Annotated in this window: 99 protein-coding genes and 1 pseudogene (1 of these 100 only partly in view); 46 read left to right on the top strand and 54 right to left on the bottom strand. The window is 43.9% G+C overall.

From position 1 onward, the window contains the following. Nucleotides 1-193 (bottom strand): tetratricopeptide repeat protein (locus LEP1GSC058_RS20445; RefSeq protein WP_016548485.1); only part of this gene is annotated, 193 nt, incomplete at its 3' end. A 270-nt stretch (nt 194-463) separates the two neighbouring features. Here LEP1GSC058_RS20445 and LEP1GSC058_RS06240 point away from each other — a divergent pair. After that, entirely contained in the window at nt 464-940 is a 477-nt protein-coding gene (locus LEP1GSC058_RS06240; RefSeq protein ID WP_016548390.1) for a hypothetical protein, read from the top strand. A 248-nt stretch (nt 941-1,188) separates the two neighbouring features. Next, complete coding sequence (locus tag LEP1GSC058_RS06235) at nt 1,189-1,686, top strand: tetratricopeptide repeat protein (RefSeq protein WP_232224628.1); 498 nt, start codon at nt 1,189-1,191, stop codon at nt 1,684-1,686. A 339-nt stretch (nt 1,687-2,025) separates the two neighbouring features. Here the strand turns inward: LEP1GSC058_RS06235 and arsB are convergent, their stop codons facing one another. The 7 genes and pseudogenes from arsB to LEP1GSC058_RS06185 all read right to left on the bottom strand — a co-directional run bounded on the left by arsB (nt 2,026) and on the right by LEP1GSC058_RS06185 (nt 8,498). Then, a complete protein-coding gene (gene arsB, locus LEP1GSC058_RS06225) occupies nt 2,026-3,114 on the bottom strand; it encodes an ACR3 family arsenite efflux transporter (RefSeq protein ID WP_016548722.1) in 1,089 nt (362 codons plus the stop codon). Nucleotides 3,115-3,158: 44 nt separating this feature from the next. Continuing rightward, nucleotides 3,159-3,443, bottom strand: a complete 285-nt coding sequence (locus LEP1GSC058_RS06220; protein WP_016548385.1) for an ArsR/SmtB family transcription factor — start codon at nt 3,441-3,443, stop codon at nt 3,159-3,161. Nucleotides 3,444-3,936: 493 nt separating this feature from the next. Next, the gene (locus tag LEP1GSC058_RS06210; protein WP_016548371.1) at nt 3,937-4,476 is read right to left on the bottom strand and encodes a hypothetical protein; all 540 of its coding nucleotides are present in this window, start codon (nt 4,474-4,476) and stop codon (nt 3,937-3,939) included. 295 nt (nt 4,477-4,771) lie between these two features. Then, nucleotides 4,772-5,918 (bottom strand): annotated as a pseudogene (locus tag LEP1GSC058_RS06205) (IS3 family transposase). A 42-nt stretch (nt 5,919-5,960) separates the two neighbouring features. Then, complete coding sequence (locus LEP1GSC058_RS06195; RefSeq protein WP_016548472.1) at nt 5,961-6,545, bottom strand: hypothetical protein; 585 nt, start codon at nt 6,543-6,545, stop codon at nt 5,961-5,963. Further along, nucleotides 6,546-7,151, bottom strand: a complete 606-nt coding sequence (locus LEP1GSC058_RS06190; RefSeq protein ID WP_016548667.1) for a hypothetical protein — start codon at nt 7,149-7,151, stop codon at nt 6,546-6,548. Between the two features lie 762 nt (nt 7,152-7,913). Continuing rightward, nucleotides 7,914-8,498: a TetR/AcrR family transcriptional regulator gene (locus tag LEP1GSC058_RS06185; RefSeq protein ID WP_016548715.1), complete on the bottom strand. Its 585-nt coding sequence runs from the start codon at nt 8,496-8,498 to the stop codon at nt 7,914-7,916. 129 nt (nt 8,499-8,627) lie between these two features. Here LEP1GSC058_RS06185 and LEP1GSC058_RS06180 point away from each other — a divergent pair, with 129 nt between their 5' ends. The 4 genes from LEP1GSC058_RS06180 to LEP1GSC058_RS06160 all read left to right on the top strand — a co-directional run bounded on the left by LEP1GSC058_RS06180 (nt 8,628) and on the right by LEP1GSC058_RS06160 (nt 11,489). Beyond that, entirely contained in the window at nt 8,628-9,125 is a 498-nt protein-coding gene (locus LEP1GSC058_RS06180) for a hypothetical protein (RefSeq protein ID WP_016548468.1), read from the top strand. Then, nucleotides 9,118-9,591 carry a PaaI family thioesterase gene (locus LEP1GSC058_RS06175; protein ID WP_039948060.1) on the top strand — a complete coding sequence of 158 codons (474 nt, stop codon included), beginning with the start codon at nt 9,118-9,120 and terminating at the stop codon, nt 9,589-9,591. Before LEP1GSC058_RS06180 ends, LEP1GSC058_RS06175 begins: the two co-directional genes overlap by 8 nt. Nucleotides 9,592-10,278: 687 nt before the next feature. Further along, nucleotides 10,279-10,608 (top strand): PadR family transcriptional regulator, encoded by a 330-nt coding sequence (locus LEP1GSC058_RS06165; protein WP_016548446.1) that lies wholly within the window; start codon nt 10,279-10,281, stop codon nt 10,606-10,608. A 14-nt stretch (nt 10,609-10,622) separates the two neighbouring features. Then, the gene (locus tag LEP1GSC058_RS06160; RefSeq protein ID WP_016548538.1) at nt 10,623-11,489 is read left to right on the top strand and encodes a pentapeptide repeat-containing protein; all 867 of its coding nucleotides are present in this window, start codon (nt 10,623-10,625) and stop codon (nt 11,487-11,489) included. A gap of 293 nt (nt 11,490-11,782) precedes the next feature. Here LEP1GSC058_RS06160 and LEP1GSC058_RS06155 read toward each other — a convergent pair whose 3' ends face one another. Next, nucleotides 11,783-12,421, bottom strand: coding sequence for an LA_2219 family laminin/E-cadherin/plasminogen-binding protein (locus LEP1GSC058_RS06155; RefSeq protein ID WP_016548625.1), 639 nt, complete (start codon nt 12,419-12,421; stop codon nt 11,783-11,785). A gap of 51 nt (nt 12,422-12,472) precedes the next feature. After that, nucleotides 12,473-13,864 carry a magnesium transporter gene (mgtE, locus tag LEP1GSC058_RS06150; RefSeq protein ID WP_016548732.1) on the bottom strand — a complete coding sequence of 464 codons (1,392 nt, stop codon included), beginning with the start codon at nt 13,862-13,864 and terminating at the stop codon, nt 12,473-12,475. Nucleotides 13,865-14,001: 137 nt separating this feature from the next. On the opposite strand from mgtE, the gene LEP1GSC058_RS06145 reads away from it, so the two are divergent. After that, entirely contained in the window at nt 14,002-15,024 is a 1,023-nt protein-coding gene (locus LEP1GSC058_RS06145; RefSeq protein ID WP_016548369.1) for an OmpA family protein, read from the top strand. Between the two features lie 15 nt (nt 15,025-15,039). After that, a complete protein-coding gene (locus tag LEP1GSC058_RS06140) occupies nt 15,040-16,080 on the top strand; it encodes a cation diffusion facilitator family transporter (protein ID WP_039948059.1) in 1,041 nt (346 codons plus the stop codon). Here LEP1GSC058_RS06140 and LEP1GSC058_RS06135 read toward each other — a convergent pair. Next, the gene (locus tag LEP1GSC058_RS06135) at nt 16,077-17,129 is read right to left on the bottom strand and encodes an acyl-CoA dehydrogenase family protein (protein ID WP_016548502.1); all 1,053 of its coding nucleotides are present in this window, start codon (nt 17,127-17,129) and stop codon (nt 16,077-16,079) included. The genes LEP1GSC058_RS06140 and LEP1GSC058_RS06135 overlap by 4 nt on opposite strands. Before the next feature lie 52 nt (nt 17,130-17,181). Beyond that, nucleotides 17,182-20,016 (bottom strand): excinuclease ABC subunit UvrA, encoded by a 2,835-nt coding sequence (uvrA, locus tag LEP1GSC058_RS06130; protein WP_016548713.1) that lies wholly within the window; start codon nt 20,014-20,016, stop codon nt 17,182-17,184. 125 nt (nt 20,017-20,141) lie between these two features. Here uvrA and LEP1GSC058_RS06125 point away from each other — a divergent pair, with 125 nt between their 5' ends. After that, nucleotides 20,142-21,866 (top strand): S49 family peptidase, encoded by a 1,725-nt coding sequence (locus LEP1GSC058_RS06125; RefSeq protein ID WP_016548487.1) that lies wholly within the window; start codon nt 20,142-20,144, stop codon nt 21,864-21,866. Here LEP1GSC058_RS06125 and LEP1GSC058_RS06120 read toward each other — a convergent pair. Both LEP1GSC058_RS06120 and LEP1GSC058_RS06115 read right to left on the bottom strand, forming a co-directional pair. Continuing rightward, a complete protein-coding gene (locus tag LEP1GSC058_RS06120; protein WP_016548394.1) occupies nt 21,863-22,813 on the bottom strand; it encodes an L-threonylcarbamoyladenylate synthase in 951 nt (316 codons plus the stop codon). The two genes, LEP1GSC058_RS06125 and LEP1GSC058_RS06120, sit on opposite strands and share 4 nt — an antisense overlap. Further along, complete coding sequence (locus LEP1GSC058_RS06115) at nt 22,800-24,413, bottom strand: glycosyl hydrolase family 18 protein (RefSeq protein ID WP_039948114.1); 1,614 nt, start codon at nt 24,411-24,413, stop codon at nt 22,800-22,802. Before LEP1GSC058_RS06115 ends, LEP1GSC058_RS06120 begins: the two co-directional genes overlap by 14 nt. A gap of 152 nt (nt 24,414-24,565) precedes the next feature. Between LEP1GSC058_RS06115 and LEP1GSC058_RS06110 the strand changes: the two genes are divergently transcribed. Continuing rightward, complete coding sequence (locus LEP1GSC058_RS06110; RefSeq protein WP_016548728.1) at nt 24,566-25,267, top strand: queuosine precursor transporter; 702 nt, start codon at nt 24,566-24,568, stop codon at nt 25,265-25,267. A gap of 146 nt (nt 25,268-25,413) precedes the next feature. Here LEP1GSC058_RS06110 and LEP1GSC058_RS06105 read toward each other — a convergent pair whose 3' ends face one another. Further along, nucleotides 25,414-25,752 (bottom strand): hypothetical protein, encoded by a 339-nt coding sequence (locus tag LEP1GSC058_RS06105; RefSeq protein ID WP_016548717.1) that lies wholly within the window; start codon nt 25,750-25,752, stop codon nt 25,414-25,416. A gap of 107 nt (nt 25,753-25,859) precedes the next feature. Between LEP1GSC058_RS06105 and LEP1GSC058_RS06100 the strand changes: the two genes are divergently transcribed. From LEP1GSC058_RS06100 to LEP1GSC058_RS06065, 8 genes are all read left to right on the top strand, one after another. Beyond that, on the top strand, nt 25,860-27,377 hold the full coding sequence (locus tag LEP1GSC058_RS06100) for a 2-isopropylmalate synthase (protein WP_016548534.1): 1,518 nt from the start codon (nt 25,860-25,862) through the stop codon (nt 27,375-27,377). Between the two features lie 140 nt (nt 27,378-27,517). Beyond that, on the top strand, nt 27,518-29,542 hold the full coding sequence (locus tag LEP1GSC058_RS06095) for an oxidoreductase (RefSeq protein WP_016548333.1): 2,025 nt from the start codon (nt 27,518-27,520) through the stop codon (nt 29,540-29,542). A gap of 541 nt (nt 29,543-30,083) precedes the next feature. After that, nucleotides 30,084-30,419 (top strand): LIC14007 family protein, encoded by a 336-nt coding sequence (locus tag LEP1GSC058_RS06090; RefSeq protein WP_039948058.1) that lies wholly within the window; start codon nt 30,084-30,086, stop codon nt 30,417-30,419. Between the two features lie 118 nt (nt 30,420-30,537). Further along, nucleotides 30,538-31,008, top strand: coding sequence for an FKBP-type peptidyl-prolyl cis-trans isomerase (locus LEP1GSC058_RS06085; RefSeq protein WP_010419665.1), 471 nt, complete (start codon nt 30,538-30,540; stop codon nt 31,006-31,008). Nucleotides 31,009-31,015: 7 nt separating this feature from the next. Continuing rightward, nucleotides 31,016-33,010: an ATP-dependent helicase gene (locus tag LEP1GSC058_RS06080; RefSeq protein ID WP_016548672.1), complete on the top strand. Its 1,995-nt coding sequence runs from the start codon at nt 31,016-31,018 to the stop codon at nt 33,008-33,010. Nucleotide 33,011: 1 nt separating this feature from the next. After that, nucleotides 33,012-33,782, top strand: a complete 771-nt coding sequence (locus LEP1GSC058_RS06075; RefSeq protein WP_016548439.1) for a SprT-like domain-containing protein — start codon at nt 33,012-33,014, stop codon at nt 33,780-33,782. Nucleotides 33,783-33,996: 214 nt separating this feature from the next. Beyond that, complete coding sequence (locus LEP1GSC058_RS06070; protein WP_016548699.1) at nt 33,997-34,758, top strand: hypothetical protein; 762 nt, start codon at nt 33,997-33,999, stop codon at nt 34,756-34,758. Between the two features lie 10 nt (nt 34,759-34,768). Continuing rightward, entirely contained in the window at nt 34,769-35,320 is a 552-nt protein-coding gene (locus tag LEP1GSC058_RS06065; protein WP_016548473.1) for a YceI family protein, read from the top strand. Between the two features lie 8 nt (nt 35,321-35,328). Here LEP1GSC058_RS06065 and LEP1GSC058_RS06060 read toward each other — a convergent pair whose 3' ends face one another. The 8 genes from LEP1GSC058_RS06060 to LEP1GSC058_RS06025 all read right to left on the bottom strand — a co-directional run bounded on the left by LEP1GSC058_RS06060 (nt 35,329) and on the right by LEP1GSC058_RS06025 (nt 49,061). Continuing rightward, on the bottom strand, nt 35,329-36,519 hold the full coding sequence (locus LEP1GSC058_RS06060; RefSeq protein WP_016548386.1) for a hypothetical protein: 1,191 nt from the start codon (nt 36,517-36,519) through the stop codon (nt 35,329-35,331). Between the two features lie 9 nt (nt 36,520-36,528). Next, entirely contained in the window at nt 36,529-37,332 is an 804-nt protein-coding gene (locus LEP1GSC058_RS06055; RefSeq protein ID WP_016548525.1) for an AAA family ATPase, read from the bottom strand. 75 nt (nt 37,333-37,407) lie between these two features. After that, nucleotides 37,408-39,528 carry a penicillin-binding protein 1C gene (gene pbpC, locus LEP1GSC058_RS06050; RefSeq protein WP_016548497.1) on the bottom strand — a complete coding sequence of 707 codons (2,121 nt, stop codon included), beginning with the start codon at nt 39,526-39,528 and terminating at the stop codon, nt 37,408-37,410. 11 nt (nt 39,529-39,539) lie between these two features. Beyond that, nucleotides 39,540-45,236 (bottom strand): Ig-like domain-containing alpha-2-macroglobulin family protein, encoded by a 5,697-nt coding sequence (locus LEP1GSC058_RS06045; protein WP_016548413.1) that lies wholly within the window; start codon nt 45,234-45,236, stop codon nt 39,540-39,542. 160 nt (nt 45,237-45,396) lie between these two features. Beyond that, nucleotides 45,397-46,731, bottom strand: a complete 1,335-nt coding sequence (locus tag LEP1GSC058_RS06040; protein WP_016548720.1) for a TldD/PmbA family protein — start codon at nt 46,729-46,731, stop codon at nt 45,397-45,399. After that, complete coding sequence (locus tag LEP1GSC058_RS06035; RefSeq protein ID WP_016548519.1) at nt 46,731-48,113, bottom strand: TldD/PmbA family protein; 1,383 nt, start codon at nt 48,111-48,113, stop codon at nt 46,731-46,733. The genes LEP1GSC058_RS06040 and LEP1GSC058_RS06035 overlap by 1 nt, the downstream gene beginning before the upstream one ends. A gap of 58 nt (nt 48,114-48,171) precedes the next feature. Then, entirely contained in the window at nt 48,172-48,564 is a 393-nt protein-coding gene (locus LEP1GSC058_RS06030; protein ID WP_039948057.1) for an HIT family protein, read from the bottom strand. Between the two features lie 26 nt (nt 48,565-48,590). Then, nucleotides 48,591-49,061, bottom strand: a complete 471-nt coding sequence (locus LEP1GSC058_RS06025) for a hypothetical protein (protein ID WP_016548620.1) — start codon at nt 49,059-49,061, stop codon at nt 48,591-48,593. A gap of 66 nt (nt 49,062-49,127) precedes the next feature. On the opposite strand from LEP1GSC058_RS06025, the gene LEP1GSC058_RS06020 reads away from it, so the two are divergent. The 5 genes from LEP1GSC058_RS06020 to LEP1GSC058_RS06000 all read left to right on the top strand — a co-directional run bounded on the left by LEP1GSC058_RS06020 (nt 49,128) and on the right by LEP1GSC058_RS06000 (nt 55,060). Further along, nucleotides 49,128-49,985, top strand: coding sequence for a hypothetical protein (locus tag LEP1GSC058_RS06020; protein WP_016548543.1), 858 nt, complete (start codon nt 49,128-49,130; stop codon nt 49,983-49,985). 256 nt (nt 49,986-50,241) lie between these two features. Continuing rightward, entirely contained in the window at nt 50,242-51,333 is a 1,092-nt protein-coding gene (recA, locus tag LEP1GSC058_RS06015; protein ID WP_039948110.1) for a recombinase RecA, read from the top strand. Between the two features lie 137 nt (nt 51,334-51,470). Continuing rightward, nucleotides 51,471-52,487, top strand: coding sequence for an N-acetyl-gamma-glutamyl-phosphate reductase (argC, locus tag LEP1GSC058_RS06010; protein WP_016548351.1), 1,017 nt, complete (start codon nt 51,471-51,473; stop codon nt 52,485-52,487). Nucleotides 52,488-52,492: 5 nt separating this feature from the next. Further along, entirely contained in the window at nt 52,493-54,421 is a 1,929-nt protein-coding gene (locus tag LEP1GSC058_RS06005; protein WP_016548708.1) for an AMP-dependent synthetase/ligase, read from the top strand. Nucleotides 54,422-54,436: 15 nt separating this feature from the next. Further along, nucleotides 54,437-55,060: a nucleoside phosphorylase-I family protein gene (locus tag LEP1GSC058_RS06000; protein ID WP_232224627.1), complete on the top strand. Its 624-nt coding sequence runs from the start codon at nt 54,437-54,439 to the stop codon at nt 55,058-55,060. Nucleotides 55,061-55,065: 5 nt separating this feature from the next. On the opposite strand, the gene LEP1GSC058_RS05995 is transcribed toward LEP1GSC058_RS06000, so the two are convergent. Further along, nucleotides 55,066-56,826: a patatin-like phospholipase family protein gene (locus LEP1GSC058_RS05995; protein ID WP_016548513.1), complete on the bottom strand. Its 1,761-nt coding sequence runs from the start codon at nt 56,824-56,826 to the stop codon at nt 55,066-55,068. A gap of 135 nt (nt 56,827-56,961) precedes the next feature. Here LEP1GSC058_RS05995 and LEP1GSC058_RS05990 point away from each other — a divergent pair, with 135 nt between their 5' ends. Further along, nucleotides 56,962-57,564 (top strand): DUF4254 domain-containing protein, encoded by a 603-nt coding sequence (locus LEP1GSC058_RS05990; RefSeq protein WP_016548392.1) that lies wholly within the window; start codon nt 56,962-56,964, stop codon nt 57,562-57,564. Then, the gene (locus LEP1GSC058_RS05985) at nt 57,561-58,619 is read left to right on the top strand and encodes a glycosyltransferase family 9 protein (RefSeq protein WP_016548639.1); all 1,059 of its coding nucleotides are present in this window, start codon (nt 57,561-57,563) and stop codon (nt 58,617-58,619) included. Before LEP1GSC058_RS05990 ends, LEP1GSC058_RS05985 begins: the two co-directional genes overlap by 4 nt. Before the next feature lie 9 nt (nt 58,620-58,628). Here LEP1GSC058_RS05985 and LEP1GSC058_RS05980 read toward each other — a convergent pair whose 3' ends face one another. Beyond that, on the bottom strand, nt 58,629-59,924 hold the full coding sequence (locus LEP1GSC058_RS05980) for a glycosyltransferase (protein ID WP_016548662.1): 1,296 nt from the start codon (nt 59,922-59,924) through the stop codon (nt 58,629-58,631). Nucleotides 59,925-60,054: 130 nt separating this feature from the next. Here LEP1GSC058_RS05980 and LEP1GSC058_RS05975 point away from each other — a divergent pair, with 130 nt between their 5' ends. Further along, nucleotides 60,055-61,407 carry an O-antigen ligase family protein gene (locus LEP1GSC058_RS05975; protein WP_039948108.1) on the top strand — a complete coding sequence of 451 codons (1,353 nt, stop codon included), beginning with the start codon at nt 60,055-60,057 and terminating at the stop codon, nt 61,405-61,407. Here LEP1GSC058_RS05975 and LEP1GSC058_RS05970 read toward each other — a convergent pair. The 9 genes from LEP1GSC058_RS05970 to LEP1GSC058_RS05935 all read right to left on the bottom strand — a co-directional run bounded on the left by LEP1GSC058_RS05970 (nt 61,363) and on the right by LEP1GSC058_RS05935 (nt 71,489). After that, on the bottom strand, nt 61,363-63,147 hold the full coding sequence (locus LEP1GSC058_RS05970; RefSeq protein ID WP_016548649.1) for a phospholipase D-like domain-containing protein: 1,785 nt from the start codon (nt 63,145-63,147) through the stop codon (nt 61,363-61,365). The two genes, LEP1GSC058_RS05975 and LEP1GSC058_RS05970, sit on opposite strands and share 45 nt — an antisense overlap. Then, complete coding sequence (locus LEP1GSC058_RS05965) at nt 63,132-64,556, bottom strand: LA_2168 family protein (RefSeq protein WP_016548520.1); 1,425 nt, start codon at nt 64,554-64,556, stop codon at nt 63,132-63,134. The genes LEP1GSC058_RS05970 and LEP1GSC058_RS05965 overlap by 16 nt, the downstream gene beginning before the upstream one ends. Next, nucleotides 64,553-66,736 carry an LIC11755 family lipoprotein gene (locus tag LEP1GSC058_RS05960; RefSeq protein WP_016548522.1) on the bottom strand — a complete coding sequence of 728 codons (2,184 nt, stop codon included), beginning with the start codon at nt 66,734-66,736 and terminating at the stop codon, nt 64,553-64,555. The genes LEP1GSC058_RS05965 and LEP1GSC058_RS05960 overlap by 4 nt, the downstream gene beginning before the upstream one ends. A 50-nt stretch (nt 66,737-66,786) precedes the next feature. Then, nucleotides 66,787-68,643, bottom strand: coding sequence for an excinuclease ABC subunit UvrC (gene uvrC / locus LEP1GSC058_RS05955; RefSeq protein ID WP_016548653.1), 1,857 nt, complete (start codon nt 68,641-68,643; stop codon nt 66,787-66,789). Between the two features lie 2 nt (nt 68,644-68,645). Then, a complete protein-coding gene (locus tag LEP1GSC058_RS05950; protein WP_016548305.1) occupies nt 68,646-69,101 on the bottom strand; it encodes a peptide chain release factor family protein in 456 nt (151 codons plus the stop codon). Nucleotides 69,102-69,103: 2 nt separating this feature from the next. Beyond that, the gene (locus LEP1GSC058_RS05945; protein WP_016548452.1) at nt 69,104-69,535 is read right to left on the bottom strand and encodes an acyl-CoA thioesterase; all 432 of its coding nucleotides are present in this window, start codon (nt 69,533-69,535) and stop codon (nt 69,104-69,106) included. Nucleotide 69,536: 1 nt separating this feature from the next. After that, nucleotides 69,537-70,274, bottom strand: coding sequence for an endonuclease III domain-containing protein (locus LEP1GSC058_RS05940; RefSeq protein WP_039948056.1), 738 nt, complete (start codon nt 70,272-70,274; stop codon nt 69,537-69,539). Next, complete coding sequence (rpmB, locus tag LEP1GSC058_RS19895) at nt 70,204-70,485, bottom strand: 50S ribosomal protein L28 (protein ID WP_016548626.1); 282 nt, start codon at nt 70,483-70,485, stop codon at nt 70,204-70,206. The genes LEP1GSC058_RS05940 and rpmB overlap by 71 nt, the downstream gene beginning before the upstream one ends. A gap of 227 nt (nt 70,486-70,712) precedes the next feature. Beyond that, complete coding sequence (locus tag LEP1GSC058_RS05935) at nt 70,713-71,489, bottom strand: LOG family protein (protein WP_016548696.1); 777 nt, start codon at nt 71,487-71,489, stop codon at nt 70,713-70,715. 105 nt (nt 71,490-71,594) lie between these two features. Here LEP1GSC058_RS05935 and LEP1GSC058_RS05930 point away from each other — a divergent pair, with 105 nt between their 5' ends. Beyond that, nucleotides 71,595-72,698: a hypothetical protein gene (locus tag LEP1GSC058_RS05930; RefSeq protein WP_039948055.1), complete on the top strand. Its 1,104-nt coding sequence runs from the start codon at nt 71,595-71,597 to the stop codon at nt 72,696-72,698. On the opposite strand, the gene LEP1GSC058_RS05925 is transcribed toward LEP1GSC058_RS05930, so the two are convergent. Both LEP1GSC058_RS05925 and LEP1GSC058_RS05920 read right to left on the bottom strand, forming a co-directional pair. After that, entirely contained in the window at nt 72,596-73,738 is a 1,143-nt protein-coding gene (locus tag LEP1GSC058_RS05925) for a pyridoxal phosphate-dependent aminotransferase (protein WP_016548477.1), read from the bottom strand. The genes LEP1GSC058_RS05930 and LEP1GSC058_RS05925 overlap by 103 nt on opposite strands. Before the next feature lie 21 nt (nt 73,739-73,759). Further along, on the bottom strand, nt 73,760-74,125 hold the full coding sequence (locus LEP1GSC058_RS05920; protein WP_016548592.1) for a hypothetical protein: 366 nt from the start codon (nt 74,123-74,125) through the stop codon (nt 73,760-73,762). A gap of 81 nt (nt 74,126-74,206) precedes the next feature. Here LEP1GSC058_RS05920 and LEP1GSC058_RS05915 point away from each other — a divergent pair, with 81 nt between their 5' ends. Genes LEP1GSC058_RS05915 through LEP1GSC058_RS05900 form a run of 4 tightly spaced genes read left to right on the top strand, consistent with a single transcriptional unit; the run spans nt 74,207 to nt 78,728 of the window. Then, complete coding sequence (locus LEP1GSC058_RS05915; protein WP_039948106.1) at nt 74,207-75,973, top strand: phospho-sugar mutase; 1,767 nt, start codon at nt 74,207-74,209, stop codon at nt 75,971-75,973. Continuing rightward, the gene (locus LEP1GSC058_RS05910) at nt 75,970-77,196 is read left to right on the top strand and encodes an acetylornithine transaminase (protein ID WP_016548476.1); all 1,227 of its coding nucleotides are present in this window, start codon (nt 75,970-75,972) and stop codon (nt 77,194-77,196) included. The genes LEP1GSC058_RS05915 and LEP1GSC058_RS05910 overlap by 4 nt, the downstream gene beginning before the upstream one ends. 17 nt (nt 77,197-77,213) lie before the next feature. After that, on the top strand, nt 77,214-78,290 hold the full coding sequence (gene leuB / locus LEP1GSC058_RS05905; protein WP_016548602.1) for a 3-isopropylmalate dehydrogenase: 1,077 nt from the start codon (nt 77,214-77,216) through the stop codon (nt 78,288-78,290). 30 nt (nt 78,291-78,320) lie between these two features. Next, entirely contained in the window at nt 78,321-78,728 is a 408-nt protein-coding gene (locus tag LEP1GSC058_RS05900; protein ID WP_016548693.1) for a response regulator, read from the top strand. A gap of 21 nt (nt 78,729-78,749) precedes the next feature. On the opposite strand, the gene LEP1GSC058_RS05895 is transcribed toward LEP1GSC058_RS05900, so the two are convergent. Next, complete coding sequence (locus LEP1GSC058_RS05895) at nt 78,750-79,448, bottom strand: polyphenol oxidase family protein (protein WP_016548332.1); 699 nt, start codon at nt 79,446-79,448, stop codon at nt 78,750-78,752. 95 nt (nt 79,449-79,543) lie between these two features. Here LEP1GSC058_RS05895 and LEP1GSC058_RS05890 point away from each other — a divergent pair, with 95 nt between their 5' ends. Beyond that, nucleotides 79,544-80,203 carry a phosphoribosylanthranilate isomerase gene (locus LEP1GSC058_RS05890; protein WP_016548429.1) on the top strand — a complete coding sequence of 220 codons (660 nt, stop codon included), beginning with the start codon at nt 79,544-79,546 and terminating at the stop codon, nt 80,201-80,203. Further along, on the top strand, nt 80,175-82,739 hold the full coding sequence (gene mutS, locus LEP1GSC058_RS05885) for a DNA mismatch repair protein MutS (protein ID WP_016548683.1): 2,565 nt from the start codon (nt 80,175-80,177) through the stop codon (nt 82,737-82,739). The genes LEP1GSC058_RS05890 and mutS overlap by 29 nt, the downstream gene beginning before the upstream one ends. A 25-nt stretch (nt 82,740-82,764) precedes the next feature. Here the strand turns inward: mutS and serB are convergent, their stop codons facing one another. The 9 genes from serB to LEP1GSC058_RS05845 all read right to left on the bottom strand — a co-directional run bounded on the left by serB (nt 82,765) and on the right by LEP1GSC058_RS05845 (nt 91,098). After that, nucleotides 82,765-83,631, bottom strand: a complete 867-nt coding sequence (gene serB / locus LEP1GSC058_RS05880; RefSeq protein ID WP_016548378.1) for a phosphoserine phosphatase SerB — start codon at nt 83,629-83,631, stop codon at nt 82,765-82,767. A 6-nt stretch (nt 83,632-83,637) separates the two neighbouring features. Next, nucleotides 83,638-84,384 (bottom strand): GDSL-type esterase/lipase family protein, encoded by a 747-nt coding sequence (locus LEP1GSC058_RS05875; protein WP_016548681.1) that lies wholly within the window; start codon nt 84,382-84,384, stop codon nt 83,638-83,640. A 27-nt stretch (nt 84,385-84,411) separates the two neighbouring features. Continuing rightward, complete coding sequence (locus tag LEP1GSC058_RS20275; RefSeq protein ID WP_010419775.1) at nt 84,412-84,585, bottom strand: hypothetical protein; 174 nt, start codon at nt 84,583-84,585, stop codon at nt 84,412-84,414. A 159-nt stretch (nt 84,586-84,744) separates the two neighbouring features. Then, the gene (gene bioB / locus LEP1GSC058_RS05870; protein ID WP_016548621.1) at nt 84,745-85,836 is read right to left on the bottom strand and encodes a biotin synthase BioB; all 1,092 of its coding nucleotides are present in this window, start codon (nt 85,834-85,836) and stop codon (nt 84,745-84,747) included. 63 nt (nt 85,837-85,899) lie between these two features. Beyond that, complete coding sequence (gene bioA / locus LEP1GSC058_RS05865; protein ID WP_016548498.1) at nt 85,900-87,204, bottom strand: adenosylmethionine--8-amino-7-oxononanoate transaminase; 1,305 nt, start codon at nt 87,202-87,204, stop codon at nt 85,900-85,902. Next, nucleotides 87,201-87,866 (bottom strand): dethiobiotin synthase, encoded by a 666-nt coding sequence (gene bioD / locus LEP1GSC058_RS05860; RefSeq protein WP_016548388.1) that lies wholly within the window; start codon nt 87,864-87,866, stop codon nt 87,201-87,203. The genes bioA and bioD overlap by 4 nt, the downstream gene beginning before the upstream one ends. A gap of 2 nt (nt 87,867-87,868) precedes the next feature. After that, a complete protein-coding gene (locus tag LEP1GSC058_RS05855; RefSeq protein ID WP_016548710.1) occupies nt 87,869-89,011 on the bottom strand; it encodes an aminotransferase class I/II-fold pyridoxal phosphate-dependent enzyme in 1,143 nt (380 codons plus the stop codon). 18 nt (nt 89,012-89,029) lie between these two features. Next, nucleotides 89,030-90,010 (bottom strand): malate dehydrogenase, encoded by a 981-nt coding sequence (locus LEP1GSC058_RS05850; RefSeq protein ID WP_016548306.1) that lies wholly within the window; start codon nt 90,008-90,010, stop codon nt 89,030-89,032. Between the two features lie 26 nt (nt 90,011-90,036). Then, nucleotides 90,037-91,098: a DsbA family protein gene (locus LEP1GSC058_RS05845; protein WP_016548453.1), complete on the bottom strand. Its 1,062-nt coding sequence runs from the start codon at nt 91,096-91,098 to the stop codon at nt 90,037-90,039. Nucleotides 91,099-91,202: 104 nt separating this feature from the next. Between LEP1GSC058_RS05845 and LEP1GSC058_RS05840 the strand changes: the two genes are divergently transcribed. The 3 genes from LEP1GSC058_RS05840 to LEP1GSC058_RS05830 are packed head-to-tail and all read left to right on the top strand — an operon-like array spanning nt 91,203 to nt 92,404. Beyond that, entirely contained in the window at nt 91,203-91,445 is a 243-nt protein-coding gene (locus LEP1GSC058_RS05840; RefSeq protein WP_016548700.1) for a hypothetical protein, read from the top strand. Beyond that, complete coding sequence (locus tag LEP1GSC058_RS05835) at nt 91,442-91,759, top strand: hypothetical protein (RefSeq protein ID WP_016548580.1); 318 nt, start codon at nt 91,442-91,444, stop codon at nt 91,757-91,759. Before LEP1GSC058_RS05840 ends, LEP1GSC058_RS05835 begins: the two co-directional genes overlap by 4 nt. Before the next feature lie 3 nt (nt 91,760-91,762). Next, on the top strand, nt 91,763-92,404 hold the full coding sequence (locus LEP1GSC058_RS05830) for a hypothetical protein (RefSeq protein WP_016548586.1): 642 nt from the start codon (nt 91,763-91,765) through the stop codon (nt 92,402-92,404). An 8-nt stretch (nt 92,405-92,412) separates the two neighbouring features. On the opposite strand, the gene thrB is transcribed toward LEP1GSC058_RS05830, so the two are convergent. Continuing rightward, nucleotides 92,413-93,369, bottom strand: coding sequence for a homoserine kinase (thrB, locus tag LEP1GSC058_RS05825; protein WP_016548337.1), 957 nt, complete (start codon nt 93,367-93,369; stop codon nt 92,413-92,415). Nucleotides 93,370-93,463: 94 nt separating this feature from the next. On the opposite strand from thrB, the gene LEP1GSC058_RS05820 reads away from it, so the two are divergent. Further along, complete coding sequence (locus LEP1GSC058_RS05820; protein WP_016548679.1) at nt 93,464-94,921, top strand: sodium:solute symporter family transporter; 1,458 nt, start codon at nt 93,464-93,466, stop codon at nt 94,919-94,921. On the opposite strand, the gene LEP1GSC058_RS05815 is transcribed toward LEP1GSC058_RS05820, so the two are convergent. From LEP1GSC058_RS05815 to LEP1GSC058_RS05795, 5 genes are all read right to left on the bottom strand, one after another. After that, nucleotides 94,896-95,705 (bottom strand): alpha/beta fold hydrolase, encoded by an 810-nt coding sequence (locus tag LEP1GSC058_RS05815; protein ID WP_016548320.1) that lies wholly within the window; start codon nt 95,703-95,705, stop codon nt 94,896-94,898. The genes LEP1GSC058_RS05820 and LEP1GSC058_RS05815 overlap by 26 nt on opposite strands. Continuing rightward, nucleotides 95,702-96,691 (bottom strand): hypothetical protein, encoded by a 990-nt coding sequence (locus tag LEP1GSC058_RS05810; RefSeq protein ID WP_016548656.1) that lies wholly within the window; start codon nt 96,689-96,691, stop codon nt 95,702-95,704. The genes LEP1GSC058_RS05815 and LEP1GSC058_RS05810 overlap by 4 nt, the downstream gene beginning before the upstream one ends. Before the next feature lie 5 nt (nt 96,692-96,696). After that, on the bottom strand, nt 96,697-97,914 hold the full coding sequence (locus LEP1GSC058_RS05805) for a pyridoxal phosphate-dependent aminotransferase (protein ID WP_039948105.1): 1,218 nt from the start codon (nt 97,912-97,914) through the stop codon (nt 96,697-96,699). 57 nt (nt 97,915-97,971) lie between these two features. Beyond that, nucleotides 97,972-99,669, bottom strand: coding sequence for a DNA repair helicase XPB (locus LEP1GSC058_RS05800; RefSeq protein ID WP_039948053.1), 1,698 nt, complete (start codon nt 99,667-99,669; stop codon nt 97,972-97,974). 78 nt (nt 99,670-99,747) lie between these two features. Further along, complete coding sequence (locus tag LEP1GSC058_RS05795) at nt 99,748-100,650, bottom strand: aldose 1-epimerase (protein WP_039948104.1); 903 nt, start codon at nt 100,648-100,650, stop codon at nt 99,748-99,750. 138 nt (nt 100,651-100,788) lie between these two features. Between LEP1GSC058_RS05795 and sppA the strand changes: the two genes are divergently transcribed. The 6 genes from sppA to LEP1GSC058_RS05765 all read left to right on the top strand — a co-directional run bounded on the left by sppA (nt 100,789) and on the right by LEP1GSC058_RS05765 (nt 106,665). After that, complete coding sequence (gene sppA, locus LEP1GSC058_RS05790) at nt 100,789-101,766, top strand: signal peptide peptidase SppA (protein WP_408605691.1); 978 nt, start codon at nt 100,789-100,791, stop codon at nt 101,764-101,766. Between the two features lie 33 nt (nt 101,767-101,799). After that, nucleotides 101,800-103,218 (top strand): MBOAT family O-acyltransferase, encoded by a 1,419-nt coding sequence (locus tag LEP1GSC058_RS05785; RefSeq protein ID WP_016548590.1) that lies wholly within the window; start codon nt 101,800-101,802, stop codon nt 103,216-103,218. 115 nt (nt 103,219-103,333) lie between these two features. Next, nucleotides 103,334-103,948, top strand: a complete 615-nt coding sequence (locus tag LEP1GSC058_RS05780; RefSeq protein ID WP_016548486.1) for a hypothetical protein — start codon at nt 103,334-103,336, stop codon at nt 103,946-103,948. Continuing rightward, nucleotides 103,945-104,925: a PP2C family protein-serine/threonine phosphatase gene (locus LEP1GSC058_RS05775; RefSeq protein ID WP_016548341.1), complete on the top strand. Its 981-nt coding sequence runs from the start codon at nt 103,945-103,947 to the stop codon at nt 104,923-104,925. Before LEP1GSC058_RS05780 ends, LEP1GSC058_RS05775 begins: the two co-directional genes overlap by 4 nt. A gap of 61 nt (nt 104,926-104,986) precedes the next feature. Then, complete coding sequence (locus LEP1GSC058_RS05770) at nt 104,987-105,277, top strand: hypothetical protein (RefSeq protein ID WP_016548664.1); 291 nt, start codon at nt 104,987-104,989, stop codon at nt 105,275-105,277. A 98-nt stretch (nt 105,278-105,375) separates the two neighbouring features. Further along, nucleotides 105,376-106,665 (top strand): hypothetical protein, encoded by a 1,290-nt coding sequence (locus LEP1GSC058_RS05765; RefSeq protein ID WP_016548535.1) that lies wholly within the window; start codon nt 105,376-105,378, stop codon nt 106,663-106,665. Between the two features lie 125 nt (nt 106,666-106,790). On the opposite strand, the gene glpK is transcribed toward LEP1GSC058_RS05765, so the two are convergent. Continuing rightward, the gene (gene glpK, locus LEP1GSC058_RS05760) at nt 106,791-108,281 is read right to left on the bottom strand and encodes a glycerol kinase GlpK (RefSeq protein ID WP_016548307.1); all 1,491 of its coding nucleotides are present in this window, start codon (nt 108,279-108,281) and stop codon (nt 106,791-106,793) included. A gap of 38 nt (nt 108,282-108,319) precedes the next feature. Then, nucleotides 108,320-109,276, bottom strand: coding sequence for an MBL fold metallo-hydrolase (locus LEP1GSC058_RS05755; RefSeq protein ID WP_016548665.1), 957 nt, complete (start codon nt 109,274-109,276; stop codon nt 108,320-108,322). 285 nt (nt 109,277-109,561) lie between these two features. Here LEP1GSC058_RS05755 and LEP1GSC058_RS05750 point away from each other — a divergent pair, with 285 nt between their 5' ends. The 3 genes from LEP1GSC058_RS05750 to LEP1GSC058_RS05740 form a co-directional block, all read left to right on the top strand. After that, the gene (locus LEP1GSC058_RS05750) at nt 109,562-109,876 is read left to right on the top strand and encodes an STAS domain-containing protein (protein ID WP_010419834.1); all 315 of its coding nucleotides are present in this window, start codon (nt 109,562-109,564) and stop codon (nt 109,874-109,876) included. Between the two features lie 8 nt (nt 109,877-109,884). Then, nucleotides 109,885-110,697: a hydroxyacylglutathione hydrolase family protein gene (locus tag LEP1GSC058_RS05745; protein ID WP_016548562.1), complete on the top strand. Its 813-nt coding sequence runs from the start codon at nt 109,885-109,887 to the stop codon at nt 110,695-110,697. A 109-nt stretch (nt 110,698-110,806) separates the two neighbouring features. After that, nucleotides 110,807-111,230: the 5' portion of a dihydrolipoyl dehydrogenase gene (locus LEP1GSC058_RS05740; RefSeq protein WP_039948052.1), read on the top strand. Its footprint extends 956 nt past the window's final position; 424 of the gene's 1,380 nt are visible here — the first part of the coding sequence; it begins with the start codon at nt 110,807-110,809; its stop codon lies beyond the right edge, outside the window.

Raw genomic sequence — 111,230 nt, 5'->3', positions numbered from 1 at the left:
TTTTAGAATAGTCTTCTTCAAATAATTTCGCAGCTACTTTGAGGTTATTCGAAAAGAAATACGTTTTCGCGAGCATCAACCTGACGAGTAAATAATCTGGATTATCTTTATAAAGTCTTTCGAAGGATGATTTGGATTCATTCAAATGTTTTGATTGAAATTGAGCCAAAGCTTGTTTATAGTTATCACGCAACTTATCCGAATTATCAGAACAACTCAAGAACAATGAAAATAGAAAAAAATAAGATAATCGCTTCACTATATAGTTCACAAAAAGAAGAAATTACCGTAGGTTGTTTTTTCCGTCAAATATATTGATTATTGCTAATTGGAAATTCCTTCCGTTTCTTCAATTAAAGCAATTTAGATCGAAAGGAAAGTGAACCGACCTTTATTATTTCTCTCGACAGGGAGCGAATCCAGCTAAGTATCGTTTTGATATTCTCTACAAAGGATTCATTCGATGTTAACCGGAATCAGCTTTAAGATAAAGGAAACGATTTGGAATCAGTTATCCGAAATAAGAGATTTCATTCAAGAAAAAAAGGATATCGAAAGTTGGACAGACTTCCAATTACTTGAGGGCTTAAAAAGGTATGCTTTCGGATTCGGCTTAGCAAGTTTTATAAACATTGTCTTAATTCTAATTGGAATTTATGCAAATGGTTCAGACAAAAACGCGCTCATCGAAAACCTCTACGCTCAAAAGGAAATCGGCGGGCTGCTTTATTTCTTCTCCCATTTCCCCCAAAACATATTCGGATTCATTTTCCTTTGGGGATTCCTTCCGATACTCGTCGCTTCTCTTTGGTATCTCGCATTTATAATATTAAATGGAAAGGAAAAAGAAGCTTCTAAACCCACTCTTACGTTACTATCCTTGAACAGTCTTTTCATTCCATTAACGGGAATTGTCGTCCAAGAAATCTTTAGCTTTTAAAAATACCTTTCGGAGCGGCTGGACTCGTTCCTAAATTGCTCACTCTCTTTTGGGCTCTACTCACGTTCTTGATCTATGCTGGAAGTTTCTCATATTCCATTTTAGGATTTAGAAAGCAATTCGACCAACCGATGGGACGAGCGGTCATCTTATCCCTTTCACCCGCAATTTTTGTCTTTCTAATTTATACATTCTTCTATTAGGACGTAATCTTGAAGTTTGTAAAAAGAATCTGCCCTATCTTTATTGTGATTTTAATTTTAAGCGGATGCAAATCCAAAGAATCCGCTTCCAAACAAGGATTGGAATTAAACGTGCAAGGTAAGGAGTTACTCTCATCAAATCCGGAGAAAGCTTTGTCGAAATTCTTGAAAGCCGAGGAATTAAATCCAGAGACACCGGAATACAAAGCGAACGCTGGAATCGCATACATGGCTTTAAATCGAAATGAAGAGGCTTTGCAGAAGTTCAAAGAAACGATTCAGCTCGATCCTAAATACCTCCAAGCTTATTATAACCAAGGAGTCATTCTAGAAAGCCTTGGAAATCATGAGGATGCAATCAACAGCTATAAGGCAGCTCTCCAAATTGCACCCGACTCTCCTGAAATCGTTTACAATCTTGCACTCGCCCACGAAAAATCGGGTCAGGATAAAGAGGCAGCCGAAAACTATTCTCGTTTCATTGTGATCGCTCCGCAAAACTTACAACCTGCAATCGAAGAAGCCAAATCAAGACTCAACTGATTGCAAGGCGGCAAAGACGAAAAAACTAATGAGAAACGAAAGACCGGGAAGAGAAAGAGGAAGAGATAAAAACTCTCGCGGAAAACAACTTCGATCGTGTTTGGATGGAAAGCGGTAACTTCCGTACCTCCCGAATAGGATCCTATACCCGAAATCCCAAGATATTCAGCACAGGCTAAAGCGAACATTTGGGCAATTTAGCTACGGCGCGAATTGTGAGAACAAACAAAGATCGTCTCCGAATAATCTTGCTCGTTCTTTATTTCTCTTATCGATTTTGAAAATTGAAGTAATATTTCCTTTCTTTCTTTTGGAATTAGGGACTGCTCTGCCTCTCGTTTAGCTAAAAAACTCTCTATAGATTCGAATAGACCGCTCATATTTTTTTTTCCTAAGATAAAACTTATCTCGAAGCTTCTTCGCGATCTCAACGAGGAAAACAAGTACCGGAATCTCGACTAAAGGACCGACGATTCCTACGAAAGCTTGTCCGGAAGCAAGTCCAAAGGTTCCAATTGCAACCGCTATCGCTAGTTCAAAATTATTTCCCGCAGCTGTAAAAGAAACTGCGACGTTTCTTGGATAATCTGCTTTGATTAGGACGCCTAAACCGAAACTGAGGAAAAACATGAAAATAAAATAGATTAGAAGAGGAACGGAAATTTTAACAACATCGAACGGTATATTGAGAAGAGAACCCCCTTTAAGGCTAAAAATGAATATTATTGTTAGTAGCAAAAAGACAAGGGTTATAGGAGAAATTGCAGGAAGCAATTCTTTAGTCGTCCAATCTTCACCTTTAAAACGAATACTAACTGTCCGAATTCCCCATCCTAATAAAAATGGAATGCCTAAGTAGATCAGAACGCTAGATGCAATATCCCAATAGTCGACTTTTATGAATGAATTCGTAAGCCCTAATGTTCCCGGCAGTATGCCTATGAAGAAATAAGCCAGGCTGCCATAAAGAAGAAGCTGAAAGATGCTATTTAAGGCAACAAGCCCCGCAGCAACCTCTCTATCACCGTCTGCAAGATCATTCCAAACCAAAACCATCGCAATGCAACGGGCAATGCCAATAAGAATTAACCCGACTCTATATTCAGGATTCTCCGGAAAGAAAAGAAATGCCAGACCGAACATCAATAGCGGTCCGACAATCCAATTCAAAAGGAGTGAATACAAAATTAAATCCACTCGTCCGAATGCTTTTGGAATTCTCAGAAAATTCACCTTTGCTAAAGGAGGAACCATCATGAAGATAAGCCCGATAGCGATTGGCAAGTTTGTTCCACCGAATTCAGATTTTCGAATCCATTCTACGGAGTTAGGAAACCATGTAGCCAAGGACATTCCTATCGCCATAGCAATGAAAATCCAAAGGGTCAAGAATCGATCAATAAATGATAATCGTTTTTCAGAAGCCATCAATCGCTTTATCGCAATATTACGATAAAAGTCAAATCAATTTATTAGCAAGAATTTTCATTTTCCGGAATTTGAGAAAGTAGCGTATTGAAATGACTGCCGATTTCTTCCCAGGCTTTTTTATCGATACAATAACAAATAGAGGGTCCTTCAATGGTTCCCTGGAGAATTCCGACTTCTTTTAAAGCCTTTAAATGCTGGGAAATCGTAGCCTGAGCGAGTCCAAGTTCATCCACTAAATCACCGCAGACGCAGGCCTTTTTTTTTAAAATGGACTCTAGAATAGCTATGCGAGCCGGGTGCCCCAGTGCCTTTGCATAAGACGCCATTTTATTCTGCCTTTTATTGAACAACTCGGTCTTCGTGATTCCCATTTCGTTTAATTTAAGATGAATGCCGTGATTTATTTCAAGTTTAAATTCACCATCTTCGATATCTTTTCAATCTTGCTTGAGTTTGTTTACGCGTATCGGGATCATCCAATTTAAAAGCATCATTCTTGATTAAATTGAGACACCACTGTTTTTAGAATGAGGATAATTTCGCCTAGTCGCATAAAACCGAACGCCTTTTGGATTCAAAAACAGGTAAATGTAAGCGATGAACAAAAGAAGGAATGCTCTCTGGAGTTTAAAGAACAAACGATAAAATGCATATTAACGGATTCTTTTACGATAAAAGAAGAAATAGAATCTTCAGAGTTATATAGGCTAATTAGGGAACTTCAAAAGAAGCCACCCGCCTTTTATATGCAAAAAGATGATTGTGAAACATTTTCTATCGTCATTTTAATCTGTCTTATTCGGGAAAGCTGGCTAAATATTATAATTTTATTTTACCTAATTCAAGATTCTTAACGTCTTTCTTTTTACTTTTATCCGCTTCTTCGGGATTTTTTATTAAAACGATGTTGGAAGGAAATACGGATCGATTCAGCACAAAGCCATATTCCTTCGCGATTACTTTACCCGGATCTACGGGAGCTAACTGAGCTTCATCAATCCCCCATGACATACGAACAGTACTTTTAAGGCTTTCCCAAAAAGAAGTCGCCTCTTCCAAAACTTGTGGTAACGCGATAACCTTATCTTTTGCATCCGTAAGATAAACTAAGGTCCATGCGACAGTGATCGGTTTGTCCGTAGCATTTTCGAACGCGAGTTTTATTACGAAAAAACTATCTTCCGCTCTCTTCGGTCGGTAAATTGAAAACTTTTCAGCCCTTCTTGTATCCAATAAATAAACCTTATATCCGGGAGTTGTCAAAGCAACTTTTCGATCTTTTATCTGTGGGCCGGAGCACGAGGATAAAGCAAAAAACCCGAATAGTAATAAAAACGAGAATCTAACTAATCTATGCATTTAATTTCCTTTATGCGCAATTTATTAAATATCCATTAATTCATAACCGATTCCGCGACTGACCGGTAGAAGAGGGATCTTTCTCTTTACCGACTTTCTCATTCTAGTCTCGGTACTTTTCCTTTCAAAGACTCGATAGCTGGACTAGCTATATTTTACCGGCTCAAAATTGTGAACCGATAAAATTCGGGAACTCCTCCGAGCAATTAGGAGGAAATTCCTGTATACGTAAGAAACATTACTTCAAGATACCATCTCGGTCCGCTTAGCCTAGTCACGTTTTAGTGGACACTTTCTAAGCTACATTTTCTTCAAACTCAACAGGACTCACATAACCTAAGAAGGAATGTGACCTCTGTCTATTATAATAAACTTCTATATAATCGAAAAGTGTTGTTTCAGCATCTTCTAATTTATAAAAGTAATTATATCTTATCTCTCTTTTTAAGGAACTAAAAAAGGATTCGGATACTGCGTTATCCCAACAATTCCCCTTTCTACTGTTACTCCTTCTGATTTTATTTTCTATTAGAAGTTGTCGCGTTTCCTTCGAACAGTAATTAGATCCTCGATCTGAATGAAAGATTAATCCTTTGGGAGGATTTCGAATTGCATATCCTCTGGAAAGAGCCTTGCATATTAATTGAGAATCATTTTTTGTCCCTATTGACCAACCTACAACCTTCCGAGAGTATAAATCCAAAATCACGCAAAGATAGATCCAACCGAAAGAGGACCGAAGATAAGTAACGTCAGAAACCCATACTTCATTCTTTCTTAAACGTTTAAATTTTCGACCTACTAAATCAGGGGCTATTCGACCAGAGTGCTTGGAATCCGTAGTAAATGCCCTAAAGCTTTTCTCTTGTTTTCCCCTTATTTCGCAAAGTTTCATTACTTTACGAACCGACCGAGCCCCATATGAAGAATAAACCTTCTTTACCTCTTTAAAAAGCCTTAGGAAACCATAATTCTTATCATGCCTTAGCCAGGTCTCATAGATGAATTTTACAAACTCTGGATCATACTTTTCTAACGCATTCTTGCTTCGTTTCATGAATTCATAGAAACCCGATCTCGAGACTCCTAATACTCTTGCCATGCCCTTAATAGAAAACTCGACCGATACGCTTCCATAAACTCTAATCGAGATTTTGTTCCTTCGAAAGCATGGCTGAATACTTTTTTAAAATCGCATTCTCTTCCTTAAGTCGGTAATTCTCTTTGCGAAGTTTCCTTAACTCCTCACTCTCTTTGATTTGTTTATCTGTCGGAGGGTTTTGTTCGTCAGACTTCTTCATATATTCAGCCTTCCATTGTCGCAAAACAAAATAGCTGATTCCTAACGATTCTGCTACTTCTTTTATTGTGAAAGAACCGGTTAATATGCGTTTTATCGCTTGCTCTTTAAACTCCGGAGAGTATTTCCCTTTTTTACTCATCGCTTCTTTATACCTCGATTCGAGCGAAAAAGGTGTCCAGTTTTATGTAACTAGGCTAGCTTCTTCCAATACCGAGTAAGTCATTTGTTTGATCCCTTCGTATATTTCCTTCTTAGGAGATTTAAACGGCATCGCAAATATCAAAAATAACTGAATCCAAGTATTAAAAGTTGCCTTGCGAATATACTGCTTTTTTATCTTATCATTTTTGTCTTTAAACGTATATGTTAACGTAAAATGATCCGGTGCCAAAGCGGGAAGAATCGTAAAAGTCAATCCGCTTATAAAAGCCATTACCTGATATATTTCTCCACCGCCTTCATTCAACGCCTCCACCCGTAACTTCAAATCTGTATTATCTAAACTGGAGCCGACACTCTTAAAATACCCGGAGTCATTCAAACCGTTCCTTAAATTCTCTTGCATACGTTCTATTGCATTCGCATTTACCTGCACCTCTTTTGTGCCGAGAATCGCCTTCTGCGTATACACTACCGATACCGTCTTGTTTCCGGTCTGTGCCGGCCTTCCGTATTCGGAATGATTAAATCCCTCCGGATAACTCGTAAACGTCGCGCAGTTAAACAAAAAAAGAAAACCGCCTACCAAAATCCCGAAAACCTTCATTCAATGTTTCTCCTTCAAGTAATTATATACATTTAACAATAAACTACCGATCACTTCGGTTCGATCTTCGATTGAAGACGGAAAGTAACGACGATTGTCGAACATATTCGAATTTTTCTCATTTGATATCGCCTTCTTGTCGCTAAATATTACTTTCTGTTTTGAATCCTTCGCCTTTAACTCGCACGAATATTTCGAATAATCCGTATGGATCGGACCTCCGAGCCAGATATATAAAGTAACCGTTATAATCGCTAATGGGAAATACGCCGGATGCGGTTCTCGCCGTTCCAAATATTCATCGCAGGTAATTTGTAATACGTGATAATTGCGATCACCCGGGTCCTTTTGACCGATATAATTCACTTTTGTAAAGTATTCGCTTTTTGCTGCGAAGTCCAATACTGATAAGGTAAACTTTTCTTCCTTCTGTAATCTATTTTCCAGATAGACAGGGAGAATTACTTTTTCAATATATACTGTCGATGGAAGAGGAAATGCCTTTGTTTTCGGTTCGCTTAAATTCACTCCGACTGGAATGGAAACGCATCCCGTTACGATTACAATGCCGATTGCTAAAAACAATCTTTCAACTATATGCTTCATACATTCCTTGAGTAGCGGTAAAATACTTAATGTTTTCAGATTATTGAGTAAATCGAATGCTGCTTCGAACCTTTATTGATTCCGAAAATGAATCTGCGAAACGAATTTCTTTTTCACCCACTTTCTTCTATAGCGATCTTCATGCCGACTTTCCTCATCACTTTTACCGGATCGCGTGAGATGCTTCTTTTACGGACCTCTTAAAATCACAGTACCAAAAAAGAATAAATTATGACCCATTAAAGTAACGGTGAACTCGTTCAGGGTAAGTCGATCTCCAGACCCGATAATTACATCCCAACTCGATCCATTGCCGGTTTTGCGCATGAGAATTTAAGCGTCTTACTTTTTGCAAACCTCCCGCTAAAAACTGGAGGTCCTAAGATCGCCAATTCTGAATTTATTACAATACCATGCATTTATAACAGGACCATGTCAGAATTCAATGCAATTAACAAAAAAGCAATTAATATTTATTTTATTATCAAAATGTAGATCGCAAAAAAAATGGATGTAAAAGGCCCCGAAGCTGCAGGAAAAAAACTAACGAAGTCCGTAATAAAAAGAATGAAGTAAGACCGAAAGACTAAATAAACGGAAAGCACAGCCCGCCTCTTTGCGCAAAAAGAAAGAATAACCTGGAAAGAATACGCGGATTAAGAGGCAGCTCAAAGGACTCTCGGAACCGAAACACCCCCAAACGAAAATGACGCAAACACCAAATCGACGCTCGGCAGAACTCCGGTAAAGTCCCGAAAAACCTTATTTACGCTCCAAATCCTTTAGTTCATCCAGTTTTTGAAAAATCAAAGACCGGACATGATTTGCCGCAGCAGGCTGGTTGATTGCATGAACCGCCCAATTATAGCTGATAACCAAGGCCAAAAGTTGATCGGATAACTCGGAAGACTTAGCGGGAGAAAGTTTCGATTTCCGTAATTCGTGTTTGAGAAATAGCTGAAACGACTGAAACAAACGCTTGATTTCGGCGTCGATCGTTTCGGGTAGAGAAGCTCCCTCGATGGAAACCCGACCGAAAAAGCATCCTCCCGGAAAAACCTTGCGATCGACGTAACTCAGCCAATTTTCACAAAAGGCGATTACTCTCTTATAACCCGAATCGATCTTTGCGATAGGCTCTAGGACCTCCCGAGTGAAAATCTCGGCGGCAAAATGAATCGTACTCATTTGCAAGTCTACCTTCGAACCGAAAGAACCGTGAAGGCCTGCTTTACTCATTCCGGCAGCAGCAGCCAACTTACCGATCGTGAGATCATTCAGCCCATGCTGAGAGGCATAGTCGGCGGCTAGTTGAAGGATTTCGAGTTGGGTCTCATTTTTTTCCATAATTCGCTGAAATTTCGAAAGGAATGCTAAATAACATCACTGGATTCATTGCCCGAAGGCGAAATAAAAAATTCCGGGACGGTTATTATTTTACTTTACGAACGTTCGTACGGAAATTAGACTTCGCGTATGGAACCAAAATTTCTACTTATTTTCGCAACCATTGTCGGCGCAATCATGGCCACCCTAGTAATTCGGGACAGAATCATGGCTCAATCCGGAGCAAACCGGACCAAACTTCTCCAGTCGCTATTGATGATTCATGGATATAGATTTGTGGGTTTAAGCATGTTTATCCCGGGAATTACCTCCCCGAATATGCCTACCGACTTTTCGATACCCGCGGCTTTGGGAGATTATATTGCCGCAATTCTGGCAATTTCGTCTTATCTACTTTTAGGAAGAAAATCGAAAGCTGCGATGCCGCTAGTATGGATTTTTAATATTTGGGGATTTGTGGACCTCTTGTACGCAAGCTACCAAGCATTAATACTTCATATTTCACCTCTAATGGGTTTTATGTTTTATATTTTTACCGGATATGCGCCTTTATTAGTCGTATCTCATATCGTTATCTTTAAGATCCTTTTCACTTCTCGAAAAAAATCTACGACGGAGAATGCTTAACTTGATCGACTGGCAAACTCATTACCGGAGCTTAGAGCAAATGTACAGCCAGGCCCCGATAAATCGTTTTTTTCAACCGCGACTTTCCATTTCAAAGGGATTCGCGGAGTTAACGATGGAAGTCCGTGAAGATTTTCATCATGCAGCCGGGGCGGCACATGGCTCGGTTTATTTTAAGGCCGTGGATGATTCCGCTTTTTTTGCGGCGAATTCTTTAGTGCCGGATTGTTTCGTTCTAACTTCGAGCATTACCCTTTTCTTTTTAAGACCGATTCAATCCGGAACGCTTATTGCGAAAGGGACCGTGGTTCAGAATTCTAAAAATCTAATCATCGCCGAAAGCAATCTCTTCGACGAACGAGGTAGGGAAATAGGCAGAGGAATCGGAAGTTTTGCCAAAAGTCAGATTTTGCTTACACCGGAAATCGGTTATCGGATGCCGATCGACGAACGGAAAGAACAGTAAGTAAAAATGGAATAAATTGGTTCGTTAAAATTTTCCGATATTCGCCGGATGCCTTCCGACTTTCTTTTTGGTAATGGAAGGCTTTCTTATTCTAAATAAGAATCTGAAGAAAGTTTCTTCTTTTAGTTTAGATCGAAACAAGACGAATAATATGACCGAGAATTCTGCAAAAAAAAGATCGTTCGCAGGAAAAAGAAAAATCGATTACTTTAGAATCGTAAATCACTGAACTCTGAATTTTCTCTTTCTGGTTTCTTTCATTCGACCCGAATATTCCCTTCGCCAGATTGAGGTTTGCTTCTTCAAAGATCAGATCAATTCCTTTAACGAACCTTCTATCAAACAATCAATATTCCTGTTCCGCATTTAGCGAACCGAAATCTCCTCAATCTCTACGGGGACATCTCTCTTACCTACCTTTCTTCGATTCGGAATCTCTTAAATCGAAGCATAAGTGCACCGTTGTTGAGCAGGGAAAACCTTAAAGAAATGCAGACTCTTTCCTCGATCATCCACTAACTGCGTATAGCCCACCACTTGACGTGTGAAAACGACTTCGCGTAACGAAAACTGACTTTCTGCAGATCTTTATTGGCAACGATTCGGTTACCATTTCCATGTATAATTGAAATATTACCTTGACAGACATAGTAATATGTGCGACAGTGGAGATAGGAAGGTGGCCATTTGAGCGAGAATAAAATCACATCCGACTTGCTGCGAGGCCATACCGATACGATGATTTTACGGCTCTTATCCGAAGCTGACCGCTACGGTTATGAGCTTGTTAAGCTGATTGCCGAGCGTTCTCGCGGCGAGTATGAATTAAAGGAAGCAACTATGTATTCTAGCGTACGGCGACTTGAGGCGGAAGGCGATATCGAATGGTATTGGGGCGATGAATCACAGGGTGGACGGCGTAAGTATTTTAGGATCACCAAAAAAGGTAAGGCTACTTACGCCCATAACAAAAGCAATTGGGAGTATGCAAAGCGCGTACTGGATAATTTATTATAGAGGAGTTTGATCTTATGAATGAGAGATTAACGAATTATTTAAATGGAGTTTTTGCGCCTTACGATGAAGTAAAAAGCGTCGTTGAACTAAAGGCCGATCTGCTTTCAGATTTGCAGGAACGGTTCCGTGAACTCAAAGCCGAGGGCAAGGACGATGAAACGGCCTTTGAGATGACCATTGATAGCATAGGCGACATTGAGCAGACTGTGCAAGAGGTAGCGAACCTTTCCCGCTCTCTGGAACGACAGGTGGTGATGAATTTCAGTGCGAGCAACCTGTCTAAGAGCGATTTCGCAGGCGTTAAAGCGCATAAAGGAAAATTTGAAGCTAGCATGTTGCGTGGATCCGACTTTGCAGACGCAGACTTGAGTAGCAGCTCTTTCAAGGCGAGCGATTTGCGTGAAGCCAGCTTTGACCGAACGAATTTGACGGATTGCAATTTCACCGTCGATGACCTAACGGACGCAAACTTCAACAAAAGCATTCTGGTGCGTACCGAATTCAACACGTCGGCGCTGACCCGGGCAAAATTCACCGATGTAAGGCTTATCGACGTCAAGCTGATCTTGACCGATCTCAGAAAAACGATCTTTGAAAACTGTACCTTTAGTGGTGTGGACTTTAAATACGCCGATTTGCGCGGACTATGCCTGGACGGAATGACCTTTGTAGGCGTGAAGTTCGATAAGGCATCTTTAAACGACGTCTCGTTCAAGGGAGCAACACTTAAAAATGTTTCCTTCCAGCCGGCGTTTGCTCTTACAAATAAAAACTACCGTGCCATCAAAACCATCCGTTTTGACGGCGCAACAATGGATAAGCTGACCTATGCTGCACTCAAAGGGTTGGGGGCAGACTTGTCAAAGGTTACAGTTATATAAACGGGATATGAACATGCCGGACAATTCAAATAAAAAGGTGTATAAGTTCCTACAAGAAGCTTCATTATCCTAAAAGGCATAGATTTTCGAGGCGGGAAACGGCGGTATTTTTGCTCTGTTCGGCTCTAACGTGGCGGACAAAGACAATAATTGCAAAAATTCTCACTGCACTCCCGAAATACCACAAAGCAAAGGGCGGCAACTAGCTCCACCTGCTACGCAGGCGCCCTCAGCTTTGACTAAGCTGAAAGCGATTGTACCGACTCAGGTGTGCGGAAGCCATTACTGAATAATTATTTGCGCACTTCTTTACGAAGTTCTTCCTTAACTTTATCTCTTGTAGAGCCCGATCGATTTTCCAAACGGATCATATAATGGATTTGGTATTTAGTAACGACCGGTTTTTCCTCGGAATGTTCCATCGCCCAGCGAGTCACGTCGTTCTGAATCACTTTTGCCAAATCGTTGATGCGCGGAACGCGCGTATTGAAACGAATCGTTTCCACGGCTCCGGTATTACCGTTCAGAATTACTAATATAATGCCGTCGTCCGTAAAATTGATTTTATTATACTTTAAGAGTTCCTCGCTGATTAAGGCGTCACCGCCCCGATCTATTTTGCGATGAATAAATTTAGTCCCGCGGATTTGTCGGACTTTATACGCATCGCTGGTAATATAGACTCGAAAATACTCGGTTGAATCTTTGGAAATGCTTTGAAAGAAAGGCGGATCGATAGTCGTTATTTTAACTTCGTTTCCCTCCTCGTCCAATATGGATTCGTTTTCTCCCGCCGGATTCGGGACAACCTCGCCCTTCGGCTCCGTAGCGATCTGTTTTTGTGAACTGGCGCAATTTAAAACCGCCGATATGACCGTTAGCGCAATCGCGGCAAACAACGTCGATACGCTTCGTCTATAAAATTCTCTCATTGAATGTCCTACACTTTCTTTCTGTAATAAAATAATGAAGATAAATCCCGATCATAAGTAACCGAGGAACAACGTCGCTAATCCGAGGAAGCAGAAAAACCCGAAGATGTCGGTCGTAGTGGTGACGAAGATGGAAGACGCGATCGCCGGATCGATACCCAATACTCGGAGAAGCATCGGGATGGAAGCGCCTAACACTGCAGCGACGATCAAATTGGCAAGCATAGCAAAGAAGATAACAAGAGCGAGCGCCGTTTTTCCTAAATAAAAATAGACTGCGAGTCCGGAAATAGCTCCGATGGTGAGACCGTTAATCACACCGATGATGCATTCCTTACGAAATCCTATTCCCCAATTGCTCGGGCTCAGATCGCCCGTCGCGATATTTCGAACCACTACGGTTATCGCCTGAGTTCCTGCGTTTCCGCCCATTCCCGCAACGATCGGCATTAGGGCGGCGAGTAGAACGAATGATTGAATCGTCTCTTCGAAAAGTGAAACCGTAGACGCTGCCAATACCGCGTTCCCTAAATTGATAACGAGCCAAATTAATCTGCGTCGAATCGAGTCCCAAATGGAGGTATTCAGGCGTTCTTCCTCCGAAACTCCTCCCATTCGCAGAATATCCTCGGAAGCTTCGTCCTGGACGATATCCAGAATATCGTCGACCGTGATTCTTCCGATAATCCGATCCAAATCATCTACGACTGCCGCGGAAACTAAGTCGTATTTACGGAAGATTTTTGCCACTTCTTCCTGGTCGGTATCATAGTGAATGGAGAATACTTCTTCCTGAACAAGTCGGCCGACTTTTTGATTCAGCGGAGCGAGAAACAAATCTTTGAGTTTGATGAATCCCTTTAAATGATTCTCTTCATCGGTAACGTACAATAAATAGATATCGTCGGTTTCTTTGGCGATTCGTCTCAATTTTATGATGGCTTTACGAACGGTATCCGTTTCGAACGCCGAGGCGAATTCCGTCGTCATTAAACGACCTGCGGTGTATTCCCTAAAATTAAGCTGTTTCCTGATTTGAGAAGAATCCTCTCGATCGATCGAGTTCAGGATCTCCTCCGCTTTGTCTTTTGAAATTTCGGAGATTAAATTAGTGAATTCGTCGGTCTCCAGATTTTCAACGATCGGAGAGATCTCATGGACATTTAATCTTGAAATCAGGTCCGCCTGAAGGTCCTCGTCGAATTCGACTAAAATCAGGGACTGCTTTTCGGAATCACAAAGGCGGAATACGTAAAATGCTTCTTCTTCGTCTAATTTTTCTAGAACCTCCGCAATATCTGCGGGGTGATTCGCTTCGATAAAAGCACGAAGATAATCCGTGTCCTTTACTTCGATTCTTTTGGAGAAGGATTCAAGCCAATCGGCGGATTTCGCATTTGCCTTGGCCGAGACAGTTTCCTTTGCAGTACGCTTAACTTCCATTTTGGCTGAACCTCCCCTTTTCCGACAGAATCCGACAAGTTTTTCTCTGTTCAATGACTTTCCGTTTTTCAGCCGAGAGTTTTTCATTTGACTGGGTGCTTGACCGCTTAGAATGGAACATAGGTCCATTAATCACTATGAAATCATTCTGCTCAAAGCTATTAATTACCGGAATCTTAGGTCTATCCCTGCTTCCTATCCAAGCGGATGTGGTTTATTTTCCTTGGGAGTACAACAAACTCTATAACGAGAAAGTGACTTTAGAGCTCGAATTGGATTCTCTCAAGACCCGTTACCGAAACGAATCCGAAAACTCCAAAAAAGAGAAAATCTCCCTCGAGGGCCGCATACAAAGTCTTGAGAACCAATTGTCTAGCGAAAAGTCGTTTCGCGAAAAGGACCAGAGTCAATACGCGGATCAGATCAAAAATCTTGAAAATCAGATCGCGCTATTAAAAAACAAGAGCAGCAATAAAGAAAAAGAGCTCCTGGACGAGAATGCGAAGCAATCCAAAAAATACCAGGATTTGATCGGTGAATTGAAAGCCGCTCTCGAACAGGAAAAGCTGGGTTGTATTAAAAAAACCGAAGATTTAAAGAAAGATTACGAAACCAAGATCGCTACCCTCGAAGGAAGAATCGCCACTCTCACGGATGAAATCGGTCGCCTCAAAGATTTTTCCGAAAATCAGAAGAAGGAAAACGAACGACTGGCAAAACAGGCCGACGAATTGGAAGAAAAACTTAAAGGGGAAATTTCGAAAGGCCAAATTCGGGTAAAACGTTTCCAGGGCCGATTAATCATCAACGTAGACGACCAAATCTCGTTCGACTCAGGATCGGCTGATCTAAAAAAACAGATTCTGCCTGCCCTGGACAAAGTGAAGGATATTCTAGTGAATTACCCCGGAAATATTATTACGGTGGAAGGTCATACCGACAACGTTCCGATACGGACCAAAAAATTTCAGGATAATTGGCAGCTTTCCACGGAGAGAGCGCTTTCGGTTCTTCGCTTTCTTCTGGAAGCTAAAAATCTGGATCCCCGAAATTTTTCCGCCGCAGGCTACGGGGAATATGCGCCGTTGGTTTCAAATGACACGCCCGAGAATAAGGCCATAAATCGTCGCGTTGATATCGTCGTTATTCCCCGCAAATAAAGTTTGTCGGCTAGAATGATCAAATCCGCAAACTCGAAACGAATTCGGGATCGTACTGCAACTCCGGTCGATCCTTTTTTAAACCAAACGATTCTTCGGCCTAGAAGAAAAGGTACCGTCGGCTCCCTACTGATAGCCCTGCTGCTTTCTCTGGGAATTTTCGCTTGGGAAATTTGGGGTTCGGCACAAAGTCATAGTCTGGCTCTACTCGCGGATGCAGGGCATGTCATTTCCGATTCGTTCGCATTTTTACTAAGTCTTACTGCAGTCCTGATTGCCGATCGAAAACCGAATCATAGAATGAACTTCGGATACTTTCGGGTGGAAGTACTGACCGCGTTCTTAAATTCGCTCCTGATATTCGGAATTTCCGCCTACATATTAATCGAGGCTTGGGAGAGAATCAAATCCGGGCATAAAGTGGTGCCGGACTTAATGCTCGCATTCAGTTTGGGCACGGTCGTCTTGAACTTAATCTCCGTCTGGATCTTAAGACGCATAGTGGGCGACAATATCAATCTTCGCTCCGCATATCTACACGTCCTTAGCGATCTATTGGCCACAGTGGCTGTGGTAATCGGAGCGATTCTAATTCGGTACACCCATTGGAATTGGATCGATCCGTTAATCAGCGTACTGTTATCTTTCTTGATTCTTAAATCCGCAGGATCTATTCTAAAGGAAAGTCTATCGATTTTGTTGGAAGCTTCTCCCAATCCGGACGAATGGGATCATCTGCAAAAAGATATTCTAGATCTGAAAGGAGTCGAAACCATCCTTTCCTCCCATAGTTGGAGCCTCACCAAAGGAATTCATGCATGCGCATTCCGCTTACGAATCAAAGCAGGATCGGATACCAAAAAGATTTTGACGGATGCCTACTCTTTGCTCCGGGAAGAATGGAAATTCGAACAGATATATCTGCAATTGGAAGATTTAAAAACGACGAAACAGCTAGATGGAATTTTGGCCAAAACTCTTCACGAAATGGAACCGGAAGATTGGGGACACGTTCATCATAATCACGATCATCCTGACGAGCACCATTCGCACTAGCGAACCCCGAACTTCCTCCATTCTCTCGATTGCCTAATTCTATTCTTTAAATAGACCGGACTTCTTGCAGGATGAAAGGAGAAAAATAATTCGAAATCCGGATACTCCTTTTTTCGATCAAAGAAAGGCAGAGAATCCAGAAGTTTTCCCGATACGTCCAAAACCGTTTCATAACCGTAAGGGTGGTCTTCTTCGATCTTATAAGCGGGGTTCCTATCTTTTTTCTCGGACAGCTCCAAGCATTTTGAAAATAGCAATCCGCTCAGATCCCAAAGCTGACCAAGTGTAGAGGACCATTCCCGGCATTCCGGACGCCCTCCTAAATCGCTTACGATTTTACGAATCGCTCCGCAAAACAGCACTGCCGCGGAAAGCATTTCCGAAAGATGCACGTCCGGACCGAATTTAGAATAGTCCGGAAGAAATAAATGATGCTTAGGAACGCGAAGGTTCGCGGCTTTAATTTTACAATGAGTCGCTTCCGGAGCGAATTCCAAATGGAATTCCTCCAGTTCTAGACCTTCGCTATTTCTAGGAACGTAAAAGACTCCGTACGGAATCTCTTCGCCTTTAGCAACTACTAGAAAACCCTCGGCATCGGCTCCGTTTGTCACGAATCCCTTCGAGAAGGTCAGCTCGAACGAACCGTCCGGTAAACGCTTCGCTATCGATTTCAAATTGGAAATCTTCCCCATCCAGCCCGGCTCGCTGACTCCTAAACCCAAAATTCCTAAACCCTGGGACAATCGGTTTAGGATCGTTCTCGCTAATTCCCTAGTACCTTCCTCCGCTTCCAAACCCGGTTCCACACCGGATAATAAACGAAGAATTCTTCCGGCCACATTTGTCTGAGCCATAATTCCCACGCCGACACCGATTCCGTGCGGAAGAGAAGGAAGAAGAATTAACTTTTCATGAAACTCCTTAAACCCTCCTTTCGAGAGTGCGGTAAATAAACCCGCCTTGAAAATTTCAGGCAGCGATAGTTTGTATACGGAACGAAATTCTGTTTTAGGAAACGAAAATAGCTTCTCGGAGAGTTCTTGCATAGAGGGTTCTTGGAGACTCTATGCCGTACAACTCGAGACGGGTCTACCATATTTATCCCGCTTTTTTACCGGTTGTTCCCATTACCTTCTTGAGATATTGACCCGTAAAGGATTCCTTGATCTTTACTATTTCCATCGGAGTTCCTTCGGCAATGACTTGCCCGCCTCCGTCTCCTCCTTCGGGACCCATATCGATAACCCAATCCGCTTGCTTAATCACATCCAAATTGTGTTCGATAACGATCATGGAATTCCCGCGATCAACTAAGGTATGCAAGACAGTCATTAGATGACGAACGTCTTCAAAATGCAGGCCGGTAGTAGGTTCGTCCAAAATGTACAAAGTTTTTCCGGTCGGACGTTTGGAAAGCTCCGTCGCGAGTTTGATTCGCTGAGCTTCCCCTCCTGAAAACGTTGTTGCAGGTTGACCCAATTTGATATAACCCAGTCCGACCTCTTCCAAGGTTTCCAACTTTCGTTTAAGAGCAGGAATATTCTCGAAGAATTTCACCGAATCTTCTACCGTCATTTCCAGAATCTCGTAAATGTTTTTTCCTTTGAATTTTACTTCCAAAGTTTCCTGATTGTATCGTTTCCCTTTGCAAACATCGCAAGTAACGTAAACGTCCGGAAGAAAATGCATTTCGATTTTAAGAATTCCGTCGCCCTCGCAGGTTTCGCACCTGCCTCCGCTCACGTTGAAACTGAATCTTCCGGGTGAATAACCTCTGACTTTCGAATCTTCCAAACCTGCAAACATATCTCGCACGACGGTAAATAAACCTGTATACGTAGCGGGGTTGGAACGCGGGGTCCGACCGATCGGCGATTGATCGATATTAATGATCTTATCGATTTCTTCTAAGCCCGTGATTTTTTCATGTTTACCCGAGATGGTCCGCATTTTCATCACTTTATGAGCGGCGGCATTGTACAAGATATCATTGATAAGAGTGGATTTGCCCGAGCCTGAAACACCCGTGATCAGGACCAATTTCCCGAGAGGAATATCCACATTCACATTCTTTAAATTGTTTTCTTTGGCGCCGATTATCTTGATTTTTTTTCCGTTTCCGGAACGGAGCGAGTCCGGAATCGGAATAAACGCTTTTCCAGAAAGATATTTTCCCGTTAGCGAATTTTTATTCTTAGCTACCTCTGCAGGAGTTCCCGCGCAGACAACCGTTCCACCATGAACTCCTGCGCCGGGACCCATATCGATCAACCAATCCGCTTCTTCCATGGTCTCTTGGTCGTGTTCTACGACCAAGACCGTATTTCCCAGGTCCCTAAGATCTTTCAACGTATTGACTAATTTCGTATTATCTCTCTGGTGAAGTCCGATGGAAGGTTCATCCAGAATATATAAAACTCCCTGCAGTCTAGATCCGATTTGGGTCGCCAATCGAATCCTCTGCGCCTCTCCGCCGGAAAGAGAACCCGCCGATCGTTCCAAGCTGAGATACCCAACTCCGACATCGTTTAAGAATGTCAATCGCTGCTGGATCTCCTTCAGGATCGGCTTAGCGATAATCTCTTCGCTGCCTTTAGGCTTCATCGATTTTACGAAAGCTAACGCTTTTTCGACGCTGAATGCGGAGAATTTATCGATCGTAAGTTGGTTTACTTCGACGGCCAAAGTGACCGGTTTCAGTCGCTTCCCGTTACAGGCAGGACATGCATGATTTGTCATGAACCCTTCCAGAATTTGGCGCCTGGACTCGGAAGCTTCCTTATAACGTCTTTTCAAATTCGGAATTACGCCTTCGAATTCGCGACTGAATTCATAACGGGAATTCTCTTTTCGAAAATCATAATCGATCTTTAAGTTTCGATCCCCGTACAATACGGTTTTTTTGACTTTCTCCGGTAAATTCTTCCAAGGAGTATTATAATCGAATTTTAATGTTTTAGCCATCGAATGGACGGTCGTCAAAAACCAATAGCTATTGCTTTTCGAACCGGCCCAAGCCTCGATACAACCTTCCACCAGAGATAGTTCCGGATCCGTAACGAGAAGTTCTTCGTCGAATTCCAGCAGACTCCCCAAACCGTCACAGGTTTCACAAGCGCCGTAAGGAGAATTGAATGAAAATAACCTAGGCGAAAGTTCAGGAAGAGATTCTTCCGGATGGTTAGGACAGGAAAGCTTTTGGGAAAAGACATGGTCTTTCTTGCCGTCATCTACGATCAAAATTCCTTCCGATTGTTTTAATGCCGTTTCGACGGAATCCGCAAGTCTAGATCGAATTCCTTCCTTCATCACAATTCGATCCACTACGATCTCGATCGTCGCTTTAAAACTTTTTTTGAACGTAATCTCCTCGTCTAGAGTCCGAATCTCTCCGTTGATCCGAACCCGATTAAAGCCGTCCTTTCTGATCTTGTCTATTATATCCTTGTGCTCGCCCTTCTTTCCGGAGACGACCGGAGACATCAATTGAAGTTTGGTTCCATCGGGATAGGCACGTATTCGTTCCGTGATTTGATCGATGGAAAGAGATTGTATAGGAGTTCCGCAAATCGGGCAATGGGGCTTGCCGATCCTCGCGTACAAAAGGCGAAGATAATCGTATATTTCGGTTACGGTTCCGACCGTTGATCTGGGATTACGATGAGTGGTCTTTTGCTCGATAGAGATCGCCGGCGATAAACCTTCGATCAAGTCGAGATCCGGTTTTTCCATCTGACCTAGAAATTGTCTAGCATAGGAAGATAAACTTTCTACGTATCGTCTTTGACCTTCCGCGTAAATCGTATCGAAGGCGAGAGACGATTTGCCTGATCCGGATAATCCTGTTACGACGACGAGCTTATCCCTTGGAATGTCCAAATTGACGTTTTTTAGGTTATGCTCTCTCGCACCGCGTATCCGAATATGATCCAAATTCGTACCCTCTTACTTTTCAGAGAAAATAGTATTCCTTAGACTGAAAAGCGGTTTTCCTTCGTTAAAAATCCGTTTTCTCTTCTCCGCGGGAAAAATACATTGGTCGGCAAAAGGATTTGAGCATGCTTCGCACGATCGTTTCACTGATTTTTCTACCCTTCCGCATTTTGTTACAATTCTGGAGAATGCTGATTTATCGGTTTCGTAAAGGAGATCATTTCTTTCTCGAAGTTCCTTCAACCTTTTCCTACGAGAGAAAATCTCTTTTTGTAAGAATGTTGGTGTCTAAGGATGAAAGCCCGTTCTTTATCGATTTCCTCTTAGGATTGCGCACCCTCTCATTGGTTCCGGGACTAAAGAAAGTTTCCTTTCTCTTCGAAGCTCCCGAATACGGTTTCGGAGAGGCCTGGAATCTATGTAAATCGATTCAAGCTTTGAATGAGAAAGGAATCGTGACCGCCGGATTTTCTTTAGGAGGCGGGACAAAGTCGTTATTGCTCCTCTCCTACTGTAAAGAGAGATACGCAAGTTCGGCCTCCGAGTTTTTTCCGACCCTTCCTTCCGCAGAACCCTATTTCTTCGGGGAGACTGCAAAGAAAGCTGGCGTAGGAGTGGAAACATACGCAAGCGGCGCCTTCAAATCTTTTGGTGAAACCTTCCAACGATCCTCCTTTTCAGCGCCTGCTAAAAAGAACTTGGAAAACTTATTAAAAGATCAAAATGAATTTCTGAAGAAAGCGTTTTTAGAAACATCCGGACTTCCTTTATCCGTTCTCGAAGAACCCATCATTAGTTCGGAAGCCTTGCATAAGGTAAAATTTCTGACCGATTTGCTGGAAGAGGACGAATTCCAGGACAATTACTTATACGAAGGATACATAAGGGAGGAAGAAGCGGAGAAATCGGGAACTCCCAATTATAGACGATTTACCGCTAAAGGGCTTCGTCTATATTCGAGATTGCAGCAATTCAATATAGTCTCTAAATCGCTTCCGATCCTCGCGATTTTACCGATCCAGGGAAACATACTGCCCGATCTAGGTCGAGAGGAGGAGTTCCGTTCCAGACAGGTATCGTATCGTTATTATCAAAGTTTATTAAAAGAACTCAAAGACGATCCTAAAGTAGGTGCGGTCGTTTTGGAAATGAACTCTCCCGGTGGTTCGGCGCTGGTGTCCGAACTACTCTATCGTGAAATTCGAAAGCTCGCCGAAAAAAAACCGGTGTTTACGTACGTGCTAAATGTCGCGGCTTCCGGCGGTTACTATCTAGCCTGTGGAACCGAGGAAATTCATGCGACCCCTTATTCCGTGGTAGGCTCGATAGGTGCAGTGATGCTTCGATTCGATCTGAAAGGATTGTATAATAAACTCGGAATTAAAAAGGAACGAATCTCATTCTATCCGTACCGAGATATACTTTCGGAATATGGAAAATTGGGAGCGAAATCCTCCGCATTCTTGAAAAAAGAAGTTTCCCGATCCAGGGATTTATTCTATTCACGAGTCACGGAAGCTCGAAAAACTACGAATGCCGAATTGGAATCAAAATGGGGAGAAGGAAGAATCTTTTTAGGTCAGACCTTCTTGAAAGCGGGATTCTTAGATTCCTGTTCATCCTTTTTAGAGCTGCTGGAACGGATCAAAGAAAAATTAAATCTTTCTAAAGTGGATGTGAGATATTTGCCGGGCACTTACACATGGAAGGATCTAATCCAGGAAATGAAACCGAGTCTTTCTTTTACGGCTCTCGATCATTTCGGCTTGCCGACCGAATCTAAAAAACTTTTGAAGAAGCAGGAAATACTATTTTTTTCGGAGACCGCATCGGAAATTTCCCGGAACTAATTTCGGGAACCTTCGGACGCTTTTTTAATTCGATTCAAAAGAGCTTCTTGCCCTGCTCCGTTTGCGGGAGGAAAGCAATAGGCCTTGCGAATTCCTTTCTTATCGCAATCCCGGAAAAAGGAATAAAGCTCTCTCATATACCCAAGGTTATCGTTCACCCGAACCGCAAAAGCCCACCCTTCGGTGTTTATTCCTATACCGATCGCCGCCGAATTACGTTCAGGCTTAGGAATCGATTGAACAAAATAAACTTCGCATTCGGGCGCATAATGTTTATATTTTAGCCCGGGACTAACCGGTCGAGTCTCCGTTAAAGAGACGTCTACCGAAACAAGATCCGGTAAAATTCGACGAAGTTCTTCGACACCGTACAAGCCTGGACGAAGCAATCTAGGCGAATCTCCCGAAAGATCAACGACTGTCGATTCCAAACCGATCGTCGGTTCCTCCCCCTGCAGAATCAAATCCACTAGTCCGTCAAACTCCGCCACGGCATCCTCATATCGTGTGATGGAAGGACTTCCGGAAAGATTTGCGGAAGGAGCAGAAACCGGTCCACCGAAAGCAGCTAGCATTTCCGCACACAATTTATGGGAAGGAACTCGCACTGCGATCGTACTTAAACCTGTCGAATAAACGGACGCATCTTTTTTTCGCAAAATAATCGTAATCGGTCCCGGCATAAATTCCTGGATGATTCGATATGCATCTTGAGTGACTTCGGCAATCTCTGAAATCTGTTCCGGGTTCGCAAGATGAACGATGAGAGGATTGTCGACGGGACGATTTTTAATTTTGTAGATCGCTAGGCAGGCGGAAAGATTGCGTGAATCTGCTCCTAATCCATAGACTGTTTCGGTGGGAAACAGAACGATCCCTCCCTGGCGAAGAACGTCTGCCGCCAAGGAAGGATCGTTTGTAAAAGCCGTGTATTTACTTTTTGACAAGTTCCTGGGTATTTTTCGCTTCTTCCTGATCCTGTGCTTCGTCCGGTGGAGACTGCTTAACTTCCGGATTCTTAGGTTTGGTTTGGACTTTAGGTACCGGAGGAAGTTTATTGGTTACTAATAATTCCAAATAGGTGCTTATGCCGGGATCGTTATCCGATAAAAGTTGCCAGAAAGAAAATCCGCCGATATCATAAGAACGTAATAGAGTCATTTTTTCTTCAAAAGCTTTACGGTTCATAAAGAACGCGACTCTATCGCAACCTTCCGATTTATACCAGATACTCGGATCTTCGTATGTTTTTCCTTCGTGCACCCAGCTGAATTTTGAGAGATTCGTCCAAGTTCCCGAATTTTTATTAGCCGCCATCACCCGATCTATATTCGTAGGTTGATGAGTGACTCCTAGTTGCTGACGCTTTAAAGCATCGGACCAGTAAACCGATTTTATTTTGGCGTTACAATTCAAAGCCCAATCATATCCGTATGTCGGAATCGCCATATAAAGTTTCTTGGACGGCACTCTTTCTTTTGCGTACTCGATGATATTACGAATCCAAACGTTGGGAGCTTGCGGGCCTGGGCCCGGATTTCTATATTTACGGGGATGAAGCTCGTATGCCATTACTTTAATTCGGTCGGCATGTTGCGCGAGGAACGCATAATCGTGCGTCATCGGTCCTCGCCAATTCTCGGCGAAATCCATCTTAATTTTCTCTTTCAGACCTTTACAGGCTTTCAGACCGCTCTTTTTAGCTGCAGTCTTCGGGTGTACGGCAACGGAAAGAATTTTTCCTCTTTTATGAATTTCATTCGATAACAGAACGATAAATTCTTCGAATTTTTCCTTCTTCTCGCAGGACATTCCTTCGTAATCGATATCGATCCCGTCAAAACCGTACGTATCCACTTCGTACAATATATTCTGAATATGTTTATCGCGAATATCGCTCCGACCGTTGAGGCCGATATTCTCGGAAATTTTCTCGTTCTTATTTTCCCAGCGAAAAATCGTCGGAATGATTTTCACTCTAGGATTTAGAGTACGAAGTTCCGCCACTCGGGCATGCTTTTGGGAAGTCCCCCAAAGCGAGTACAAATCTCCGTTATTGGTTTCTCTCCCCTTAAACCCGTAGATAAAAGGATGAATTTCGTTATATAAATGAACGGTCTTTTTCATCGCTTCATAATCTGAAAACCAAGTGGAAGCGCGAAAAGAAACATCATCGTCGTTTAGAGGTAATGCCGGTTTCCCATCCGAATTCTGAGCTTCCGCGTTAGAAGCCTCTGTCGGGAAAAAATCGGTGGAATTCCACCATTTACCCAAGGATTCCCATGCGCTCGGTCCAACGGGAGATTTCAAACTCGGATTGGCCAATTGTATTGGAGAATTCTCCGAAGTTAGCGCGGATTTAGGAATGTCCTGCCCGGATCCCTTGGCTTTTAGAGCCTGCAGCCCTAAATAGAAAGAAACCCCCGAAAGACAGAGCCAGGCAACACTGACAAACGCAGTTTGCCAAACGGGAGTTCTTTTAGGAGGATAATAAGGAACAGGACGACTCAGTTCCTCGGGTGTGGTTTCTTCTTCGTAAGATTTCATTTGAGCTCTATGTATATATCGAATCGCGGAGGCAAAAAGTAAAGCACCGACTGCCTTCCAATGATTCTTTGTACGTTCAGATGTCAAATCTTTGTGCGGCAAAGCGCCTTTCTTTGATTGACAACTAGCAAAATCGGAAAAAATTTCCTTCGATGCAATTCCATAGGCCTTTTAAACTTTTCTTTGTTCTCAGCGCCTTGTTCCTTACCTTTCTTCTGATGGCGGAGGTGACTGGATCAAAGTGGATCCAAGCGTTAGGATTTACGATGACTATTGGAGTGATCCCGTTTCCGGTCACATTTATCGTAACGGACCTCTTGAACGAATATTATGGGAGACGAGGAGTTCGCTATTTGACGATTGTTGGGATGTTGATGATCGTCCTTGCCTATTTTCTTCTCCAGATCGATATGAATATTCCGGCGGTCGGGAATTCACCGGTGGACGATCATTCCTTTCATGTAGTTTTCACGAATACTGGACAGGTGATCGCCGGATCAGTGATCGCCTATCTTATCGGACAGCTAATCGACATACAAATCTTTCACCTAATTCGTAAAAAAACTAAAAACAGGTTTATTTGGCTTCGAGCTACCGGTTCTACGATCGTTTCTCAATTACTGGATTCTTATGTCGTAATTTTCGTCGCGTATTGGGGACAATACGAGCTTGGAGTCTTGAATTCCATTTCTTCCACAAACTTCGTTTATAAAATGGCGATCGCAATCGGTATCACTCCGATTATCTACCTTTCTCACGCAATCATAGAGAGATATCTCGGAGAAGAGGCTCATAAAATGGCGGAGCACGCTTTAAAAGAAGGCAGAGAAGACGCGCAGCCCTTCCCTGGATGAAATGTCGAATGGAGATTCCGCAGCGGCTCCGATTGAGGCCCGCTCGGAAGCATCTTTGCGTTAGCTTTTCTTCGGAATCGGAATCAATAGACTAATTCGGCCGTTTTTTTCGACTTTGTAGGAACTTCTACACCTCTTTGAATCGACTATCCGGTAAAATACAGCCAAATTCTATTCCCCCACGGATCTAAAAAAGAAGTATAAGCTTCCGCATTCATTTCGAGCGAAAAACCCCGTTCGAGCAAACGACTTGAGAATTCCGCCTGCAGAGTTCTAGAAATCTTCCAGATCAAAGTTCCAGTGGAAACCGGACATTCGACAGTTTCTCGACTAAATATGACCAAGTTATTCTTCGAAAATAGAACTTCCGCATGGCCCATTTTTGCCTGAAGAACTTCGCCCTGAAAAAGATCGGCATATAAGGTAGAAGCCACTATGCAATCGGAGGCCCGAAAACTGGAAGCGTAGAATTGCGGTGAATTCATATTAGCCTTTGTCTAATGTAAGAGGATTTAAGACAATCAGCAGCCGATTAAATGGGTTTACGGCTGGATTTGGAAGAGAAATTTGGAACCAAGGAAACGAGAACGGCATGAACCCTAGTCTGGATTACGTACGCATCTTTGATACAACTTTAAGAGACGGGGAACAATGCCCCGGAGCCGCTATGAGCGAAAACGAAAAGATCGAAATCGCACTTCACTTAGCGCATATGAATATCGATGTGATCGAAGCCGGATTTCCTGTCTCCTCTCCCGTTCAATTCCAAGCCGTAGAACGAATTTCTAAGGAAGTGGAAGGTCCGATCATCGCTGCTTTGGCACGCGCTATGCGCGGAGACATAGAAGCAGCTGCAAAAGCCGTCCGACCTGCTAAAAAACAAAGAATTCATACGTTCATAGCTTCCTCTCCCATTCACATGAAATATAAACTCGGCAAAGAGCCGTCCGAGGTTTTAAAGATGGCAGTTGAAGCCGTGCGAATTTGCAAAGACTTCGTGGATGACATCGAGTTTTCACCCGAGGATGCCACACGCTCCGAACGTGAATTCTTACGGGAACTCTGCGAAGCGGTTATCGAGGCCGGAGCTACTACGATTAATATTCCGGATACTGTCGGTTATACAACTCCGTACGAATATGGGGATCTCTTTCAATTTTTGATCCAGAAAGTAAGTGGATCGGAAAAAGCCATTTTTTCCGCTCATTGCCACAATGACTTGGGATTGGCGACTGCCAATAGTCTCTCGGCGATTCGAAACGGCGCCCGCCAAGTTGAATGTACTGTAAACGGAATCGGAGAGCGAGCCGGAAACACTGCAATGGAAGAAGTTATCATGTCACTCCGTACTCGTAAGGATACGTTCGGAGTTCAGACTCGGATCAATACCGAAGAAATAGCCAAAGCTTCTTACTTAGTAAAAACCATAACCGGTATGGTTGTCCAACCGAATAAGGCCATTGTCGGCGCCAACGCTTTTGCCCATGAATCTGGAATTCACCAAGACGGCGTTTTAAAAAATCGCGAGACTTACGAAATCATGACTCCCGAATCGGTCGGAATCCATTCGAATAGAATGGTTTTAGGCCGACATAGCGGACGGGCCGGTTTTAAAGACAGAATTATCCGTTTGGGTTTTGATCCTCAAGCCGACGAATTGGAAGCGGCTTATCTTCGGTTTTTGGAAATCGCAGATCGGAAAAAGGAAGTCTTTGATGAAGATATTCGTGCGCTCTTTGCGGATGAATCCAGAAAATCTTCCGAAGACAAATATGTATTAGAAAGTTTTCATGTAACGACCGGAACAAAAAGTACACCGACCGCCAGCATCCGACTTTCCATTCAAGGAAATACAAAGGAAGAATCGGCCACTGGCGACGGTCCCGTAGATTGCATATTCAAGGCAATACAGAAGGCCACGGTATCGGACGCACAGTTATCTCGTTTAGTGATATCTCCGGTAACCGAAGGGCAAGATGCATTGGCGGAAGCTTCAGTTACTTTGGAAAGACATGGAGAACGCGTGGTCGGCAAAGGAAGCTCTACGGATATTATCGAAGCTTGCTCTCAAGCGTATATTTCCGCTCTCAATCGATTTTCGATAAGCTAAATTCCTTCACGAAATCCCAAGCGAATGACGTTCGGTAACGTTTTTCGCGATAGAAAAACCGTTGCGGGATTTTTGCACAATTAAATATTCTATAAGTAGAACACTCGTTCTGTTTTGAATGAGTAAGGAGAATGCTCCCTATGTCTTCTTTAGACACCTCCTCTATTTTTCGTCCGATACAATTAGGATCGGAAACAATCCCGAATCGAATCATAATGGGCTCCATGCACTTAGGATTAGAGGGCTTGCCTCAAACGGCGGATCGAATGGCCGCTTTTTACGGCAAACGCTTCGAGGGCGGAGTCGGATTAATCACTACCGGCGGAATCGCAGTCAATGCGGCGGCAAAAGGCTCGAATATCTTTTTCGATTTTCAAAAAGAGGAAGATTGCAAAGAGCTGGAACGAGTCGCCTTAGCGTTAAAACCGCAGGGAATTTTTTGCGCACAACTCTTTCATGCGGGCAGATATTCTTATCATCGGGAACTCGTGGCGCCTTCGGCCATAAGAGCGCCGATCAATCGGTTTATTCCCAAAGAATTGTCGACAGAGGATGCTTGGAGAACGATTCGAGATTTTGGATCTTCGGCTCTCCGGGCCAAGCAAGTAGGCTTTCGAGCCGTGGAAATCATGGCCTCGGAAGGATATCTGGTAAACCAATTCTTCTCGGAGGTAACGAATAAGAGAACCGACGAATTCGGAGGATCTCCCGAAAACCGAAGACGATTTGCCATCGAAGTAATGAAAGAAGTACGAAAGCAGGTCGGGGCCGGATATCCCGTCATCGTACGTATGTCCGGTATCGATCTCATACCGGGAAATCCGACATTTGAGGAAGTCGTCGCTCTAGGAAACGAACTCAAAGCCGCAGGTGCGGACGCATTGAATATCGGTATCGGCTGGCATGAATCCAGAATTCCTACGATTTCTCAATTAGTTCCGAGAGGAGCTTGGGCAAAGATTGCGGGAAAAGTGAAGGCATCCGTCCCTGGAATTCCGATCATCGCCTCCAACAGGATCAATATGCCGGAGACCATCGTTCAGGTTCTCGCGGCAAATGAAGCGGATATCGTGAGCATGGCGCGTCCCTTTCTTGCAGATGCGGATATCGTAAATAAAATCAAAGCGAATGAAACCGAGAGAGTAAATACATGCGTCGCATGCAACCAAGCTTGCTTGGATCATACGTTTAAGGAAGAAATGGTATCCTGTTTAGTAAATCCATCCGCCAATCGAGAGATGGAATGGAAAAAATTACCGCAGGCTAAAAAGCAGAAAGTAGTCGTTGTCGGTTCCGGCCCGGGTGGAATGGAATCCGCCAGAGTTGCGGCTCTAAGGGGGCACGAAGTTATTTTGCTGGAAGCTTCCGATAAACTAGGAGGACAACTAAACCTTGCCGCTTCGATTCCCGGAAAGTTCGAATTCTTTGAGACCGTCCGCTATTTTAAAAACGAATTACCGAAGGTCGGAGTGGAAATTCGACTCAATACTCGAGCGGATCTGCCCCTTCTAGATTCTCTTAAGCCGGATGCCGTCATCTTCGCGACCGGTGTTTTACCCCGTGATCTGAAACTCCCCGGTTTAGAAAAAAAACCGCACGCTAGCTATGTGGAATTCTTAAACGGAACCTTTAAACCCGGAAAGTCGGTTGCGATCATCGGAGGCGGGGGAATCGGAGTCGACGTCGCTCATAGACTGACCGAGGAAAAAGATCCCGATATTCCTTCCTATTTTCACCGTTATAATGTAGGATCTTATACGCAAGCCCATATTCTGCCGGAAAAATCGGATCGTAAAGTCTCCATCCTACGGCGGAATGGAAAGGTCGGAGCAGGACTAGGACAAACTACTTCTTGGGCTTTACTCCAAGAACTTCAATCCAAAGGGGTGGAATTCCTCTCTTCCCTCACCTATAAAGAGGTGAATGAAAAAGGATTGGTGTTCGAAAGCAAGAAAGAAGGCGAGAAAACGTTGGAATGCGATGCGATTATTCTCTGTGCCGGCCAAGTAAGCGATGCTTCACTTTACGAATCATTCCGCAAAGACAAACCTTCCATTCCTAGCTACCTGATCGGGGGAGCAAAAGACGCCTCAGGAATCGACGCAAAGCGCGCAATGCTCGAGGGTTATCTCGCCGCAACTCGGATCGGCGTGGAACAAAACTAAGCGATAGACCAAAGCCATTTCTAATGAACGGATGCAATCCAAATCGCGTTAACTCATTTAGAAATGGTTTTGTTTTTCGCAAATCGAATGTTAATGGTCTTTTTTGCCCGTCTCAATCCATTCGATTTTATTAAAACGAGTGTAGCATCGCTCGCTACTGCTTCTTTACAAAAAACTGAAATCCTTTCGGGCAACCTGCAAATTTTGAGAAGAACAAGTTATAAATTCCTTTTTAAAATAATCCAAACAGGTTTTGAATCTCTCTCTCCCTATGAAGATTCGATATGCCCACGGACTCTATTTTGAAAATTTAGACGATCGCGCTTTAGACGGCAAAAGAGGAAAGGAACTAACAATGAATTTCCGAGTCGTTTCCATCGGGATTCACTTTCTTTTAACATTTTATGGCCTACAGATGGCAATCTTCAGTCTTTACCGTTGACTTTTTCGGTGGTTATAGCTAAATGGAGAACGGTTTTGTTCCGTAGCAGATACTCAATTTAGGCTTCCGTCTAGAATAGAAATTAATAGGTCCGGTAAAATGAAGGTTTATTCAGCGGAAAGAGTTCCCAACTCGATAGATTATAACCTCTATGTGACGGAGGGTAATTCTAAGGTTCGACTAATATTGCAAGAACCGAATATTTCCGGCTTACAAGAGCTTCCGGCGCAAGATAGAGTGCTGCGCTATCTCTCATATACGATTCTCTTAAACTATACCGGAGATCCGGTTTTCTCCTCTAACTGTACGAATCGATTCCTCAACTTTTTGAACGATATCATCCATCGCGATTCTTGGTTCTTTTTGGCAAATCGAATCGAGCAATTCATCAAGGATTTTGAAAACTTCGGAGTGGAAATTTCGTACGACTTTTGATAATGGACGAAAAATCTGATTGTCCATCAGCCGTCTAGGAATAAACTACCCCATTAGACGGTACCGGAACCTTCCCATCCCGATCCTGGGGAATCCCCGAAAAATGGAGCCTGATCTCATGAATCCTAGAGTCGTTACTTTTCACTATACTTTAAAGGACAATCAGGGAAACCTAATTGATTCTTCGGAAGGAAGTCACCCGCTCTCTTATTTGGAAGGTGTCGGACAAATTATAGCGGGCTTAGAGGAAGAGATCAAACAACTCAAAACGGGAGATAAAAAAGTCATATCCGTCGATGCAGATCGAGGATACGGCAAAAAGAACCCTGAATTAGTCTTCGACGTTCCGAAAAGTCAATTCCCCCAAGATGAGGAACTCACGGTCGGAATGATGTTTCAAACCGACGAGCCGGATACTGTGTACACCATTACTGAAATTAAAGGGGAAAGCATTATCGTCGACGGCAATCACCCTTTAGCGGGAGTCGATCTAGTTTTCGATGTTCAGATCGTGAATACTAGAGAAGCAACTGACGAAGAGATCACTCACGGTCACGTTCATGGAGAGGGGGGACACCACCACCATTGATTCGTCGATGACCGTTCTCGAGGATCTAAACGAAAAACAAAAGGAAGCGGTAGAGACCACGGAAGGCCCCGTACTTTTGATAGCCGGGGCGGGAACTGGAAAAACCAATACTTTGGTTCACCGCTTAGCCAAATTAGTATCCAACGGCGTTTCTGCCGAAAATATTCTGCTTCTTACCTTCACCAAAAAAGCGGCCCGCGAAATGTTAACGCGAGCCGTTTCAGTTTTAGACAAACGTTGTTCCAAAGTACACGGTGGAACATTCCATTCATTCGCGAGTCATATTCTCAGAAAATACTCCCCCGTTTTAGGAATCTCTCCTCAATTTTCCATCCTAGACGAATCCGATTCTATCGACGTCTTTCAATTGATTCGATCGGAAGGAAATTACGCGGCCCAAAAACTTCGATTTCCTTCCAACGAAACCTTATTATCCCTTTATTCGAGTTCCATCAATACTGGAAAAGATCTTCCGGAACTTTTAAAGACTGAAAGTCCCAAATTTTTAGATCAGGAGAATTCCATTCGGAATATTTTCTCCGATTACAAATCATATAAGCGGGAACGATCTCTACTAGACTATGACGATTTGCTGTTATTCGCCCGCGAATTGCTGACCGAGCACGACGCAATCAGGAAGAAGCTGTCAGAACAATATAAATACATAATGGTGGACGAATTTCAAGATACGAATAAATTGCAGGCCCATATAGCTTGCCTGCTGGCTTCTGAACACGAGAATATTTTCGTGGTGGGTGACGACGCCCAGAGTATTTACTCTTTTAGAGGCGCGAACGTAAAAGGAATCTTCGATTTTCCCAAGATTTTTCCGAATACAAAAACGATTTTCCTGGAGAGAAATTACAGAAGTACTCCATCGATTCTAAATCTCGCAAATGGAATCCTACTTAATTTCTCCGAAAAATACGAGAAATATCTGTACACCAAGAACGAAGATTTCCGCAAACCGTTATTATCGGGATTTCCGGACGAGTTGGACGAGGCTGAAGGCATTGCCGATAGGATTTTGGAAAGGAGAGAGGAAGGAATCGCACTCAATAATATGGCGGTATTGTTTCGATCCGGTTGGAATTCCAATCAGCTGGAGTTGGTTTTGAATTCCAGAAATATACCGTATCAGAAATTCGGCGGAAAGAAATTTATAGAAAGCGCCCATGCAAAGGATTTTCTTTCCCTTCTTAGAATTCGGGAAAATCGATTGGATTCCGTTTCCTGGCTTAGGATACTATTACTGCTTCCCGGAATCGGTGCGGCTAAAGCTAAACTTATCCTGAACGAACTGAGTAAGTCCGGCGGTGATTTACAAACGGTCCGCATCTTGCACAAAGGGACGATCTCTTCCGATTTGCAGAAGTTAAGCGATCTTCTCAACCGTGCCGATTCCAATCCGACAGTAATTTTGGAGAATTTTCTAGGGTTCTATAAGCCGCTTCTGGAAAAAAAATATGACGACCCGAAACGTAGAATGGAGGATCTAAATTCCTTTCTCACTCTTTCTCAAAGATACGAAACTCTTCATGAGTTTTTGGTGGAAATGAGCTTGGAAGGACCGAATCGAAGCCTCGATAAACTGGTTCCGGAGGAAGAAGACGAAGATGCCTTGGTTTTATCTACCATCCATTCTTCCAAAGGTTTAGAATTTGATACGGTATTTCTTTTGAATGTGACCGAAGGTTCGTTCCCGTCGGGACGAGGAGAAAAAAATATCGAGGAGGAGCGTAGATTGTTTTATGTAGGAGTAACTCGCGCGAGAAAATCTTTGACACTCACCTATCCGCAAGCGTCCTCTTCCCGTAGCGGTCATAATTTCAACCGCCTCTCTCGCTTTATCGAGGAATTAAAAGAGTCCGAGAAAATTTTAGAAAGAAACTTCTTTCCTAAAATTGACGCCGCGGCAACCTCTCACGCAGAAATTCAATCCGATAACCGTAGTTCGGAAACGGAAGCACGAAAAAGAATTCGAGATTTTTTCGGGTCCTAGAATGATTCGCCCGGAAGATTGGGAATCGCTTCTTGCCGAGACTTGGATTTTCATTTCGCAAAACTCTAAGAGGCCTCCCCCTCCCTTAAAACGGATCGAGCTTAAATTTTATCCTTATCGAAACGGAACTAGCTCCCTCCAATTTAAAAGCGGAATTTTGACGGGGAAACTGCACGACTCGTTTAAAAACGCCGATTCGGTCACAGCGGAAAGTTTAGCCAGATTATTAATTTCCCGTCTATTGAGACAAACTGTGGATATTAGCTGGAAAACCGCCGTTCAAGAACACTTAAACGGAATTCCTAGACGCGCGGCTCCCGCTAAGAAATATTCCGCGAAAGGAAATCATTACGATCTGGATCGAATTTTTCTCAAGATAGCTAATAAATATTTTCCAACGCAAACATTGAACCCCATTCGAATCGAATGGTCTCCTCGAAGAGGAGAGCGGCGAATCGGAACATATGACAAAGAAACTCTTACAATACGAATTAGCCCCGCTCTCGATCATTCCGATGTACCCGAATTCGTTTTAGAGCACGTAGTTCATCACGAAATTCTACATCACCTTTTCCCGATCCAGCGCAGAAAAAATCGGAATATTATCCACGGATGGGAATTTAAGAGAAAAGAACGGGAATACGATCGTTACCAAGAAGCGGTGCACTGGCTTAAAACGAGTTATCATTCGTTTCTTTTAAGAAATGGGCGAGGCTCCGGTAGTAAGAAAAGAAAACCGTCGCGAAAAAGATTCTTATTCTCGTATCGTTAGGTAAGGCATCTTAAAAAAAAATCCCGCAAGGCGAGAGATTCTGCGTATGCGATTGCAAAAACCGCGACGGAAATTGAGTCCGATTCTCTTCTGTGTTATAAGCAGTAAAGCTTCGAAGAAGCTAAGCATAAATTCCTTTAAGTACGTTCCGATATTTTATACGTTCATTCTTAGTTTTTCTTTTTTACTTTTCTTGACGTTGCCGAGCATAACGATGAATATTAAGGTAAGAATGAAAGCGAAGTATTTACCTCTGCTAACTCTGTTGCTTTTCGGGTTTCCGGTCGCGAGTCAGTCCTTTTATTCCACCGGAACCGAAGCGGGCTTTTTCGATTCCTATCGATTAACGGGTGGAAGTCCATTGGTTCCGAATTACCAAAACTATTCCCCTAACTTTCGCAGCGAAGTTCCTTTAACTGTCGGCGGAACTGAAACGGCTACCGCCGCGGATCGAAAGAAAGAAAGAGATCGTTTAGAACTCCGTAGAAGTTTCTTAAACTGGCACCAAGGATTAGGACTGCTTACCTGGGGATTTTGGCTCGCTACAAACCTGGCCGGCGAGAGAGCCTTATCGCATCTTCACCGAGAATACCAACCGTTTGCGGATTTCGTTCTTCTATCTAATCCCCAACAGAATCTATTAGCTTATAATTTAATTCTAAATGCTTCTCCATGGACTGGAGATCCCGGCGGCAATACGCATAAATCATTAGCCGGAACTACGTTTACGTTATATGCACTGTCGGCCGGGTTGGCTTTCTTAGCTCCGAGCAATACATTGGCAAGGGAGCCCGGCCTAACTACCATATTCACGCACAAGGCTATGATCTGGATACACCTTCCTGCAATGTTGGCCCTACCCTTTCTCGGTCAAGAAGTGCCGAAAAATGGCCCGGGAGCGGCGCATAGAATGGAAGCGGTCGGGTGGACAGGATTTGCTGCGTTTACAATATCTATCGCAACTTTCTATTTTTAAGGATTAAATCATGAATCGTATTTTTGGCATCGTATCACTTTTCCTTTTATTATCTTTCTCTTCAAATCTAAGTTCCGAAGATTTAAAACTTTCGCAAAAGACCTTGAAGTTTACCGTCATCCATCCGTTTAAGACGGTGCACGGCGTTTGCGGAGAAGTTAATATCACTCCGACGACCTTTTCCAGCGGCGCCAATGGAGTTCAGCTTCCTAAGGCTGTAAAAATAGAAGCTCCCCTCAAGGAATTTAGATCCGGTGATGAAAACCGAGATTCACATATCCTTGAGAGTCTCGGTTTTCCTGAAAATCAAAGCGTTTCGTTTTCCTCCACGTCTATCGATATAACGGACGGAGGTTGGCTGGTGAGCGGAAATCTAACTATAAACGGCGTAACGAAACCCGTAAAAACCAAGGCTAATATTTCCTCGAACAACGGTCAGATCGAAGTTTCAGGAAAATTTCAGATCAAAATGGGAGACTATCAGATTACTCCGCCTAGCCTCCTGTTTGCAAAAGCGAAGGAGGAAGTTGAAATCGAATTTTCCTTTATACTAAAGCCATAATGAAATTATTATTGTTGGTTAAGTAATTTACGAATCCCTGCTTCTAGTCCATCCACGCTCAAGAAAAACATCGGAAACACTTTCTTGAGTTCGTAAATCGTCGGAGCGTCCCAATATCGTTTCGGTTCCGGATTCATCCAAATGCTGTCGTGAAAATGATCCTTGATTTTCTTAAAACTGTCCAAGCCCGATTCCGGTTCTTCCGGAAGGCGATGATCGGATCTAAATCTCGAATGATAAAATCCGTAAGCAGGATCCGTCAATTCGTAAGGGGCCATGTAGGCGTCCCCAACCACGATCACTTTCGTATCGTCCTTATGCTTCTTGAAGATCGATTTTAACGGAATCGGATACCTCAGATCGCCCCTTGGATAGACGCAATCATATATGGAATTGTGAAAATAATAGTATCCGAATTCCTTAAAATGATTCATCTGATGACTTGCCGAAAAAAGTTTACTGACTCTATCCGCATACGGGGTCATGCTACCGCCCGTATCCATCAATAATAGTACCTTGATTCCGTTTTTTCTGGTCCGTTCAAAAACCAATTCCGTATCGCCTGCATTTCGGCATGTCGCGTCGACCGTCTTCACAAGATGAAATTCCGGAATCCCTTCCTTTCTTAAATTTCGGAGTCTTTTTAAGGCGACTTTGATTTGGCGGACGTCCAACTGCTCGTCAGTACGATAGTCCTTGTAACGTCTCTCCATCGCCTGAAAAATTGCCGACTTGCCGCCGCCTTCCCCGCCTATTCGGATTCCACCGGGATTAATACCGCTATGACCGAACGGAGAAGAACCTCCGGTTCCGATCCATTTATTGCCGCCGTGATGTGCCTCTTTTTGATTTTTCAGGCGATCTAAGAACTCTTCCCAAAGTTTTTCGGGAGGAATTAAGCTCGGTGGAAGTTTATTCGGATTATCGAATATCCGCGAAAGCCAATCCAGAATCTCTTGCCGTAGAGATTCTCTTAATACTCCTCGATCTCCGAACATCTCTGAAAATATCTGATCGAAAGAATCATAATGCTTAACGTCTTTGATTAAGCAAAGTCGTGAAACGCGATAGAATTCGTCCAGAGTCAGATAAGGTTTGTTACCGGTTAGCCCGTCCGTCGCGCGAAGAAAATCGAGCAATTCGATCGTAGAGAGAGGAAGACCGGCGGCCTTTAGTCTATAAAAAAATGGAAAAAACAAGACGATGCCCTACCGGAATAACCGCAAGTCTTCCTCATTCTTAACCAATGCGCCTAGATAAGGAATATTTCCATCTTCGGGAAGTTTAGCTCCCATATGGACCAATATTTGGATCCAGTCCAAAAGTTCACTCGTCCCCGGTTTTTTCTTCATATCATCCATCCTTCGGATAACGTAGAATGCCTCCAACGCTCTCTTAATAAGCTCGGTTTCTATTTTAGGAAAATGAGATTTAACGATCTCACTCATAAAAGCAGGATCGGGAAAATCGATATAATGAAAAATACATCTCCTCAGAAAGGCCGCGGGCAGTTCCTTTTCGTTATTGGAAGTAATAATTGTTAAAGGACGAACTCCCGCTTTAACTAAACGGCCGGTTTCTTGAACGATGAATTCCATCCGATCCAATTCGAGAAGAAGGTCGTTCGGAAATTCGATATCCGCCTTATCGATTTCGTCGATAAGGACAACGGATGGGTCGGTAGATTCGAATGCTTCACCCAACGCTCCGAGCCGAATATAATTCTCTATATTCCGAACTTTATCCTTGTCTTCGGTAAATCTAGAGTCATTCAAACGCGAAACTGCGTCGTAAAAATAAAGACCTTCTTTAGCTTGGGAAGTGGATTTGACGTGCCAGGTATAAAGTCTACGTTTCAATTTAGCCGATAGATATTCGGCAAGTAATGATTTACCGGTTCCCGGTTCTCCCTTTAATAAAAGAGGTCTTGAGGTGATTTCCGAGACCCGAACGGCCTCCTCCAATTCCGGGGACAATAAGTAGGTTTCGGAACGGTTTGTTTCTATCGTCATGCAACTTTCCTATACCTAAATTGGACTCCGATCTCGGTTCTAAAAGGATTTTTTCCCTTCCTCTAAGTATGTCTTTTATCTGACTTGAAATGCCACCGTGTCTGAGATAGGAGTTCCGTTGATTCTGACGGAAAGAATAAAGCTCCCTCTCTTCGGTTTCCAATCGTATATATTCGAAGAGTCGGATTCTAAGACCACTCCGTTTAAAATCCACTCCACTCGCTTCGAAGTGGTTTTAGCTTCAAACCGAATCCTTTCATTCTCCTCAGGAATTTCAGGATCCAACGCGAATAGACTTCCGGTTTCCGGGTAAAGGATTTTCGGCATCTCCGCGTTCCCCGTTTCCGTCGAATACTTCATATTCGAGTTATTTGATCTAACAATGGGGAATTCCCGGTATGCTGAAGGATGCATCTCCTCCAATGATTGTATGACTTCCTTCCATAGAGGCGCTGCACCTGTTACGCCGCTAACTTCACGCATCGGTTGTCCATCCATATTTCCTACCCAAACACCGACCGTATAATTGCCGCTCGAACCGACGCACCAATTGTCTCTCATGTCTTGGGATGTCCCTGTCTTGGCGAACGAGAAAAATTTAGTGGATAAATGATTTTCCCAACCGAAACTGAGAGATCGATTGTCGCGAGAGGAAAGTATATCCTTGATCATTCCCGTTATCTCTCTCGGATAAACTCTTTTAAATCGGGCATCCCGTTCTCCCGCCCAAGTCTCGGCGTTCTTCAAAGCTTCCTCAGGATCGAAGGTAGGTTCACTCCAATACCCGTCGTTCGATAAGGTTCTGTACGCGTTTACCAATTCCCATAGCGTGATATCCGCAGTGCCTAGAGCCAGGGACAACCCGTAAAAATCCGGATTGCGAAGTTTATCAAAACCTAATTCTCCCAAGCGAGAAACGAATTCCGGAACTCCCGTCCAGTCTAGCACTTGGACCGCCGGAATATTTAACGAAGAGGCTAGAGCCATTCTTGCTGGAACCGATCCGTAATATCTCTCTTCGTAATTGGTAGGACGATACGACCCGCCGATCAATTCCCATTCCTTCGGCTGATCCAGCAAAATGGATTCCGGTGTAAGCAAATTCTTTTCAAAGGCGAGAGCGTACAAGAAAGGCTTTAAAGTCGAGCCCGCTTGCCGTCTAGCTTGAATCGCATCCACAAAGTAATTTTCCTTTGAAAGTTTGGAATTGCCCAAATAAATTAGAATCGCGCCGGTTCGATTCTCGATCGCCAATATACCCGCTTCCCGAACATTGCGTTCTTGAATGCCGGAAAGGATACGAGTCATCGAATCTTCCGCGGCCAACTGGCTTCGTGCATCCAATGTGGATCGGACGGTTCCCGATTTATATCCGTTTATTTCCCGATGAACTAAGATTCGTCTCGCAGCATGATATGCTATGGAAGGTTCCGTATTCCAAAATACTTTCCTTTTCTTTAAATTAGCGACTGTCTCTTTTAACGGTTCGCATAAGTTCTTGGAACCTATCGCTTCGGATAACCGACATCCCCGCCGTTCCCATTCGATCGATCGAACATTCGGGTTTGGCAGAAGTGCAACTAACAAGATAGCCTCTTCCGAGGAAAGCGAAGTCGGATCGACTCCGAATATGCCTCGCGATGCGGCCCGAATTCCGACAAACTCTCCTCTAAAAGGAACCAGATTAAAATAAGATTCCGCGATCTCGGCCTTTGACCAGGTTTCTTCCAACTTCCAAGCTAGAATCATTTGATTCCATTTTTCAACATACGATCTTTGCCCGGGCTTGGATCCCAAAAGAAACCCGGCTAATTGCATCGTAATCGTACTTGCGCCTCTCTTCTTACCTCCGAACATCCGATCCCGAATTGCTCCTAGGATCGCCTTATAATCGACTCCTCGGTGGAACGAAAACCGTTTATCTTCTTGCGCAAGGATTGATAAAATAAACGATTCAGGAACTTCGGAGGTCGGAGTCCAAGCCAATCGACGAACGGCATGGTCCAGCCTTAATCGATGTAGATGCTCCCCGGCTCGGTCCAAGAGAGTTCCTTCGGACGGTTCGTATTTACTTTGTAGCTCTTGAAAACTGGGAACTTTCCCGGCTTGTATTTCGGTTACAAATTCTTTAGGCAATCCTTGTCCGAAGCAGGGAACTCCAACAAGTATCAGAATAAAGGAGTAGAAGCGCAGCATTCACAAATTCCTTAAGGACTGACCTTCATCGTAAGGTTCGGATTGGCCGCAAATATCTCCGGCTGATACATAGCCTCCGCTCTTGTCGGAGGTAAGGTGAAGATCCCGGGTGAATTAATTCGATAAACATATTCGTAAGTCGCTTCACCGGGGTAAAACAACTCGTAATAAGCGGTCACACCCTCGAATTTTCGTTCTACGAAGGACGGACTGTCCCACCAATTCGTATCGGTGTTCGCGGTCAATAGCGCCGAATCTCGAGACAAACCGGACCCGAGAATGGTTGCACCGGCAGGAATCGGATCCCGCAAGGCCAGCCAAGAGATGGAGAATTCCGAACGAAGTTTTAAGCGCACACGAACGATATCTCCTTCCTTAAAGCTGGATTTCGGTTTGCCAAACTCGTCTAAAATTTCCTTTTGAATTCTCAATCCGCTGCTTAAAGGAGAAGATAAAGGAATCGCTGAAGAAGTTTTTACGTACGCATAGGGCGTACCGCTTCCTTCGTGGCTAAGTTTTAAATCGGATTTTCCTTTCGGTAGGGAAAATTCCACCTTGCCGTCCTGGCTCTTCCAATCGAACGTAGTCTCTCCCGAGTTAAAGGAGGCCTTTGCAGTTCCTTTGACTTGAACGGATTCGAATGAATTACGATATTTTTTTAGGGCAAGCACGGCAAACGCGTTTGCGGTCGTAATATCAAAATGTCCTAATTTAATTTGATTTAATGTGCCTCGTAAAAGTTTCGGAACTGCTTCCTTCCAAGCATCGTCCTTTAAAATCGAATTTAACAGGCGAATTTGGACCGCGTCCGCGGACGATAATAGCCACCAGAGTTGGGATCCGTCCGAAGCTAATTCATACGAACTTCCCTGAATACGAAGTCTGGAACGTAAGACCTCATCAACCTTATTCCGTTTCGTCGCATCCCAATTCGCGTTACGATATAGATTTCGAAGCGATACGAGAGTTTCCGTCGGAAGCCTATTAGGATCTGTTTCGATAGAACGAATTCTCGAGGCTTCCACTGTTCCGAATCGGGAAACGGCTTCCATAGCGCTGATCTTTCGAAGCAACGTGTCACTGGTTGCTAACGGTGAAGATCGAAATAAAGTTCCGTCGATAAAACGATTGAGCGCTCCGATCATAACTTGTCTAGATGATTCCGGAATTTCCCATCCTGATTCCGAAGACAATAAAAGCGTGTAAACCGTTAAAGGAATGCTGCCTCTCCCGTAGGAATTCGGAAAAAATTGAAGTAATCCATCCGGGTCCAAATACTTAGGGAGACTTCGAACGATTTCTTTCCAGTTTGCTTCGTCGCCTAAAGAGACGGATTTGGAGAGTTTTTGCTCCAGACAGGAATACGGATACTTAGCCATATAGGATTCGATACCCGTTATAGGTCCCGCAACAAGGCTCGAATTGAACGTTACTTCCAAGGTTCCGCGATTCGGCTCCGCGTTTGCCGGCTCTTCCACCGGAACCTGAACGGAAGGAGTTAATTGATAGAAGTTAGCCTGGAGAACCTGCAATGGAATGGCCGTGCCGACCGTTTGCTTAAACCGTAATGTATCGGTAAAAGAAACGGAAGATGCTTCCGTTGAAAAATCGTATACGATTTCCTTTACTCCTTTCGGGACTTCGGTTTCCCAATACGCGGTTTCGGAAGCATTAGGAGCGAGTGTGATTGATTTAGAGGCGAGATTCAAATCCGGAATCGATTTCACCCGCAATTGAACTTGGATAGATTTCGCGGTGGTGTTCTTTAAAGAAATACCGGGTCGAATTCTATCCCCTTCTCGAACATACGGAGAGACGCTCGCATACGATAATATTTCTTGGCTTGTCCGTATATTCGCATAAGCGGAACCGAATCGATTCGTTCCCGAGCTGGCTACGGCCACGATTCTGAAAGAAGTTAACGAATCATTAAGGGGGATTTCTACCTCTATTTCTCCCTTGGAGTTCGGAATCGCATCCGCCTTCCAGTAGAGAAGCGTATCGAAAAGTTCGCGAGTCGTGGATTTACCTCCGCCGCCGCCGGGAGGAAGACTCTTTAAGCCGAAATGCCTCCTTCCGATGATGAACGTTTGAGCTGTGGACGTTGTTACGTCGATTCCTCGAGGCGACATCATCGTATTCAGAAGATTCCATGAAAGATTCGGCTTTAGCTCCAACAAACTCTCGTCGACGGCAGCCAATGTAACTTTCGAGTTTTTCCAAAACTCTCGATTTGCCTCAGAAAGAAGAATTTTAACCTTTGCCTTTTCTCTCGGATGATACTCCTCTTTTTCGGGCAAGACCTTTAGATCTAGTTCGTAAGGTCGCCAACCGACTTGAATTTCCGCCATACCTAGACGATATGCAGGTTTGGCGAGGTCGATAAGAGCGGTCGGTTTCGGCGCTTCTACTCTGCCTCGAACGGCTAAAACGGAGACAAAAACATTGGGACCATAACTAGACTCGATCGGAATTTCGATACTAGGGTCTGTTCCGCTTAACGTTTGGACGAAAGAACGTAAAACCCCTTCTCTTTCGACGGTGACTAACGCAGTAGCGGTCTTAAAAGGCATCCGAACTTGAAAGCGAGCGGTCTCTCCTTGCTCGTATTTTTTCTTTTCCGGAAAAATGTCCATTCTGTCATTATCAGAAGAACCGAACCAGAGCTCTTTCTCTCCTACGACCCAAATGGAAGCGTGAGCGTAGGATTCTTCCCCATCAATCTTCGCTTCTAGATATAATTCTCCGGTTTGATTGATTGCTCCCTGACATTCCAGAATTCCCTTCTCATTCGTAGTACCGGAGCATACTTGCCCGATATCTTTTCTCTCCAGACGGTGATTATAAGAATAAAATCCACCCACTAAACGCCTTCTATGAGAAATATACTTAGCGGAAATACCTTTAACGGTAATCTTCTTTCCTTCCACCGGATTCCCTTGCGGATCCAAAACGAAAACTTTGGAGCGAATCTTATTTCGAACCGCGACCCAATCTTCATTTCGAATCGCAACTAGATTCTTGGAAGGCAATAATCGAAAGTTTCTCGCGACCGTTTGGATTTCGCCGTTCGGATCCTTCCATTCCATCTCTATATCCAGCGAATGTACTCTCTCCAATTTCTGAGGAACCGTAATTTTTTCCGAAAGAAACCCGTTTGGATCCGTTTTAGAAGAAACTAATTGGTATTCCTGTTTCTTCTTCGATCCCGAATCGGAATCCTCCTCGTAAGCTTCGTACCCCGATTGCGAAGATTCCGATTTTCCGTTTCCGAATTCGACATTGGGATATAAAGGGAACTGGATTCCACCCGAAGGTTTTATGGAAGAACGGAGGGAAACAGGTAATAGCCCTGCCTTCCCTCCGGAAAGATACGTAATCTGCCCCGTGACGGAGATTTCCTTCGGGGCGACAAGCTGGGAAGAGTCCGCCTGTAATTCGCCTTTTAAGAGAGGAAGCCTGAATTGTGCCGAAGTAAACGTGCCGGAAAAAATTTTTCGCCCGTTGGGTAGCAAAAAGTAAATGGAATATTCCCCTAAAACGGATTCTTTAGGAATCGTAAACTGAGTCTCCCCCGAGAACGAATCCGACCAATTTACTTGCAAAGAATAATTCTGACCCGTTCCATTATGCGTAACTTGCACGGAACTAGGAATTTCGGATCGATTCGGATATCTGAAACCCTCACTCGTCGTTAAACGAAGTATATGATTCATCCGAACCGTTTCGCCTTCCCGAAACAAAGAACGGTCTAATACGGTAGCGTATCGATAATTACCGTCGTAATAATTTTGCCTTAGCTGAAATCTCCAAGGTTCGATTCCATCGTCCCAAGTCGTATGAAGGAACGTGAAATCTTCCCCCTTCTTCGCTACTAAGAAATACCCGTCATTATATTTATTTACGTCTTGGCAATTGCGGCTTTCGCGGGAGATCTCCTTGGTGAGAATCGATCCGTCCTTTCCCGTGGCTCCCTTCCAAACTAGGTTGGCTCCGCAATCATACACGAATATTTCGGCTTCATCAATAGGTGTCCCCTTATCGAGAGACGTTAACCAGACGAGAGAATTTTCCTTTCCCCATTTAAAATGCAAAGAGAGATTTGTGACTAACGCTGCAGTCCTTACGAACATCGGTTTTTGATCCGGATCTAACGCTCTTCCTAAGACCGCGCTTTCGATCTCTACGACATGCAATCCGTTTCTCTTCAACGGAATTCCGACGACTTCGAAGCGTTTTTCGCCTCCTGCAGAAGGGATTCCGAATCCTTTTGCCGATGAGCCTCCATTCGCATTTTTAAAAATAGATTCGTCTTTTCGAAAATACGGAATTCTACGAAGCCAATATAAAATTTCCTGTACTTGACCGGGTCCGACTACGATCGATTTTGCCGGAAGAGGTTTTCCTTCTTTTTTCTTTTCGTCGGAATTTTTGCCCCCGAATGCATTTCCCAAAAATTCCTTTCCTTGGCTCTTGAGTGTTGCCCATTGTTCTAGAATGAATTCCCCACCCCCGCTCGGCTCTAAGGGATTCAAATGCTTCGCCGGAACCGGCGCTTCGATATTTCGGATCGTTACAGGTAGAAGGGCTTCCGGAAATCTTTCAATAATTCCGAATTCGCTCGCGAATTTTGCAAGAGGAGGATATTCGTCCGTGCGAAACGTTAACGGAAAGGAGGATGCGTTCTCTAATGGACGCCCGGCATCGTCCGAAATTCCCTTCGGTAATACGAGCTGAAATTCAGTGTTTGCCGGTAACGGATAGGAAAAGGCAATCGAGTAAGTTTCGTAGCCATTTTCGGAATCGTCTTTCTTTACCGGAATTGTCTTACCGTCGGAAGTTTTCAGGTATATCTGATTTTTCCAAGCGGAACGAATCGGAGAAGAAAAAGTTGCATATACAGGTGATATCGGAACACATCCCGCCTTAGCATTCACCCTTTCGCATGTGAAACCGGCTGTAAAAGACGGTCGCACTCGATAACTTGTTTCCCAATTCGAAGAAGTCGCAACTCCGCTAGCCGAACGGAGTCCGCGTTCGACAACGATTCTCACTGATTTACCGGAAGGAAAAACCTGTTTCGCACCTATTACAAGAGTGGAATTGGTTGCCTTGTAAGTTCCGCTAGCGTTTAGAATTGCTTCTCGATCTTTTCCCTGGATGATTCGAATCGGGACCTTGTTCCCGAGACCTTCTATTGCAAAATAAATTCTCTCCGTTAAATCGCTAAGTTTAGGTTCCGCATCAAACTGCAAAACAAAGGCTTGGTCTTCCGCGATTGTCGAGCCTTGGTAAGGCCGAAGATCCGAGACGGCAGGACCTCCCGTACTGAACGTAAACGATTTTCCTTCGTCCAATACATTGCCGGAGATTGATTTTAAGGAACGGGTCGTAAATTTACAAACCAATCCGCCCGGTAGCGGTTGCTCGAATTCGTAAACCCAATCCGTTTCCGTGACCCACCGTTCTTCACCCTTTACCGGGCATTCGATTTTAAAAGGCGAAACGGCTCGTTTCGGATCCCCCAGCGGAACCATCGGTTCTCGAAAGAGAGCCTGAACTTGGCCGACTTTTTTGATTTCTCCTTGCGGAGAAAACGAAAATTGAACCTTGGAGGATTGCGCTATTCCTGACCCGCCGGCAATAAAAAATAGAAGAATTGGAAAACGTAAAAATATTGCTCGTGTAAAAAAAGGAGAGAATTTCACTAGATCGTCCCTCAATGAAAGTGAAGTCTTTCATCCTCAATCTTTTGAACTTAGGCAACTAGTTTATTTTCTTCTCAGGAATACTGCGCGCCGGAAAGGAATTCTCCCCGAGCGAGTCGTCTCTCGCCCGGGTTTGATAAAAAGAAGTTTCGATCCCATTTTAACCGGCAATATTGATTTCGCTTACCAAAACATCCGGGACTTTGATGGAAGAATAGCTATCCGAATATTCATTCGAAATCCCGTCGATTTTACGGAGCAGATCGAAGAAATTCGTATTCATAGTGATTCGATCCACTGGAAATTGCGGAATCCCGTTTTTATAATAGAATCCTTGCACTCCGATGGAAATTTCCCCTGAAACCGCGCTGCAACCGGCGCCGCCTTCCAGCTTAGTCACAAAAATACAATGAGGTACCGAAGAAAGTAGCTCTTGACGAGTGCTTGTACCGAACGGAATTATAAAATTGGAAAATGAAGTTCCGGCCCTTCCCGAATAGGAACGTACTCCGTGTCCCGTGGGTTTGACTCCCTCTTTCTTTGCCGATTCTAAATTATATAAATAGGAAGAAAGTATTCCGTTTTCTACCACGGATCGAGGAGAAGTAAGAATTCCCTCTGCATCGATTAATCTAGAACCCGGAAAATCCGGTAGATGAGGTTCACACCGAATCGTGAGAATGGGAGAAGCGACTTCCTGCCCTAACTTGTCTACCAATCTAGATTGGCCTTTTTGAACGGCATCCGCGAAAAAAGGAGATGAGAACATACCGAAGATTTGGGAGCTGATTCGATTGCTCAAAACGATCGGATACATTCCGCTTTTGAGAGGTTCAGCTCCAAGTAATTCGGTCGCACGAACTGCGGCTTCCTTGGCAATATCATTCGCGGAGAATTTTGAGAGGTCCCTGCCTGATCGATAAAAACTGCCCATTTTCTTGCTGTCTTTTTCGGAAGCTACGACTCCTGTTCCGGCATATATTACGTTGGATTCCTTTTTAACGAATACGCCTTTCGAATTTGCCACCAAACTTTCCGTTCTACTTTTCCCGACTCCTACATGAGGCACATTCTCGATTCTTGAATCTCCCGCCCAAGACGCTTCGTCCAGACTCTGACCAAATTTTCTCATCCAAGAAAAGTCCAAATCCTCCAAGCTTTTCTCGAAATGCTTTAGATTAATGTCGGGAAGCGGTTGCGGACCGGGTAAATCCAAATCGAGTGGATCGGTAATTTCGGTTTGGTCTAAGGCATCCCGAACCATTCTTGCTAAGGCTTCTTCGCTGAATCGTTCACTATACGAATATCCCGGTCGAGAATTTTGGAGAATTCGAATCCCCACGCCTCTCGAACGAGATGTTTCCGTATTTGCAATTCTTCCTTTAAATACTTCTATCCCGGTATCTTCCGAATCGGTGGCGATCAAATCAAATTGATCTACGCTGAGACGTTTTCCTTCTTGGAGCACAAACTGAGCGGCTTCTTCTAAATTCATTAACGTCCACCTACGAGAATTTCATCCACTTTGAGAGACGGTTGCCCGACTGTTACAGGAATCGATCCGGAAGACGCGCCACAAGTACCGGCAGCTAGCTCCAAATCCGTTCCTACCATGGAAATCTTAGGTAAAATTTCATGGCCTTTTCCGATCAAAGTGGCTCCTCTCACTGGCTCAGCCACCTTTCCGTTACGAATTACGTAACCTTCCTCCACGGCAAAGTTAAACTCCCCGGTTGCCGGATTGACGGAACCTCCGCCCATACGTTTGGCATAGAGACCGTATTCGACCGAGGAAAGCATTTCATCAAAGGAATCCTTTCCGGGCGCGATGAAAGTATTTCTCATTCTAGAAACCGGTGCGTATTGATAGGATTCTCGCCTTCCGCTTCCGGTGCGGGGGGATCCAGTTTCCATAGATCCGACTCGATCCGAAAGATAAGCCTTTAAGATTCCGTTTTCTATCAAAAGAGTCTTTTGAGTAGGCATTCCTTCATCGTCCACTTTTAAAGAACCATAATAATTTTCTAATGTTCCGTCGTCGTAGGCGGTAAGACAGGATTGTCCGATGGGTTCTCCTAATTTTCCTACGAACGGGGACGAATTCTTGCGAATCGATTCGGTCTCGAGAGGATGCCCGCAGGCTTCGTGGAAGATGACCCCGCCGAAGCCGTTACCCATAACAACCGGCAATTTCTTTCCTTCTATATACCCTGCATCCAGCATAAACAAAGCTCTTTCCGCCGCATTTTGCGCCAGATCCTGAATGGGTAATCCTTCAAAGAATTCGAATCCCCGGATTGCGCCCGGCGATTCCGTCGCGACAAAACGTTCTCCATCCTTTTCCGCCGTTACGGATAGAGAAAAACGGCTTCTCACTCTAAGATCTTCCACCCATAATCCTTCCGAATTCGCGATCAAAACGTTCGTCACTATATCCGACGCGCTCGCCCCGACTTGCACAACCTTGGATGAAACCTGTCTAGCCGCCCTATCAGCCGATTGCAATATTTCCAATTTTCTGGAAGGAGAAACTTGTCTAGGGTCCAAAAAGGCAGCGGGAAATTGCGCTTTAATTGACGAAGGAGAAAGGGTAAACTTTCCGCCGACGGAATTCGCTTCTCCACGGGAATCCGCGAGTAAATTAATTAAAGAAAGAAGATGCGATATTTCGTCATTACTAGTGTAGGCGTACAGAACATCCGTTCCATATATTAAGCGAATTCCAATTCCGTAATCTGTTGCCGCTAAAGATTGTTCAATTTTCTTATCTCGAAGAGCTACCGACGAATTTCGGGATTCTTCCTCGTAAATTTCCACAAAATCTGCCTTTCTATTCTTTCCGGCTTCGATCAGTGTTTCTGCTTTTTTAAGATCCATGTATGTTAATTAGACCGAGTTTTTCGGTTTCCTTTCTCTCTTTTCCTTATGAACAAAACTATATTTCCGGGAACGGAATATTTTGAGGAGGATTTAGTAGACCTTCCAAGGCCAAGCGAATGTATTCCGGTCCTTTGATTTCACCAAACCGCGGTATAAGGTGAAAATGCATATGTGCCACCTTCTCCGCAACTAGTACCGTATAAATTTTTTCGGGGGAAAAACGATCGTAAATCCAGGCCGTCGCTCGTTGGAACGCGGTTCCCAACTCTGCAAATTCCTCCGAAGTCCACTCGGAATATGCTTCGCGATGGGAAACTGGCTCCACATAAAGATATCCGGGAAGTTTCTTTGAAAATTCGCTATGTCGAACAAGAAACAGGCCTGACTGAAACAAGAATCCCGGAATTCTTTGGCTACTATGCGCGGAACAAATCGGACAGTCTGAAATCGAACCTTCAGAAATAGGTGCCAGATTTATACTCCCGAGACCTGAGCAATATAATTCTTATACCGGTCGTAAACGCGTTGGATATATTCCAGATTCGAGCAAAATCGAATGATACATCGATAAAAATGATACCGTTCCATATCCACAATCTGATTCTCTCCGTCCATCTGTTCCCGCAATAAGCCTTTAATCATTCCTAAAAATAAGGATCTTTCCAAAGCATTATAACCCTCGTGAGCGTAGCGAGCGCCTTCCAGAATGTTCACAAAATTAGCCGCCGAACGAAGGAACTCCTTCTCGTTCGAAAGATACTCGAATTTTTCCTCTTCGGAAAAAGTGGATAAATAGTCATGAAATAAGGTTAACTGGATGGATTCCACTAAAGAGCCGGTTTTTTCCTTCGCTTCTTTATAGAACGGAGTCTGAATACTATACTCGACAAAGTCTCTCCAGGAGGATTTTGTAGTTTCTATCTTGTGAAGTTCTTTCAGACTCATAGTATTTCCGCTTTTAAGGCTTTGATTTTCGATTCTTCTTTGAGGTATACAGGGAAAAACGTCTCTATGTCAAAGGTTTTCCGTTCTCTAATCTTTCTTTTCTGTCTAGCGATTCCCTCGGCCGCCTTTTCAACTGAATCCGGTGATGAGGAAGTATGGGAAACCGCGATGGAATGGGCAGGACATCCGGTATTTAGAGAAAAACGTATCGTTCGCAATTTAGTATCCAGTTTTTATAAAAATGAAATTCAGCAGACGGAAACCGCGATTCGCGAATCCTTAGATAGACAGTTTTCGAAAAAAAAACTTCTAAAAGCCGGAATTCATGAACTTATCCGTAAGGACTTGGATTCGATTCCCGATTTAGCCGGAATCTCCTACGAACTTCCCGAACTAGGTTCAGGCACGATCTTGAAAGAAGAGACGGATTTTCCTGAAACCTTTCAAAGCTTTTCCTACAAAAATGGAACGATAAAGTATTTCTTTCGCAGCCGCCAAAAACCGTATTTAGAAAATTGGGAAAACTTAAAGCTCTTAGGCAGCTTTTACGCATTTACGGAAGCCGGCGCCTTATTGCTCTGCAAGGAGAAAGAGGATGCGCCTATCCAATTCAGGGATATAAGGGAATTAAGGTCCCATTTTCAGGAAAGAAAGAAAAGGAATTCTTCTCTCGAGCTTTTTCACGAAAACGGAATTTATCTTTTCTATTTCCCGAGCCAAAATCTATTCCCTTATTATATTCTATTAATATCAAAGGGATTGTTATCCGTATTTACCGTTATACTAGTCTTTCTATACTCGAAACGGTTTTGGACGTTTTTAAAAGACCAAAACAAGCGCAGCTTTAAGGCGCAAACGCTCTTCTTACGGGATAAGCAAAAAATAGCCGCTCCCCACGATTCGGATCAGGAGCCGATTTCTTAACATCCAATTTCACTGCAAGCATATTTGCTATACAAATAAGTAGATTTTTTTCACATTTTGCACCGTTTTTTGGGTGACATAAGGCTCATAAAAAACGATCCTTTTCTTGAGGGAATTTCTAAGATTTTACGGATCTAAATGGAATTTGTCCGGGTTAGGAAGTATGATGCACCTATCTCAGTCGGATCCCTCAAAAAGTACACGCAATCATAAAGGAAGGGGAATCGTTTTGGCAAGAGAAGGAGCTAAAGAATCCATGAAGAAGCAGAAAGAAGAAGCCCAAGGCTTAGACGACTCTAAGAAAATGGCGATCGATCAGGCCATGACTCAAATTGAAAAACAATTTGGGAAAGGATCGATCATGCGACTCGGTGCGGCTTCTGCTACGAACGTGATGCCCGTGATCCCGACAGGTTCTCTGGATCTTGACATCGCTTTGGGTATCGGTGGATATCCGTTAGGTAGAATTATCGAAATCTACGGGCCGGAATCCTCCGGAAAGACGACTCTTACTTTGGCTGCAATTGCAGAAGCTCAAAAAAGAGGCGGAGTTGCGGCGTTCATCGATGCCGAGCACGCGTTAGACCCATCCTACGCAAAGAAATTGGGCGTAAATCTGGAGGAGCTTCTCGTATCTCAACCGGATAACGGGGAGGAGGCGCTGGAAATTTGCGAGTCTTTAGTTCGTAGCAACGCAATCGATATCATTGTTGTCGACTCCGTAGCTGCACTTGTTCCTAAAGCCGAAATCGAAGGCGATATGGGAGACGCTCATATGGGTTTGCAAGCTCGTCTTATGTCCCAAGCTCTTCGCAAGCTTACCGGAACCATATCCAAATCAAGAACGGTTGTAGTTTTCATTAACCAAATTCGTATGAAAATCGGAGTCATGTTCGGGTCTCCCGAAACTACGACCGGTGGAAACGCGCTTAAGTTTTATAGCTCGATTCGACTAGACATTCGAAAAATTGAAACCTTAAAGGAAAAAGAGGAAGCCACAGGCAATCGAGTCCGAGTCAAAGTGGTTAAGAATAAGACCGCTCCACCGTTCAGGCAAGCGGAATTTGACATAATCTACAACACTGGAATTAGCAGGGAAAGTTCTCTCGTTGACTTAGGTGTAAAACACGACATCATTAGCAAATCGGGCGCCTGGTATTCCTATAATACCGAAAAGATCGGCCAGGGAAAGGAAGCGGCTAAAGAATACTTGAAGGCCAACCCTGAAATTGCCTACCAGGTCGAAAATATGGTGCGAGACTTAAACGGTCTCCCTCCTCTTGCAAAAGAAGGAAAAGCGCCGACAGCTCCTAGCGGAGGCGAAGACGTCCAAAGGGCCGCGGGATAAAACATTACTACTGGCTTTCTTTTTAGAAACCATTGACGCCGGGTGGGAAATCCATCCGGCTTTTTTTTTATTCCAAGAACTTTTCCTTCTTTCATACTTGCCTTACACAACCAAGAATCCAACCAATTAGGAAGAACATGCCAGAAATCAGTATTATCGGGGCCGGCGGATTTACCGGAAAAGAGCTTCTCGGACTTTTAGCTCGCCATCCAAAATACAAAACGGTTCATCTCACAAGCGATAAGCTTGCAGGGAAAAAAATATCGGAAGTATTTCCCGATCTCCCATTTCCGGAGGATTTGGTTTTTAAGAAGCACGAAGATCAAGTTCCAAAGGGATCCTTAGTGGTTTTAGCGGTCCCAAACGAAGCTTCCTTAACCTTGGCTCCGAGATTCTTAAATGCCGGACATAAATTAATCGATCTCTCCGGGGTGTATCGCCTTCATGATCGCGAAGCATTCGAGAAAACTTACAAACTAACCCACACTAATTTCGAACTCGTAAATCAGGCGGTTTTCGGAATTCCTGAATTGTTTAGGGAAAAGTTGAAAGGAGCGAATTTCGTTTCGAATCCCGGATGTTATTCCACTTCCGTAATATTGGCATTATATCTTCTCGGCGACATTAGGAAGAAGATTCGAAGTCGGATTATTGCCGACTGCAAATCCGGAGTGAGCGGTGCGGGCGGAAGAGTGGAAGACGGGGGTTTCTCCTTTACGGGAGTGCATGAAAACTTTCGCGCTTATAAGATTTTAGCCCACCAACATGAACCTGAAATCCAAGAATATTCCTATGTAGGCTCCGGACTACCGCAGCCCGAAATTCTCTTCGTTCCTCATCTTCTTCCGCTCTATCGAGGAATATTATCCACAATCTATCTCGAAACGGAAGCAACAGAAGATCTGGACGTTCTTGCAACTCTAAGGAAAAACTCCTCGGGCGAACCGTTTGTACGAATTCGGGAAACTCCTGAAGAAATCGATCTATCGAAAGTCGTTCATACGAATTTCCTAGATATCGGAGTACGCCAAAGAGGAAGGACGATCACCATCGTCTCCGCTTTGGATAACCTAGTGAAAGGCGCCGCGGGGCAGGCCTTACAAAATATAAATTTAATGCTTGGAGAAAAGGAAACTCTCGGTCTCCTTCCGTAACTTCCATGGAAAAACTTAGCGTATACCATCTAGTCCGGGATTCTTGCAATCAATATCGGGACCGTCCCTTTCATTGGATCTGGGATGAAAAGCAACATACGTTTACCGGAATTTCGTACGGGGAATGGTTTTCCAGCCTAGAAAGACTTTCGGGATATTTGCTTTCCAAAGGACTAAAGCGAGGAGACAAGGTCGGACTCATCTGTGATAATCGCACGGAATGGTCTCTGTGCTCTTTTTCGGTCGTCTGCGCAGGCGGCGTAGATGTTCCGAGAGGTTGCGATGCAAGTGCGGACGATATCATTTATATTCTAAGCCATACGGACGCGAAAATCGTCTTTATCGAAAAGAATTCGGTTCTAAAAAAGCTTAGTAACCGTCCGGATTGTTTATCCTCAATTGAAGTTCTTATTTTAATCGAAGACGAATCCACTTTCGAGGGCTTAGGCGAGATCAGGAGCCGATTCCCAAAATTGGAAATCCTTGCGCTGGAAAAAGCATTATCTTCCGGCGAACAATATCTCTCGAAGAAAGGACCGGAGATCTTGAAACAAGCGGGAGAATCGCTTGCAGGTAAAGATACTGCAACGATCATTTACACTTCCGGCACAACCGGAGTACCGAAAGGGGTCGTTCTTAAACATAGATCGTTTACCTGGAGCGTCCAGCAACTTCAACAATTCGTCCCCGTAACCTACTCGGACCGAACTGTGGTTTTTCTTCCGCCTTGGCATATCGCGGAACGGATTTTAGAGACGGCCTTACTTTCCTGGGGAGCTTCAATGGCCTCTTCCGGAGTTGCTAGTTTACAGCGAGACTTTGGCCTAATCCAACCGACCGTACTAGTTTCAGTTCCCCGAGTATGGGAGGCATTGTATCGTAAAATCTGGGATACGGCCAAAAAAGGACCATCCTGGAAATTTACGCTTTTCTCCTTAGCCGTAAAAACAGCCGAGTTCCATAGCTCTCTCTATGATACGATCACCGGAAATTACGCAACGACGGAAGATGAACCTTCTGACCAAAAAGCTATGGATAGATTCCTGGCATTAGCGCTATACGGGCCGATTTCACTGGCAAATCTGCTTTCTCAAAAAATTCTCCAGCCGGTTCGTGCATCTTTGGGCGGACGTTTGCGTTTCGCATTTTGCGGCGCAGGAGCGATGCCTTCTAAAATCCAATTTTTTTTCCGCTCCATCGGCATTCCCATTATCGAAACCTACGGAATGACAGAGACTACCGGAATGGGAGCTATGGGTGGCTTTCCTATTCCGAAAACAGGCGCGATAGGACCCGTTTTTCCAGGTGCACATATAAAACTTTTGGATGAGACCGGGGCAGTCGTTACCGAATCCGGAGTAAAAGGTACCGCCTGGCATAAAGGACCGCATGTCACCGCAGGCTATTACAAAGACGACGAAAAAAATCGGATTTCGCTTATCGATGGTTGGTTCGATTCCGGAGATTTATTCGTCTGGACTAAGACGGGCGAACTCAAGTTTGCGGGACGTGCGAAAGACACGATCGTATTGTCGTCCGGCGAGAATGTGGAACCGGAACCGATAGAAGCTAAAATTTCCGAATCCGAATTTATCCAATTTGTCGTAGTAGTCGGGCAGGATCGGAAATTTCTGAGCGCCTTGATCGTTCCTAATTTTGAAAAACTTAGGGAAAAATTCTCGGATATCGGGCAAATACTGCCGGAAGACAATACCGAAGTCGTTGCCAACCCGGCCGTACTGAAATTTTATAAAGAACTACTGAAAGAAAAAATTTCGCAAGACAACGGATTTAAGAACTTTGAAAGGATCTCCGATTTTTTGTTAATCGAAAAGCCGTTTGAAAAAGGGGAAGAACTCACGGAGACTATGAAAATAAAACGTAAAGTCGTTCTCGAGAATTATTCTCGTCAAATCAGTGAGTTATATTCTTAAATCGATATGGCGAAAATGAAAAATCGAGAAATCCTTTTTTGCGGAGCCTTTACCGGAGAAATAGACAAGCTGCAATCCGAAGAGCGATTTTGGGTCTTAGAGACCGGAGTGGGAAACTTAAATGCGGCGCTCCGCCTACAATCTTTTCTCTTGGAAAATAAGGAACATCCACCCAAATCGATTATTTTCTTAGGTTCGGCGGGAGTGTATCCGTGGGTTGCCCGAAAAGAATGGGAAGGAAAGCTGGGGCTTTCCAGAGTATTTACGAATTACGAAATCGCCTATCTGGATAAGAAAATACGCGTACCGGAGTTTCTAAAGCTAAAACTGGAATTTACGGCATTCGAAATTCCTGCGATAGGCAACGGCTTTTTCGAATCTACTGCAAATGGGACCGGTTCGGTAACGTTAGAAGACCTTAGCCCCCGAGCTACCGAACGTTTAAAAACCGAAGACATAGGCTTGGAAAATATGGAAGTTTTCGGACTCGCTAAGGTAGCGGAAAGTTTTACCATTCCCTTAACCGCCATCTTCTCTCTCACGAATCGAGTGGGTCCTAAAGGAAGCGATGAATGGAAATCTTCCTGGAGAAAATTATCCGATAAATTGCAGGAAGCTATTATCGCTTCGTTTCCATGAAAATCTCATTTTTTCCGTTCGGAGGGAAAGAATAATTCCCGGATTTCCTTTGTGGCAGCCTCGGCTTCCAACTCGCCTTTCTTTATCACTTCCTTATATCGTCCGAAATCGGTGAAGGCGAATTCTTCGATATGCATATTCACGAAAAGATCCATTTTCTCTTTTCTAAGTTTGGTAATCTCTCGTCCTTCAAGAGTTATTGCTCTAGCCATAATCTTTAAAATAGGAGGATACGTAACGTCCTCCCAAAGATTTTTAAAGAAGGATTTCCCGGTCACTTTACGGTCTTCCAAAAGGCGGACGATCGCATCGTCGCGCAATGGAGAAACGTTTACCGAAAGGATTACGTCGGCCCCTCTTTTGCGTATCAAGTTATCGGGAACATTGTTGATTACGCCTCCGTCGATTAAAAGATGGTCTCCTTTAAATACCGGCGGGAACATCCCGGGTAAACTCATCGCAGATGCAAGGGCCTCCCAAATCGGGCCCTGATCCATTACATACTCCTGTCCGCTATGCAAATCCACGGCGGAGGTCACAAACGGAATTTTTAGGTCCTCGATCAATTGCGAGCCGAATGCGTCCTTCAACATTCGCAGCATCTTTTTTCCCTTAAAGAAGGAAATTAACGGAATGGTGGGATCAAACGGCTTATCGATTCCACCGAAGAATTTACTGATCATTTTGTAGATAGAGTCCGCGCTTTCTCCTCTGGCATATAATGCGGCTATTACCGCGCCGAAGGAAGATCCCGAAACATAATCGAATCTGATCCCCTCCCTTTCTAAAACTTTCAATAGCCCGACGTGAGCCAAGGCTCTAGCGCCGCCGCCGCCCAGAGCCAATCCTCTAGTTTTAGAAACCAAATATCTTGCAAAAGTCTCGCCTTTATAGAAAATCCTTTGATTGGTACTTTTATCTTCATGATGGATCGCTTTATCGGAAACGACGATCTTCGATGTGCGTCCGTCGTAATTACGTATTCGAGGTTTCCAATAATCGATGATTTCGGTTTTTTGCTTTACGTTCCTTTCAGGATTGTCCTCCCAAAAGACTATTTGATCGCATTGTTGCACGACCTTATCAAATTCCGGCATTATGCTCGGAGTACGAAAATAGATATGGAGAACCGGTGATTTTTTTCTAAGCTGGGAAATCATCCGAATCATGTCGGATAACGATTTATCTTTGAACGTATCGATCTTGAAAAGAGAGACATTTCCTTCGTGCGATCGTCTCCCTGTTTCGACGATAGAATCTAGATGATGTTTAAAGTCCTCGATCTCTTCGGTTGGAATATGGCAGATCAATCTTCGCGGAACCGACGGGTTCTTGATCACTCCTTCGATTACTTCGCGCATGCGGATTCCCATGAGGCGCATTAGATTTTGAGATAAGATCTTTTCCTTTGCAGCCAATCGGAGGAAGTATTCGCCGTCCAATACGTACAGAAGAGTATCCAAAACTGCCGTTGCTGAACCTGAATGCACGGACCTGGTTAAAACGCTGTTTTCGGCAAAAATATCCCCTTCACCTAAGTATCGAACGGTTTGTCCGGCTTCCCCCAAAGTGACCATGACCTCGCCATGTCGTATTAGATACAGCTCCTTAGAAATCTCTCCCTTATAATAGATGACATCATGGTTATAAATATTTCGTTCTTCGATATGCTTATAAATTTGAACGAGAAACTTTCGCGGGAGACTTTTAAATAATGGAATTGAGGCAAGAAATTGCAATGCTTCGGGAGGGACGAAACGTATCATTCCGGCAAATCCTACGGCCCCTCTAACGATTTGTAAAGCCTATCTCGTATCGAGAATGAAATACGAACGTAAAGGTGTTTGGTTTCCGGCTGGAAATCTCTTGATTTCTGAGTTTAAAGGGAAATTCTAGCTCCGATGCAGTTAGATTCAGCCTCCGTTGTTTCGATTTTTCAAAAATCCATCCAAGATTGGCATGTAAGCGAATCCTTATCAGAAAACCCCTACCCCTCGGCCAGTTTAGAACATTTATTCTATAAAAAGAACCAAATTGATACGGTACAATGGCATGTTGAAGACGAAATCCGACGACCGGATTTGCCGGATTCAAATCTCGTTCAGTTTAAGCGTCAGATAGACGCTTTAAATCAAGAAAGAACGGATACTGTCGAGTTAATCGACGATTTTATTTCATCCCGCTTTCAGGATGTTCCTCGCAAACCGAACGCCCGCATGAATTCGGAGACTCCGGCCTGGTTGATAGATCGGATGAGTATTTTAGAACTCAAAATCTATCATATGGAAGAGCAAACCCGTCGGACGGACGCCTCATATGCGCATATCGAAGCTTGTAAAACGAAACTAAGTATTCTCCTTGAGCAACGGAAAGATTTGTCGATTTGCCTGGATGAGATTTTGGACGATCTGTCCAAAGGCGAGAAATATTATAAAGTTTATCGTCAAATGAAAATGTACAACGATAAGAATCTTAATCCTTCTTTGTATACCAAAAAAGCATGAACCTTCTTGTTCTTCGTTTTTCGGCAATGGGAGACGTCGCTCTAATGGCGCCGGCTTTAATAGCTGTCGTTGCCAAATATACGAATATCCAGCTGACGGTGGTGACTCGGGGAAATTACGCCCCCTTTTTCTATAATATTCCGAACGTTCACGTAATCGGAATTAATCTTAAGAAATACAGGGGAATTATGGGCCTTTACCGATTATTTCGGGAGCTGAACAAGCTGGGTCCTTACGAGAAAATAGTCGATTTACACTCGAGCGTAAGATCCAGATTTATCAGTTTATTTTTCCGTTTAAGGGGCGTGCCGATTTTTCAAATCGTGAAAGGCAGACGCGAAAAATTACGGCAGATTCGTAGAAATAGAAAAGTACTTCGAAAACTTCCCCACACGGTTGATCGATACTTGAAGGTATTCGATAAGGCGGGATACCCCGCTTCCGTTCGCAAAGGACCTTGGATAAACGTGGATCCGGAATCCAAAATTTTTGCGAAGGATTTTCTGCTTTCCAGAAAGATCGATAAAAAAGAGGGCCTTTGGGTCGGATACGCGCCATTTGCCGGCCACAAACTGAAAGAATGGCCGCATGAAAAAAGCATCGCGCTGCTTAAACTACTCAAGGAAGAATTTCCGAATATTAGGATTTTCTTATTCGGATCGTCGCAAGAAGCCTCCATCATGGAAGAATGGAGAAACGGCGATCAATCGATGACGATCGTCTCCGGAGGAAAACTCGGAATACGAGGAGAACTCGGAATCATGGAAAGAATGGACGTAATCATAGGGATGGATTCGTCCAACATTCACATCGCAGCTCTTCTAAAGCGTCCTGTCGTCGCGCTCTTCGGAACGACTCATCCGTATTCGGGCTTTGCGCCTTTTGGTCAGGAAGATACCGGCGTTCTGCAAATAGAGGACCTTGCTTGTCGACCATGCAGCATTTACGGAAATACGACCTGCTTTAGAAAGGACTTTGCGTGTATGGAGTGGATCACGCCAGAGGACGTTATCAAACGTATCAATGTGATTATAAATATCAATACTCTCTTTTAAATTCGGCTATTAACCGAATAGACCGAACGGATCCAGTGAAAAAATCATATTAAAAAGCGAAGGACTTTTTTTCTTCCCTTTTAACTCGGCGACAGCTTTATACACTTCTTCAGTTCTATCGACGCATGCTTTGATTTCATGGCTTTGCGCGATCCTAATCGATTCTATCGAAAATGCGGCAAATAACTCGGGATCTTTAAGGATCTTAACCGATTTCTCAGCTATATCTTTCACATCGAATGGCTTTGCGATATAACCGTTTTTAGAATCATGGATCAATTCTGGAATGGCAAAGGAATCCACGCCCACCGCCGGCAAACCGCAGGCTATTGATTCTAAGATCACCAAACCTTGAGTTTCCATAGTGGACGCGGTTAAAAATAAATCGTAATTCGGATATTCCTTAGGTAAATCCTTCCGATCGATAAACCCCTTAAAGAAGACCGACTTCTCTATTCCGAGTTTTTCAGACTGCAATTTTAAGGATGCGAGAGCCGGACCGTCGCCTATGATCGTTAATGTCGCATCCGGAAGCGAATCCTTAATCAATTTAAAGGAATTAATGATTACGTCGCAGTTTTTCTCGTAGGAAATTCTTCCTACGTGCAGAAGTTTCGGACTTCCTTCCAATTTTTTAGGGAGTCCTTTGAATTCGGATAGGTCCAATCCGTTCGAAATCACGGCGACAGGCTTTTTAATCCCGAACTCCTCCAGCTGCTTTTTTATGAGATGGGAGGGAGAGATAATCAGATCGCATCGATCGTACAAATTGTTCGTGATCTTGAGTATGATTTTTTTCCGGATATTGAATTTGTCGAACTTCTCGAATTTTATCAAATCCTTAATACGCAGTTTTTTATTCAGCTTGCCGACTCTCATAAACAGTTTATCTAACTTCAAAAGCCTGTATAAGGATAAATACATGTCTTGTTCGGACATCAGAGTGTGATAGGTTCCGATGCTCGGTATACCGTATCGTTCCGTAGCATTAATTCCGTACAAACCGAGTAGCCCCGGGGTATGAATATGAACTAAGTCCGGCTGGAATTCTTTGATAATTCTTTTAATTTTTGCCGGAGAAGGTAAAACGACTTTAATATCCGGATAACTAGGCAAATATCCGCTACGAAATCGTTCTATGCGAATATGATCCCCCATCCGATCGAAGTCCCCATCTCCGTATTTGGGACAGCATATCAAAAATTCATGCCCTCTCTCGGCAAGCAACTCGGCGAAATTCCGCATCGAGATTGCAACCCCGTCGACTTTAGGTAGGAATGTGTCCGAAAAATAAAGGATTTTCATCGTAGCCCTGATGGGGAACCAATCTCATTCAAAGGAGGGATTTTTCCACTCCATTCTACTTTATGTCGGGAAAAATAATCGAATTTACAAGGAAGCGCGAATTTACATTCTGTTACAGGCATTTCTTCCGATGACCGAATTCTTACGTAAGGCGCATGTATTTTGTCTAATTGCTACGTTCTGTACGATCGGCGTTTCCGTTAGCATAAGCCAAACGTTTCTCGTGCTCGCTTTTTGCTTCGGGCTATGCCATACAATTCGTTCTCGACCTGTTTCAAATTGGTTTCCAAAGCATCAGATTTTTTATCTCTGCATAGCCCTCTTTGTTTGGTATTTTCTAGATTTCCTCGTTCATTTCTTATCCGGCGAAGATGAATTCTATTTAAAGCGAGCGTTCAATAGCGAGCTAAAAGACTTTTTTCTATTCTTCGGATTTCTATCGGTTTGGTTCTTAAAAGAGGACGATATCCCCAAAGCATTTACAGGATTAGTGGTTCTTTTCCTAGTATTAATTTTTACCGGAATCATAGGCGGTTTTTCTCCCGTTAGACTATCCAGATTGATTAGCGATTTATACAAGGAATCCAGTGCGTACAAATTTACCCATCCTCTGGGGACTTTTGCAAACATTCCTCTCTATATTTCCATCGGGTTAATGAATACACATTTGACGTTCGGGGGACTACTCCAGTTCTTTTCAGGGTTCGCAGTATTTCGCTTTTTAAAAGATCTGGGATCCGGAAACAAAAAGATAATTTTACAAAGCGGCCTCTTTCTGTTTCTGTATGTATTTGTTTGTCTATTAAATCAGGCTCGTTCTAGCCTGATCGGTGCGTTTTGCTCGATTTTACTAGGGGCTTTGCATCTATTTTGGATTCGTAAGGAATTACCGAGCGCTTACCTAATACGCGGTGGAATCGCATTTTTTACGATTTCTATTTTATTGGGCCTAGGGCTCGCCTTCAGTCCGGCGGGAAAAAAAGTGTTAGGACCCATCTTCGGTAAGGAAAAGCATACTGACTCCGGTAGAACGTTCATCTGGGATTCTACCTTTCCTCTAATCGCAGCTCACCCGATCATAGGAGTCGGACCAGGCAATTATAATCGATCCATTGAAAAGGTCAGGATGGAACATTCGGAAACCTACCCCGAGCTCGCCTATTTTTATGAGGTTACTCAAAAAGGACACGCGCATAACGACTATTTCCATTTTGCATCCGTCTTCGGAGCCCCGAGCCTACTTATTTACCTATCAATTGCGGCGCTTTTTTCCTTTTTTCTCCTTCAATCCAAGCAATCCCTGAATCGGATCATCTTTTATTACGGCATATTCGGATTCTTTGTTTCCGGACTATTTCAGTGTTATTTTCAAGACGATGAAGTTGTTATCTTATTTTGGCTTATCCTAGGCTTATTCGTTCGTGGAGAATGGGAGTCTTCACATTCCGATGACGCAAAGACGATCCCTCCTTCGGTGCGGTAATCCCGGAATCGAAAAAAAAGAACGATCGGTATCTTCTACTATTCGCCGATTATTTTCCGGAAAAGGGATTGGTCTAGTCACCTCGTATGCTGCATCCATTAATTCCTCCGTCCAGGAAAGTTTGGAGGTTTCCGATTTAAAACAAAACAACACCGAAAATTCGCCGTAATCGATTAGTACTGCGCCACTGCCCGTAGGCAAAGAATCGCTCGTTCGAAAGAGGTTATCGTTCGAAATGAGTTTACTTTTGAACGGAAGCTTACCTCTACTAATGACCCAGACTGAGTTTGCGTATCTGCTTGAGGAAAGACTTTCAAGAATCTTATTATCCGTGCTTTTCCAGATCCAAGCGGATTCGTTCGGCAAAAAAGCTTCCGGCCGTAGAAAAAGTAACGGTTTACCCAGGATTGATAGAAATTCTCTGCCATTCTCCGAACCGGCGCTCGAAGTCAATTTATTGCCGAATCTATCGGATAGGAAAAACGGAAAAAAGGAAGCCGCTTCTGCGGGAAATTCGAATTTTCCTCCGAATAACCTCATACTGGCGATTTCAAAATTGTTAATATTTTTACAGGTTTCCGCAATTCCGAATTTATAATATAATTTCCAGCGCATCCAGGAATCGCCTATATCCAAAAGAAATTCTCGCTCGCCCGAATCTGTCCGACAAAATCCGGATCGATCTCCGTTTAGGAAAATTTCGGAATTCTCCGGATTTCCATAAAACATTTGTAACGAGTTTGCAATTTTTTGAATTCGTAAATGCTCGAATTCGAACTCTCTAACTAAGTATGGATTGCTAGTCCGCATCAAAATTTCACGATTCGTGTCCCGAGCGCTTACCGAATAATTAAAAGACCCGGTAAGCAGCGTTGAAGAATCGACCACCATGGTTTTATGATGCAATAATCCCCCCTTACCGAAAGATGGATCGTCCAGACGGTCTTCGTTACCGTCTTCTAAAATTCTCACTCCGTTTAAAGCCGATAACTGAATTCCTTCGGGATCCACTGGACGATCGTAGATGCCTTCAATCTCTCCTCCTCTCTTGTTAAAAAGAGAAAACTCAAGACTTAGAACCGGATCGTAGTGATCGAAAATCAGGAATTTTGTCTGTCGTGTAGCTTTCCGGACGGATTCAGTTAGAACGTGCTGTATGATTCTGCCATTGTTCGGAGAATTCCAGAACTCCATGTCTTGAAGGAAAAGCTTCGGAAAAGGATACTCTTCTCGCAGAAATGAATGAAATTTTTCCTGTTCAGATTCTCTTAGAGTAAATAGGACGTATCCATTATTATCCCGTTCCAAACCGTAGTAAGTAAAGTTACCTGTCCCTATAAATACCAGCCTTCCATCCGAAACTAAGACTTTAGTATGTTGTAATCCGGTTCCCTTCCAGTAGCGAAGGTATTTGGAAAACGAACTCGGATATGTTTTCCCGAATTCTCCCATGATTTCCAAACGTACGCCTCTCTTTACAGCAGAGAGTATTGCGTCTTCTATCTCCGGATCGTCGAACGAGTAAATATGAAGGTAAAGTGAGAAGCGAGTTTCCTCGATTAAACGGAGAATTGCATCTTTAACGTTCCTTTTTTTACCCACCGGAGTAAAACGACCGGGATAGGAGAAATAAGCCGCCGGATAACCGCCATTATCAATCCAATGAAATAGAAAATCGTTCTTTGTATCCTGAGCACAATGGATTAAAAGGCCTAGGATCGGAATTATTTTTGTGCGCATTCAAGAACCCATCCTAATTTAAGAAGTAAATACCATTCCTTTAGTCCTAAAGAGCGATCCGATTCAAAACCACCCACTTCTAATTCCAAAATGGATGTTTGGGATTCCGGCGGAATCCAACCTAGTGAAAGTCCGCCTTCTCGCAAAAATGAATTCGAAAAAATTTCCTTTGAACCAGTCCATGACCCGCTTGACTCGTTCTCAGTCCTTAGAAAGGCCACATAACTCGTCCGAACTCCTAACTTAATATGAGAAATTCGTAATGAGCTTTGTATTCCGAAAACGCCCGAAGGACGCTTAGTGGGAAAGGACGACTGATCCTTTTCCAAACCGACGCCGGTTATCCAGGCGGCCGGAGTCCATCCCCAGATTTGATTGAGCAAGGGGTTCGGTAACGGCGAAGCGCCCATACCGACGAAGCCTAGTTCCAAAATCTCCCCGTTTTTGTTTCTCTTATCAGGATTGGGAAGAAAACCGAAAACGGAAACAAGCCAATTTGTCCCGTGAAAACCGATATCGAATCGAACGGCTTCTCCGCTAATCGGCAAACTTTTCTCCGGGCGAAGAGGATGAGAGGCGGTTTTGTCCAAACCTCGAACTAAGAACACTTCCAAAAGACTAAAGAAAGGATCTCGTAAAAATCCTAAACCGGTCTTCATTTGAGTCAAATAGTCTTTATCACCATCCAAACGTTCCGATCGTGCCTCCTGAGTATCTTTCCCGAATCTTCCCCAATTTCCTAGAGAGACGTATCGTATTCCAATATTATAAAATATTCCCAAATCCTCCTTTACCCAGAGTCCGAGACCTGCCCTGTATCTAAACTCTGTCTGCGTAGTATCCTTTACGGATATCGAATTTAACCCGAACTCGCTTCGTGCCGATCTTGGTAAAAAAGAATCCCGTCCTTGTGCAAGTAGCCAATTGTTTTCGGCCAACGGAAACCCACGATAGAAATCCAAAACATCAAATCGAATATTAAAGCGTCCGCTATCTTTCGTTTCCACAAAAGCTCCCTCGACTCCGTCCTTCCAATAGAACCAGCCCGGAAGAGAATTAGGATCGGACCTTCTACCGAAACCCCAGCGAAACCCTTTGGCGAGTAATGCAAAATATGCATCGCTTCCCGGAAGAACCTTCAGCCGATTATCCGCGCCTGAAAAAACATCCATCTGCAAATCGGCTTCCCAGGAATCCCGTCGGTGCTCTCCTTTTACCTTCATCCAGAACGGGAGCGCAATACCGTTTACCCTCTCAACTTCTTTCGAAGTTTTATCGTCCGAACTAAGCCGTCCTTGCGCTTTAAAACCGAAGAAGTGAATGCTAAGATTCAATTTTTCAGAAATAGGTTCTGCGGTTAAAATGCTTGGAATGATTGAAACGAAAAGGATCGTTATCCGTATTCTCATTCTTGTCGCGCCGTCGACAAATTCGAACTTCCCGGACTTGCATGAGTATTGAAGCATTCGGGAAGTCTGTCTATAGATTCCGAAATGTCGGAATCTTTCCAAGATCGATGCCCGTTCGAATCTATAAACTGATAGCCGGAGCGCCTAATTTTGTTCCTTGTATCGTTCTTTCCAGGACCGGCTGAAGAATATCTTAGCTCGTCCCATAATTCTCCCGTGACTGGGTGACGTAGTTTTACGATCGTTGATCCCGTTTGAGGAAGAGAGAAACCTGAGTCTTTCCAAACTAGACTCTGTGGAAAACAAATGAGTTTTCCCGACGATAGAACACTGAATCCGACATCGATCGGAAAAAGAGCGGAAGTGATGGAGCCGCTATCCGTCTCGACTTCGAGCAACGCCGAATGTGCCGCTTCAGTCTCCGACTGAACTTCTAAAAATCGATCGCTTGCGATCGGTTCAATACCCTTGTATGAACCCGCCCAGGAGATTTCCGAAAGAAGAGAGCGGCCGGAGAACTCGAAACCGGTTTTTTTTCCCGGAAAAACCCGGTGTAGATGATGGATTCCGGCAAAGACTTCTCCTCGAAGAGGCAAGTAAGTCCGATTATTCCGAATCAGAAGTGAAGAAGTCGCGACTCCGGGAATTTCGAGTGCGAATCTATTTGGAGTTTCGATAATACCCGCTCCATCCCAAATCGAATGAGTCACACCTGTCATTCGATCTCTAAGTTGAAAAGGATCCGATAGCTTTAAGGAAGAAAGATTCCGATATGATACTGTCGCTGCCCCGAATAGGAAAGGAAGAGCGCCGACTGTCAAAATGGATTTTTCCTTAATGGACCCGGTAGTTGAGATTGGAACTGTCGATTGCGCCCATTGAAATTCCAGATTCTCCGGTTTGCATTCCCGATACCCTATATATTCTAAATCGATAAACTTTAAATCGGACCTAAGCTTTCCTTCCCAGTAAATCCCGATCGGATTCAATTCTTCCAATATGAAATCTCTCGGATCGCAGCCGGGAAATTCCTTTCCCAATAAAGGATTTACTCCTGCCGGAAAACCTGGATCCATGCAATAGGATTCCGGGAGATACGGTAGTTGTCGATTTGATCCGCATTCCGAAAAACCTGCCGGCTTCCAGGAAAGGGTTTCGCTTCCATAACGATAACCCCCTCCGGGAAGAATACGTTCGGTCAACAATTCTTGCTTTGAAAGTTGCAGGCTTCCGTTGCGCTTCAAATCCCCCCATCGAAGTCCCGACACTGGAATCCGCTCGAGAGAAGAGGATTCTTCAGCATAAACGCGAGTTTCCCCCGGTAAAAAATGACCGGTCGTTTTTGGAAGCACCACTCGATTGCCGAAAAGAACGAATTCCATCCCGGCTTCGCATATCGGATATTGTTTAGAATTAAATAATTCGATCCAGCGGCCTGTAACGGATTCCGTCTCACCGAATACTTCCGAAATTACCGGAAGCTCAGATTTACAGTTCGATAAAATTTTCGCATTCTTTCCGGAAATGGATGCAATCGTATTCTTTAATTCATCGCCTAAGTCAATACCTGCCTCGATTTTAATCGAGAGGTATAAGTCGCCGTCTCCTGCCGGAGGATGTATCCAAAGCGTTTCAGTATCCGATAAAAGGAAGACGCTGAAACTTGCTGTGTGGAATTTTCGAGAATAATGATTTCGATCAAAAAATAGAACTCCATCGGCAAGATCTTTGCGGATTTCCCGACTGCCGAGAATTCCCGAACGAGCGGGTAGAATCTGCTTTCGCAACTCGTTTATCTTATAAATGCCGATCGTAATTGAGATCCGACTCTTCGAATCTTCAAAGAATAAAGGCGCCATTAACTCATTTTGTCGCCACCCATTGACCAAACGATTCAACCCCTCCCGAATCGTTTGCCTAGAATCTTCCATACAAAGGCTCGCGAAATAGTTAGGATGCTCGCCGGCCTCTATACAGGTTTTCGTATCTCGAATCTGTAAGGATAGATTTAGGAATTCGCTATTACTTGTATCTTCAGGTACGTATTGAAATTTAAAGGCCGAGGGAACTTGAGATAACTCCCACCAATCTGCCTTTGCCGAATGTTGGCAGTAAAACGCCGAAACACCGATCAAAGCAAAAATCTTATATGAATTCGCTCTATTGAAATAGGATCGCATATTCCCTCCCGTTAACTCACAGGTAGGGAGAATCGCTCGGTGCTAAAAAATTAAGAGGGGGTTAAGGATTTTTCATCGTTTTCATTAGGATGAAAATGTCGGAAAATTTTTTCCGCGAGAGTTTCTCCGATACCGGGAACTTTCCTAAGCTCCTCGATACTGGCGTCTTCGATCCTTTTTTGGCCCGTAAAGGAACGTAATAATAGCTTACTTCTTTTTAATCCGATATCCGGAACGTCTTCGATTAAGCTACGGAGAGCTTCCCTATTTCTACGGGAACGATGATGCTCGACGCCGAATCGGTGTGCTTCGTCGCGGATATGCCGTAATAACTTCATTCCGGGAGAATTCATATCGAAGTTATAAGGTGCACTTTGACCGGGAAAATATATCTCTTCTCTTTTTTTTGCAAGTCCGACCATTGGAAGATCCGGAACACCCGCTTCGACGGCGGCTTCGCAGGCTTTGCCTAATTGTGTAGGGCCTCCATCTATGACTACTAGATCGGGAAGAACCCCGTCTTCGTTTAGAATTCTTTGTAATCTTCTGGAAATCACCTCGTGCATCATTCCTGGATCGTTAATTCCTTCGTAACCTCGAATATTATATTTTCGATAGCCCTGCTTAAACGGTTTACCTTCGACGAAAATAACTCCGCTCGCTACGGGAAAAGAACCCTGAAAATGTGAGATATCATAGCATTCGATGATATGAGGCGGTTCTCCAAGATGGAACATTTCCTGAATTTCCTTGAGGGCTGCGGTTTGATCGCGGTATTGAGTGGCGAGCAATCTCTCGGTTAAACTCAGCTCGGCATTTTTTTCCGCGATCTTTAAAAGCGATTTTTTTTCTCCTGCTTTAGGAAAACGTAATTTAGGTCTAAAACCCGTCTTTTCCTGTAAAAAATCCAAAACGGTTTCCGCCTCTTCCTTTAAGGACATCGACACTACTATGTTCGATGGAACTAAACCGGCCCCCATATAGTAATCTCTAAAAAAGGAAGAAAGAATTTCGTCCTCGGACGAATTTGCAACCCCTTGTATCGGAAACGATTTCTTGTTTTCGAGCCTTCCGCCTCTCACTTCCATAAGAACGACTTGACCTTCGTCTTCCCTTCTTGCAAAGGCGACAATATCCTCGTCTCCTCCATCCAAACTTACGACCGTTTGCTTTTGCCGGAAAGATTGGAGTCTTAAAAGCATGTCCCTGTACCGAGCTGCATTCTCGAATTCCGTCTTCTCCGAATAGTCGTCCATTCTACGGGTTAACTCATTAACCAATCCGTCTTTCTTTCCTTCCAAAAATTGGATGATCTGATCTACGATGATCCGATATTCATCGACCGGGACATTACCTTGACAAGGGCCAAGACAACGTTTCATTTGAAAGTTCAAACACGGTCTACGCGGCTTAGGCAGAGGTAAAACTTGTTTGGTCTTGCGAATGGGGAATATCCTCAAAATAACATCGAGCGTTTCCCGAGTAGTCTTTACGTCCGTATAGGGACCGAAGTAACGGTCGCCGTTATCCTTTAATTTTCGCGTAACGAAAACCATCGGATATGACTCGGACAGAGAAACGCAAATATACGGATATTTTTTATCGTCCTTAAGACGCACATTATAACGCGGATTATGTTTTTTGATTAAGGTAGCTTCAAGAATGAGAGCTTCCCGTTCGGTCGAAGTGGCAATCCAATCCAGATCGAAAATTTCCCGCCGGAGAAAACGGGTCTTTAAATCGATATGGTTTTCCTTTAAATAACTACGAATTCGCTTATCAAGATTCTTCGCTTTTCCAACGTAAATAATCTCTCCCTCTACGTTTTTCCAAAGATAGCAGCCGGGAGAACCGGTCAGATTCTTAAGTTTTTCGACGATCAGATTGTGATTTAGAACTTCCGCCATTTCTAGTCTTCACTTATTGGACTATTCCAATCCTCGCCGTACTCTTCTTTCCAATCTTCTTCAGGATTAAATTCCCGTTTAGGAGCGCCCGACGATTTAGCGGCCGCTTTTCTTTTTGCCCTTCTTGCGCGATCCGCTTTGGCTTTCCTTAATTTTGCGTGCGCCGGATCCTCGATTTTCTCGGCCAACCGGGCTTCCTTTTCCAACCGTTCGCATAATAAAATTCTGGCCTTATAGCGATTCATTCCTTGCGTTCGATAAATCGAACATTTAATTTCTTCCCCGGTCGGTCGATGAAACAAGCGAACTGCGGTAGAAACCTTATTTACGTTTTGGCCGCCCTTTCCTCCGCTTCGCATAAAACTTTCTTCCAAGTCGGATTCAAACACTTTGAGCGATTCCATTCGCGCCAAAAGAGCGGATTCCTTTTCGAACGAAACGGGAAATCGAGAGGACATGACTATCGTGCAAAAAGTTCTTGCGAATCGAATTGAGTAAAATACGGAAAAGGTCTTCCGGTATCATCTAGACAAACGTAAGTGATCGTACAATCGATAATCTCGCGAACCTCCTTCCTTTTTTGGCTTTTAGAAATGGATGCATTGCGGACGGTAACGGAACTCTTTCCGATTTTCTCAATTTTTGAAAAAATCTGGATAATATCTCCGGATAATCCCGGACTTTTAAAAACTACGTCATCCATACTGACAGTTACGATGTTCGAGTATCGTATTTTTTCCATGACGAACATAGCGCATCCTTCGTCAATCCAGGCCAGCATCTGACCACCGAATAGAAATCCGTGTTGATTTAAATCCCGGGACATTACTATATGTTGGGTGCTCAGTTCCATCCCTTCCAGTTTCTTATCTAAGAAGACTTCTAAATTCATTTCATTCCTCCTCGATGCTTGAGGCCGACTTTCCTCGAATCGAGGATGGGCAAATCTTTCCCAACACGCATTCATCACAAAATGTACGATGCGCTTTACAATAACGTCGACCCAAAAAGATAAAGTACAGAGAAAGATCCATCCAATAATCGGGGCGAACAACTTTCATCAAATCTCTTTCGACTTTGACCGGATCGGCTTGGTTTGTCAGTCCCAACTTTTTGGAAACACGTTTTACATGAGTATCGACCACGAAACCTTCCGAGATTCCGTGTATTTCATTCAAAACCACGTTCGCAGTCTTACGACCGATACCGGGAAGTTGAATGAGCTGCGAGATTGTATTCGGTAATTTGCCGTTATATTCTCTTAATAGAGTTTCCGCAAAATTAACGACCGATTTGGCTTTATTTTTATAGAAGCCGGTGGAATAGATAATCTCTTCGATTTTTTTGAGGGGAGCATTTGCGAGCGACTCCAAGCTAGGATAGGCTGCAAACAGGCGGGGTGCAACTTCGTTCACTCTTGCGTCCGTACATTGGGCGGAGAGAATGACGGAAATCGCGAACTCGTAGTCTTTCTGATAGTTTAAAGGAGAATTTACTTCCCCGAATTCCCCCCGTAATAGGGAGTAAATTCGGGAAACATATTTGGGCGTTGGAACAAACTCAGGCTTTGGCTGCCTGTTTTTTGATTCCGACGTATTTTTTGGGGGCAAGAGCTTGTAAAGAACCGCCATTATCTTTAATCGCGGCCTTGATTCCTTTTTTACGAAGAGTACGGAGGGCACGAGTAGAAATTCGTACGGTTACCCAGCGGTTTTCATCTTCTAAAAAGATCCGCTTTTTGATCAGGTTAATTTTCCAGGTTCTACGGGTCTTAAGGTGGGAGTGGGAAACATTATTCCCAGCAATGGTACCTTTCCCGGTAACGACACACTTTCTGGCCATATTGCGACCATAATTTTCTTCATAGGGAAGCTGTCAAGGAAACGATTCTGCTTCGGTATTTTTAGCGAAAGGCACGTTTTTAGCTATCCGATCCGGACGGAATTATAATTCAAAATTAGATCCGGAAACGTCATTCACGCATAGCCCGAAGAATGTACTGCGAGAGTTGCGAGTTGTAGGAACTTCTACACCTTAGATTCTATAATTCCAATTCAAGAGACTCGGAATCAGTCCTCGAATGGGACCTTTTTCTTTAGAACTTCCAGTACCTCCTTTGGATCGTCGCAATATGTGATCAAATTAATATCGTCCGGGTCGATCAGTCCATATTCTTTCATAGGACCTATATGAAAAACCTGATCCCAATATTTTCTTCCATACATAATCACCGGAATTTTCAGATTATTTCTACCTGTTTGGATTAAGGTAAGAGTTTCAAAAAGTTCATCCACCGTCCCGAAGCCGCCGGGGAACACGACGATGCCCTTGGATAACCGTAAAAACCAAAGCTTACGCATAAAAAAGTAGTGAAACTCGATGCTAATCTTTGGATCAGCAAACGCATTAATAGTCTGTTCAAATGGAAGCCTAATATTCAATCCTAGGCTTGGACCTCCACCCTCCACTGCTCCCCGATTGGCAGCTTCCATAATTCCAGGGCCGCCGCCCGTGCAGACTGCCATCCTACGAACGTCTTTAGAGATCTCTTTTCCCCAAAGGGTTATCAATCTTGCAGTTTCTCTTGCTTCCTCGTAGTAGCGAACCAATTCACCTTGCTTCTCGTGTAATTTCAATTCCTTGGGAGTCAGTTTTTCCCGGAGCTTATCTCTGGCTGCATACTCCTCCGTACTCAAAATTCTGGCGGATCCGAAGATACAAATCGTATCTTTAATTTTCGCATCTCTAAATAGAGCTTGAGGATAATTAATTTCGGCTAAAACCCGAAGGTGAAACGCATCTACGGAATGTAAAAATTCCTCGTTCTCAAAGGCTGCCCTTCCCATATTCCATCCTTGTTCTTATTACTTTCTCTTAGTATCGTCCGGCTCTCTTATAGAGCTCTGAACTAAAGCTTGCCTGAAAAAGGGTTCTTCTATATCCTTTTCCCAATGACTCCCTTTACCGGCATCGGAAAAAAACTTCGATCCAAGTTTGTCCGGTACGTATATCTCCTCGATACGAAATTTCGTGCGGGTAAGATCAGACTCAAAAAAAAAATAGAACCTTACATATCTGACGAAACGATTTCCGAGAGGATTCAAGCGATTGGATCCGCTCAAAATGAATCCGAACCGGATTGGACTCAAAATCTACCTCCTTTTACCTATTGGGAATCCCATGAAGAAACGATCTTTCCTAATGCAAAACGAAAAGTAAGAACCAAAACCTTTAAAGGAACTCGCCCCTGGCTTTTCTGGATCTTTCTCCCTTGGAAAGAAAGAGCAATGGACGCTAATCCACTCTCTCTAGGTTTTTCTCCCGATGCCGAAGATTCCCCCCGACCGTTAAATTCCGGAAAAAAGAAGAAGCCGTACTTCCGAAGCAAACCGTATTTCTGGGAAGCCTGGTTTCCTCAAACTTCCACGTTGACGTTGTCCCCTCTTGTTATCTGGGAAACGGAAGTAAAAGAATCGGCGTTCAAAGATTGCATTCCTGAGAGCATATTGCCGTTCGGGCCGCCTGGAAAATGGAAGGTTCGAATCTATTCAATGAGAGTACTAAGTCATCAATTGGGTGGATTGTACGAAGATTTTTATCCGAGCCCGCATACGGTTCATAGATCGGAAGTTTGGGTCTACGGATATCCCCAAGGCCCTGAGATCCATGCTGAAGAGCTAAAATTATATCCATTAGGAGTCTGGTTGCAACCCAGCTTCTTGAAAGACGAGTCGCCGAGATTAAGAGTCGGATTACCCTTGCGAACGGGAGAAACGTCTTGGCAGATTCGAGGAAAAATATTATCGATTCGAATCCGCGAGTTGGAATGGAATTGGAAGCAGGACGAAAGTCCTGTACAAACGCGACCGAATTTCTCCTCACCGCATATCGTATTAGGAAAACATAATCTCCGATTAGTTTCGGAATCTTATCGTCCGGACATATCCGAGGCTTACTTATTTAAGAGAGCCATTGTTTCGGATCCTAAACTTCTCCATCGCTCCATCCCTTCCTCGAAACGTTCGGGCGTTTCTCCAAATCCCACACGGATATAACCTTCCGTTTCAAAGTCCAGTCCGGGTAGAACGAAAATGTCGGCCTTCTCGACAAGCATATCTGCGTACGATTTCGACTCCAATCCCTTTGCCAATTTGGGAAAGCCGACAATGCCGCCGGCCGGGGCTCGAAATGCATCCAATCCCGGTAGATCCGATAAACATTCCGAAAAGAAATTAATATTGCGGTTCAAGCCGCTCCGAATTCGCTTCTGCAATTCATTCCGTCTGCGAAGAATTTGCAATGTCAGAAATTCCGAAATCGGCGATACGGTGTGAGTCAGATAATCTTTCATGGAGCGGGCCTTTTCGATAAATTCCCTCGGTCCGACTAACCAGCCGATCCGCAGTCCCATAACCCCGAAACATTTAGTGATCGATCCGGTCGCGATACTTCGATCCGAAATTCCGATCCCTGTCCATCCTAGTTCCGAATCTCCGTCCAGAAATCTATAATGTTCGTCAAAGAGTATCCATGTTCCGTCTTTCGATTCTTGATTTATCTCTCTTAACGTTCTATGGTCCGACTCGGTGGAGGAAATTCCGGTGGGATTATGCGGATGATTGAATATCACGAGTTTAGGATGTTCTTCGAATAAACTTCGAATATTTCTCTCTCCGAATCCTAGTTCCTGCTCTTCCAGTCGATCCAAAAGACTGACAGTATTTAATCGAGCATCTCGAAATAAAGGTATTTCATAGAGAGCTTGAAAAGCCGGCCAAAATAACGAAACGGTATCTCCTTTTTCAAGAAGCAAGCAGAAGGTTAGAAAAAGCGCCTCGCCCGTACCCGTGGTAACCAATACTTGATCCGGCGAAGTGTTAGGATAAAGTGCGGCGATTTCTTCTCTTAGATCCGCCCTTCCTTGGTTGGGAGAATCTGCCAAGGAAAGAGCGCCAAGTTCTCCTAGATCCATATTAAGCGAAGAGGCAAGTTCCGAGAGATATAAATTTCGAATTCCGCTTTCTCCCAAATTGCATTGTGCATTCGTTCTGAAGCGCTCCAATCGATCTTCGATAAAGAAATCGCGCAAGCTCATATGGAGCGAGACTCCCGTAGCTTACGAAAGAAGCAAGGCGAAAGCACCGAAAAACGAGAATAGAAACAATGCAACAAGTATCCAACCAAGCCAGAGAAGAAAATATCTTAGATCTTTTAAGGCAAATAAAAGTTGCTCAGGGTCCTTTCCTTCCAAAGCAAGAGTTCGCTTAAACGAAACCGAAGCGCTGTGACAAAGAATTCCTAGGATAAACGTCAGCAACGCTGAACTTGCCGAAACCACGATTTTTCCCGGGTTTTCCATAAAAAATGCTCCGAAAGCCAAAGCCCCGGAAAGTAGGAATAGAACGATCGCGATGTTCCGAAGCAAGCCTCGGAGTGAGTCCAATTCCCTATGCTGATCTCTCGAAAATTCGGTTGATTCCATACTTTTAGAATCGGCGAAAAAACGGGTTGAACCAGGGGGAAACCGGATTTTTATGAAAATAGACTATAGTTAGGCACGATGATGGATCAAGAGAGCGTAAATATTGAAGCCTGGACTCAGGAACCGTTTTCTTCTAACGTAAGAAAGGAAGCCTCGAGCGTTTTAGAGAGATTCAGAAAGGGTATTAAGGGACTCGAAATCGAAGCCTTTACCGTCCCGTTGGAGTTCGGTACCGGAGGAATCAGGGGTCGCATCGGAAACGGAATCGGGCGAATGAACGAGTATACTGTCGGCCGCGCCGCTCTCGGCTTTTCCCGCTATCTCGTAAGGAAATCCAAAAAGCCGATACTTGTAATCGCCTACGATTCAAGACGCCGATCCCGCGAATTCGCGGAAGTGACTGCGGGAATTGCCGCCTCATACGGTATCAAAGTCTATTTATTTCCCGAAGTCGCACCGACTCCGTTACTATCCTATGCGGTTCGATATTATAAAGCGACTGGGGGCGTCGTTTTGACCGCGTCTCATAATCCACCGGAGTACAACGGTTTCAAAGCCTATCTCTCCAAAGGGGAGCAGTTAGTACCTCCCGACGATAAGAGAATCATCGGCCTTATCGAATCCATCCAGGATTGGAATGAGATTAAGATTATTTCCAGTAAAGATGCACAATATAAAAAATTTGTGAAAAAGGTCGAGCCCGCCTGCTTTGCGTCCTACTTAAAGGACTTAAAGAAGGCAGGAATCCAATCCGAGCGAGTGACCGCGAAGCAAAGATCCGCCTTAAAATTAGTATACTCCCCGCTGCACGGAACAGGCGGAAAGTATATGAAATTTTTATTAAGTAATTTCGGTTATAAGCAGGTCACTCTCGTTCCGGAACAAAAAGATCCGAACGGAGAATTCCCGACCGTTAAATACCCGAATCCCGAAGAAGCGGAAGCGTTAGAGCTGAGTCTGAAATTGTCCCAAAAAATCGGGGCAAAAGCGTTCATAGCGACCGATCCCGACGCGGATCGCCTTGGTATCGGAGTCCGCAATTTCGACGGCTCTTATACTTTGCTTAACGGAAATCAAATCGGTTCGATTCTTGCCGCTTATCTTTCCGAAAAAGTCGCCTCTAAAAAGAGAAAAGGGAAAAAGCCTGTTCTCGTTAAAACGATCGTCACTACGGATCTCCAGTCCGAAATTGCTAAAAAGAATAAGATTACTTTAAAGAACGTTTTAACCGGCTTTAAATACATCGCGGAAGTGATGGGCAAACTGGACGGAAGTAAGACGCAATATTTTCTATTCGGAGGAGAGGAATCCTACGGGTATCTACCGGTAAATTTTGTTCGAGATAAGGACAGCCTCTCGTCCGCCCTACTTTTGTTAGAAGTTTTAGCGGAGAAGGAAGATCTTACGGATTATATGAACGAGATCTACCTGAAGTACGGTCTCTATCAGGAAGGGCTTAAATCTTTAAATTTAGAAGGATTGGCCGGAAAGAAGAAAATTCAGGATTCGTTAGATTCGCTTAGAAATAATGATTTAATCGGTCAAATATTAGGTCAGCGTAAAGTAATCGGCTTTCTAGATTATAAAAATAAGATCGCAAAAGGATCTTCTTCCAAATCCGCATTTTCAGGACTTCCCGCCTCCGATGTGATTCAATTGGAGTTGGAAGGTTCTGGAAAACTGACAATCCGACCGTCCGGAACGGAACCGAAGATTAAAATCTATTCTTCGTTTAAGAGTTTAAAGCATCCGAACTCTAAAGAGGAGATTCCGGCATTGACCCAAACTCTCTCTGACGAACTTAAGCAGACCGAAACCGCATTTTTAAAGATAGCAGGGTTATCATGAAAGAAACAGCAACCGAATTTCAAAAAACGAAAGAACTGAGTAATAAGTATCTACTGGATCTAGTCCACCGCTATCCCGTCGCATTTCGGTACGGAGTGAACGAGCTTTTATTCGACCAGGAAAATAAGCAGTACATCGATTTTCTCTGCGGAGTAGCCGTCACCAACCTAGGACATAGCGATCCGGACATCATCGAAGTCATTCGTACCCAATCCGATAAGTTAATGCATACCTCCAATTGGTTTTATTCCGAAGAAGCTTCTAAGCTGGCAGAGCTGCTGATTTTGAATACGTTTCCGGGCAAAGTATTCCTTTGCAATTCCGGAACTGAAACCACCGAGGCGGCATTCAAACTTACGAGAGCCTATGCCGAGCAAAGACAGATCGCGGACCCTGTCATCATTTCCCTTCAGAAAAGTTTTCATGGACGATCGGTTTCCGGAATCAGTCTCACCGGGCAAAAGAAAATGCATACCGGATTCGGCAAGCTGTTGGACGGAATTGAATTTGTTACACCGAACAACGAAAAAGAATTAGTCGGAGCATTTGAGCAATATTCCGGACATGTCGTAGCATTCTTTGCCGAACCAATTTTGGGAGAAAGCGGTATCATTCCGCTGACTCATAATTTTCTAACCTTAGCTCGGGAATTGACTCAAGAGAACGAAGCCTTGATGATTTTAGATGAGGTCCAAACGGGCTTTGGCAGAACAGGAACCCTTTTTGCATTCGAAACTTTCGGATTCTCTCCCGATGTCATGACATTGGCCAAAGGGCTTGGTTCGGGGTTTCCTGTCGGCGCAATGATCGTCTCGGAGAAATATCAGGACGTATTAGGAAAAGGATCTCACGGGTCCACTTTCGGTGGAAACCATTTAGGAGCCGCTATCGCTTACGAAACGATTCGGATCATCCAATCCAGGGATATTCTCGCGAATGTCAACGCATGTTCCGACATCGCCTTTAGTAGATTGAATCAAATGAAAGAAAAATTAAGGATCGTGAAAGAAGTCAGAGGGAAAGGTCTCCACATAGGAGTAGACCTTGCGATCCCCTCTCGACAAGTCGCTGAACGATGCTTGCACAAGGGATTAATCGTAAACGCGACGGGCGAAACCGTAATTCGGGTAATGCCTCCGCTTACTATATCGACTAAGTATTTAAACGAAGGTTTGGATATTCTTGAAGAAGCCCTGACCGAGTTCCAAAACGAACAGAAGTAAAAAGGAAAGCAAATAGCATGAAGAAAGTCGCCGTATTAGCCGGAGACGGGATCGGGCCGGAAGTTATGAAAGTAGCTCTTTCGGTCCTAAAGAAAGCCTTAGGAAAAAAAGAATCTGACTTTAAATTTGAGGAGGCCTTTGTCGGTGGAATTGCGATCGATAAGACCGGCGGTCCTCTTCCTCAAGAGACTCTCAAACTCTGCGAAGGCTCGGACGCCATTTTATTCGGGAGCGTGGGCGGCCCGAAATGGGAGTCCTTACCTCCCGAAAAACAACCGGAACGTGGCGCTCTATTACCCCTTAGAAAACATTTCGATTTATTCGCGAATTTGCGACCCGCGATCATTTACCCGGAACTAAAAAATGCGTCCCCTATTAAAGCGGAGATTATCGGAAACGGCTTAGATATTTTGATCTTAAGAGAACTCACCTCGGGAATTTATTTCGGCCAACCGAAGGGACGAGAAGGCTCCGGCGCGGAAGAATTTGCCTATGACACGATGAGATATTCGCGACGAGAAATCGAGCGAGCTGCTCGGGTCGCATTTGAAGCCGCCCGAAAAAGAAATAACAAGGTGACTAGTATCGATAAAGCCAACGTCCTTACGACCTCCGTTTTTTGGAAAGAAGTCGTGATAGACTTGCATAAAAAGGAGTTTTCCGACGTCCAACTAGCTCATCTATATGTGGATAACGCTGCGATGCAATTGATCGTCAATCCTAAACAATTCGACGTGATTCTTTGCGAAAATATGTTCGGAGATATACTCTCCGATGAAGCCTCGATAATTACCGGTTCGATCGGCATGCTTCCTTCCGCTTCGCTTTCCGAATCCGGATATGGACTGTACGAACCTTCCGGAGGATCCGCACCCGACATTGCAGGAAAAGGAATCGCAAATCCGATTGCGCAGATTCTCAGTGCGGCGTTGATGCTACGTTATTCCTTCTCTTTAGAAGAAGAGGCACAAAAAATCGAGACCGCTGTTCGCAAGGTTATCTCGCAAGGAAAGCGAACTAGAGATATCGCCGAAGCAGGCGCTAAAATTCTCGGAACTGAAGAAATTGGAAAAGAGATAGAAAACGCATTATGAATTTCTTGAACAACTTAGGACGGTAGTAAGATGAAAGGTGGAATTGCTCCCTCAGGAAGACCGTATCAGGTCATTATCGCGGAGAACTCCAAGTTCCAAGCCAAACAACTCGCTCAAATTTTGGAATCAGAAGGCTACGAAGTCGTAGCATTTGCGGAAACTGGAAAAGAGCTAATCAATCTTTATAAGGAAAATAAAAAAGTCGATCTTATCACCCTCGATCTTCATTTACCGGTGATGGACGGGTTTGCGGCTTTTTACGAAATTAAAGACCTAGGTGTTTTACCCCGCATTTTAGTAATTAGCGAAGAGAATACGCCAGCAGTAATCAAAACTCTGTCCGATAGCGGAGTAATGGATTATATCGTAAAACCGATTAAGCGTGAAAAAGTCTTAGAAAAAGCGAACTCGACGGTTCGAAAGGCGATTAAAGTATAACGCTTAAATTATAGACTGGGCTCACTCCAGCCAAATGCAGTTTAAGTTTCGTCCGGTGTCTCCTCTTCTATGACTGAAATATCTGGAATTAGCGGCCATCGTGCAAGCTCCCGACGTTTCTACAAATGGCTCCGTTCCAAGTTTACGGATGCGATTCATAAGAAAGACTTTTTGTTCTAACAGAAACTTTCCCTCTTCCGGAAGCTCTTTAAGAGCCCCGGGAAATTCCTTCCGAAATTCTCCGGCTACGTCTTCTCCTACTTCGTACTGTTTTCCAGTGGCGTACGGCCCGATAAAGAATTGCAGAAGTTGCAAATCGACTCCGTATTTCTTCGATACTTCAAGCAAAGCGGATTCCGTAACACCGGCCAACGTGCCTTTCCAACCGGAATGAACGATTCCCACCAAAGCCGGCCTTCCAGTCCAGAAAAAGATCGGCATGCAATCGGCCGTTTTAACGACTAACACCTTCCTCGGTTCGGCAGAATAAAGGGCGTCCCCTTGGGAAATTTCTGCAGATTTCAAAGAATCTGCATTTACGATGCTTTTGCCATGAACTTGGTCTAATAGATAGATCCGGTCTTCAGGGATTTGGCTGAAGTGCGACACTTTTCCCAAAATGTATTCAGGGGTCGAGGTATAATCGCTCAACTCCCGGTTTCCCAGAATTAGAATCCGCAGACTCCTTTTGTCTTCGAGAAAGAATCGATGATCGATCATACTTGACGGGAAGAGGTTCTAGTCTTGTATAGAAAAGACGGAAAATAATTCGAGTCAGAAATGGTTGCCGACGATCTTTTTCCGAAAAGAATAGAATGTCAAAAATTGTAAAAGTGAAAATCTGCGGTATAAAAGACCCCGATATCCTAAAATTATGCATAGAGGAAGGTGCGGATTTTATAGGTCTAAATTTTTCTCCCGTAAGTTCGCGCAATATATCCCGCTTCCAGGCGGAACATCTGCTCGCTTATCTCAAGAGTTCCGTTCCCGAATCGATTCGACCTAAAGTGGTCTTCCTATTCTATAAGAATTCGATATCATTTATAGAATCCGTCCTAAAAACTCTCCCTTACGATTATTTGCAATTCGTGAATGACGATCCTCTATTACCCGGTCATTCCTCGCCTCTGATAGGTCAAAGAAACCGCAGAATTCTATCTTACCGCGTAAAAAACCAAATCAATGACGATTCCTTAGCCTCATTAGATTCCAAACTATTGATTCTGGACAGCTATGTTTCCGGTTCGGGTGGGGGAACGGGAGAAGCTTTCCCCTGGAAGTATGTCCGAGACGTTCGACGACCTTATTTTCTTGCAGGAGGATTGCGACCCGATACGGTCGCAAAAGCAATCCAAGAACTCCTTCCTTACGGAGTCGATGTCGCAAGCGGAGTAGAATCATCTCCGGGAGTCAAGGATCCCAAACTGGTTCGAGAATTTATTAAGAATGCCAAACGAGCTAGCAGCAGAAACTAACGAGCCGAATTTATCGGAAGCTTTAGATACTCCCATGATGCGCCAATATCTGGACATCAAGGCGCGATTTAAAGATTCGATACTATTCTTTCGCATGGGCGATTTCTACGAAATGTTCTTGGAGGATGCAAAAATAGCCTCCAACATTTTAGATATCGCCTTAACTAAGCGTCAGAACTCGGTTCCGATGTGCGGGATCCCTTACCATAGTAAAGACGCCTACATAGCCCGGTTACTCGGAGCAGGGAAAAAGATCGCGATCTGCGAACAGTCGAAGCCGGATGATTCGAATCCGAAATTAATGACGAGGGATGTGGTTCGTATAATCACTCCCGGTACCGTCATAGAGGAAAATTTACTCTCCGGTTATCAAAACAATTATCTTTGCGTGTTGTTGCCGAAAGCGACCTTAATATTCGTAGGTATGGCTGATGTTTCCACGGGAGAAGTTTTACAATTCACGGTTCCGATTTCGAATCCGAACGCATTGATTGCCGAACTTGAAAAATTCCATCCTAGCGAGACGTGCATTTTAGAAAAAGACCTGGAACGAATTCGTTCCTGGGAAGGATTTACAGACGGCAATTTTACCTTGCTTCCACAGTCGGCAGAAGGCGGTGTCGAAGCGAAGGATCCCTTTTCTTCCGTTCGCAATTGTTTGGAATATTATATTCGTGAAAATTACAGGGATGGGTCGCTGACGCTCAGAGAGGCCAAAGTTTTGCGGACCGGTTCATTTCTGGAAATGGATCGAGAAACGGTAATAAATTTAGAATTAATCGAAAATGAAAACGAAAAGAATCATACCTTATTTTCCGTATTAAATTTTTGTCATACTCCGAAAGGAAAACGCCTGCTAAAGCAGAGGATTTTATTTCCGGAAACGGATCTTGCCGTCATAAGCTTGCGTTGGGAAAAACAGGATTTACTTCGAAATAGCCAAACTCATCTTTTGGTTCAAGCCCTAAAGGATTTAGGGGATTTGGAAAGAATTTTAATTCGATTCAGAAATAATAAAGCTTATCCTCGCGATTTCAGAACCATCCTAACTGCAATTAAAACGGGAGAGTTCATTACGAAGCAATTGAAATCGGTAGCCTACCCGATCAATTACCCGGCGGGAAGACTTACGGATTTAGAAGTCCATATTCAGGACAGACTGAACCCGGAAGACCTACCGGTCATTTTGGGAAACGGAAAATTCTTAAAAGACGGATTCCTACCGGAGTTGGACAAGGCGAGAGAGGCCGGCACGAAAGGAATGGATTGGATCCTCGAACTAGAAGCGGCCGAAAAGAAACGAACGGGACTTTCCACTCTCAAAATTAAATATAACAAAATCGTAGGCTATTTCATCGAGATATCTCGAAACCAAGCGGAGCAAGCGCCGAAAGAGTATCTAAAAAAACAGACATTGGTCACTACGGAACGATTCACGATTTCCCGCCTGGAAGAGATCGAGAGAGCGATTCTGGAGGCTGATGATACGATCCGCTCGGTGGAAAAAAAAGAATTCGATTTGATGACTGCGAAAGTTTTGGAATACGACTCCGAACTATTGGAGTTATCCGAGGAATTCGGCGATTTGGATTTCCAGCTTTCCCTCTTAAAAGCTGAGGAAAAATACGCTTGGGTCCGAGCCTCCTTCAGCTCCAATTCTGGAATTTCCATGAAGGACTCCAGACATCCGGTAGTGGAAGCAAGTTTGCCTGTCGGCGTTAAATTCGTTCCCAACGATGTTTTGTTGGACGTCGGAGACAACGCGATCGCGATTCTTACCGGACCGAATATGGCCGGAAAATCAACCTTTATGCGCCAAATCGCTTTGAATCAAATTCTATTTCAGATCGGTTCCAGCGTTTCCGCTACGAAAGCCCAATTACCGATCGTGGACCGTTTATTCACTCGAATCGGAGCCGGAGACAATCTAACGGCGGGCGAATCCACATTTTTCGTAGAAATGAAAGAAACCGCTCATATTTTAAGAAACTGTAGTTCGCAATCGCTATTATTATTCGACGAAGTTGGCAGAGGCACTTCCACTTACGACGGGATGAGTATCGCCTGGGCGATACTCGAATATCTTTCCGAAATGTCGGTCCGACCAAAGACCGTATTTGCCACGCATTATCATGAATTGACCGAGCTTTCCCGCTTACCGGGAGTTTGGAATATTCATATGGAGACATTGGAGAAGGAAGATAAAGTTCTATTCCTGCGCAAAGTCAAACCGGGTAAGGCCAAGAAATCATTCGGTATCTACGTCGCCCAACTTGCAGGCGTCCCGGATCCCGTCGTAAAGAGAGCTACGGAGATTCTCTCGGATCTAGAGTCGAGGAAGAAAGAAATCCGAATTCAAACCAGGGAACCTTCCCTCTTTCAGGAGTTTACACCTTCTTCGTCCGATCAACAGTTTTGGTTGGATTGGAAAAAGGAGATTATAGATCTTCCCATAGAGTCAATGACGCCGATGGAAGCATTACGTTTATTGGATGATTGGAAGCGAAAAGCGATATCGAAAGAAAAGAGCGGTTGAAAAATACCGACATCGAACGGCGATTTTATTGTTCGAATAAATAAAGCAATATGTCCATCGGGGCAAAATCCACCCAATTTTCAATTTCGGATTTTAAACCGTCTTTCGCGTGAAACCCGATTCCGATTCCCGCCTCGGATAACATCAATTGATCGTTAGCTCCATCTCCCACAGCGACCACATCCCGTTTCGAAATGCCGAATTTTTCTCTCAACTCGATCAATGATCCGCGCTTTACATCCTTGTCTACGATTCCGCCCAGCACCGAACCGGTAAGCTTTTCGTCGATTTTCTCCAGCACGTTCGCACGTACCTCGTCTATTTCGTAATCCTTCTGAAATGCTGCTAAAATATCGATAAATCCGCCGCTGAAAACCGCAAGTTTAGCTCCGCGTAGCTTCAACTCTGGAAGAAGTTCCCGCACTCCGAAATTTAAAGTGAGTCTAGGGTAAAGTTTCAAAAGCGAATCGGCCGCGAGGCCTCGTAAATGAGCACAACGTTTTCTTAATGATTCTTGGAAGTTTAATTTTCCTTCCATTGCCTCTCGGGTTACGGAGGCAACTTCGTCGTAAACGCCTGCAAATCGGGCCAATTCATCCACGACTTCCTGTTGGATCAATGTGGAATCCATATCGAAACAAAATAAAGATTTCCTCTTAATCCTAGATTCGATCTGTAAAACATCGACTTTCGAGGAAAATAAGGCCTTTCTCAAGGATGATAGGTCTTCCCGCACGACCCGTTGCTCCAGGGAGGCAAGAAAACAATGCCATCCGCTTGGAACTATATATTCTACTTTTGTCAAGCCTACTTCGTTTCCAAAACGAACCTTGACCTCTCGTTGCAGGAACGGAAATGTTTCCGATGGATGTTCTATAAAGAATAAAAGCACTGTTTGCTATTTGATAAAATATTTAATTTGCTTAGCCCAGATTTTATAGGCGTTTTCGTTCACATGAATTTTATCTATCTTCCCGCCGTATTCCAATGCAAGATCGTCCCGAAGAAACGGAAGTTCCTTTTTTCGAAAGTATGGCCAGATATCCAAAAAACTTACGCCCGTATTTTCCGAAGCAACTCTCGATAACCAGGCATTGACGATTGGCGACACTGAATTCACATCCTTGCTTAAAACGGGCGGAATTCCTAATATAACGATTTTAGCGTCGGGTAAAGCGGCATGAATTTTTGACACAATCTCTCTATGCCTAGCTTCTAGATAATCCAGGCATTTTCCTTCTCGAATATCGTTCCCGCCGATTTCTATCACGATATATGAAGGTTTTAGCGCAAACACTGTACTCTCTAATCTACCTAAAAGCAATTCAGTCATATCCCCCGGGATTCCTCGATTTACCGATCCGGGAAATTGAGCCGACAACAAATCGGGCGGAAATCCTGCGACGAGACTATTACCTACGAATACGATTTTAGCCGTCTTAATGCGTTCGTTTTCTTTCTTATAGAATTCGATCGCCTCGTTGTATTTTGCCTGATATTGGATCCAGAATTCTACATTCCGAGATCCTAGGCTGCTCGAACAGGTAAAATTGGGATTGTAGTAATCTACAATCGTATCATTGCGAAAACTGGCACAGGAGGTGATGAAGGCAAAAACAAGACTGAGACGTGTAAGAGATTTCATGCGAAGGGACAAGCCCGGAAAGGGTTCTTAGTTGTCAGAATCCTTCATATGAAAACGTTTATGCCAGTCGGCAATCTGCGCCTGAAGATATTCCTCGGTATCGCAGATACGAAATTCGATGGGGTTGTTGGAAACAGTGTCGATCAATTTGGCTTCTATATAGCCGTTTTTCAGTTTATTGATCTCTATTTTATATTTCATCCGACAGCTCTCCGTTATATCCAGGATTTTTTTTCTACCGAGACTTTCAATCCATTACGAATTCTTCCTTCGAAAACGAAAGGCTTAAATTCAAGGGTATTCGGTGTTAGGTCCTGGAAAAACGTACTGGTTTTAATTACTATAAAGTTCGAATTTTTTCTACGGTTTTTTCTTAAATTTATAAAGTTCCGGAAAATTATCCGCAGAATATAGATGATCCTTTCCTAAAATGGCTTCCCAATCTATTTCATCACCCTTTCCGGAAGAAAATTCAGGAAGAAATCCCGCGTCTAGAATCGTCTTTACGGTATCTAAAGCGTCGGATCCTTTTATGTTCAGATAACCGCTAGCAAAAAGAGAATTGGCCGCGAACAAAGCCATACCTTGCATGCTGCGTAAGTGACCTTCCCTTCCTGCCGCTATCCGCACCTCCGAATCCGGGTTTACGAGCCGAAAAACGATCAACGTCCGTAAACAAAATTCCGGAGTGAGCGCTTGCGGATTTTTTATCGCATGCCCGGCTACGGGAATGAAAAAATTAACCGGAATCGATATCACTCTAAGAGCCTTAATTTCAAATACTACATTTACCAGATCCTTCAAAGACTCGCCCATTCCAACGATTACGCCCGAGCACATTCCGATTCCCGCTTCAGAAAGGTGAGAAAGGGTTTCGACTCTTTGATCGTACGTATGGGTGTCGCAAATTTCCGGATAATGTTCTTTAGAAGTATTTAAATTGTGATTATATCGATCGAGGCCCGCTTGCTTCAATCGAATTGCTTTTTCCCGATCTAAGAGTCCCGCAGAAAGACAGACTTTTAAGCCGAGTTCTTGATTGATTCTTTCGATCGTTCGTGCCAATCTTTCGGTTGAATGGGAATTCGGCCCTGTTCCGGCAGTTACCATACAAAAACGATATGCCCCGTTCTCTTTTGCCTGGATTGCGTCTTGAAATATCTCATCTTCGGTCTTTAAAGAATATTCTTGGACGCCCGAATTTGCATTCTTGCGTTGCGCACAGTAACCGCAATCTTCCGGGCAATGGCCGTTTTTAATATTATCGAGTATATGAATTCGGACGGATTTGCCAAAATATTGTTCCCTTGCTTTGAAAGCTTTATCCAGGCATTCGGTTAACGGGGTTTTACCCTGGAGAATGGCTAAGGCTTCTTCCGGAGAAATTAAGCTTGGGACCTCGGAAAGGACCTTCTCCTCCGTGGGAAGGGGCGTTTCGATCACGGTTTTCATTCTGCCGATAGTTTCTTAGAGGCTCGGCTATTGGCAATCGATATTCCGCTAAAAAGAAAGGCTTCAGGCGGGTACCTGATAGGTGAGCAAAGCCTTCCGAATAGCGTCAAAAATTCGATCTAAAGCGATCTGAGAAATAATATAGGGCGGAGTCACATAGATGACATTTCCCAACGGTCTTAGAATCACGCCATGCTCGAGACAAATTCGCTTAAATTCCTGTGAATATGCATTAATATACCCCGGAGATTCTTTGCCCGTTTCCAGCTCTCCTACACCGACGGCCCCCAGTACTCTTATATTTTTTATTTTCGCGGGAAATTCCGCCCTTAATTTAATCCAGCCCTCTTCCAACCCATGCTCTAGTCGCTTAACATCTTGGAGACGTTTCTCTTCATTGAATAATCGAAGCGAGGCAAGAGCTGCGGCGCAACCGGGAGGATTGCCTGTCATCGTATGGCCGTGGTAGAAGGTTTTAAGGGGTTCGTCTGATACAAATTCCCGATAGATTTCTTCGCGAACTAGTGTGACCGCAAGAGGTAGAACACCGCCCGTTAAGCCTTTTGCTAAAGCGATCAGATCCGGTTCTATTCCTGCCGCCTCGTACGCGAATGTATGTCCCGTCCGACCGAAACCTGTGAATACCTCATCGAGTAAAAGTAAAACTCCGTATCGAGACGTAATCTCTCTTAATCGCTGGAGAACCTTCGGCTTATGAAACAACATCCCTCCCGCTCCGGCAATTAACGGTTCGAGAACAACTCCTACTACTTCTTTAGAATGAGAGGATAAATACGCCTCTAACTCATCTAAACAATCTTCGGTGCAGGAGTGCGGTAATTTCCCAACCGGACAATCATGGCAAGCCGGGGATGGAAAATCCTTTGTCGGAAACAAAAGGGTTTGAAAAATCCGATTAAAAATCGAATCTCCCCCGACACTCATGGCTCCGATCGTATCTCCATGGTAAGAGGCTGAAAATTTAATGAAGGTTTTCTTCTTCTCTTCGCCCCGATTCCTAAAGTACTGTAATGCGATCTTAAGCATGATCTCTAGGGCGGTCGAACCGTTATCCGAATACACGACTTTATGGAACTTCCAATTCGCAAACTGCAAAAGTTCGTGGGCGAGTTCCAGCGCAGGCGGATGAGTAAAGCCCGCTAACAAAACGTGATCCAATCTATCCAGCTGATCCTTAACCGATTGAACTAACTTAGGGTGGTTATGACCGTGAATACTTACCCACCAGGAGGAAATTCCATCCACATAGTCTTTGCCTGTTTCGTCGTATAGGAATTCCCCTTTCCCGGAAACGATTTTGAGAGGAGGATCGGAACCTACTAAGGCCGTATAAGGATGCCAAATCAAGGGAATAAAATCTCCGGAAGAATACCTTTGGGATCGAACTCCTCAGCAACTCTTGCGAGGAATTCCTGGCGAGCTAATCGCCTTTCCGGAAGTAAGAAAGTTCCTAAAAGTCCGATTTCGCTAGCTTCGATAATGGTGCGAATATTATCCGACCGCAAGGGATTTTCCGGTCCGATGAAAAAAACTCCATGGCATTTAACCCCGGACCTTTTAATAGCTTCAATAGAAAGAAGCGTGTGGTTGATGGTTCCTAGATCCGTCGAAGCGACAAGCACTACAGGTAATTGAGATTGAACGATTAAATCGATATTATAATAATATCTCTTCAACGGAACGTACAAGCCGCCTGCGCCCTCGATTAATATCCGTTCCGAGCGAATACTATACAAATGCCTTGAGAGTTCGTCCGTATCCACTTCGACATTTGCGAGTTCCGAGGAAAGATGCGGAGACGCGGGAATTTCAAAGGTATAATAATTTTTTAGAAAATACTTTTCGTTCAAACCGGTCAAATTCATGATTTTAACCCGTTCCGAATCCTCTCCTGTTTGAATGGGCTTAAAATATTTGACGCCGCATTGAACCGCGTATTTGGCGAGAAAGAGCGAACAAAATAAGGTTTTACCGACATCGGTTCCTGTCGCCGTTACGAAAACAGCCAAATTTATCGCTCCTTCAGGATGCTTAAAAATAGCATCAAATCTTCTTTTGTAAGCTTCGCATTGACCGAAACCCGAATTCGAGATATGTCGACGGTTGGTGGCCGGATCGCCTTAGCCTGAAATCCGGCAGCTTCAAATAACGAGGCAAATTCCAGGGCTTCTTTTTCATTCTCCAGTAAAATAGGAACGATCTGAGAAGAGGATTTTCCGTAAGAATATCCTTTCGCTTGGATGCCTTCCCGCAAAAGGAGAGAAAATTCTTCGAGTCTTTTCCTTTCCTTATCCATTGATCTGGCTAAGCGAATTGCCGTCCTTCCGGCATGTGCAATCGCAGGTAAAGATCCGGTTGAAAATACGAAGGTTCGAGCGGAATGAATTAAGAATTTTCTGGCGTCGGCCTTGCAGGAAACCATCGCGCCCTCCAATCCGAGCGCTTTTCCCAAAGTCGCCATCCGAAAATCTATCCCTTCCAATTGAGAAGAAGAAAGTTGAGAATTTGCCAACCCCGCTCCTTCCGGTCCGAATAATCCGACCGCATGAGCTTCATCCAAATAAAGAAGGGCGCCGTATTTTTCCTTCAATTCGAGTAAATCCCCGATTTGGGAAACATCTCCGTCCATGCTGAAAACGGTTTCGGCTACGATGATTTTATGCTTACTCGCGGAATGCTTTCGCAGAAGTTCTTCGAGATGGTTTAAATCTAAATGCCGGTAATAGACTTTTTTAGCCCCCGAAAGACGAATTCCGTCCATCAAGGATGCATGATTTTTTCGATCCGCAAAGACAACGTAAGAGGGATCGCAAACGCAGGAAAGCGTGCCTAGATTTGCCGCGTATCCGTTTGCAAAAAATAAGGAAGCTTCCGAATTCACCCAGGATGAGAAATCGTTCTCTAACTTCGTAAAAACGTCCCGATGCCCTCGAACCAATCGACTGGCCGTGGAACCGGCCCCGAATAGATCGATTCCTTCTTTAAGAGATTCTAATATTTCAGGGTGTTGAGATAGGTTAAGGTAATCGTTGGAACAAAGATCGATACCTATTGGAGGATCTAACGACCTGATCCGATTCGTCGATTCAAGCCGAGAAAAGAAGGCGGGTAACTCGCCGTAAAAGGGGACGCTGAATGTCCGAGGTTCCCGCACTTCTTTTTCTAAAAGGAATTAAAGCATTCCCTTTACTTCGTCGCGCTCGGATTTGAGTTCGTCATGGGTAATCTTAAACTTTTCTTTTGCAAAATCGTTTAAAGTCAGACCTTTAACGATCTCTACTTTTTTCCCGTCCGACTTTACCGGAAACCCGAAAATCAATCCCTTGTCCGCATCGTAAGATCCGTCCGATGCCACTGCGACACTGAACCAATCGCCTGAAGGAGTCGGATTGATGATTTGACGAACCGTGTCAACGACACCGTTTGCCGCCGAAGCTGCGGAAGAAGCGCCTCTCGCCTTAATGATTTCGGCTCCGCGTTGTTGGACGTTTTTAATGAAATCGCCTTTTAGCCAATCGTGGTCTTTGATCACATCGGTCGCGACTTTTCCGGCGATTTTCGCATTATAGAAATCAGGATATTGCGTTGCGGAGTGATTGCCCCAAATTCCGACATTGGTTACATCTTTCACCGGAACACCCGCTTTATTCGCTAATTGCGACTTCGCCCGATTTTCATCCAGCTTAGTCATCGCAAACCAACGATCCGTAGGAATTCCTTTTGCATTATTCATTGCGATCAAACAATTCGTATTGCAGGGGTTTCCTACAACCAGAACTCTTAAATCCGATGCGGCGTTCTTTTCCAACGCCTTACCTTGGTTCACAAAAATTCCGCCGTTAATTTTAAGAAGATCTCCCCTTTCCATTCCCGCCTTACGAGGAACGGAACCGACCAAAAGAGCCCAGTTGATGTCTTTAAAGGCAGTATCCAAATCGGAGGAAACGGTTACTTTCTGAAGTAGCGGGAAAGCACAGTCTTCCAACTCCATAATTACGCCCTTAGCAGCGGGCAAAGCAGCCTCCAATTCCAGCATCTGGATTTCAACCGGAGTATCCGATCCGAACATTTGACCGGAGGCGATCCGGAATAGAAGAGAATAACCGATTTGCCCAGCGGCTCCGGTAACTGCTACTTTAACTGTGTTTCCCATAAAATGCTGTCCTACCTATTATCAGGTTAATTTTTTAACTCTTGATCTATGATTTTAGTAAATGATTCGATCGGTTGCGCGCCTTCCACCATAATTCCGTTGATAAAAAAGGCAGGAGTTCCGTTGACCCCGTATTTTTGTCCCTCGGCGATATCCGCATCGATTTCCAGTTTTTGCTTCGCTTCATCGGAAATGCACTTTTGAAACTCGGGCATATTTAAGCCGCTCTTTTGAGCGAGAGAAATGACATTACTTCTTTCTAAATTACCGCTGTTCTCGAAAAGTTTGGAAAAATAATCCCAATACTTTCCTTGAGGAATGGCGCAATTCGCCGCGATATGAGCGAACATCGCATTCTGGTGGAACGGTAGCGGAAAGTCGCGGAATACCCAGCGGATTTTTCCCTGGTATTTTTCGCGAAGTTGTTTTGTAACATCCTGACTTCTTTTACAATAAGGACATTCAAAATCGGAAAATTCGACTATGGTAATCTTCGCGTCCTTCGGTCCGATGGAAGGATTGTCGCCGGTTGAGACGTCGATCTTAGTCGGCGCGAGCTCTTGAACTCGGATATCGATATCATATTTAGAACGAAGCTGTTGGTAGAATGCTTGGCGTTCCTCGTCTTCCTTAACTCTCTTTAGGAAGCTGGCTATATCGCCTTGGACCTGCTGATACGATTTTCCTTTCAGAGCGGGAATATTATTTTTATATTGATTATAGGTAGCGATCTTTTCTTCTTCGGTGGGTTCGTAATTGGCCGCAAATTTGGTTAGTTCCTGAACGGCAATTCCCCTATCTTTCGCTTCTAATTCCAATACCTTATCGTTTGCAAATTGGGAAAAGAGCCTATAGATTTTATCGTTATTCTCTGCGGCGTATTTGCGATAAAGAGCCGCATTCGAATCCTTAACATCGCTTAACGTATAGTAACGATGTCCGATTTTTACATACTGTTCGGGGGCAAAAAATTTGTAAATCGGATAGGCGGTAAGTAAGACGTAGAATCCGAAGGATCCCGCTATTAAGATGGTTTTATTTACTTTAGAAAAAAGGTCGCTAAACCGGGGAGAACTCTCTTCCGACATAATCTCCTGTCCCGGGAAAAAAATTCCCTTACTACCAATTTAGAAACCCGGTCACCTCTGGCAAACGTTAAATTCCAGCGGTATTTGAAGGCGAATCGGCGAATTTGAAGAAAATTGAAATATGTTCGAAATTTAAAATTGTAAGCATTTATAGGACTCTCGGACGAATTAAAGTTCAAAAAAATATTAAGCATCCGATTCCCTTACCGATAGAATTATATAGAGAGGACCGAAACGGAAAAGATTCTTCCTACCAACGGGAGCCGTTACCGGATCCCGCAAATGAAAGCGGAATTTATCCGATTAATTCGGTATCGGAACCTGAAAACGGAGGTTTAGGTTTATGAATGTCAACGGAATACAGACTAGCGGAGCTTATTCTCCGCAATGGTCACCGCCTGTAAAAGAAGTCGGGAAAGAAGAAACTATTCCTACTGACCTGATTCGACTCGGATTTCAGAAAACCGAAGATATCGGTCGGAAGGAGCCGAAACCGGAAGAATTAGTCATGAAACCTTCTCCGGTAACCGCCGAAGAAAGAATGAGTCAAGTCATTAGCCCGGAACAAATGAAAGATTTATTATCTATGATCGTGCATTCGCGCTTTAGCGCAAATACAAGTGGAACCAGTCTCGGACAAAGGTTTGATCAAAAAGGATAATTTTTGCTTTTCTTGCCGGCTCTATTCTATTCACCGAAGTTAGATACTTTTTTAATTATACTCGCAATCGTTTCCTTTGCGGGGATGGGTTTCTTTTTTTATTGGGAAGTCCTCCGTCCCTACTCCGCCAAGATGCGTCCCGCAGAAATGGACCCGCCCGAAGAGGGAGACGTTCATGAAGTGGTTGTCCCGGAAAGTACTAGGTATTTCCGATTCTCCGTCGGTCAGATAAGCGGAGATTTACTAACCCTATGTCGCTCCATTCAGGACGACCATCTAGTCTTTATTTTGAAAAAAGGAAAAGACAGCGAGGATTACGATATCCAAATTCAAAGATACGGCCCGGCTCTTGTGAGACCGCCTAGAATGCAATTCTTCACAAAAATGGAATCCGTAGAAAAATTGGAGAGTCATGAGATCATCGGACAGACGGCTGTGTTCCGCATATCCGATAAAATCACTCGAGAAAGGATGACTCAATATTTTGAAATCGGATTAACGACCGCTTTTTTTATCAACAAACTTGGAAAAGAGCGCATGAAGTTTTTGTTTACCGTTCAAAAAATCCATCCTGGTCTTTCTCTTCGATCTAGAGATAAGAAAGGACTTTATTCTTTCGGCAAGGAAAAGGCAGAAGAAGAGTAAATGATGGATTAAAGCTTCCTGGCGCGAGACCGCATCCCATCCGAATCGATGCCGATCTGAAGCATTCGACAGGAAATTCCGGTTTCATTTGAAAATTGTTCGGTTAATGCTTCCAATTTTCCGGATATCCTCTTCGAATGCTTTCGTTGACAGTAAAGCAAAACCGACGGTCCGCTTCCGGATAAAGAAACCCCTAAAACTTCTTTTTCGACTTTTTCCACCAACGGTAAAATAGGAAATTCCGTATTCATTCTATAAGGAGTATGGATTCGGTCCTCAAGAGCCTTTTGCAAAAGTCCAGGCTTACCCGATTCCAAAAATTCCCACCAAGTGCCAAAGCGACTCATATTGAAAATCACGTCTTCTACCGGATATTTTTCGGGAAGGCATTTTCGAGAATGGTTTGTAGCAATTTCGATTTCGGGTATTAAGAAAAAGCAATGAATGCCTTTCGGAAATTTTTTCTTAAAATAATAGAGCCTCTCTTCCGCAAAGTAAGAAAAAACGAATCCGCCAAGATATGCCGGCGTCGTATTATCCGGATGACCTTCCAATAATGCGAGATTATATAAAAAATCGGATTCGCTCGGCGTTTTAGTTTCCTTGAAATAGATTTCTTGGGCAAAACGGGCCGCCGCAAAACCTGCAACCACTGCGCTAGCGCTGGAACCCAAACCTCCTTTCATCGGAAGATCCAACTCCATCTTTACCGAATAAGGCAAAGGCGAGCTTTTCGGAATGAAAAGGGAAAAGTAATTTTTATACGCGGCTAATACTAAGTCCTCATCCTCTGAGAAAGGAGGAACATTATAACCTTTGACGCTGCTTTTGAAAGATTCAGAATTTCCAAATTCAAAGGAAAACCGATTATAGATTTTAAAGGCAAGACCGAAAAGGTCGAAACCGGAACCAAGATTTGCGGATGTGCCCGGAACCTGAACTTGGAACTTATATTTCAGACTCATATCGACCTGGTAATCGCCATTGTTTGTTCTCCTGCCCGATCGTCATTTGCTTTTCTTCTTTTCAATCTTGGCTGGAAAGAAACGATGAGTTCGTATGCATTTTGATTGGCTAGATGCCCTCGTCGTACTTTTATATTTCGCGCTTGTCCTATATTCCGGCTGGACTACAGGAAAAAAGAATCCTGATGCGCATGAATTTTTTTTAGCGGGCAGAACTCTTTCTTGGATTCCGCTTTCACTTTCCATTGTAGCGACGGAAACCTCTGCTCTTACATTTTTAGCGGTTCCAGGAATCGCATTTGCCGGTAATTTCACATTTCTGCAAGTCGTGCTTGGCTATATTCTGGGACGAACTTTTGTCGCTTCGTTTCTTCTTCCGCTTACATATCACGGCGGGTTTATGTCTGTCTATGAATGGGTAGGAAAAAGATTCGGAAGAAACTCTCAGAGAACGATGTCGGCCCTTTTTTCGATCACGAGAATTTTAGGCGACGGAGTCCGCTTGTATGCCTCGACGCTACCGATAGCGCTTTTACTGGAACTGGTATTGGCGCGAGTATTCCCGAATGTGATTTCATCCTATTGGATAGGAACAATTTCATTAGTGATCATTACCGTTGTGACCTTGGCTTACACGATGCAAGGAGGATTTCGCTCCGTAGTCTGGGTGGATACCTTACAATATTTCGTTTATATTTTCGGCGGGCTATTTGCTTTCGGACTCCTATTCTCCGAAACCCCCGACATGAAAGGTTCGCTTTTGCAAGCCTGGGAAGCCGGGAAATTTAGATTCATCGAATGGCAAAAACCGACCGCCACATATTTCCTACCGTGGGCCGTCGTAGGCGGAGCCTTATTGAGTTTAGGAACACACGGAGCCGACCAAATGTTTATCCAACGTGCTTTAGCCGCAAAAAACTTAAATGCAGCAAAGAAGGCGATGATCGTTTCAGGAATCGCCGTTTTTATTCAGATGCTGCTATTCCTTGGAATCGGAACTCTACTTTACTTCCATTATTCCGGCAAACCGATTCACCAAGATAAAGTATTTTCCGAATTCTTAATTGAGGAAGTTCCATCCCCGCTCATCGGATTACTTTTATCAGGAATTTTAGCCTCGACGATGTCCACGTTATCAAGTTCGATCAATTCCCTATCCCTGACTGCTAAAGTCGATTTCGGATGGAATTTCCTAAGTCAGAAAAGCGGCAGCGTATTATTCGGAATTCTCCTATTTCTCAGTTCTTTCTTTTTCTTCTCCCTACCAGAAGAGAAAACCAAAGGGTTATTGGAATTAGGTTTGAAAATTTCCTCGTTTACGGTCGGCTCAATGGTAGCCGTATTTTTAGTGGAAGTAATCCCCTTCTTTCGAAAGAGAATTGTTACGAGCGATTTAGGTTTAAGCCTGTCCCTATTAGGGGCGATTCTTACTACGGGAACTCTCGGAACCGTTTATAATCTAGGATTTACTGTCCTCGTACCGATTGGAATGTTCCTATTTTGGACGCTGGCAGGAACGGCTAGCTTCATTTTACCGGGAAAAATTCGCTAGAATGAAAAATCCCCATGATGATCTCTTTGAATTCCTTCGCCTTTGTAAAATGAATATAGTGATCACCGCCGGCTATGCTGTAAAATTTCGCATTGGGAAAATATCTCGTAGCTAATCCGCGATCCTCATCGCGAAAATAACCGGAAATCGCTCCCAAAATAAAGAAGGTAGGCTTGGAAAATCCGGAACTTCCCGTATGAAATTGCGATTCGAATATCCTCCGGGATTTTCCAATCGCCTCTACGTTTAACTTCCAGCGATAACCGCCCTCTTCTCTCCTTTCTAAATTCATAAGTAGAAAATTTCGGATGAAGGAATCAGGAACGTAAACCGCCATTTTCGAATCTATCTCTTGCCTGGATTTGGAGTCGGAAACGTCGATCATCAATGCTGAGAGTTCGGCGTCGTATGCGAATTCGTAGTCTCTAGGCGCCACGTCCTCAACCAACAATCGGGAAACTTTATCCGGAAACTTCAGGGAAACGGCCATCGCGGTCAGCCCGCCCATGGAATGACCCAACAAGATCGCGGAGGAAATTTTACGATCCGCGAGAAATTCGTCCACGTCGTCCGCCATTGCCGCCAGCGTATGTTCCGAGGAATGGGGCGAATCTCCGTGATTTCTCAGATCAAGAGAATAAACGTCCGAAAATTCGGTTAGATACTCAGCGACAGTAACCCAATTCTTGGACGAACCGAATAAGCCGTGAAGAATTAGGATTGGATCGATGGATGCGAACGTTGAGTCCTTTTTTTTAGGATAGAACTTAAACGCCAGTTTCACTTCGAGCCGCATTCCTCATAAATGATTTTCAACTTTGAATGGAATTTTCTTCCGTAACGATAAGGGAGTTCTTGAATTTTGGTTTTAAAGGAGCTGAGAACTTCTCCTTTAGGTAGTTTCGTATCACATAATAACGTTTCCCGATCCTTCACAAACTGCTGTAATCGTTTATCGATTTGAGTGGAAAAAATCCGCGCGTAATTACCGTTAGGATTCAATGAAAGATATTTTAATCTGCGGGAGCCTTCATCGTTTAAAACGCAAATAGGATCCTTGCCGCATTTAACTTCAGGCGTGTATTTGACTCCGAGATATGCGGCAAAATCTCCCGGTTTTGTATTCGGGTACGACTCCGCTATCCGCCAGAAAGCTTGAGGACGAACACGGACTTTGGATCCATCTTTAGTATTCGTCAAAGCATCTCCCCAAATTCCGTCTCTCGATTGCACCCCGACGTCCGATGGAAAGTTACGTAACAATTCCTCCAGTTTCGAACCGACTTTTCCCCGTATTTCCGGCGACTGAAGCTGCTCCAAATATCTCTCCAGCACGACCAATCTCTTGATTTTCAAGAAAAGGTATTCGTCGCCCTTGAAAACCGGTCCGTCCTCGATACGAGTCAGGTAGGAAAATACGGATTCAAGTTCCGAAAACGAAGAATCTTGGTACAAAAGTCGGTCGATCGCCTTGGTGATCACGGTATAACTTCCGTGATCACCGATTTTAAAAACGGCTTTGGATTCTATCCAACCTTTCAAACCGTCCTTGTCGGTTAATAATTGAAACTTGGATTTTGACTCTCGCAGATTTTCGGAAGTTAGAATCTCTCCGAAGGATAATTTACGGAGTACTTCCGATTTTCGCTCCGGAAATAAGTACAGGGATGTTCCGACTTCCAGTACGATAAATTCTCCTCTCGCCTCCCCGAAAACCGGAGAGGAAAGAAGCCCGGCAAGGACTGAAACAATTCCGAAGAATCGTCGCATGCTAATTATTGGGATAAGTCCCTCACCATTTCAGCGATGCGGGAGATTCCTTTTTTAATATCTTCTTCGCTCATTGCGTAAGAAAGTCTTAATGCATTGTCGTCTCCGAACGCGATACCCGGTACGGCTGCGACCTTGTATTTTTCCAAAAGCGATCCGCAAAAAACCTTACTTTTACTTTTTTCTTCCGAGGATGAAAGAAGCTTTTTGAATCCTTGAGTTTCGTAAACTTTCGTTAGATAAGGAAATACGTAAAATGCTCCTTGTGGAACATTCACTTCTACCCCGGGAATCGCGCGCAGGAGAGCGATAATTAAGTCCCTACGTTTTTGAAACGCTTTTGACATTTCATCTACGCAAGTTTGATCTCCTATCAGCGCCGCTTCGGCGGCAGCTTGAGATATGGAAGACGGATTTGAAGTGGATTGACTCTGAATCGTATCCATATTCTTGATGATTTCTACGGGCCCAGCTCCGTACCCGATCCTCCAACCTGTCATAGAATACGCTTTTGAAACTCCGTTCGCTACGAAGGTTAACTCTTTCAATTCAGGAGACAACATTGCGATGTTCGCAAATTCAAACCCGTCGAACACGATTCTTTCATAGATATCATCGCTAAGCACGAGAAGTTTGTGTTTAAGAATCACTTCTCCTAAGGCTTCCAACTCTTTTCTGGAGTAAGCGGATCCGGTCGGATTGGACGGAGAATTTAAAATAACGACCTTAGTTTTAGGAGTAATCGCCTGTTCTAACTGGGCCGGGCTAATTCTAAACTCTTGTTCCTTACTCGTGGAAACGATGACAGGATTTCCTTCCGCCAGACGAACGATATCGGCGTAGCTTACCCAATAAGGAGCGGGAATAATAACCTCGTCGCCGCGGTTTAAGGTAGCTAAAAAGAAATTATAGATTACCTGCTTTCCGCCCGTTCCGACGATAATCTGATTTCTATTATAATCTAATCCGTTATCCCGCTTGAATTTCGCGATAATCGCATCTTTGAGTTCGACAGTACCGGAAACCGCAGTATACCGGGTCATTCCTTTATCGATCGCTTTCTTTGCGGCTTCGCGTATATGGGCCGGGGTTTCGAAGTCGGGTTCCCCGGCTCCGAAACTGACGATATCTTCCCCTTTCTTTTTCAATTCCGCCGCTTTAGCGGAAATAGCTAACGTCGGAGAAGGCTCGATTAGATCTAGCCTTCGCGCATTCCAGTCCATTTCTTCCTCTCTTTTTATACCAAGCAGCATGTTTAGTCGGAACCCCTATTGCCTATTTCAAGCTCCGACCGTTTCTTCCTGCTGAGCTTCGCGGAATTGGTCGAGCGTATAAATTTCGTATTCATATCCTTGTTCTGTAAGAAAGAGCTGTCGATTCTGGCCGAATCTCTCCTCGTTTGTATCTCTTGAAATGAGAGAATAGAAAACAGCCGTATTGTCCTCGCCTTTCGGTCGTAAAATCCGACCTAAACGCTGCGCCTCTTCCTGGCGAGATCCGAACGTTCCCGAAACCTGAATTGCGATATTTGCATCCGGCAAGTCGATGGAAAAGTTCGCAACCTTACTTACGACCAGGGATTTGATTCTTCCCGCACGGAATGCATCATACAATTCTTGGCGTTCTCCTAGAGGAGTTTTACCGGTAATCAGCGGAATCTTAAATGCTTTCGAAATTTCCTCTAGCTGGTTGATATATTGCCCGATCACCAACAAATGAGATTCGGAATGCTTTTTCATAATCAAAGCAATCGCTTTCATTTTTTCCGGATTCTCCGAGGCTAGCCTGAATTTTTCCCGGTCGTCCGCAATGGAATAGCGCATTCTTAGATCGTCGTCCATTGAAACGCGTATTTCGCGGCATTTTGCTTCCGCGATCCAGGATTTGCTTTCCAATTCTTTCCAAGGAACGTCGTATTTCTTCGGACCGATGAGGCTGAATACGTCCTCTTCCAGCCCGTCTTCCCGGACAAGAGTAGCCGTCAATCCGAGTCTACGTTTTGCCTGCAATTCCGAGGTCATACGAAAAACGGGAGCCGGAAGTAGATGCACCTCGTCATAAACGATCAAGCCCCAATTATTTGCGCTGAACAAATGAAAATGGGTAAAGTCCCCGCCCTTCTTCTTTCTATGAGTTAAGATATTATAAGTCGCGATCGTAATCGGTTTAATTTCCTTCACTTCTCCGGAATACTCGCCGATATCGGATTCCGGAATATCGGTTTTATCCAAAATCTCGTTCTTCCATTGGCGAATGGAAAGCGTGTTGGTTACTAAAATCAAAGTTTCCGCCCCGACGATTTGCATGACTCCGATTCCGACGATCGTCTTACCGGCACCGCACGGTAGCACGACGACTCCGGAACCGCCTTCATTACCGCCCCCGGCATGGAAAACCTCTACGGATGCTCGCTGATAGTCGCGCATTCCGAATTTTCTTCCCGACTTAGTAGTCGGTTTTAGGTTGAAGCCGTACTTGTTTCCTTCATCGTAACCGGCCAAATCTTCCACGGGAAAACCGATCTTGATCAACGCCTGCTTGATATGGCCCCTAAACTCTTTCTTAATATAGATTTTGTCGGCGATCGTGCTCTCTATATAGGGTTGCACGGCTCTATGATTGGAGATTTCCTGCAGAAATCCTTTTTCATTCGATATGATACAAAGATCCCCGTTCTCTTCTTTGACTAGTTTGACTTTTCCATATCTACCGATCTGTTCTCGAATTTCATTGATTACGTTTTTCGGAACCGAATATCTAGAATATTGCTCTAGACATTGAACGATCTCATCCGCAGTCATTTTAATCGAAGCGGCATTCCAGAGAGAAAGCGGTGAGATCCGATATGTGTGCAGATACTCGGGGCTTTTTTCGAGTTCCGCAAATTTGGAAACGACCGTTTGACAGACTTCGAATTCGGGATTATCGACCTCGAGCAGCATTGTCTTGTCGCTTTGAACTATTAATGGTTTACTCATTTGGATGCGGAATCTCCCTGTAACTTAGACTGAAAATGACCCCTTCCTTGTCAAGAAGAAAGCCTATATATGCAAGAATCACGTAGCTTTGACTATAATTCGAAACTCTCCCGACAATTCCGAATAACCTTTCAGTTCGATTAATCCTTGACCGGAGAGCAAGGCATTGCCGGGACCGCTACATGGTTCGATTGCAATGGATTTTCGATCCTCCGGAGTGTAAATTTGGTAATAATTTAGCGGAATCTCTCCTTCCTCTCCAGGAGGACTCAGAATCGTGATCGAGTATTTTTCCCTCCGATTTTCTAATATAATTCTGGGATCTTTTCCGTAAAAAAGATGATCTAACACGACGATCTTACCGTCGGTAATGGACTCGATCGGGTTGGAAACTATCGGACTGTACGGAAGTAGATGTTCGTCCAATTCCAAATTCTTATCTAGATGCAGATCAATTTTCCAGTCATCCAGATCTCCATCCAAACGGAAATACGGATGGTATCCGTATGCGAAACGAAACGAACTCTCTTTAAGATTATGAAATTTAGTTCGAACGGTTAGCAATGTTCCGAAATTAACTTCTTGCAATGTATATTCTTCCCGAATTGCAATAGCAGCGGCAACACTCTCATCCCAACTTTCCGGTGTAAGAATACGAAATTCTGCGCCCATTCCGTTCGGATGAACCTTCAAAGCTTTCCTAGCTAGTGAATGAACGAAACCGTGAATTAAATATCCGCTCTGATCCTTTACGATTCCGGAAAGTTCCGTCTTCTTCCCGCCTAGTATTAATTCGGACGACGCATGACGGTTTACCCAGGGAAACATCAAAAAACTTCCGGCCCCGAACGGGGCAAGTTCCGTTTTCCAAGGTGCAAGAATTTCTATCTGCTTAGAAGTCTTTGGATGGACCCAATCCCAGGATAGCCAGTGGGTGCCATCCGTGACAAACTTGGAACTCTCTGTTCGAAATTCGAGCATCGCGGAAGGAGGTTGGGAAAAACTCGCAATTGGGAAACAAAAAAACGGATTTACTACTAATTTTTGCGAAGTTCCGAGGTTTGGAAAGGAATTGATGATACCGTCTTGTCTTTCAGAATGGGCTTCTTGAGGATCGCGATGACCACCTTTAGAGTCTTTTTTAAAATTTCTTTGATTCTTAGTACCGTCTTTTTCTTTACATGCATCTCCCTGCCGAATCCGCGACAATTGATCCCGGTTGAAAAAACCGTCTCGGGTCGAGATAAGGATAAGATTCTCGTTATACCGATCGAAGGGATCATTTCCGACGATTCAAGAGAAGGCTCATTCCTTTCCGGCGAAAAGGATTCGGTCTTAGCAGCCGTTAAACTACAGCTATCCTATGCGATGGAGGATAGTAACGTAAGGGCGGTGATTTTAAAAATCAATTCCCCAGGTGGAACGGTCACAGCAAGCGATATTATCTATCGGGAAGTTTTGGAATTTAAGAAAAAGAAGCGAATTCCGGTTCTAGCGCTCTTTATGGACACCGCTGCGTCCGGAGCCTATTATATATCCATGTCTAGCGATTATTTAATGGCACATCCAACCACTGTGACAGGTTCGATCGGAGTCATTATGCAAGGAATCAACGTGAAGGAAGGCCTTGATAAATTAGGAGTCAAGGATCAGTCGATTCGCTCCGGTGAGAATAAAGCCGTCGGCTCTCCGCTGGAAGAATTGACTGCTGAGCAAAGAAAACTTTTGCAAGGCGTTGTGGACAATCTTTTCGACCGCTTCTTCGATGTCGTTAAACTTGGAAGGCCAAAGGTGAAAGAATCCGATTTGAAGAAATTGGCAGATGGAAGAATATTCACAGCCTCTCAAGCCATTCGACACGGCTTAATCGATAGTATCGGCTACTTTGAAGATGCGATAAGCACTGCCACCCGCCTTCCCGGTTATGTAATGAGCCCGGGAAACTCAAATCCTCGGGTCGTATTTTATTCCTACTCGAAGGAAAAGCCTGAGACAGTTTATCATATCCAAGGAGTTTCTCCGGAGAACCCGACATTACTGGAAAGAGTGGGTTTCGGAGCAAGTAAAGTCCGCTTTTTATATCTGTTTGCTCCTTGAGGGGAATTTTAATAATCTCGGTCAGCCTAAAGCATGTTATTTAATTCACTCCCCTATCTTGCACTTTTTTCGATTACATTTTTATTGTATTGGTCCTTTCCGCAGAAATGGAGAAAGTATCTTCTACTAGTATCCTCCTTACTCTTTTATTTCTATTCCGGCCTCGCGTTCTCGATTCATTTCTTAACCGTCATTGGAGTGAATTTTTTCTTTTCACTGAAGCTCTGGGAGAAGAAATCTGCGGGTTTGCCGACGTCGCGCCTGCTTACCTGGATTATCGTTTTAAACTTTTTGAATCTTGCATTCTTTAAGTATTTCTACTTTGTTTTGGATACGTTGGATTTAGTCGGAGGAAGTCATTCCTTTTCCGATTTTGGGAAAGGAATCAATATCCCTCTTCCGTTAGCGATCAGCTTTTACACTTTCCAATTGATCGCGTTACAGGTGGATATACATCGGGATCATGTTCCCGAGCGTATAAGCTCGCTCGATTATTTTCTATTTATTTTATTCTTTCCCCAGTTGATCGCAGGTCCGATTATGAGGACCACTGATTTTCTTCCTAAACTGGATAAGCCTTGGGTCGACTTCGATCGAATTAAATGGGGCGTCTTTTTAATTCTATCCGGTTTATTCAAGAAGGTGGTAATAGCCGACAATATTTCCGGTATCGTTAATCCGATTTACTCTCACCCTGCGGAATATAATGCTAGTTCACTCTATCTAGTCCTATTCGGATTCGCGAGCCAAGTCTATTGCGATTTCAGCGGATATACCGATATCGCTCGAGGCTCCGCTTTTCTACTGGGTTATGATATTCCCGAGAATTTCCGGGGTCCCTTTCTCTCTCCATCCTTTCGGGAGTTTTGGGGGCGCTGGCATGTTACCTTATCAACATGGTTAAAAGATTATTTATATATTCCTTTAGGTGGAAGTCGCGGCGGACGCTGGCGAACCCAGTTGAATTCACTCTTGACAATGACGTTAGGTGGGCTTTGGCACGGGGCTAATTTCGGATACTTATTTTGGGGCGCTTATTTAGGGCTTCTCCTGGGAGCGGAAAGACTTATTTCTCCCGAGAACCCGAAGGCAGTAGTCGAGCCGAGAGGATTTCATCGTTTCTGGCGCGTTGCTCTTACGATTCATCTTTTCTCCCTTTCAGGAATATTCTTTCGGTCGGCGGCCATGGGGAAGGATTCCCTTCGATTGACAGGGGAATACTTCGTGGGCTTCGGAAATCTACTCTCCGGAAAGCGGATTGCGCGCTGGGAAGAGTTATTACTCTTCATTTCACTTGCTTTTTTCTGGAATGCGGTACAATATTATCCTGCAATCAGAGATAAGATTCGTTCCCAGTTCACCTGGCTTTTGCCTATTTTTTCCTTCGTAATTCTTCTTTTGATGGGTATCTTCGGCGACGGGGGTGGAGACTTTATCTACTTCCAATTTTAATTATATTCGGTTTGCTCTTATAGAGAGCTTTTTCGAGTATGTACACCGATTACCGTAGCGGTTTGAAAAGGTATCGACCGTCTTAACGTATTCGCGGTAAAAAAGAGTCAGTACGATGAAAATCATTCGATTTCTATCTAGTATATCCGTTTTTATCCTGCTTGGCGCTTGTTTCCCCCCGGCCTGGATCCGCGAATTACCTCCCGATCGACAAACCGCAAAAGACGCAGTACTTTCGGGAACGTATTCAAAGAAACTCCCGGGACTCTCTCCACTGACGTCCTTAACCTATATAGAGAAACATTCGGAATCCATCGAATTTTCGGAGAAGGATAAAACATTTCGAAAAACGTATATAAGAGAAGTTGAGGAAGGAAATAAATTTCGTCGTATCCGGATAGATGGAAAAGGAACGTTCGAAACTAGAGGTAACTGGGTGCTTCTGACGACTTCGAGTATCGAAACTGAGGAAAATACCTGGGAAGGCGGAAAATCTTTGCGATCGTCGGGCGCTTCCAACGTATCATCCAGTTATAAGCTGCTCTACCATTACGACCGGGAAAGTGAAACAATCATTCCGATGGTTTACGAAACCGGTTACAAAGAAAAACCGTTCGGGGTTGTGGAAGGGATCCGAACTCCCTATGCTGAAGATGAGGCATTCCGAATATCTCGAAGAAATTATTCTAAAAAAGAATACCAAAATCACGCGTATTTTAAAAATAAATGAGAGCAGCATACACGATCAAACAGTATTTTAGGGGGGCATGGAGAATCATTCTCGTACTAAATATTTCGCTCATAGTCTGTTTTATTGTCGGCTTTTCATATTATAACTCCCTCGTTCGTATTCCGGTATTGATTTTAGCCGGAGCTGCATTCACTCTGTTTCTTAATTACGTTGCTTTCGCGTTATACTTAACGGAAAGAATTCTTCCGGAAGAACAGGAATATGGCAAAATCATTAAGCGCTTTCGTCGAGGCGATAGCCGCATGCAAAATTACGTTTTTCCTCTGGATTTCAAAGACGAAAACTATGAAGTTTTCGGGCGTTGCCTTACCTATAATCCCATCGGAGGCGATTTCTACAATTTTGTGAAGGATAAATCCGGAAACTATTGGTTCGGAATCGGCGACACCTCCGGGCACGGTTATGTAGCTGGCTTATTTAGTATGATGGTAATGAATCAGATGTCTCACCTAGTTCATACTTGCACTAAGCCGGAAGAAGTGATTCACGAAATCAATCTGCACCTGGAAGAAAGAACGAAAACGTTTCCGACGATTCACCGAAGTCTTTATGCGACGTTTCTTCTTATGAAAGCCGATTCCGACGGTAATTTTCTACAATCGGGAATACATCCTAGTTCCGTGCTCTTCCGAAAAGGAGATCATTCCACCGAAATCCTAGACACAGACGGATTCTTTCTCTCCACCGTAATGAATCCTCCGCTCAATAAAGAAAAGCCGGCGAGAAGTTTCCGAATGGAGTCGGGAGACGTGCTATTCAGTTTTACGGACGGCCTTTTTGAACAGAAAAGTCGGATGAAAAACAGTTTTTACGGAGAAAATTTATATAAGTTCTTGGAGACGGCCCCGAAAGAGAATATTAGAAGACTGATCGATAGCCTATTCGAAGAAATCGCGCTCTATGGCGGCGGTCGTATTCAGGACGACATGAGTATTATAGCCATCCGAAAACTTTAGAACCGTATTTTAGAATATATTTCTCAGTTGAAATACTGGGGAATTCTCGCACAATATCCTTGTGAGTCATATCGAATGGACAGCAAGGTTAGTCACAATCCTAGCCTGGAATGAACGGGATGTTCGCAAAATACTCAGAACGGTCGCCGACACCTCCCTTGTAACCGGTTTAACCGAACAAGAAATCGTAGATTTCATCCAATACGGTTTCGACGACGAAATTTCCGAGCTTAAGGAAACCTACGATTGGACTCGATTTAAAGGCCAGCTCGTGGGTAAACTTTCTAAAAGAAACCTCGAACCGCCGGGTCTATCCGTCTTGCATCCGGATTTAATAGAAGAAGAATATTAATCGTATCGATAACTCGATTTTGAAAGTTTAAGAATAAAAAGAACGAATAACATTCACGAACTATCCTAAGCCGCTCTTTCTTTGTCTAAATTCTAATTATGATTCACGTTGAGGGAATAAATTATCATTTTTTTCTTTGCAACCAAGATTCGGTAGCCAGAGTTAAAACAACGATTTCTCCTTTCTATGACTTTCCCGTAACTGAGATCGAAGAGTTACCGTACCTTTATTCTCAACCCGCCATAATTCCTTCCTTTTTATACGAAATCGACTATGGAAGACGAACCTATCAGAGTCGACCAATGAGTAGCCCGCCCTATCTTTCTTATCAAAACGGAAGGCTTTGGAAAGAGGATGGGAAATTCCCTCAAGGAGCGAGAGAGCTCAGTAACGGAAGTCTATTTTTGATAGATTCGAATCCTTACAAAACCAAAGGGAATCCCCCGATCACTATCTTAAGAGCTCCGGGTGAAGCGACTCAAATAGGTCCGGCACGACACGGCAAATTTCAACTATTTAGACAGAACCGAACGAGAATGAATGCCACTCGCTACCTTTCACTCCGAGATATAGTGAATCCGGAATTGGATGAAAATGAGGTTTCTCGAAAAATCGAAACCTTGTATTTCGACCCGAAAAGTAAAAACTTCCTATTTCGCTTGGTGAAAATTCTATACGCGGGAACACCTGCAGAAGAGCAAACGATCATTTCCAACCTATTCGCTTACGAGCCAGAATTCGCCGCCTTTTTACGGGATCGAATTTTTTCGATAGAAATTCTCCCTCTAATCCACGGCCCTTTCTTAAACTCGATTCTCAATTCGATCGATGAGCGGATCTTGAAATTCTCAATCCCTAATCTTTCTCAACCGGTGCGGAATATGGTCGAAAGAAACGTTTCTAAAAATCGATGGAAACAAATTTTGGACGGTCCGTCTAAGCAGCCGAATTTAGGCGAATCTTTCGAAGAGTTAGTGGAAAAGGAAATTTTCAGAAGGTTTTCGAGAAAAATATATTACGAAGACGGAATCTTTCATGTCTATTGGGAACAAGGGAAAGAGGACCAAATAGAACTCGGCTCTCGTCAGGAAACGCAATTCTCGAGTATTCCCGCCGATAAATATAATTTTAACCGGGAAGGCGAAGGGTTGGAGTTATATTCGGTCACCGGAGATAAGATTCTATTTCGAACCGATAAAAGCCTGGAAATTCTTCGCTTCGATATACTCATCTCAAAGCGCGAAAAAGATTCTTACGAAATGTTCCGGATCCCGGAAGGAGGAATTGTGGACATTCCAAGATATGATCAAACAAAACTCGTCGTCGGAGCCGGAATCTCAAGCGATCGAAAACCGTTCGAGTTTTCACTTCTATCCTATAACTATTAATGATAAAAGAAAGAGGCATACGACTTTCGCTAAAACGAATTCATCTTAATTCAAAGAGCCTGAATTCGGTCATTGCCTATAATACGGAATGAAATTTTCGAGATTCTTTCGCTATTCCCTCTCGCCTAATTCCCCGTTAAGATTCGTTTCACGGATTCTTTCCAGACACGAATTTCTTTTTCTCTCTGTGCATTTCCCATTTTCGGAGTAAATTCCTTACTGGTTTTCTGCTTCTTTTTTAAGTCCGCAACGGAAGTATAAAATCCTCTTTCTAATCCTGCCAGATAAGCCGCACCCAAAACTGTCGTATCCAAATTCGACGGACGGACGATTTTCTTTCCTAAAATATCGGACTGGTATTGCATTAGCCAATTATTAGCGGTCGCTCCGCCGTCAACTTTGAGAACCTTCAGCTTCGAACCCGTATCATTTTCCATCGCTTCCACTAGTTCATAAGACTGCAAAGCGATAGACTTCAATGCGGCCCGGGTTATCTGTTCCTGAGTCGTATCGCGAGTAAGACCCAAAATAGCTCCCCTAGCATTCATATCCCAATACGGAGCTCCAAGACCGGAAAACGCGGGAACAAAAACCACTTCGTCTTCTTTTGTAACAGATGCGGCCAGTTTCTCGGAAATCTTAGATTCTTTAAAAAACCTAAGATTATCTCTTAGATATTGTATGACGGCTCCTCCGATAAAGATGGATCCCTCCAAACAATAAACTGTTTTGCCTTCCGGACCACAGGCTAAAGTCGTAATCAGGTTGTTCTTCGAAATTTGTAATTTATTACCCGTATTGAAAAGTAGAAAGCACCCCGTGCCGTATGTGTTTTTTGCCTCTCCCGGTTCCGTACATAATTGTCCGAAAAGCGCTCCTTGTTGATCTCCAACGAGTGAGGAAATCGGGATTCCATCGGGTAAGCCCTTAACACCTTCGGTTCTACCGAATAAATTACTGGAATTATGCGTTTCAGGAAGAATGGACTCGGGAATATCTAAGATTTTCAGAAGCTCTTTATCCCATTCCTTCTTTTCGATATTGAAGATTAGCGTGCGGCTCGCATTCGTATGGTCGGTCTTATGGGATTTTCCGTTAGTCAATCGATACAGCAGATAAGTGTCGATGGTTCCGAAAAGCAGCTTCCCTTTTTCCGCTTTAGCCCTTGCACCCTTCACATTATCCAAGATCCAACGTATTTTGGTTCCGCTAAAATACGCATCCACAACGAGTCCTGTTTTCTTTCGGAAGGTAGGTTCTAAGCCTTCCTTTTTTAATTTCGTACAAAAATCCGCAGTCCTGCGACATTGCCAAACGATTGCATTGTATATGGGAGCGCCCGAATCTTTTTCAAACAAAACCGTAGTTTCGCGTTGATTCGTAATTCCGATCGCAATCGCATCTTCCGGTCGAAGTTTTCCGTTACGAATCGCTTTAACGACAAGTTTTTCCGTCTTCTCCCAAATCTCTTCCGGGTCATGCTCCACCCAACCCGGTTTCGGAAAATATTGTTTAAACTCGGAGTAAGCGCTGGAAATAACGGTACCGGATCGATTAAAACAAAACGTACGAATTCCGGTGGTACCTGCATCGATACCTATGATATACTCACTCATTAGATCCTCCGCTATATGCAAAAAACAAGATAAATGTCTTAGACTTGAATCTCTAAGCCTTCTCTTGCCATAATGATTTCCAACTGGTTGTCGGGATCGAACATTTCCTTATATTTAATGGCACGCAGATAAACGGCGTCCAATTTTTCATCATCGTAAGAAGGGTCGTGATGGAACATGACCAATTTTTTAACGTTGGCACGGAGAGCGATATCCGTCGCCATCGAAGCAGTACTATGACCCCAATCGATTTTCTGTAATGATTCTTCGAACGTGTATTGAGTATCGAAAATAAGAACGTCCGCACCGCGGAAGTAATTCAGATAATCGTCGATGTTCTCCATCTCATCCAAATTAAACTCCGCATCGGAAGCGAAAATAAGCGATTTGCCGTCTTCTTCAAATCGATATGAATAGCTTCCGCCAGGGTGACGCACGGCTTTCGAAATGGCAGTGACGGAATCGGTCGCTCGGAAAGCTCTCCCTTCCGGCACATGTCGATAAGTTTTTTCAGCCTGAAAGCCATCGAAGGGGACCGGGAAATGGGTAAATGCGTGCTGGTACCTGAGTCTTTCTTCCAGATTTTCTACGGAACTTACGAACTCGAACTTATTGCCGGGCGTATAGAGAGGTACGAAGAATGGAATCCCCTGAATATGATCCCAATGAGTATGGGTAAAAATCCATACTGCGGAACCCTTACCTTGTAAATATCCTTCCTGAAGAATGGAATTTCCTAATTCGCGAAGTCCGGTGCCGCCGTCGATAATGATAAGGCGATCCTCTTTATCACGAATTTCGATGCAGGTAGTATTACCGCCGTAAGTGCTCCAATTGGACAACGCCAAGGAATCTAAAAAATCCTCGATCGCCTCCGGACTTTGAAGATCCGACGGTGAAGCAAGACTTAGAATTTTCAGAATCTTCGCCCGGATTAAATCGCCTTTAACCGGGGAAGAGATGGAGCCCCGAACTCCCCAAAATTTAATTCGCATCTCAATTCAATTTATCGGTCAAAATACTAGAATTGGTCATTCGTAAAACGCCCACTTAATTTTTCCTTCCTGGGTGAATTTTCCAGCTATTTCTTGTTTTTATCCACTAAGAATTGGCCAATTTTCAAAGGAAAAAAGAGTTTACCTCCCCTTTGCCACAATTTATGCTCAGTGTTCGGATTCCCTCCCCGTGTAACCTTTCGAAATTTCTTATTTTCGGTATGGTTCGGATGCATTAGCAACTCGAGGACGGTCATATAAATAGAAAAATCGGAGCCGTTTCCATTGGAAGGTTTTCAAACAGATGTGTCCATAGAGGACGGAATATGCATCGTAAAGATCCAGGGCAACGTTAGTTTGAAGAACGCGTTCGCGTTAAAAGAACTGATCATCAAACAATTTGATGAAGGCAGTAAGGAAATCATCATAGACTTTGAAGGTGATGTTTACCTGGATTCGTCCGGTATCGGCGCTATTTTTAACACTCAGAAATATGTTACGGAGCGTCAAGGCAGTCTTAAATTGAGAAATTTAAGCAGAGATGTAATGACGATTCTAAGAATCGCCAATCTGGACAAACATCTAGATATCATTCCATAGCTCAAAAGATGGAAATCGTCCGAATTTACACTCATAGTTCGCTTCGAAATTTCACATATCTAATTCGACAACCCGATACGAAAGAGACTCTCTGTGTCGACCCGTTCGATTCTTCACAAGTCAGCGCTCTGTTAAAGGAAAGAAACTGGTCTCTAGACTACATTATCAATACTCATGAACATTGGGATCATACTTCGGGAAACGAAGGTCTGTTTCGAGAATTCAATTCGATAGTCTTGACTCACCCAAATGGGATGGGCACAGTCCCTTTTGCAGGTCGCGCTCTTCATTCCGGAGAACGGATTCTTTCCGATCGCAAGGGAAATTCCTATTTGGAAGTACTGGACACTCCGGGACATACCTTTGCCCATATTTGTCTGCTTCAGGTGGAAAATAACATTCCGGTAGGCGTATTTACCGGGGACACGATCTTTAACTGTGGTGTAGGAAATTGTAAGAACGGAGGAAATCCCGAGACGCTCTATCAAACGGTCTCGCAGATATTTTACCAATTTCCGGACGGGGTCAAGCTCTATCCGGGTCACGATTACCTGCACAATAATTTAAAATTCAGTATCGCTCTAGATCCGACCAACTCGGCAGCAAACGCAGCTTTGGAACGGGCGAATTCTCTAAAGCCTGATACGGAATTTTGGACTACGAATTTCGCGGAAGAACGAACCTTTAATCCTTTTTTCCTCTGCTCCAAACCGTCTAAATCGCTTTTATCAGGCATTCGAAACAAATCGGCTCAGCCGAATTTATCCGAGGACGAACGTACTCTTTTTCTGACTCTAAGATCCCTTCGAGATAAGTGGTAGAGTCTAAAAGACGACTCTCTTTTTTGCTCGCCAAACTTCTCGCTCTGAATGCAGAACGTACTCGTAGGGAAATGGATTGAATGGAGAGTTATCTTTTTCCCGTCTTAACATGAAAAAATATGATATTCTCGTAATCGGTTCCGGCGGTGGAACGAAGCTAGTTACTCCGCCATCAAAATTAGGATATAAAGTCGCCATTTTGGAAAAAGATCGCTTAGGCGGTACCTGTTTGAATCGGGGTTGTATCCCGTCCAAAATGCTGATTCATCCTGCCGAGATCATCACTCAAGCGTCGGAGTCAAACCGCTTTCAATTGGAAATTCCCGGACCATTGAAAGTCGATTTTAAAACTCTAGTACAACGGGTTTCTAAAACCGTCGATGCGGACTCGGATAGTATAATCCCGGCCTATGAGAAAAATCCGAATATCGACTTCTATCCGTATGAAGGTCGGTTCGTAGAAGACAAGGTCTTAAAAGTAAACGACCAACTTTTGACCGCCGATCGAATTTTCATCGCTGCCGGCTGTCGCC

The organism is Leptospira fainei serovar Hurstbridge str. BUT 6 (assembly GCF_000306235.2).
Lineage (GTDB): Bacteria > Spirochaetota > Leptospiria > Leptospirales > Leptospiraceae > Leptospira_B > Leptospira_B fainei.
The sequence above is the reverse complement of the archived record's forward strand: the minus strand, read 5'-3'. Positions and strand labels throughout refer to the sequence as shown.

Bases quoted from the DNA above. Each gene is read 5' to 3' on its own strand.
- LEP1GSC058_RS06240 (WP_016548390.1), top strand. From the start codon at position 464: ATGTTAACCGGAATCAGCTTTAAGATAAAGGAAACGATTTGGAATCAG.
- arsB (WP_016548722.1), bottom strand. From the start codon at position 3,114: ATGGCTTCTGAAAAACGATTATCATTTATTGATCGATTCTTGACCCTT.
- LEP1GSC058_RS06220 (WP_016548385.1), bottom strand. From the start codon at position 3,443: ATGGCGTCTTATGCAAAGGCACTGGGGCACCCGGCTCGCATAGCTATT.
- LEP1GSC058_RS06210 (WP_016548371.1), bottom strand. From the start codon at position 4,476: ATGCATAGATTAGTTAGATTCTCGTTTTTATTACTATTCGGGTTTTTT.
- LEP1GSC058_RS06195 (WP_016548472.1), bottom strand. From the start codon at position 6,545: ATGAAGGTTTTCGGGATTTTGGTAGGCGGTTTTCTTTTTTTGTTTAAC.
- LEP1GSC058_RS06190 (WP_016548667.1), bottom strand. From the start codon at position 7,151: ATGAAGCATATAGTTGAAAGATTGTTTTTAGCAATCGGCATTGTAATC.
- LEP1GSC058_RS06185 (WP_016548715.1), bottom strand. From the start codon at position 8,498: ATGGAAAAAAATGAGACCCAACTCGAAATCCTTCAACTAGCCGCCGAC.
- LEP1GSC058_RS06180 (WP_016548468.1), top strand. From the start codon at position 8,628: ATGGAACCAAAATTTCTACTTATTTTCGCAACCATTGTCGGCGCAATC.
- LEP1GSC058_RS06175 (WP_039948060.1), top strand. From the start codon at position 9,118: ATGCTTAACTTGATCGACTGGCAAACTCATTACCGGAGCTTAGAGCAA.
- LEP1GSC058_RS06160 (WP_016548538.1), top strand. From the start codon at position 10,623: ATGAATGAGAGATTAACGAATTATTTAAATGGAGTTTTTGCGCCTTAC.
- LEP1GSC058_RS06155 (WP_016548625.1), bottom strand. From the start codon at position 12,421: ATGAGAGAATTTTATAGACGAAGCGTATCGACGTTGTTTGCCGCGATT.
- mgtE (WP_016548732.1), bottom strand. From the start codon at position 13,864: ATGGAAGTTAAGCGTACTGCAAAGGAAACTGTCTCGGCCAAGGCAAAT.
- LEP1GSC058_RS06145 (WP_016548369.1), top strand. From the start codon at position 14,002: ATGAAATCATTCTGCTCAAAGCTATTAATTACCGGAATCTTAGGTCTA.
- LEP1GSC058_RS06140 (WP_039948059.1), top strand. From the start codon at position 15,040: ATGATCAAATCCGCAAACTCGAAACGAATTCGGGATCGTACTGCAACT.
- LEP1GSC058_RS06135 (WP_016548502.1), bottom strand. From the start codon at position 17,129: ATGCAAGAACTCTCCGAGAAGCTATTTTCGTTTCCTAAAACAGAATTT.
- LEP1GSC058_RS06125 (WP_016548487.1), top strand. From the start codon at position 20,142: ATGCTTCGCACGATCGTTTCACTGATTTTTCTACCCTTCCGCATTTTG.
- LEP1GSC058_RS06115 (WP_039948114.1), bottom strand. From the start codon at position 24,413: ATGAAATCTTACGAAGAAGAAACCACACCCGAGGAACTGAGTCGTCCT.
- LEP1GSC058_RS06110 (WP_016548728.1), top strand. From the start codon at position 24,566: ATGCAATTCCATAGGCCTTTTAAACTTTTCTTTGTTCTCAGCGCCTTG.
- LEP1GSC058_RS06105 (WP_016548717.1), bottom strand. From the start codon at position 25,752: ATGAATTCACCGCAATTCTACGCTTCCAGTTTTCGGGCCTCCGATTGC.
- LEP1GSC058_RS06100 (WP_016548534.1), top strand. From the start codon at position 25,860: ATGAACCCTAGTCTGGATTACGTACGCATCTTTGATACAACTTTAAGA.
- LEP1GSC058_RS06095 (WP_016548333.1), top strand. From the start codon at position 27,518: ATGTCTTCTTTAGACACCTCCTCTATTTTTCGTCCGATACAATTAGGA.
- LEP1GSC058_RS06090 (WP_039948058.1), top strand. From the start codon at position 30,084: ATGAAGGTTTATTCAGCGGAAAGAGTTCCCAACTCGATAGATTATAAC.
- LEP1GSC058_RS06085 (WP_010419665.1), top strand. From the start codon at position 30,538: ATGAATCCTAGAGTCGTTACTTTTCACTATACTTTAAAGGACAATCAG.
- LEP1GSC058_RS06080 (WP_016548672.1), top strand. From the start codon at position 31,016: ATGACCGTTCTCGAGGATCTAAACGAAAAACAAAAGGAAGCGGTAGAG.
- LEP1GSC058_RS06075 (WP_016548439.1), top strand. From the start codon at position 33,012: ATGATTCGCCCGGAAGATTGGGAATCGCTTCTTGCCGAGACTTGGATT.
- LEP1GSC058_RS06070 (WP_016548699.1), top strand. From the start codon at position 33,997: ATGAATATTAAGGTAAGAATGAAAGCGAAGTATTTACCTCTGCTAACT.
- LEP1GSC058_RS06065 (WP_016548473.1), top strand. From the start codon at position 34,769: ATGAATCGTATTTTTGGCATCGTATCACTTTTCCTTTTATTATCTTTC.
- LEP1GSC058_RS06055 (WP_016548525.1), bottom strand. From the start codon at position 37,332: ATGACGATAGAAACAAACCGTTCCGAAACCTACTTATTGTCCCCGGAA.
- pbpC (WP_016548497.1), bottom strand. From the start codon at position 39,528: ATGCTGCGCTTCTACTCCTTTATTCTGATACTTGTTGGAGTTCCCTGC.
- LEP1GSC058_RS06040 (WP_016548720.1), bottom strand. From the start codon at position 46,731: ATGAATTTAGAAGAAGCCGCTCAGTTTGTGCTCCAAGAAGGAAAACGT.
- LEP1GSC058_RS06035 (WP_016548519.1), bottom strand. From the start codon at position 48,113: ATGGATCTTAAAAAAGCAGAAACACTGATCGAAGCCGGAAAGAATAGA.
- LEP1GSC058_RS06025 (WP_016548620.1), bottom strand. From the start codon at position 49,061: ATGAGTCTGAAAGAACTTCACAAGATAGAAACTACAAAATCCTCCTGG.
- LEP1GSC058_RS06020 (WP_016548543.1), top strand. From the start codon at position 49,128: ATGTCAAAGGTTTTCCGTTCTCTAATCTTTCTTTTCTGTCTAGCGATT.
- recA (WP_039948110.1), top strand. From the start codon at position 50,242: ATGAAGAAGCAGAAAGAAGAAGCCCAAGGCTTAGACGACTCTAAGAAA.
- argC (WP_016548351.1), top strand. From the start codon at position 51,471: ATGCCAGAAATCAGTATTATCGGGGCCGGCGGATTTACCGGAAAAGAG.
- LEP1GSC058_RS06005 (WP_016548708.1), top strand. From the start codon at position 52,493: ATGGAAAAACTTAGCGTATACCATCTAGTCCGGGATTCTTGCAATCAA.
- LEP1GSC058_RS06000 (WP_232224627.1), top strand. From the start codon at position 54,437: ATGAAAAATCGAGAAATCCTTTTTTGCGGAGCCTTTACCGGAGAAATA.
- LEP1GSC058_RS05995 (WP_016548513.1), bottom strand. From the start codon at position 56,826: ATGATACGTTTCGTCCCTCCCGAAGCATTGCAATTTCTTGCCTCAATT.
- LEP1GSC058_RS05990 (WP_016548392.1), top strand. From the start codon at position 56,962: ATGCAGTTAGATTCAGCCTCCGTTGTTTCGATTTTTCAAAAATCCATC.
- LEP1GSC058_RS05985 (WP_016548639.1), top strand. From the start codon at position 57,561: ATGAACCTTCTTGTTCTTCGTTTTTCGGCAATGGGAGACGTCGCTCTA.
- LEP1GSC058_RS05980 (WP_016548662.1), bottom strand. From the start codon at position 59,924: ATGAAAATCCTTTATTTTTCGGACACATTCCTACCTAAAGTCGACGGG.
- LEP1GSC058_RS05975 (WP_039948108.1), top strand. From the start codon at position 60,055: ATGACCGAATTCTTACGTAAGGCGCATGTATTTTGTCTAATTGCTACG.
- LEP1GSC058_RS05970 (WP_016548649.1), bottom strand. From the start codon at position 63,147: ATGCGCACAAAAATAATTCCGATCCTAGGCCTTTTAATCCATTGTGCT.
- LEP1GSC058_RS05965 (WP_016548520.1), bottom strand. From the start codon at position 64,556: ATGAGAATACGGATAACGATCCTTTTCGTTTCAATCATTCCAAGCATT.
- LEP1GSC058_RS05960 (WP_016548522.1), bottom strand. From the start codon at position 66,736: ATGCGATCCTATTTCAATAGAGCGAATTCATATAAGATTTTTGCTTTG.
- uvrC (WP_016548653.1), bottom strand. From the start codon at position 68,643: ATGGCGGAAGTTCTAAATCACAATCTGATCGTCGAAAAACTTAAGAAT.
- LEP1GSC058_RS05950 (WP_016548305.1), bottom strand. From the start codon at position 69,101: ATGTCCTCTCGATTTCCCGTTTCGTTCGAAAAGGAATCCGCTCTTTTG.
- LEP1GSC058_RS05945 (WP_016548452.1), bottom strand. From the start codon at position 69,535: ATGAATTTAGAAGTCTTCTTAGATAAGAAACTGGAAGGGATGGAACTG.
- LEP1GSC058_RS05940 (WP_039948056.1), bottom strand. From the start codon at position 70,274: ATGGCGGTTCTTTACAAGCTCTTGCCCCCAAAAAATACGTCGGAATCA.
- rpmB (WP_016548626.1), bottom strand. From the start codon at position 70,485: ATGGCCAGAAAGTGTGTCGTTACCGGGAAAGGTACCATTGCTGGGAAT.
- LEP1GSC058_RS05935 (WP_016548696.1), bottom strand. From the start codon at position 71,489: ATGGGAAGGGCAGCCTTTGAGAACGAGGAATTTTTACATTCCGTAGAT.
- LEP1GSC058_RS05930 (WP_039948055.1), top strand. From the start codon at position 71,595: ATGACTCCCTTTACCGGCATCGGAAAAAAACTTCGATCCAAGTTTGTC.
- LEP1GSC058_RS05925 (WP_016548477.1), bottom strand. From the start codon at position 73,738: ATGAGCTTGCGCGATTTCTTTATCGAAGATCGATTGGAGCGCTTCAGA.
- LEP1GSC058_RS05920 (WP_016548592.1), bottom strand. From the start codon at position 74,125: ATGGAATCAACCGAATTTTCGAGAGATCAGCATAGGGAATTGGACTCA.
- LEP1GSC058_RS05915 (WP_039948106.1), top strand. From the start codon at position 74,207: ATGGATCAAGAGAGCGTAAATATTGAAGCCTGGACTCAGGAACCGTTT.
- LEP1GSC058_RS05910 (WP_016548476.1), top strand. From the start codon at position 75,970: ATGAAAGAAACAGCAACCGAATTTCAAAAAACGAAAGAACTGAGTAAT.
- leuB (WP_016548602.1), top strand. From the start codon at position 77,214: ATGAAGAAAGTCGCCGTATTAGCCGGAGACGGGATCGGGCCGGAAGTT.
- LEP1GSC058_RS05900 (WP_016548693.1), top strand. From the start codon at position 78,321: ATGAAAGGTGGAATTGCTCCCTCAGGAAGACCGTATCAGGTCATTATC.
- LEP1GSC058_RS05895 (WP_016548332.1), bottom strand. From the start codon at position 79,448: ATGATCGATCATCGATTCTTTCTCGAAGACAAAAGGAGTCTGCGGATT.
- LEP1GSC058_RS05890 (WP_016548429.1), top strand. From the start codon at position 79,544: ATGTCAAAAATTGTAAAAGTGAAAATCTGCGGTATAAAAGACCCCGAT.
- mutS (WP_016548683.1), top strand. From the start codon at position 80,175: ATGCCAAACGAGCTAGCAGCAGAAACTAACGAGCCGAATTTATCGGAA.
- LEP1GSC058_RS05875 (WP_016548681.1), bottom strand. From the start codon at position 84,384: ATGAAATCTCTTACACGTCTCAGTCTTGTTTTTGCCTTCATCACCTCC.
- LEP1GSC058_RS20275 (WP_010419775.1), bottom strand. From the start codon at position 84,585: ATGAAATATAAAATAGAGATCAATAAACTGAAAAACGGCTATATAGAA.
- bioB (WP_016548621.1), bottom strand. From the start codon at position 85,836: ATGAAAACCGTGATCGAAACGCCCCTTCCCACGGAGGAGAAGGTCCTT.
- LEP1GSC058_RS05850 (WP_016548306.1), bottom strand. From the start codon at position 90,010: ATGGGAAACACAGTTAAAGTAGCAGTTACCGGAGCCGCTGGGCAAATC.
- LEP1GSC058_RS05845 (WP_016548453.1), bottom strand. From the start codon at position 91,098: ATGTCGGAAGAGAGTTCTCCCCGGTTTAGCGACCTTTTTTCTAAAGTA.
- LEP1GSC058_RS05835 (WP_016548580.1), top strand. From the start codon at position 91,442: ATGAATGTCAACGGAATACAGACTAGCGGAGCTTATTCTCCGCAATGG.
- thrB (WP_016548337.1), bottom strand. From the start codon at position 93,369: ATGAGTCTGAAATATAAGTTCCAAGTTCAGGTTCCGGGCACATCCGCA.
- LEP1GSC058_RS05820 (WP_016548679.1), top strand. From the start codon at position 93,464: ATGCATTTTGATTGGCTAGATGCCCTCGTCGTACTTTTATATTTCGCG.
- LEP1GSC058_RS05810 (WP_016548656.1), bottom strand. From the start codon at position 96,691: ATGCGACGATTCTTCGGAATTGTTTCAGTCCTTGCCGGGCTTCTTTCC.
- LEP1GSC058_RS05805 (WP_039948105.1), bottom strand. From the start codon at position 97,914: ATGGACTGGAATGCGCGAAGGCTAGATCTAATCGAGCCTTCTCCGACG.
- LEP1GSC058_RS05800 (WP_039948053.1), bottom strand. From the start codon at position 99,669: ATGAGTAAACCATTAATAGTTCAAAGCGACAAGACAATGCTGCTCGAG.
- LEP1GSC058_RS05795 (WP_039948104.1), bottom strand. From the start codon at position 100,650: ATGCTCGAATTTCGAACAGAGAGTTCCAAGTTTGTCACGGATGGCACC.
- sppA (WP_408605691.1), top strand. From the start codon at position 100,789: ATGACCACCTTTAGAGTCTTTTTTAAAATTTCTTTGATTCTTAGTACC.
- LEP1GSC058_RS05785 (WP_016548590.1), top strand. From the start codon at position 101,800: ATGTTATTTAATTCACTCCCCTATCTTGCACTTTTTTCGATTACATTT.
- LEP1GSC058_RS05780 (WP_016548486.1), top strand. From the start codon at position 103,334: ATGAAAATCATTCGATTTCTATCTAGTATATCCGTTTTTATCCTGCTT.
- LEP1GSC058_RS05775 (WP_016548341.1), top strand. From the start codon at position 103,945: ATGAGAGCAGCATACACGATCAAACAGTATTTTAGGGGGGCATGGAGA.
- LEP1GSC058_RS05765 (WP_016548535.1), top strand. From the start codon at position 105,376: ATGATTCACGTTGAGGGAATAAATTATCATTTTTTTCTTTGCAACCAA.
- glpK (WP_016548307.1), bottom strand. From the start codon at position 108,281: ATGAGTGAGTATATCATAGGTATCGATGCAGGTACCACCGGAATTCGT.
- LEP1GSC058_RS05755 (WP_016548665.1), bottom strand. From the start codon at position 109,276: ATGCGAATTAAATTTTGGGGAGTTCGGGGCTCCATCTCTTCCCCGGTT.
- LEP1GSC058_RS05745 (WP_016548562.1), top strand. From the start codon at position 109,885: ATGGAAATCGTCCGAATTTACACTCATAGTTCGCTTCGAAATTTCACA.